We start from the raw sequence: 115,343 nt of genomic DNA, 5'->3' as shown, positions 1-115,343 counted from the left end.
CGCTGGTGGTTGGTGGTATAGGCGTGATGAACATCATGTTAGTTTCCGTTACTGAGAGGACCCGAGAAATTGGTATCCGTATGGCGGTTGGTGCGCGCACAAGTGATGTGATGCAGCAATTTTTGATTGAAGCGGTACTGGTCTGCTTGATTGGTGGGTTAATGGGGATTGGGCTTTCCTATGGCATTAGTGTCATGGCACAAATGGCGTTGCCCGGCTGGACTTTCGTTTTTCAACCTATGGCGCTGATCAGTGCATTTATCTGTTCGACAGCAATTGGTATCATTTTTGGATTCTTACCCGCGCGAAGTGCAGCAAGATTAAACCCTATTGATGCATTAGCAAGAGAGTAGTAAGAGATCTATCTGTATTTTTTCAAGTACCTCTGTAATGGTCAGAGGTACTTCAACATCCTTATTTTTATATCAATTTATCTCCCCAGCCTTTAGTTTTCCCGTTATAGTTATATCTACATACACAAAAAGCTATGTAAAAAGTTAAATTCTACTTGCGATTTGGTATCGAACATGGATATCATTTGTCTCGTAGAATAAATGAAACCTAGTTCCATAAAATGGAATAAATAAAATAAAGCCAATAAACTTAATAGCAAAGATCCACACAGCAGGAATACTAAATGGCGAATAAAACAGGTGAAGATTATTCTCTGGCTCGGGTGCCCTTCAGTGCTCGCAGGCCATTCTACGAAGTTCTTATAATCCGAATTGGCTCACTAGCCTGTGTATCTCAGGTGATGTTAGGTGCAGCACTGGGTTATGGACTGACGTTTTGGCAAGCGTTTTGGGCCACAATGTTAGGTTCAGTGATTTTACAAGTTGTTAGCTGGGCTTTAGGTGCAGCTGCGTGCCGTGAAGGAATGTCAATCAGTCTACTATCAAGGTGGTCTGGATTTGGTAAGTTAGGCTCTGCTTTAATCGGTGGCGCAATTGCGATTTCACTGATGGGCTGGTTTGGCGTACAAAATGGCTTCTTTGCGGATGGAATGTATAAAGCGACGAATGTGCTAACACCAGGGACTTGGTCGCTTATTACAGGTATCGCGGTGACGATTATTACGGTATATGGGTATCGCTTTTTATCTATTACCGCAAATATATCAACGCCGCTATTTTTACTCGCATTAGCTTGGGCAACCTATAGCTTGCTTTCTGGGCAAGATATCGGAGCGCTTATTAATCGCACTGAACCTGCGGGGGCTTTTATGACTCTACCAGCAGCCATTACGATGGTTGCTGGTGGGTTTATTATTTCAGCTATCACAACGCCCGATATTAGTCGTTTCATGAAAAGCCCGAAAGAGGTTTTTTGGATGACCCTTATCGGGACTTTTTTTGGTGAGCTGTTAGTCAATATGATTTCAGTGTTGATGGCACTTGCCCTGCGTACCAATGAAGTCTTTGACCTAATGTTGACGTTAACTGGGTTGGTTGGAGCATCGATCGTTATCTTCTCCACTATCAAAATGAATGATATTAACCTCTACTCTTCATCACTAGGTTTATCGACTTTATTGAATGCCATCTTCAAAAAACGGTTTGACCGTCGTTATCTAACGTGGGTTATCGGCATTTTGGGTACGATCGCCTCGATGCTCGGTATTTTAGATAATTTTGTGGGTTTTCTGATTTATTTAGGTATAGCAATCCCACCTGTGGCGGGGATCATGGTGGTTGATTATTATTTATTAAAGCGTGATCGGCGTGAGTTAGATACAACCAGAGCAGCGGGTGAACTTCCAACTCTGTGTGAAGCAGTTAATCCCATTACGTTGGTTGTTTGGGCTATTGCTGTTGTTGTCGGTTGGCTAAGCTCGGCATTAGGCCCTTGGGATACTGATTTTGGTGTGCCAGCGCTTAACTCTTTGCTAGTTAGCGGAGTCCTTTATTGGATGATGATGCTGCTGCAAGCTCGAATAAAAGGTGTCGATACGCTGCAATTTCGTAAAGTTAACCATTTAGATTAAGGATGAGAGCAATGGATCATAGCAGCGTTAAAGTTGCTCTTGCGCAATTTAACTCTTTACTTGGTCAAAAGCAGCATAATTTAGAGCGGATGGCCACATTCTGCCATCAAGCTGCGGAGCAAGGTGCCAAATTAATCTGTTTTCCTGAACTCGCTACAACAGGCTATCGAGGCGATTTGCTTGCGACCCAACTATGGGATCTCAGCGATGATGAAGGCAGCGAAACCTATCGCTTGTTTAGCGCACTAGCGACGCAATTGGATCTCACTATTGTTAGTGGCTTTGCTGAACGTGGAAGCTACTTAGGCGAGGTTTATAACGCTGTTGGGGTGTGGAATCCAGGTTGTGAAGATGTCAGCGGGGTCTACCGTAAGGTCCACGCATTTGGCATTGAAAAACAATGGTTTAGCAGTGGTAATAGCTATCCGGTATTTGATACTCCATTCGGTAAGATTGGTGTGATGATCTGTTACGACATGGGGTTTCCTGAGGTGGCTCGTATCTTAACCTTAAATGGCGCTGAATTGCTGCTCGTGCCTTCTGCATGGCGTATTCAAGATAAGGATATGTGGGATATCAATACCGCGTGCCGCGCTTTGGAGAATGGTAGCCACTTATTAGCAGTTAACCGTTGGGGGAATGAGGAAGATCTTCATTTATTTGGCGGTAGTAAGATTGTAGGGCCTCGTGGGCAAGTGTTAAGTGAAGCCAGTTGTGATGGTGAAACGTTGCTCATTGGTGAGGTTGATTTTCGTGTTCAGGCTCATACGCGTTTGAACATTCCTTATTTAAGAGATAGAAAACCACAAAGCTATGAGGCGTTGGTGCAGAATTCTCAGGTTACAGGTGAGTTATGAGTATTCTCTCAAGTGTTGTCGATGTATATCGGTTGTTTCTTCGCTCTGGCGATGAACTGACGGTGACAACGTTAGTGAATGAATTGGGAATGCCAAAAAGCTCAGCATCACGTTTATTAAAACAGATGGCAGAGCATGGTTTGCTCGAAAAGAAAAATGATGCGCCCATTTATCGTCCGGGGCTGATCATTATGGAGTTAGCGCATCGCGCTCGGGGTATGAACCCGTTGATTGATATGGCGCTTGAATCACTCGATGAACTGACCAAAGAAACGGGGTTCACCACTTATGTCTCTTTAAGAGACAAAGATAAGGTAAGAGTCGTGCATGCACGTATTGGTAATAGCATGCTTCAAGTGATCACTCAGCCGGGAACAAAATTGCCTATAGCGGGAACTTCTACAGGTAAAGCGTTATTAGCTCGTTACTCTTTGAGTGAACGTGAAGTGATCATTTGCCAAGAGCCGCAAGAAAAGCAAGACAAGCTACGCCAAGAGTTAAATCAAATTGAGGAACGAGGCTGGGCATTTTCAATTAATGAGTCCGTTCCGGGGGTCGCCTCTGTCTCAAGTACCGTGTATGACCCTGCGCAAGGTACACTCTATGCCTTATGTTTGAGTTTACCTGCATCGCAAATTACCTCTGAATTATTGGCGCAATTAGCGACAAAAATATGTCATAAGGCATCCTACCTTGGCAGTATGGTAGGTGACCCTTATTGGTTAAAACGTAGTAGTGAATCATAAAATAAAAATATTATATTTATTGTGCGTGTATGCGCCTTCACCAGGAAATAGGCTAATTTTTGACGGTTATACACCAACCATTAAAGGAGAGTGGTGAGATCGAGAGAAATAAGCTGAAAAGTAGTACATAACAAGGGAAATATATGAGTTTAAAGCAGACCCTGTGTGCTTACGAGTTAATCGATAGCGCCGTTGTTAATGGGGATGATATTGTCGCTTTGTTTAAAAAATTTACTACCATTGAAGCATCATCAAAAACAGTGCGAGATGGAAAAGGGCAAAGTGATTTTGTGCGTATCGTGATCCCAGGTACTCATGGTAAACGCCAAGGTAACCATGCCCCAACATTGGGGATTATTGGGCGTTTAGGGGGTATCGGAGCGCGCCCATCTCGTATTGGGCTGGTTTCTGATGCTGATGGCGCTATTGCTGCCATTGCGACGGCATTAAAACTTGCCGAGATGAGAGAAAAGGGTGATGTCCTCATGGGGGATGTGATCATTACGACGCATATTTGCCCAACAGCGCCAACACGTCCTCATAGCCCCGTTGATTTTATGGACTCACCACTCAACGATGAGACGATGAATGAAAATGAGGCCATCCCAGAAGCGGATGCTATTTTATCTGTGGACACGACAAAGGGAAATAGGCTGATCAACCATAAAGGTTATGCCTTGTCACCAACGGTAAAAGATGGCTATATCTTGCCTGTTTCTGAGGACTTACTTCATTTGATGGAGTGGAGCAGTGGGCAGAATGCGGTGACGTTCCCGCTCGCGGTACAAGATATCACGCCTTACGGCAACGGATTACATCACATCAATAGTATTATGCAGCCAGCAGTCTCAACAACAGCCCCTGTTGTTGGTGTGGCTATTTGTACGCAGACAATTGTGCCGGGTTGTTCAACAGGCGCTAGTCATGAAGTGGATATTGCCGCATCGGTGAAGTTTATGATTGAAGTTGCGAAGGCATTTGGTAGCGGTAATTGCCAATTCTATGATGAAGAGCAATTCGCACTGCTTAAATCACTTTATGGTGATGTCTCTTTTTTACAAACCCACGGCCGTCCTCATTGATATCAAAAGATTGATATTAAAAAATAGACACAGTTAACGACCAATCATGCAAACCAGTTATTGCTAAATGAAAAGTAATTAACTGTGCTCTATTACACGGGGGTTATTCTTGAGGCGTTGCCTCTGCACTTGTATGATTCAACGTACTGCTTTCAATCGGAATGATGAGGTTGGCATGGTTCCCTTTTGGGCCAGTATTAATACTAAAATTGACTTTCTGACCAGCTTTTAATGTCCTGTAACCTTCCATTTGTATACAAGAATAATGAGCGAAAATATCTTCGCCCCCATTTTCTGGGCAGATGAAACCAAAGCCTTTGGCGTTGTTGAACCATTTAACTGTACCTGTCTCCATACATCGTCCTTCGTATTTACAAGTTGTGTTTGACATAAATGCATAACCACTATGCATCGACTAAGTATAATTACACATATTGACTGTCTGCAAATCATACTGTAGTGAATTGCCTTCGGACGTCAAGCGATCAATTTGCTGATTTTTGGCGAAGTGATAAAAATTTGATATGGCTAACGCTCTCCAGTTTATTAATTTTGAAGCAGATCACAAAATTTAGGCCATATGAGTTGCGTTAGGTTGCGTGTTACACTGTTATTAAGCGGAAACAGCAATTGATAAAACAAATGATTTTATTTATGTTTTATTGTTATCTTGATTAATAGAAATCATTGATAATAAAGGCTATGCTTAATAAATCTTAACTCCGAGCACGACAAGTAATGAGCGATTTTCTTGGTACATTTAAAACAGATGTTGTTTTTAAAGATGAAGTGGAGCAAGTTTTACAGCCCCCTTCGATGTATAAGGTTATATTAAATAACGATGATTACACTCCAATGGATTTTGTTGTTGAAGTGTTGCAAAAATACTTTTCTTTTGATGAAGAACGCGCTACACAGATAATGTTAGATGTCCATTTTCAGGGGAAAGGGGTTTGCGGTATCTTTACGGCAGAGGTTGCGGAAACAAAAGCGGCACAAGTTAACAGCTATGCGCGCGAACATGAGTACCCTTTGTTGTGCACAATAGAAAAAGTGTGAACTCGCTAATATCAATTTTGGGAGGTGCTTATGCTCAATCAAGAACTGGAGCTGAGTCTAAACGTCGCATTTGCAAAAGCGAAAGATAATCGACATGAATTTATGACAGTGGAGCACCTGTTGCTGGCATTATTGAGTAATGCGTCAGCACGTGAAGCATTGGATGCCTGTAAAGTTGACCTTGTTGTTCTGCGACAAGAGCTTGAGCACTTTATTGCGCAAACGACGCCACTGTTGCCTGAAAATGATAATCGCGATACTCAGCCAACATTAAGTTTTCAACGCGTTCTGCAACGTGCGGTCTTCCATGTTCAATCATCGGGTCGTAATGAAGTAAGTGGCGCGAATGTACTGGTCGCAATATTCAGTGAGCAGGAGTCACAGGCAGCTTATTTATTGCGTAAACATGATGTAAGCCGTTTAGATGTTGTCAATTTTATCTCCCACGGCACGATTAAAGGGGAAGCTTCGGCATCATCCGAGCAAGATACGCCAAACAGCAACGTCAATCATGAAGAACAGCCTGTTTCTGATGATCATATGGATAATTTCACAACCAATCTGAATCAACTGGCTAAACAAGGCAAAATTGACCCGCTGGTAGGGAGTCAGGCAGAGCTAGAGAGAACGATCCAAGTTCTTTGCCGCCGTCGCAAAAACAACCCATTGCTGGTGGGAGAATCTGGCGTTGGTAAAACAGCGATAGCGGAAGGGCTAGCATGGCGCATTGAGCAAGGGGATGTCCCCGAGGTCATGAACGGCTGCACTATCTATTCATTAGATATTGGTTCTTTATTAGCAGGCACTAAATACCGAGGTGATTTCGAAAAACGGTTTAAATCACTGCTAAAAATGCTGGAAAAAGACAGTAAAAGCATTCTATTTATCGATGAAATTCACACGATTATTGGGGCTGGTGCAGCGTCTGGTGGTCAAGTTGATGCGGCAAATTTAATTAAGCCATTGTTATCAGGTGGCCGTATCCGTGTTATTGGTTCAACGACTTATCAAGAGTTTAGTAATATTTTCGAAAAAGATAGGGCGTTGGCACGCCGCTTCCAGAAAATTGATATTGTAGAGCCAACAACCGAAGAAACGGTACGTATCATTAATGGATTAAAACCGAAATACGAATCACACCATGATGTTCGTTATACGGCAAAAGCCATTCAAGCCGCGGTTGATTTGTCGGTTAAATACATCACGGATAGGCATCTGCCAGACAAAGCGATTGATGTTATCGATGAAGCAGGCGCTCGGACACGTTTGGTTGCACCTAGCAAACGTCGGAAAACCATTGGTGTGCCTGAGATTGAATCTGTGGTTGCGCGTATCGCACGTATCCCAGAAAAAACCGTCTCTTCGAGCGATAAAGAGCGCTTAAAAACGTTAGATTCACGCCTGAAAATGCTAGTGTTTGGGCAAGATGATGCGATCACCGCATTAACAGAAGCTATTAAAATGAGTCGAGCGGGGTTAGGCCAAGATCATAAACCGGTAGGCTCCTTCTTATTTGCAGGCCCTACTGGGGTAGGTAAAACGGAAGTCACAGTCCAACTCGCTAAGGCATTGGATATAAAATTATTGCGCTTTGATATGTCTGAATATATGGAACGGCATACCGTGAGCCGCTTAATTGGTGCACCTCCTGGGTATGTAGGGTTTGATCAAGGCGGGCTTTTGACGGATGCGGTGATTAAACATCCACATTCTGTTGTGCTGCTTGATGAAATTGAAAAGGCGCATCCCGATGTGTTTAATATCCTTCTACAAGTTATGGATCACGGCACACTGACAGACAATAATGGGCGCAAAGCCGATTTCCGTAATGTGATTGTTGTCATGACAACCAATGCAGGGGTTCAAGAAACACAGCGCCGCTCAATTGGCTTTGCAGAGCAAGACAACAGTACGGATGCGATGTCTGAAATTAAGAAAGTCTTCTCGCCTGAGTTCCGTAACCGTCTTGATGGCATTATTTGGTTTAATTCATTATCCATGGATATCATCATACAGGTGGTGGATAAATTCATTGTCGAGCTACAAGCACAACTTGATGAGAAAGGTGTTTCGATTGAAGTTAGCCAAGAGGCTCGCCGCTGGTTGTGTGAAAAAGGCTATGATAAGGCGATGGGAGCCCGACCTATGGCACGTGTGATCCAGGATAACCTGAAAAAACCATTAGCAAATGAGCTACTGTTTGGTTCGTTAACTAATGGCGGCTCAGTACGTATCGGGCTTGATAATAAAAGTAACACACTGACATATAGCTTCAGTAGCGTGCACAAGGCCTCTCCGGAGGATGCGGTATTCTGACAACAAATAGACCACAGGTGTCTTGTGCACCTGTGGCTGTATCAGGCCTTGCCTGAAGAGATAGAATCAGCGGCTACGGAAAATGATACGGCCTTTGCTCAGGTCGTACGGAGTTAACTCTACAGTTACCTTGTCGCCTGTCAGGATGCGGATATAGTTTTTACGCATTTTTCCAGAAATATGGGCAGTCACAACGTGACCATTTTCCAGTTCAACACGAAACATTGTGTTTGGCAGGGTATCCAGTACTGTGCCCTGCATTTCAATATTGTCTTCTTTGGCCATCTAATCCTCTAAGTCTAATAACCATGATTTTTAACGGGCAAGATAATGCCCAAAAACCCTCACTAAGTAAAGAAATGTTGCATTTTAAAGCGATTTTTCTTGAACAGTATGGGCATAAAATAACGTAAAGCCAAAATTCGCTATTCGAATAATGGCGGTATTTCAATCGATTGCGGTAACCAGCAGGCGGGATCAATCGCTTTGTTACGCCACCGATAAAGAATATGTAAAAAATCCCGACGGGATATTTCTTTTGCGCCTAATGAGGCGGTATGGTGGTTAAGTACCTGACAATCAAAAAGCTGCCCATTATAGCGCAAAAAATGAAAATAAAATGTAATAAAAGCAAATTTGGAGGCATCATTCATCCGACTGAACATAGATTCCCCACAAAATAGGTGCCCCATGTTCACGCCATACAGGCCGCCAACCAGTTCTTCACCATACCACGCCTCAATAGAATGAGCGATCCCCTGCTCATGAAGTGCCTGATACCCCTCACGCACCTCAGGTAAAATCCATGTTCCTTCGTCACGTATCGCACAAGCTGCGATGACATCTTTGAAGGCATGGTTGACAGTGACGCGATACTTTTGCTTTCTCAATAACTTTTTCATCGAACGGCTAATGTGCAATTCGCCAACCATTAAAACCGCTCTAGGATCGGGTGACCACCATAATGGCATTTCGCCCGGGTTAAACCAAGGGAAAATGCCATCATAGTAGGCAGCCTTCAGCCGATCTGGCGCTAAATCGCCACCAATAGCTAACAGGCCATTAGGTTCCCGCATTGCTTCATGGACGGGCGGGAACAGATAGGAGTCATCATCGAGCTGGTACATGATGTGCCTCACAGGGCCTGCTGTTGTAAATGGCGCTGGCGAAACTGAAAATAGCGGCCTTTTAAATCTAAAAGCGCCTGATGTGAGCCTTGCTCAACAATTTCACCGTTATCCATCACGCAAATAGTATCCATTTGCTCGATACCTTGCATGCGATGGGTGATCACAATTAGTGCCTTATCGGCACATTTCTCTTTTAACAGGGCAAGGATCTGCTGCTCTGTTTGTGCATCAAGCCCTTCGGTTGGCTCATCCATTAAAATTAATGGCGTATTATGTAATAGCGCTCGAGCGATCCCTAAGCGGCGCTGCTCTCCACCCGATAATTGTCGACCACCTTCACCCATCCAAGCGTTAAGTTTTTCCTCATTTTCCAGCAAATTACCAAGACCAACTTGGTCTAACACCTCAATGAGCTGTTTGTCGGTTGCCTTATCGTTAGCGAGCAGTAGGTTATTACGCAAGGTATCACTAAAAATGTGTACCCGTTGTGGAACGACTGACATGAGCGAACGCAGTGCTTGTTCACTATAGTCACTAATATTTTGACCATTAATTTTGATCATACCACTATCAACATCCCATGCTCGAGTGAGTAATTGCAAAAGTGTTGATTTCCCACAACCTGTTTTACCTAATAAGGCGATGTGTTGCCCCGGTAGCAGTGAAAGCGAAACCTGTTTTAAAACCGCGAAAGGTTGCTCGGGGTAAGTAAATGAAATATTGTCGACAACAAGGCTTTCCAATTGGGGAAGGGATAAACCGTTGTCAGGGAATGTTACCTCTGGTTTGGCATCAATTAGCTGAGAAACACGTTCAGCAGAAGCAATCACTTGCCCCATATGCTGAAAGGCAACGGCGACAGGGCCTAAGGCTTCAAAAGCGGCCAGTGCACAGAAGACAAATAAAGCAATGAGTGCTCCTGGGTTAGTATTCCCCCCCACATGATCTGCCGCCATCCACAACAACAAAGTAGCAGTAAAACCAGAGGCAAATAGAATAATGGCTTGAGATACCCCTGTTAGATTGGCTTGCTGTTGTTGGCGCACTTGCCATTGGCTTTCAATATTTGCCAATGTTTGGCGAAAACGGGGAAGCGCTCCAAACAAAGTCAGTTCCGCTTGCCCTTGTAAAGCGGATGTCAGGACAGTGCGGTAATGGGCACGTAAGTAAGTCAGCTCTTGTCCGATGGGCTTACCTGCACGATAAAAGACAAACGGTAAGGTAAATAATAAAAACAGCATAATACAACCGAGTGTCCACGCTAGGCGAGGGTCAAGGAAGCTCAACCCAAAAATCAGGACAAAGATCACGACAAAAGCAGCAAAAATCGGCGATAAAACACGTAAATATAGGTGATCGAGGGTTTCGACATCCGCCACAAGGCGGTTAAGAATTTCCCCTTGGCGGAAGCGGCTGATCCCCCCCGGTGAGAGCGGTAATATTTTACTAAAGGCGAACACACGTAAATGGGCCAAAACTCGGAATGTGGCATCATGGCTAACCAGTCGTTCGGCGTAGCGACCTGCGGTCCGGAAAATAGCGGCACCACGGACACCAGCAGCAGGCAGCATATAATTAAAATAATAAAGCCCCGGAAAACCTGCAATTGCCGCCCCAGCGAGGAACCACCCTGATAGAGTAAGTAGCCCAATACTGGCAAGTAAAGTCACGATGGCTAAGATCATGCCGAGCAGGATCAAAAACCAGTGTCGGCGATAGAGAGCCAAAAAAGGTAATAGAACTCGCATTATCAAAGCTCCTCACTACGGTGAGCCAACAAGCGGGCAAATGGCCCTTCCGATTGGCTCAATTGTGCATAATGACCACGCTGAATGATTTGACCATTTGCCATCACCCAAATTTGGTCGTAATTAACCGTTTCTTCGAGTAAGTGGGTGACCATAATTGTCGTTTGCTGTTGAGCTAGTTGATTAAGAGTATGCATGATCCGTTTTTCACTGTGCGCATCAAGGCTAGCAGCTGGTTCATCCAGTAATAAAATACGCGATGGCTTTAAGAGTGTACGCGCGACAGCAACACGTTGAGCTTGCCCAACGGATAGCCTAGCAGCATAGTCGCCAAGGCGTGTATTTAAGCCATCAGGTAGCATAGGGAGAAACTCGGAAACATAGGCATCATCAATGGCTTGTTGTATTTCAGCCTCTGAAGCAGTCGGTTTACCTAAGCAGATATTCTCGATAAGCGTTTGTTCTGGTAAATGAGGGTTTTGACCCACCCAGCCAATTAATGCACGCCATTTATCTGGGCAAAGCTCTTTTAGCTCATCCCCATTAATTTTAATCGAGCCTTTATAGGGAAGAAAACCTAACAAAAGATTGAGTAAAGAGCTTTTCCCGGCACCACTTTGCCCGACAACAGCGATACGCTGTTGTGGCTCGATAGTAAAATCGAGAGGACCGACAAGACGTTGACCGTCGTGGGAATAGATTTCTAACTTATTTGCTTCAATTTGAATGGGTTTATCTTGCGGTGTCTTATCCCCAGTTTCTGTTTTTTGTTCGCCATCGCTTTCTAATAATGTCACCAAACTTTCTGCTGCGCCTACCGCTTGAGCTTTGGCATGATAATAGGTGCCTAAATCACGTAGAGGTTGGAAAAACTCAGGCGATAAAATTAATGCCAGAAAACCGGCAAACATGGTGACTGGTAACCCATAGCTTCCAAAATTTAATTCGCCAAGATAGGAAAAACCGAAATAGACGGCTACGATAGCGATTGAAATTGAGGCGAAAAACTCAAGCACACCAGAGGAGAGGAAAGCCATTCTAAGGACTTCCATGGTTCTTGAGCGAAAGTCTTCGGTAGATTCACGAATTTGTTGCACTTCTGCTTTTTCACGGAAAAACAGTCGTAATGTATCTAAGCCGCGTAACCGGTCGAGAAAACTACCGCTGAGGCGACCTAAAGCAACAAAGTTACGTCGGTTAGCATCTGCGGCACCGAGTCCCACTAAGGCCATAAAAATGGGGATCAATGGGGCGGTTGCAAACAAGATTAAGGCGGCGGCCCAGTTAAATGGGAAGATGGCAATCAAGATCATAATAGGGATGATGCCAGCAAGATACATTTGTGGTAGATAGCGCGAATAGTACTCTTGCATATCTTCTATCTGCTCTAGAACGATAGTCGCCCAGCTACCGGCTGGTTTACCTTTTACCCATACAGGGCCTAGCGCTTGTAGCTTATTTAAGACCATGTTGCGTACTTCTTGGCGTACAACTTGACCACAACGAAAGCCCACTCGCTCTCTAATAACCGTTAGGAGTGCGCGTAGCACAAATACGGCAAGGAGTAGGATAAAAGGGGTCAGAAGTTGCTCTCGTGGAGTGTGTTCCATAATCAGAGCTTGCAATATTACCGCCAAGAACCACGCTTGTGCGATAATCAGCAGACCACTAACAACGCCTAATAGCATAGATATACGCAGCCAACGTTTTGCGGATGTACTATGCTGTTTCAACCAACGTACCAATTCAGTCTGTCTTGTTTTATCCATAATGATCAGTGTGCAGGTATAGTTTTATATTGAGAGTGTGCCGCTAGCTAAAATAAGCCAATGGATTAAAGCTTAACGGAGTTTTTACCTATCATAGCAGCTTATTCGCGATATGTTGCATAATAAAAGTGTGTTATTAAAATAGCACAGATGATTGTTATCAATATGTTTTATAAAGGTAAATGATAATTGTCATCCATGCAAAACTAAAATCAATAAGGTAGTTAAACCTGTTAGAGCGATGTCGGTGAGTTTACAAGATGTATGGCATTTAGCATACAAGGGATAAGCTGTAGGTTCATAACAACGAATGGCTTTACATAAATGAGTAAAGCCATTCATCACGCATAAATATTATTGCTCTGGTACCACTTGTAGCCATTCTTTAGGCACTAATTTAAATTGACCATTTAATAATTTATCCCATGCGTTATCTCGCTGTGCCACCGAATCATAATGACTGATTTGGTGATCAATCAATTTCCAATCAGTAATTTGATATTGCCAAATAGTACAGGCTAAAGAATCACTCTTAGGGGAAGCACGGCATATGATAACCTCATTTTGCCCATCTTGATTGATATCTGCCATAAAACCTAGGCAATGAGGTGGATGATAATTATTGATGCAGCTCGATTCGCGTGTTTGGGACCACCAACTTTCCGGCAATTCGGCACTATTTTTTGCGATAATTATGGCCTCTTTGGGGGATTTACTCATTTTTTCATTACCAATATCGATATCTGTATAGAGTAGAGCGGTGTAATTGGGATTTAATTTGAGCTTTTCGATAGCTTGTTGGCCTTTGGGCCCGAGTTCTTTTAAGGCAAAAGCGAGCCGAGGGTTAACGTCAATTTTACCATTTTCGATACTGGCTAATATGCTGTTTGCGGTAATACGGTTAAAATCAGCAATCGGACTATTAATCATAAGGATGGCAGCCATTAGCCCTACAATCCCTACTTTGTTTATGGTACCTAAAGATTTTGCCCAAAGCGTTCTTCGGCGAATAATAGCAAAGCTGTAGGCGAAAATAATGACGGTGAAAAAGAGTGCGATGCTAAAGGCATAGAGGCGAGAGACACTCCAACTGTATTGGTTGACACGCACTAAAATGCCGTAAAGTGAAAAAAGTGAGAAAAAATTCAATAAAATGATACTAGACAGCGTTAAGGTGTTTAGCCATGTAAAACGTTGGTATTGGTGGTGTCCATTCCCATAGGTCAAATTAATTAAAATGATATTTAAAGCCAAGAGCCACAGTATTGCGCTAGCCCCCACCTCTAATATCGATAGTTTCATCACAAATGAAAATAAAAAACCACCGACAAATATGGCAGCAATAAGATGGAGTATTATCAGGAAAAAGCGGGCGATATAATGGATAAATTGGCTAAAGCGAAACTCAAATATTGAGCGTAAAAAAATCAGCCCAATATTAAATCCTAAAGTGAAACCTGAATATAAAGTAAAATTGTTATCAATAAGCTGACTAAGAGTAGAGAGATTGACAATCGTAAATAAAAAACTGGCGAGATAAAGTAAAATAACCAGAAGCCCACCAATGACGGTGGCAATAATCATTAATAGCGTATTTTTAATATAAAAATCGAGTAAGTGGCTATAATCAATATGCCATCTACCCACTAACTGACGTGTCTGCAACCAAGGTAGCAAAAAGAAAAAAAGAACAATTAAGGTAGCAAAGGTAGTAAATTGAGGTTGACTGTAACTTAATTCTAAGTTCTTTGCATCCCATAGCGTGATCCAGACTGTTAATACAGCAATGATCAAGATATTAGTATAGAAAATAGCTGATTTGGCATTCGTAATTAAGTAACTGACAGCAGAAGGTACAAAAATTGCGACCATAAAAGGAAGATAGGTATATGGGGCGCTTAAATTATAGATGAACGAGAATGAAGAGTCCGTTGACAATACAATCAAGGTCGATTGGATAATAGCAAGTAGAGCGACAAAAAGGTAGGCATAGCGGCTGATAGCTTCTCGTTGTATTTGTTGACCCATAATATTTCCTAGCGCGAATTGTCAAAAATAATGTATCAATAATTTGATTATTGTAGATTGATGGAGGAAACTCCCCTATGAACTTACTCTGAAAAAAAAGGAACTTATCCTATAAAGAGGGGGCAAAAAAGGCACCTATTTGAGGTGCCTAAAATGATCAGGATGGATGTGGTTATACTATTTTTTATCCGCTAAACCATCTAAGTAGCGTTCTGCGTCTAGGGCAGCCATACAGCCTGTACCTGCTGATGTAATTGCTTGACGATAAATATGATCCATTACATCACCTGCGGCAAAGACTCCTGGGATAGAGGTTTGCGTTGCATTACCATGTGTACCGGATTGCACTTTGATATAGCCATTTTCTAAATCTAGCTGGCCATCAAAGATAGCGGTATTTGGGCTGTGACCAATCGCGATAAATGCCCCCATCACCTCTAATTCTTCAGTTTCATCGGTTTTGGTATTACGCAAACGGACGCCTGTCACGCCCATATCGTCACCGAGTACTTCATCAAGTGTACGGTCGGTATGCAGTGTAATATTGCCGTTCTTCACTTTATCCATTAGGCGATCAACTAGGATTTTTTCTGCGCGGAAGCTATCACGACGGTGAACCAAATGGACTTCTGAGGCAATGTTGGATAGATAAAGGGCTTCTTCAACCGCAGTATTACCTCCGCCGACAACAACCACTTTTTGATTACGATAGAAGAAGCCGTCACAAGTTGCACAAGCAGAAACGCCACGGCCTTTAAAGGCTTCTTCAGAAGGTAAGCCGATATAACGCGCCGATGCACCTGTCGCAATAATCAGGGCATCACAGGTATATTCGTTTTCATCGCCAAAAAGACGGAAAGGGCGCTGCTTAAGATCAACCTTATTAATATGATCTGAGATAATTTCTGTTTGGAATTTGGTCGCGTGTTCATACATGCGATCCATCAAACCTGGACCAGTCAAGCCTTCAGGGTCACCCGGCCAGTTCTCAACCTCAGTCGTAGTGGTTAACTGACCGCCTTTTTCCACGCCAGTAATCAGAGCTGGACTTAAGTTTGCGCGTGCAGCATAAACTGCCGCTGTGTATCCTGCTGGGCCAGAACCCAAAATGATTAGCTTGCGATGTATGGCTGTGCTCATGAATACCTCATTTTCAGTATAAAAATAGCGATAATGGGATTGTAGGAGAATTGGCAAGCTAAAAAAAGTGATTTAAATACTAAGTAAATTATAGCTGAGCTATTTTTGCGATAGATAATAGTGATTAAAGTGAAAATTTAGTATGGCAAGTATGCTTATGTCACGTGGTAGGATTTTTAGGAATATTCCTGAATCCGGACAGCGAAACGTTTAAATAGAAAAAAAATCGAAATCTTGTACTGATTTTTATTCATTTGCTTTGACAATCGGCTGTGCATTTGCGAAAACATCTATGTAAGAGTTAATTATCTAGTAGACCAATGCAAATGGTGTGTTTTTGTTCTTGCCGGAAAGTTAACTTTACAGCACTTATAACTTAACAAACAGGTGATCATTGTGAACAGGGGTTCTGTTCACGTCGATTTCAGCATTGCGCATAAAATTTGCTCCTGAACACGAATACCTAAATAAATAAAGTATGAGCGAGGATGGTGCTGTTTTATAGGTGTGGAAAATAACAATTAGAGAAAGAGAGATAAAGAGATGATTGATAATAAAAAGCGTCCAGGAAAAGACCTTGACCGTATTGATAGGAATATACTTAACGAACTACAGAAAGATGGGCGTATCTCAAACGTAGAACTGTCTAAGCGTGTTGGTTTGTCACCAACGCCATGTTTGGAGCGTGTGCGTCGTCTGGAAAGACAAGGGTTTATTTCTGGCTATACAGCACTTTTGAATCCTCACTACTTAGATGCTTCACTCTTGGTGTTCGTTGAAATTACACTAAACCGTGGCGCACCAGATGTGTTTGAGCAATTCAACACAGCGGTTCAAAAGCTTGAAGAGATCCAAGAATGTCACTTAGTTTCTGGTGATTTCGATTATCTGTTGAAAACGCGTGTGCCAGATATGTCCGCTTACCGTAAACTGCTTGGTGAGACTCTTCTACGTCTACCGGGTGTGAACGATACTCGTACGTACGTCGTTATGGAAGAAGTGAAGCAAAGTAACCGCTTGGTTATTAAAACACGCTAATAGGCTTGTATAGTCTCATTTCTGCACAACATCATTTATGGTTGTCGCACTGCAGTTTCAACGCTGAGTTTACTCAGCGTTGTTCCGTTTTAGAGGCCAATATTTTATCTCTCTTAGCGCTTTTTTGACTCTGTTTCCGATTAAAGGCACAGCGTCGATATGATTTTTTCTGAAAATAGGCTAAATAGCTGTAACTCTTCGTTTTAATCTATTGATATTAAAGCCATAAATAATTAAGATTTTTAACGTAAAATAGAAATTGAATCCTCAACTGTAAGATGAAATACTGCATCTTGCTGTGTCTACAGTCGTTTAGTTTGCCTGAGAGGCAACAAGTCACGCACAAGAAGGTGATTGGTGTTAGAATGGCTTTCAATATGTGCTTATCATCATTGCGAATTCAAGTGAGTTCGTTTCGGCATGGGTGACATCATCAGTCAGTAAAGAAACAGTAATGAGCCAAGAATATACAGAAGACAAACACGTTCGATTAAAAAAACTCAGTAGTGGAAGACGGCTACTCGAAGTCATTTTGCTTGCCATTTGTTTAAGTGCCATTTTCTTAATGGTGGCATTAATGAGTTTCAATCCTTCAGATCCAAGCTGGTCGCAAACCACATGGAATGCACCGGTTAAAAATTTGGGGGGAAGTGTTGGCTCTTGGAGTGCGGATATTCTCTTTTCGGCTTTTGGGATTTTAGCATTTGCAATTCCACCTCTACTGCTACTCGGTTGTTGGGCGATTTACCATTATGAAAGCCAACGTCGTTATATTGACTTCTTTTCGTTGTCATTGCGCTTAATTGGTGGGTTAGCGCTGATCCTCTCATCATGCGGTCTTGCTGCGCTTAACTTTGACGACTTACCGAATTTCGCGTCCGGTGGGGTGATTGGCAGTGTGTTTAGTAATGCGATCATGCCATGGTTTAATTCTTTAGGTGCAACACTGGCATTGCTCTTTTTATGGGCAATTAGCTTTACACTGTTTACGGGCTGGTCATGGTTGACGATTGCCGAAAAAATTGGTGCGGCGGTATTAATTCCTATCACATTAATGACTAATCGTGCGCGCGGCGATGATTATGATGCGTATGATGTTGAAGAAACAGAAGATGCGTTACAGCGGGCGCAGGAGGCAGAGCGCCAAGCGATTGATAATGTAGACAGTGACGATGTTTTGTTCTCCGCTCCCTCAATTAGTGAATTAGCCGCAGTAGAAACCGAAGAGGTTCAACCCACAGAAGAAGCGGCTCCTTTGGCTGCCAATCAACCTATTGATGAAGTTGAAGAACCCCTTGCGTTTTCAGCTTCTGAGCCGCAAGAAGCTTATCATTTTGAAGTGCCGGATGATTATCAACCTGTTGTATATGATAGGGATTTCCAATTCAAAACCAGTGAGCCTCAGGCACAAGTCGCGGAGCCAACAGGCTACCAACCTGAAAGCCATAATGTATCTCCAGAGAATGGTGTGGTTAACCAACCTGCCAATCATCATACACATGAGCGTTGGGGGGCAGAGGCACAACCTGCTGCAACGACACCGACAGAACATACTGATAATCCATCATTAGCAAACCTAACAGGGCAGCAAAATGTATCGATGCCAGCTTCTTCTATCAGTGAGGCGGTTTCACAGGCAAGTGGGCGATCAGTAACAGATAGGCTAGCCGATCCCGCTGCATTGGCAGCTGCTGGTATTTCCGTTGCGGCTCTTGAGCGCCACGCCCAGGTTAAACAAAATATGGAGCCTGAATTGCCTCGCCCAAATCCTGTTCGGTTACCAACCCGTCGGGAGCTATATGGCATTCGCATTCCTTCTCAACGTGATGCTGAACTTCAGCGCCGTAAAGAAGAAGCTTTGCAACGTGAGCAGATTTATCAACAATGGTCTGCTGCGTCAGAGAATGAACCACAACAAGATGAAGAACAAGAAAATAGGCTCCGTGAGCAATTTTTGCAGCAACAGCGCGAACGGTACGGCAGTGATATTGAGCATCATGATGAGACTGAGTCACCAATATCTCATCAGGCTGAAGTAACGCCAACGCCAGAAAAAGTGGTTCATTATACTCAACCTGAAATAGAGCATCGTTGGTCTTCTGCGCCCGCTTCTGTTGAACAAACTGAGCAAAATACTCATCACTTTAGCCAGTCTAAAAATACCTTCTCAGCGCAAGATGATGATGAGAATGCGGGTTATAAAGTTGAACCTAAATTCGATCTGAGTGAACATATTTCGGTATTAGATGAATTTTCGCCAGTTAATGATTTGGTTAATGAAGAGCCTGCAGATCCTTTATTTATGCCGTCATTTAGTGCAACGAGCGTGGAGAATACAAACAATACACCTCAAGTGAATGAGGTGACAAAACATGTCGCTCCAACACCGGATATCTCTGCTAATCAGTCGCACACTTTTGCTCCGCTGCAACAACCGCAACAGCAGCAGCAACAACCACAACAGCAGCAGCAACAACCACAACCACAACAACCGGAGCCGCAGCAAGACAGCCTGTTCCATCCGTTCTTGGTACGCAATGATCAACCATTGCCAAAACCAACGACGCCTATGCCTTCTTTGGATTTGTTAACTACGCCACCAACGCAAGAAGAGCCTGTTGACATGTTTAAATTAGAGCAGACAGCACGGTTGATTGAAGCTCGCTTAAATGACTATCGGGTGAAAGCGGAAGTGGTCGGCTTCTCTCCGGGGCCGGTGATCACTCGATTCGAGCTAGATTTGGCACCGGGGGTAAAAGCGGCGCGGATCTCCACTTTATCGAGAGACCTTGCCCGTTCACTTTCTACCACGGCGGTGAGGGTTGTTGAAGTGATCCCCGGCAAGCCATATGTGGGGCTTGAATTACCGAACGAAAAACGCCAAACAGTCTATTTAAGAGAAGTACTGGACTGTGACGAATTTAGGCATAGTGCATCACCGTTAACAATGGTGTTGGGTAAAGATATCGAAGGCGATCCGGTTATTGCGGATTTGGCGAAAATGCCACACTTACTCGTTGCGGGGACAACAGGCTCAGGTAAATCGGTAGGGGTCAACGCGATGATCCTCAGTATTTTGTATAAATCGAAACCTGAAGATGTCCGTTTTATCATGATCGACCCGAAAATGTTGGAACTGTCTATTTATGAAGGCATTCCACATTTGCTGACAGAAGTCGTGACTGACATGAAAGATGCTGCTAACGCATTGCGTTGGTGCGTCAATGAAATGGAACGTCGCTATCGCTTAATGTCGGCGCTTGGCGTACGTAATCTTGCTGGCTACAACGATAAAATTAAAGCTGCCGAAGAGATGGGGCGACCTATTCCTGACCCACACTGGAAACCGAGTGACAGCATGGAAACTGAGCATCCAATGCTGAAAAAAGAACCCTATATTGTCGTCATGGTTGATGAATTTGCTGACTTGATGATGACGGCAGGGAAAAAAGTTGAAGAGTTGATTGCTCGCCTAGCGCAAAAAGCACGTGCAGCAGGTATCCACCTAGTATTGGCAACTCAGCGCCCGTCAGTGGATATCATTACAGGTTTAATTAAAGCAAACATACCTACGCGTATTGCCTTTACAGTATCAAGTAAAATTGACTCTCGGACTATCCTCGATCAAGGTGGCGCAGAGTCATTATTGGGAATGGGGGATATGCTGTATTTACCACCTAACTCATCGATTCCTGTTCGTGTCCATGGGGCATTTGTCCGTGACCAAGAAGTGCACGCGGTGGTGAATGATTGGAAAGCCCGCGGTCGCCCAGAATATATTGATAGCATTACCAAATGCAGCGATGAAAATGAAGGGGGCGGTTATGATAGCGCAGAGGAAGAGTTGGATCCTCTGTTTGATCAAGCCGTCGAGTTTGTTGTAGAGAAACAACGCGTTTCTATTTCAGGTGTTCAACGTCAGTTCCGCATTGGTTATAACCGCGCTGCGCGAATTGTTGAGCAAATGGAAACGCAAGGGATTGTCAGTGAGCCGGGACATAATGGAAATCGCGAAGTGCTTTCCCCACGGCAAGCTGATTACTAACCTTGTTGTCGATGAGTTGCGAGAGCAATAATAAAGGCATAGCGCCTATTAAGGTATCAATAAAAGGTCTTTGTTCGATGAAAAAAATGATGTTATTGGGGGCGTTGGCTCTAAGTTTACATATCGGCTCAGTACTGGCAGATGCCAGCCAAGACCTTCAGGATCGCCTGAATAAGGTCAATAGCTTCCACGCTAGCTTCTCTCAAAAAGTCACCAGCCCAGAAGGTGACCTCGTACAAGAAGGTGTGGGGGAATTATGGCTTCAGCGCCCTAATTTATTCAATTGGAATATGACGTCACCTGATGAAAGTGTTTTAGTGTCTGATGGCAAAAATTTATGGTTTTATAACCCGTTTGTTGAGCAAGTCACTGTCACTAACTTAGCGGATGCGACTCAAGATACCCCATTTTTATTGATTACACGTAATAACCCAAGAGATTGGAAACAGTACTCTATTATTCAGCAAGGTAATACATTCGACTTAAAACCCAAGTTGAGTAATGGCACATTAAAACGTTTTTCAATTACGGTTTCTCCAGAAGGCACCATTGAGAAGTTTTCAGCCGTTGAGCAAGATGGGCAAACAAGTGCTTACCAATTGAAAGAACAAAAAAATGGTAATGTCGATAAGCGTAAGTTTACATTCACTGTGCCGGAAGGGGTCACATTGGATGACCAACGCTCAGGTGGTAAATAAGAGGAAATAGTGGGCAACCTATCACTCGATTTTTCACAAAATGAATTTCAACCTCTGGCAGCGCGTATGCGCCCAGAGGTTCTTGAACAGTATATAGGCCAAAAACATTTGCTTGCTGAAGGTAAACCATTACCCAGGGCAATAAAAGCAGGTCATTTACATTCAATGATTTTGTGGGGGCCACCAGGAACAGGCAAAACCACATTAGCCGAAATTATTGGTCACTATGCACAGGCAGATATTGAACGTATTTCTGCCGTTACGTCCGGTATTAAAGAGATCCGTGAAGCGATAGAGAAAGCTCGCCAAAATCGAGATGCGGGTCGTAGGACTATTTTATTTGTTGATGAAGTGCATCGTTTTAATAAAAGTCAGCAAGATGCGTTTTTACCACACATTGAAGATGGCACCATTACTTTTATCGGCGCAACCACAGAAAATCCTTCGTTTGAACTCAATTCCGCATTATTGTCGCGTGCACGGGTCTATCTACTGAAATCTTTAACGGTAAGCGATATTGAAGATGTGTTGCAGCAAGCCATGGAGGATCCCAAGCGAGGCTTAGGCGGGCAAAATGTGATTCTACCCGATACCACTCGTCAATTAATTGCCGAGTTGGTTAATGGTGATGCCCGTCGCTCCCTCAATCTTTTAGAGATGATGGCGGATATGGCGGAAACCGATAGCCATGGTCAGCGTATTTTAACGGCTGAATTACTAAAAGAAGTCAGCGGTGAACGTACAGCGCGCTTTGATAATAAAGGTGATCGTTATTACGATTTAATCTCTGCCTTGCATAAATCAGTACGAGGCTCGGCTCCCGATGCCGCTTTATATTGGTATGCGCGGATTATTACCGCAGGTGGTGATCCACTTTATGTGGCTCGGCGCTTGCTGGCTATCGCATCTGAAGATGTAGGGAATGCCGACCCGCGAGCGATGCAGGTCGCTATTTCCGCATGGGATTGCTTCACTCGGGTTGGTCCTGCGGAAGGTGAGCGTGCGATTGCTCAAGCTATTGTTTACTTGGCATGTGCACCAAAAAGTAATGCAGTTTACACGGCTTATAAAGCCGCGTTAGCGGATGCGCAAATGCAGCCTGATTATGATGTACCTGCCCATTTACGTAATGCACCGACAAAACTGTTGAAAGAATTAGGGGCGGGGAAAGAGTATCGCTATGCTCATGACGAAGAAAATGCTTATGCAGCCGGTGAGGTTTATTTCCCACCTGAAATGCAACATACCCAATATTACCACCCAACGAATCGTGGTTTAGAAGCGAAAATAGCAGAAAAATTAAACTGGTTAGCGCAACAGGATCAAAATAGCCCAACAAAACGCTATCGCTAATGTGGGCAATGCGGTAAGGTTATAAGAAATATTTTTTATAAAATTATTTAGGTCGCCTTCACAATAGGCGGCTTGATGGTGTAACGAGTATAATGCCGGAATGTGTTATACTCCCTTTCAATATTGACTAACAATAATCACAGGATAAGCATGCTCGATCCCAATTTACTGCGTACGGAGCTAGACGCGGTTGCTGAAAAACTGGCTCGCAGGGGTTTTACCCTTGATGTGGAAAAGCTGCGTGAATTAGAAGAACGCCGCAAAGTTTTGCAAGTTGAAACTGAATCCCTGCAGGCAGAGCGTAATTCGCGATCGAAATCCATTGGTGCAGCTAAGGCGCGTGGTGAAGATATCGAGCCTTTACGTCAGGAAGTGAACCAGTTAGGCGAAAAATTAGATGCTGCTAAGTTAGCATTAGATAAGCTGCAACAAGAGATCCGTGATATTGCATTAAGTATCCCGAATATGCCTGATGATGCTGTTCCTGATGGGAAAGATGATTCAGATAACGTTGAGGTTGCCCGTTGGGGTGAACCACGCCAATATGACTTTGAAGTTAAAGATCATGTTAGCCTTGGCGAACTCGCTGGTGGTCTAGATTTCCCCGCGGCCGTTAAACTGACAGGCGCGCGTTTTGTGGTGATGAAAGGGCAAATTGCTCGTCTACACCGTGCACTGGCTCAGTTTATGCTGGATTTGCATACTGAACAGCATGGCTATCAAGAGCTGTATGTACCGTATTTGGTTAACCATGATACGCTTTATGGCACTGGTCAATTACCTAAATTTGGTGAAGATCTGTTCCATACTAAGCCGCTTGAAGAAGAAGCGGAAAGTACTTATGCATTGATCCCAACAGCAGAAGTGCCGGTCACCAACTTAGTACGTGATGAAATCCTTGATGAAGATGCATTACCACTAAAAATGACTGCGCATACACCATGCTTCCGTTCAGAAGCGGGTTCTTATGGCCGTGACACGCGTGGGCTTATCCGTATGCACCAATTTGATAAAGTCGAATTGGTACAAATAGTGCATCCTGAGAAATCGATGGAAGCATTGGAAGAGCTAACCGGTCACGCGGAGAAAGTGCTGCAATTACTGAAATTACCCTATCGTAAAGTGATCCTTTGCACTGGTGATATTGGTTTTGGTTCACGTAAAACCTATGACTTGGAAGTTTGGTTACCAGCTCAGAATACCTACCGTGAGATTTCTTCGTGCTCAAATATGTGGGATTTCCAAGCTCGCCGTATGCAAGCACGTTTCCGCAGTAAAGGTGACAAGAAAACACAGTTGGTGCATACACTGAATGGTTCTGGTCTTGCTGTTGGTCGTACGTTGGTTGCTGTATTGGAGAATTACCAATTAGCAGATGGTCGTATTGAAGTACCAGAAGTATTGCGCCCATATATGAAAGGCCTAGAGTACATCGGTTAATCAAGTTAAATTAACTAAAACAGAAAACGCCACTTATTAGTGGCGTTTTTTTTTACAACCCACTGATACGTTGCTGGTTATTATGCTTCACTATTAACGGTTGTTACAGGATAAGAAACTAAGGGTTTGATCTCTTTAAGCACGAACATACTTTGCATTTCTTTAATACCAGGAAGCCGTCGGATCACAGACATCGCGAAATCGGCATAGGAATCTAAATCATGGGAAACCACTTGCAATAAAAAGTCGGCATCTCCCCCGATGCTGTAGCATGAAACAACATTTTCTAACTCACTGACTTCTTGTTCAAATTTCTTTGCTTCCGTTTCACTATGGCTGTCGATAGTGACACGCACAAAAACCATAACACCTAAACCAATTTTTTTGCGGTTAAGAATAGCTCGATAGCCTTGGATCACATCATCGTCTTCTAATTTACGGACGCGTCGCCAGCAAGGGGATGCTGACATACCGACTTTATCAGCGAGTACTTGATTTGTAATACGTGCATCGTCTTGAAGGAGTTTAAGAATCTTGATTTCTGTCTTATCTATTGCCATAGCGGGTATTTCCTTTCGGAATATATTTATACATAGGTAATTTTTTTCTTTTGGCTACTTTACTACAGATAAGATAGGCAGCAAATTTCTATTTATTGATGACATAATTGTTACAGTTCACGACCAGAAGAACCTTATGTTATCAAAAATTATGAAAAGGGGATTTTATGCAATTTGATGCATCTATTCATCGTTGTGCCATCATCGTCAATCAAGATCTAGCATTAGGGCTTGCTATGAATGCTGCAAGTATCATTGGTGTAGGGATAGGTAACAAAATTACCCAATTAATAGGGAATGATTTAATGAGTGCAGATAATATTTATTATCCTGGGGTCATCAGTGCATCATTACCTATATTAAAAAGCTCGCCTGAGCGAATAAAGCAAATTCAAAAAGAAATAGCAGAGCATGAAGATATTTATATATTACCTTTTAGTTTAATTGCTCAGTCTTGTAAAAGTTATGATGACTACACTCAAAAATTAACTAACACTCTAGATCAAGAAATTCAATTAGCAGCTATTGGTTTAGTAGGGAATAAAAATAGCATCAATAAATTAACCGGTAATTTATCATTATTTAAATAAGCGTTATATCTCGCCATTCTACTGTAGGTTAATCATATGATAAGCATAACACAATTGCTCTCTTATGCGAGTGCATTGGCGATTGCTGCCGTTATTCCAGGGCCCGGAATGACCGCAGTCGTCGCACGTACCTTGAAGGGTGGCGTAACAATGGGGTTTGCACTACTGAGTGGATTAATTTTAGGGGATATTATTTATCTCTCTTTTGCGATATTCGGCCTAGTATTCGTTGCTGACCACTTAGCCGCGATCTTTAATTTAATTTATTGGTTTGCTGCACTGTATTTATTTTGGTTAGCTTATGTCTTTTGGCGCCACGATGCCCAACCATTAAATACTGTAGGTGCTATATCAAAAAAGCAGTTAGCTATTGTGAGTGTTTCCGGTCTTGCCATTACATTAAGTAATCCAAAAACAATCGCTTTTTATATGGCAATATTACCGTTAGTCATTTCTTTAAATGAAATTACTATAACGATTTGGAGCACAGTATTAGTTCCAACTACGTTATTAATATTACTTTTAGTTGGCATGATATTTATCTTTGGTGCAAAGAAGGCAAGTAAATTTTTATCGAGTACGAAATCGCAGAGAGTGATCTTTCGAGGAACCGCTTTGATTATGTTTGCCGCAGCTATTGGTATGCTGTTTAAAACGCAATAAATGATAATGGCTCTACATGAGTGTAGAGCCATTAGGGTGTTTAATACATGACCTTGTGGCCGTAGCTTTCAAGGATGCTTTTGACACGTTCCATGATCTCTTTTGAAGGGGGCTTAACGCCATCGAGTTTATACTCCTCGCCCATGGTTTCCCATTTATGTTTGCCTAACTCATGGTAGGGGAGCAATTCGATTTTCTCGATGTTTTTCATATCCTTGGTAAATTCGCCGAGCAGATGAACAGAGTGGTCATCATCACTCCAGCCGGGAACAACGACATAACGCACCCAAGTTTTTTGGTTACGTTTGGCAAGATAACGAGCGAACTCGAGTGTCCGGTGATTAGAAACGCCGACCAATGTTTGGTGAATATCATCGTTGAGCTGTTTTAAATCGAGCATAACGAGATCGGTTACCTCCATTAGCTCATCAATCACGGGATCATAGCGACGTACAAAGCCGTTTGTATCAAGGCAAGTATGGATATTTTGCGCTTTACATGCACGGAACCAATCACGAACAAATTCAGCTTGTAAAATCGCTTCGCCGCCCGATGCCGTTACGCCACCACCTGTGGCATTCATAAAGTGGCGATAAGTAACAGCTTCTTTCATTAACTCTTCGACGGTAACCATCTTACCGGTATGGGTGTCCCAAGTATCACGGTTATGACAATATAAGCAGCGCATTAAGCAGCCTTGAAAAAAGACAATAAAGCGAATACCAGGGCCATCAACAGTACCACAAGATTCAAAGGAATGGATACGTCCCAGCGTCGCAGGAGGCGCAGTGGTGCTTAAATCAGCGGTTGGAATAATATTGGTTGTTGTCGACATAGCAGGAACTCCAAAAATACCTGTTATACTTAAATATATCGTTATTAGTGGGTAATTGACTTAAAGTATTCAGGTTTAGTTCTAAAAAAGCCCCATAAGGCTGGGGCTTTTTAGTTATTTTAATTGACTTATTAACCTAATTATTACATTGAACTTGTGAAAGTACGAGTAATAACGTCTTGCTGTTGTTCTTTAGTCAGTGAGTTAAAGCGCACTGCATAACCAGAAACACGGATAGTTAACTGAGGATACTTCTCTGGGTTTTCCATCGCATCCAACAGCATTTCACGGTTCATTACGTTGACGTTCAGGTGCTGACCGCCTTCGATAGAAGCTTCATGGTGGAAGTAACCATCCATTAGACCGGCTAAGTTCGCTTTACGAACCTCATCATCTTTACCTAATGCATTTGGTACGATAGAGAAGGTATAAGAGATACCATCTTTCGCGTAAGCAAATGGCAGTTTAGCGACAGAAGTCAGTGAAGCCACAGCACCTTTTTGGTCACGTCCGTGCATTGGGTTTGCACCTGGTCCGAATGGTGCGCCAGCACGACGACCATCTGGTGTGTTACCTGTTTTCTTACCATAAACCACGTTAGAAGTGATTGTCAGGATAGATTGAGTTGGTACTGCATTGCGGTAAGTCGGCAGTTTCTGAATTTTCTTCATGAAACGTTCAACTAAGTCACAAGCAATATCATCGACGCGAGGGTCGTTGTTACCAAATTGTGGGTATTCACCTTCGATTTCAAAGTCAATTGCAATGCCGTCTTCGTCACGAATTGGTTTTACTTTCGCATATTTAATTGCAGACAGTGAGTCAGCAGCGACAGATAGACCTGCGATACCACAAGCCATTGTGCGGTAAACGTCACGGTCATGCAGTGCCATCAGAGCCGCTTCATAGCTGTATTTGTCATGCATATAGTGAATGATATTCAATGCAGTGACATACTGAGTTGCTAACCAATCCATAAAGTGATCCATACGATCCATCACAGTATCGAAGTCAAGTACTTCGTCCATGATAGGAGCGTGTTTAGGACCTACTTGCATTTTCAGTTTTTCATCAATACCACCATTGATGGTATACAGCATGGTTTTCGCTAAGTTAGCGCGAGCACCAAAGAACTGCATTTGTTTACCAACTACCATTGGGCTGACGCAACATGCGATAGCATAGTCATCGTTGTTGAAATCTGGGCGCATTAAGTCATCGTTTTCATACTGAACTGATGAAGTATCGATAGAGACTTTTGCAGCGAATTTTTTGAAGCTAATTGGCAGTTTCTCTGACCACAGGATAGTCATGTTAGGCTCTGGAGAAGGGCCCATGGTATACAGTGTATTTAAGAAACGGAAGGTGTTTTTAGTCACTAGTGTACGGCCATCAAGACCCATACCTGCCAGAGATTCTGTTGCCCAAATTGGGTCACCAGAGAACAGCTCATCGTATTCAGGAGTACGTAGGAAACGAACCATACGTAGCTTCATGACTAAGTGGTCAATCAGCTCTTGTGCTTCTTGCTCTGTCAGTTTACCAGCTTCAAGGTCACGTTGGATATAAATGTCTAAGAAGGTTGAAACACGACCAAATGACATTGCTGCGCCGTTTTGTGATTTCACTGCCGCTAGGTAAGCGAAGTAAGTCCACTGAACCGCTTCTTTAGCGTTAGTCGCAGGACCTGAAATGTCATAACCATATTTTGCAGCCATTTCTTTGATTTGGCCTAATGCACGGTGCTGTTCAGCAATTTCTTCGCGCAATTGAATGGTCATTTGCAGGTCTTCACCGTTCTCTAATCTTTCTTGCAGTGAAGTGAACTGATTAAATTTGTCTTTCATCAGGAAATCAATACCGTACAGAGCAACACGACGGTAGTCACCGATGATACGACCACGACCATATGCGTCAGGCAGACCGGTTAAGATACCTGATTTACGGCATTTTAGAATGTCTGGAGTGTAAACATCGAAAACGCCTTGGTTATGGGTTTTGCGGTATTCAGTAAAGATTTTTTTCAGGCTAGGATCTAAAGTGCGATCATAGGCTTTACATGAATTTTCCACCATTTTGATCCCACCGAATGGGATAAGTCCACGTTTTAGAGGTGCATCAGTTTGCAGGCCAACGATTTGTTCTAAATCTTTGGCGATGTAACCCGCATCATGGGAAGTGATCGTTGATGCAACATCAGTGTCAAAATCAACGGGGGCATGAGTACGGTTTTCGATTTTGATTCCTTCCATGACTTTTTCCCACAGCGCATCTGTTGCTGGGGTAGAGCCTGCTAAGAAAGATTCATCACCTTCATATGGAGTGTAGTTTTTCTGGATGAAGTCACGCACATCGACGTTTTCTTTCCAGTTACCTTGGTTAAAACCTTGCCATGCTAAAGCGAATTTTTCATTTAATTCTGACATGATACTTTTACCTTTTAACAATGGATCTTTTAAGGATCTTAATAAATCTTTTCGTGAAAGTAGTGGCTATTAATGTTTTTGACCACCACGTAAATGCATGAACCAGTAAATTAGGCCGACTAAAAGTGCGCCGCCAATGATATTGCCGATAGTAACGGGTATTAGGTTGTCTGTAACAAAGTTGCTAACACTGAGTTGAGAAAAGTGTTCTGGTGAAACGCCAATTTGAGTCCAGAATTCAGCTGGAGCAAACTCTTTGATCATGATACCTAATGGGATCATAAACATGTTTGCAATGCTATGTTCAAAGCCACTCGCAACGAACATGGCGACAGGGAGCACAAGCACCAAAAGCTTATCGGCTAGGCTACGACCTGAATAGCTCATCCAAACAGCGAGACAAACCATTAAGTTAGCTAAAATACCTAAACAAACAGCCTCAATAAATGTATGGTGCAGTTTATGGTCTGCGGTTTGTAGGACATTAAGCCCCCATTGACCATTTGCCGCGGTATATTGACCAGCAAACCAAATCAAAGCAACAAAGAAGAGCGCGCCGATAAGGTTGCCAACATAGACGTTAAACCAATTTAGGAACATTTGCCCCCAAGTGATCCGCCCTGTAGCTTTTGACACAATGGTCAACACCGTGGATGTAAATAGATCTGCACCGCAAATAACCACGAGCATCAACCCAAGAGAGAAACAGACACCACCGATAAGTTTCGTAAAACCAAAAGGAGCGGCTTGCGCGCCAGTGGTCGCAGTAATATAAAAAACGAATGCGATTGAGATAAAGATACCGGCAGTGAATGCTGACAAGTATGTTATTGCAGGATGTTTATTGGCTTTGTAAACACCAGAGTCATCTGCAACTTGAGCCATTACAGCGGGAGGCAAAAGATTAAAAGGGTTGTCAGCTTTCATACTAACACTCTCTTACTAAGTTGATTAATTATAGCACGCAATCATAGTAACAAACGGCATAACTAAGAAATTTGATATGGATCATGAACCATCGTAAGAAATCGACGTAAATTGTTGAAAAATGGTTAAATTTCGATTTATCTAATTGATTTTTATAAATTAAATATTTTTTAAATTTTATTAAAAATTTTTATATTCTGACTTTGCTCAGGGAATATAGGTAAATAAAACCGGTGATTTGTTATTTAAATATTGCAAAATGAGCGGTGATTTTAATTAATTTAACTTATATAAAGATAATGGCCCGAAGGCCACTATCTAAAAATGATGATTTAGAAAACAATTAGGCATGTTCACGTTTTGCTTTTTGCAGTTTTTCATAGGCTGCAAGTAGCGCTTGGTGAGCTGGAAGCGCAGTTAATTCATCATCGATGGACCACAAACCATAGAAACAAGATTCGCCAGCAATAGCAGCGGATGCCGCATCGACGGTCTCTTGCCCATACATACGGACAAAAGCGCTATAATATTGTGACGCATCACGTTGTTCTTCTTGGCTCAGTAGTAGCAGGGTATGCAAACAACGATAATAGTTAGCTCGTTCAGCGGTAAAAACGGAGCTATTAAAGTCTTGTGTCCATTCTACCCAGGCTAATGCCTGATCTAGGTCACCACCTGCTAGCGCCAGCATGGATTTTAACTCACCAATACGCAAGTTACTCCAGCCATTATCTTTACCTACGGCAAGGCCAAGTAGCTCTCGTACACGCGTGAAATCATCGAGGCCTTCATCGTCCAATTGCGCTATTAATGCCAGATAATCTTGCTTTTCCCATTGGCTATCAGGCAGCGTGATAATGGTATGACGTAAATGTGCCCCCATCGCATTGTTGGCAATATGCAAGTCTTCGACAGGATAAATATCAGACATACCCGGCACTAAAATACGGCAGGCATAAACCCCTAAGTGGTGATAATCAGCAATATAAACCTCGGCGCCGAGCTGATTAAAAATGCCCATAAGTGTTGCAAATTCTTCTTGTGTTGTGCCTTTAAAATTCCAATCGACGAAAGGGTAATCGGCATCGTCTTTAAAGAGATCCCAGCTAATAAGACCACTAGAGTCGATAAAATGGGTCTCTAGGTTAGTCTGCTCAGCCACTTCTTCATCATCGAATGTCGGCGCATTAAACACATCAAGATCTTTAAGGCTACGGCCTTGCAAGAGTTCTGTTACGGTACGCTCTAAAGCAACACCAAAATCAGGGTGGGCACCAAAAGAGGCAAAACAGGTTCCATTTTGTGGGTTAAATAGCACCACGCAAATGACTGGGAATTGACCACCAAGAGAGGCGTCATAACAGAAAATAGGGAAGCCTTCTTTTTCAAGTGTGGCAACGGCTTCAACCACATTAGGATAGCGAGCCATGATCTCATTTGGGATGGTAGGCAAGCTGATTCGTTCAGCAATAATGCGGTTTTTCACAAAACGTTCAAAGACTTCAGATAAGCCTTGAACACGCGCTTCATTTGCCGTGTTGCCTGCCGACATACCATTAGAGACATATAAGTTGCCGACAATATTCATAGGAATATAAACCGTTTGGTTATCGGATTGGCGAGTAAAAGGCAGTGCACAGATACCACGCTCTTCATTACCCGATTGTAAATCGATCAACTGACTGCCTGCCAAAGCATTATCAGGATCGTAAAATTCACGTAAGCGAGTGTCTAAAATACCTTCCGGTAAGCTATCGTCTTCGGTAAGAGGAAACCATTTTTCATTGGGATAATGAACAAAATCACCTTCAGCGATCGATTTTCCTAAATAGAAATCGGCAAAGAAATAGTTAGTTGATAAACGCTCGAAATATTCACCGAGCGCAGAAGCTAAAGCGGCCTTTTTGCTCGCGCCTTTGCCGTTCGTAAAGCACAGAGGGCATGCTTTGTCTCGAATATGGACTGACCAAACATTAGGAACAGGATTCAGCCATGAGGCTTCTTCAATATCAAAACCGAGCTTTTTCAATTTTGTTTGAAATGCATCGATGGAAACTTCAAGGGCGGCATCTTTGCCAGGAATAAATGTTTGGCTCATGATTTTGTTACTTATCAATAGGGAGAATTATAGGGGGCTATGATACGGATTTTTGTTACACACCTCACGCAAAATTATCCTAATCCCCACTATTTTGCCTAAAATAATTATCGGTATCACGGAAATGCAGTTTCAAATCCACATAATAACGGTAGTTTATTTAAAGAGAGGTTATAGGATGAAACAGAGTCATAAAATATTACTGGCGACAGCGCTCTCATTGGCAAGTACATCCGTTTTTGCACTACCAAATATTACCGTATTAGCCACCGGAGGAACGATAGCAGGAGGTGGTGAATCAGCAACATCTTCAAGCTACCAAGCCGGAAAGGTCGGTATTGATGCACTCATCAATGCAGTGCCTGAAATCAAAAAAATAGCGAATCTTAATGGCGAGCAAGTCGTCAATATTGGCTCCCAAGATATGAATGACCAAGTCTGGTTAACGTTAGCGAAAAAAATCAACCAAGAGTGTGATAAAACAGATGGATTTGTGATCACTCATGGTACAGACACGTTAGAAGAAACTGCCTTTTTCCTCGATTTAACAACATCATGTCAAAAACCTATTGTATTGGTTGGCGCAATGAGACCATCGACTGCACTGGGGGCTGATGGCCCTCTCAACCTATATAATGCGGTGGTGGTAGCGACGGATAAATCAGCGGGGGATCGCGGTGTCTTAATGGCAATGAATGATAAAGTGATCCAAGGGCGTGATGTCGTTAAGATGAACACAACCGAAGTGCAAGCGTTTGAGGCAGTAAATGCAGGCCCACAAGGTTTTATCCATGATGGCAAAGTGACTTTTTATAAACCAGCAGAGCCTAGAGATAATAAAGCAGCCTTTGATGTCAGTAAATTAGACAAATTACCTCAAGTTGGCATTGTCTATAACTATGCTAATGCCTCTGCTGCCCCAGTGAAAGCGTTACGTGATGAGGGAGTTGAGGGAATAGTGAGTGCGGGGGTTGGGAATGGCAACATGTATAAAACGGTTTTTGATGCATTAGCCACTGCCGCTAAAGAGGATGTGGTTGTCGTTCGTGCCAGCCGTGTACCAACAGGCTACACGACTCGTAACGCTGAAGTGGATGATAACTTATATGGCTTTGTAGCTTCAGAGCGCTTAAATCCGCAAAAAGCACGTGTTTTACTTCAATTAGCCTTGACTGAAACCAAAGATCCTAAACGTATTCAGGCACTTTTTGAAAAATACTAACCCACACTAAAATTAGCGAATAGGGGGAATGACCCTCTATTCGCAGCTTTTCGCAGATAAATCCACCCTATTGGCGACAATATTAGCGGTAATTAGCGCAAAGCAAGGTACTAAGGAAAAGAGTATAAAGAGCCATATTGATGCCGATTGTGCACCTTCAATCCCTCCAGGTGAAGAAAGCCCTGCAAGGTTAGCGATCATACCTGCCAAAGAGGCACCAAAAGCAGTGGAAAATAGCTGTAAGGTCGTAATTGCCGACGACGCTTTTTGAGATTCACTTCCAGCCGAGACTTGCAATACTCGCGTGAGCAAATGTGGCCATGCTGCACCAATACTTGCGCCAGTGATAAATAGACCAATACAAATAATCCATACCTGAAATGCTTCAATAGCAATAATTTTTGTTATGAACAATGCAAGAGTGGTTAGGCCTACCAGTGTGAATAGTGGAGCGAAACGAATAATTCGCACGGCAACCGTCGGCTTTAGTGATGAGGAAGCAATGGCGGCACTTGACCAACCCGCACCGACTAGGGCCGCTAAATAGCCTGATAACAAGGGAGCCACACCATGCAATATCTGTAAAAAATAGGGAACAAAAACCTCTGTTTGTACACTTAGACCCAACAATGCCATCGTGAGGTAAATAGGCGCTAATTGTGCAGAAAAGCGAAATGTTCCCGAAGGAAAAAGCGTATTATGACCACGACGCTCAATAACCATTAATCGAGCACACAGTAAAACGGCAATAAACATCCCTCCAATAGGGATAAATTTGTCTTGACTCAAACTGCCTAGAGAGATGGCGAGCACGGCGCAAGAAAGCAGTAAAAGGGCCTGTAATGGAATCGGCTGTTGAGGGCAGTTTTCATGGGGATTTTTTGCCGGCAAAATCCGCCAAGTCAGCCATAAATAAGGGATACCGACTACGACCAGACACCAAAATGCTCCTCGCCATATATCGTACTCTGCAAATACGCCACCCAGTGCTGGCCCTAGTAATGTTGCCATTCCCCACATACTCGACATCATCGCTAACACTCTCGACCATAAATGTTGAGGAAATACAATGTGTACCATTGAGTAAGATAAGGTGAGTAAAATCCCGCCACCAGCCCCTTGGATCACTCTGCCAAGGAGCATCACTGGCATTGAGGGGGTGATAGCGCAGATAACGGATCCTACAAGAAAAATCAACGTCGCCAGCCCATAACTTTTTTTAGGGCCAAAATAATTGAGGATCCGTGAGGTAAGGGCGGACAAAATAATCGAAGACAGAATAAACAGTGTGGTATTCCAAGCATAGAAATTAATGCCGCCAATATCCCGTACAACGGAAGGTAATGTGGTAATGGTGATATAAACATTAATCGCATGGAGGCAAATCCCCCCCGATAAGGCAAGTGTTAAACAGAGATTCTTACCGGTGAGTAGTGTACGCCAACCTTCCTGCTGACTTTTCTCTATATTCACGTGTGACGGATCCCTCTTATTTCTCTTATTGAATCGCCTTATTTTCCCTCACTAAAATCATTCACTTGATCTGTTTATGAGTGAAAAACTATTCATCAACTAAAGCAGTTATGAATCAACTTAGCAAGTTTGAATGAAACGATTACATTCAAATGTAGTTATTTTTTATGTTGAAATAAGTCCAAAATGCCCATTCTGTCCATAGTGTTTTGCCTGCATTTTATCCTAAATTCAGGATATTAATTCGAGAAACACCATAAACTCGAATAATTAGTACTGTGAATGAATAGAAAAATTAATGTGTCTTGGCTCATATTTTAGGAATAAATATATTTTTAGCCTTGATAATTCGCGTTGCGAAAAATAGGCTAAGTAGGTACTCGTATTTTGTTTATCAAAACTAATCATTACTTAACGGGCGGCTACTGAAATTTATCACTGAAAAATAATATAAAAAACTGAGGAAACATCGAATGGTTAATAAAAATGTCAATCGTGGCAGGGGAATACTCGTGCTTAAAATAGGAATAGCACTCCTTCCTATTAGTTATCAACCAATAAGTTTTTCTGAGCAATTTTTAGATGATTCAACCCTTAAAGGCGGTTTGTATTATTGGCAACGTGACCGTTCGAGGAAAGAGTTAAATCCAGAAAGCGATAAATATAAGAAATATGTCAACAACCTTAAACATTCAACCGTGAATGCCAGCCTTGATTATTCTTCAGGTTATTTTCAGGATGTCATCGGTTTAGATTTAGCCGCATTTACAGCCATAGAATTATCCAATAGTGGCCCAGCGGCACCTAATGAAATTGGTTTTAGTGATGCAAAAACGCGTTGGGATGAAAAATGGACCGGTGATCGAAGTGGTGTCAGCGTTTATAAAGCAGCGGCTAAAATGCAATATGGTCCGTTTTGGGGCAGAGGCGGTTATATCCAACCAACAGGACAAACACTATTAGCTTCTCACTGGAGCTATATGCCCGGAACTTATCGGGGTTTCGAAATCGGTGGGGTATTTGATTTCGCACAACAAGGGGCCTTGAGCCTGTCATATATGTGGACAGACCGCTATAAAGCGCCTTGGTATCGCGATATGTATAACTTCCGTGAAGCGGATGGCCAAACAGAGATCAGTTATTTGCAATCCCTTGGTTTTAAATATGATTTTAAAAATAACCTTGTTTTAGAGGCGGCTTATGGGCAAGCAAAAGGCTATATGGACCAGTACTTTGCGAAGGCCTCTTATGCTGTTCCTGTGGCTACCCGTGACCTGCGGATGTCTTATCAATTTTATGGAGCAAAAGATAAGGTAACCAATGGTGGCATTAATGATGTTTACGATGGATTGGCGTTCTTGCAAGCCGTGACGTTTGGCTATACCTATGATCAGTTTGATTTTCGATTAGAAGGCACTTATGTGAAGGCAAAGGGGAATCAGGGCTATTTTTTACAGCGTATGACCCCGGGGTATGCGACATCAAATGGGCGATTAGATATTTGGTGGGATGGGCGCTCCGATTATAACGCGAATAATGAAAAAGCGCTCTTTGCGGGGGTGATGTACGATTTAGCTAAATGGGATCTTGCTGGTTGGAAAGTAGGAACATCATATATTTATGGATGGGATGCTAAACCCAGCACGAATACACAATATGCTCAAGATGTAAAATTAAAAGAAACGGCTTGGAACGTTGATATTTTATATACCGTTCAGACAGGTAAGGCGAAAGATACCTTATTTAAATTACATTTTACTAAATATGACAACCATACAGATATTCCAAGCTATGGTGGTGGGTTCGGCAATATATTTCAAGATGAAAAAGATATTAAGTTTATGGTCATGATGCCATTTACTATTTTTTAATAGCGCGGTCACTGCTATTAAAAAATAAAATAGCAGTGGTTGATTTTGAATTTAATATTGAGGTCACAATGAAAAAGAATTATTTAAGTCCTTTAGCATTATTCATATCAGCAACACTTTTTTCTACCGCAGTAAATGCTGAACAATCATCGGCTCAAGTCGTCGATGCATTAAGTGATATAGATGTGAAAATAAATGTGCTTGATAACCAAGCTGGTGAGCATGGTACTCACTGTGCTGCACTGGGTGCCGATTGGGCTGCATGTAACCGTGTCGATATTACCTTAACAAATGGCGATACTGCGATTGAATCCAACGATTGGGCGCTTTATTTTCATAGTATTAGACAGATTCTAAAACAAGATAACCCGCAATTTAAGATCACACATATTACAGGCGACCTTCATAAAATTACACCAACAGAGCAATTTAAAGGGATTAAAGCCCACGAAAAAGTGGTATTACCGCTAACGGGAGAATATTGGCAGGTTAGTTATTCAGACTTTATGCCTAGGTGGTACGCGACATCGGGAGATGCATCCCCACGCAACCTTAAGAGCACTGATACTCAAGATCCAACAACCTTTGTTACCCCCTTTGAACTGAAAAATTGGAAACGAACCGACGCCGATAACAATCTATTAATGACACCAGAAAACCGCTATCAAAAAAACTTAGCGATGAAACCGTTATCTGAGCAGCAATTGCGAGGGCAAATCTTACCTACGCCATTTGATATCAGTTTGCAGTCAGAGGATGTTGATCTGAGTAAAGGCGTTAAATTACAACTAAATGGGCTAACGAAAGGTGAGTTAGCTGTTATTGAACAACACTTACAACTGAGCAAGCTAAAACAAAATAGTCACGGGTTCCCCATTGAAGGGAAAATCGCACCTAAGCAATTTTCTACTGAAGATCAAGTGAGTGGTGCTTACAAATTAGTGATCACACCGCAACGAGCCGAAATTATTGGTTATGACCGTATAGGGTTATTTTATGGTGTAGGTTCATTATTGTCAGCGGTAACTGAAAGTGACACACCGAAAGTGGCAACAATGGTCGTGAATGATAAACCACGTATGGAATATCGTGGGGTCTTTTTAGACGTTGGACGAAATTTCCACAGTAAACAGGTGGTGATGCGATTAATTGACCAGATGTCACGCTATAAATTAAATAAATTCCATTTTCATTTAACCGACGATGAAGGCTGGCGGATAGAGATCCCCGGTTTACCTGAATTAACGGAAGTGGGAAGTCAGCGTTGCCATGATTTAACTGAGCAAAAATGTTTATTGCCGCAACTCGGGTCGGGGGCTGACAATAATAATATGGGGAGCGGCTATTTCACGCGTGATGACTATATTGAAATTTTACGTTATGCCAAAGATCGCAACATTGAGGTGATCCCTGAAATTGATATGCCAGCCCATGCACGTGCAGCCGTTGTTGCTATGGAGGCGCGTTATAATAAGTTAAGCGCGGCGGGCGATGAACAAGGGGCAAATGAGTACCGCTTAGTTGACCCATCAGATACTTCAATAACCACTTCGGTACAGTTTTATGATAAGCGTAGTTATTTAAACCCTTGCTTAGATTCATCACAGAACTTTGTCAATAAAGTCGTCAGTGAAGTGATGCAGATGCACGATGAAGCAGGTGTTCCACTGAAAACATGGCATTTTGGTGGTGATGAGGCGAAAAATATTCGCTTAGGTGCAGGCTTCCAAGATAAACGCGGCCCTATTGAGCCGGGCAAAGGTATTATTGATAAACAGCGCGAAGATAAGCCATGGGCAAAATCGAAAGCATGTCAGGCTTTAATTCAGCAAGGGGATGTCAGCGATTTTGACCATCTTTCCAGCCATTTTGCTAAACAGGTGAGTAAAAGTTTGCAACAAAAAGGCGTTACAACAATGCAAGCATGGCAGGATGGTTTAAAAGACGCTTCGAGTGCGAAAGATTTCGCCACTGACAATGTTCGCGTTAATTTCTGGGATACTCTCTATTGGGGAGGCTTTGACTCGGCAAATGATTGGGCAAACAAAGGCTACCAAGTGGTTATCTCCAACCCAGACTATGTCTATTTTGATATGCCTTATGAAGTTAACCCAAGTGAAAGTGGTTACTACTGGGCAACACGCGCGAGTGATGAACAAAAAGTCTTTGCTTTTGCCCCGAATAACCTCCCTCAAAATGCTGAAACCTCAGTGGATAGAGATGGGAATCCTTTCAGTGCGAAAAGCGACAAGCCTTGGCCGGGCGTATATGGTCTTTCAGGGCAATTGTGGAGTGAAGCCGTCAGAACGGATGATAAGGTCGAATACATGTTATTCCCTCGCATTTTGCCGCTGGCAGAAAGAGCGTGGCATAAGGCGCAATGGGAAAATGATTATCAATCAGGGCGTGAATATATTGGTGGTAAAACCCAATATGTTTCACAGCAAAAATTAGCAGATGATTGGAACCGTTTTGCGACTATCGTAGGGCAAAAAGAGCTTCGCCGCTTAGATAGAGCCGGAGTTGCCTACCGTATCCCTGTTCCTGGTGCAAAAATTGAAAACGGTGTGCTACTGGCGAATATCAGTTACCCTAGCTTAATTATCGAGTATGCATTGGCAGATAGCGATAACTGGCAGGTTTATTCGGCGGATAACCCACCCAAAGTCAATGGGAACGTCAAAATAAGAGCGAAAAGTCCAGACGGTGCGAGGGCGAGTCGTGTAGAAATCGTGACTCAAAAATAACGGGTATGTGGTGAGGGAGCGAATGAAGAGGCTCCCTCACGGTTTTATCGTCACCATACAATAATCACGTTCTATTACCCGCCGAGCTTGGGTATCAGAACCCTATCAACCATACGACTTAATCTTTACTCAGCTGACAAAGGATTGAAGGGGACTCGTTAGGTTCTTGAAAGATCTCAAAACAGGATAAGTAAGGCATTAATATGAAGTGGGGAAGGCTAGAGCCCAGTGAGTACTGGACTCAAATCCCACAGCCTTTTTAAAAACTATCTATAGTCAGTTAAAGGCAAAGATTTACGGTAATTACTCTTTTGGATCGTGTGCATCCGCATTTTCACGGCAATCGCCATCAGCACAGTGACCATAAAGATACAAACTGTGGTTAGATAGTTTAATACCGTGGCGTGCAGCGATATTGGTCTGGCGCTCTTCGATGGATTTGTCAGAGAACTCGATGACTTTTCCACAGTCTAGGCAGATTAAGTGGTCATGATGGTGCTGTTGAGTCAGCTCAAAAACGGATTTACCGCCTTCAAAGTTATGACGTGTCACGATACCTGCATCATCAAACTGGTTTAATACGCGGTAAACTGTAGCCAGACCGATCTCTTCGCCCATATCAATCAGCTTTTTGTAGAGATCTTCCGCACTGACGTGATGGCACTCAGGCTCCTGAAGTACTTCCAATATTTTTAATCTTGGAAGAGTGACTTTGAGTCCAGCATTCTTCAATGCTTTATTGTTGTCTGTCATGCGGGTTTGTCCTGTATCTTAAATCATAAATTTAACAATAATGAGACGTTTTTAACATAAATTCAGTTGTCTTCTAAACTGATTTACAATTATAGGCATGGAAATAAAAAATAGAAACCATGCTTTGTCGCATTATTATAATAGTATTAATAAGCCTATTTCTAATTAGTCGATTAGCCTAAAATTTCAGACAAAGACATCTCTTCTGAAATTTGCTGTACCCATGCATCAACACGTTCTTCGGTGAGTTCCGGCTGGCGGTCTTCATCAATAGCAAGGCCGATAAAGTGGTTATCATCCGCCATTCCTTTAGATGCTTCAAAATGGTAGCCATCAGTTGGCCAATGACCGACGATCACTGCACCGCGTGGCTCGATAATATCGCGAATGGTTCCCATCGCATCACAGAAGTACTCCGCATAGTCTTCTTGGTCGCCACAGCCGAATAAAGCAACAAGTTTACCTTCAAAGTCAATTTCTTCGAGTGTTGGGAAGAAGTCATCCCAATCACATTGGGCTTCACCATAGTACCAAGTTGGGATACCGAGAAGCAGAATATCGAATGCTTCAATATCTTCTTTACTGCACTTTGCAATATCATGAACTTCCGCGTTCTCGTTGCCTAATCTCTTTTGGATCATCTTGGCAATATTTTCTGTATTACCAGTGTCACTACCGAAGAAAATGCCTATGACTGCCATAAAGTGAATAACCTCTTGTTTTTCCAATCTGGTTTACTAAAGCCAGATAGGGCTAAATTTGAACTAAAGTACCTAGAATTTTGACCCTATTTTGGCGAAAAAGCGTGAATAAATCTGTCGAATTTGTGTGGTTTATGAAGACGAAACTATTGACCAGAAGGCTCATAGACTAGCGCTAGCTGTGACATTAACATCTCTTCTATCAACTCACTACGGCTCATGTTTTTTTCATTCGCCAATTGATTCAATATCGTGACAGCATCTTCATTAAGTTTTAATTCAACGCGGCGTAGTCCTTTGACCTTATCACGCTTAAGTTGATTACGTTTGTTGATTCTTAATTGTTCATCCCGCGACAGCGGACTTGTTTTAGGTCGCCCAGGCCTGCGTTCCTCAGCGAACAAATCAAGGGTGGTGCGATCAGTTTGTTCTTTTGCCATATATTTTTACTGCTAAAGGGCGTATACCAATAATCCAGCGCGCAATAATACCCTAGCTGACTCCCTTGTACCATAGCGCATGTCGAGCGAAAGTTATTGATAGTAAAAAAAAGAGCTGTTTGTTGGAAAAAGCACCAGCCGAGCGCATGCTGGTGCTTTGACGGTACTATTATTGAGTTTGCTGCCGCCATAAATGTGCATATAACCCATTTTGCTGAAGCAAATTTTGATGGTTATCCATTTCAGCCACCTTACCGTCGCAAATTACACAAATGCGATCCGCATGCATGATAGTATTCAAACGGTGCGCAATACTGATCACTGTCCGTCCTTGTGTGATTAAAGGCATATTCGCCATGATGGCGGCTTCGGATTCATAGTCTAATGCCGAGGTAGCTTCATCCAAAATCAAAATATCCGGTTTTGTCAGTAACGCTCTAGCGAGTGCGATGCGCTGGCGCTGCCCTCCCGAAAGATTCAGTCCACGCTCTGACAGAGGGGAGTTAAACTGCTCAGGAAGTGACATAATAAAGTCATAGGCGCCTGCAAGTTTAGCCGCTTCCACAACGTCATCATGATTGGCTTGTGGTTTACTCAAACGAATGTTTTCTTCAATAGTACCGACAAACAACATACTTTCTTGAAGTACGACACTCATGCGGCGACGCAGAGCAACCGTATCGCTAACCGCAAGATCCATCCCATCGACAATCACTTGACCATGTTGTGGAATATATAACCGTTGCAGTAGTTTCGTTAAGGTACTTTTTCCAGATCCTGAAGGCCCAGTAATACCGATAAACTCTCCCGCTTTAACGGATAATGAAAGATGGCTCAGCACTTCTGGGGCTTCGGGTTGATAACGAAAACGAATATTTTGGAACTCAATACGGCCTTGAATAGATGCCGAACTGACAATGCCTTTTCGTTCATTTTCAATAGGCTCATCCAAAATATCCCCCACACGGCGAAGAGAGATAATGGTATGCTGAAAATCTTGCCATATTTGCGCTAATCGAAGTACAGGTTGAGTGACATGAGCGCTTAACATATTGTAGGCAACCAATTCACCGGGGGTGATCCCCCCATTCATCACCTCTTTGACACCCACCCAAAGCAACAGCGCTGTGGTAATTTTACTGACGAGAGCCATTAGCTGTGAGGCGACCTCACTACGCAAGGTGACTTTAAAACCTTGAATAAGTTGTTTACTGAGTAACTTTTGCCAGCGACGATAAAAATAGGTTTCAGTTGCTGTCGTTTTAATCGTTTCAATCCCTGTGACAGCCTCTGTTAAGAAGGTTAGCCCATTTTCATCGGCTTGATAGGACTTCTCTGTTTGTTGCCGAATAATGGGGCCGAGTATCATCCATAAAATAAAAAAGATGACCAAAGAGCCAATGAGAAGCCATGACATAATGGCGCTATAGGTAAACAAAATGGCAATAAAAAGGCTAACAAAGAGTAAATCGATAAATAGCATCAAGGTAGAGCCAGTTAAAAACTGGCGGATATGGGCCATTTCACGAATTCGAGCGATAATTTTTCCTGTAGGGCGCCGCTTAAAATAGCCCAATGGTAGTGCCATTAGGTGCCGATAGAGTTTTCCTGATAATTCAGCGCCAATTTGTGTACTGGTATGGCTAAAAATTTTATTCCGAAGAAAACTATAAAGCGGCTCTGCAAAGGCAATACTAATAATGCCTATTGCCAAGACATGAAGGCTATTTAAACTACGTCCAACAAGTACCTTATCAATGACATTTTGAAATAATAATGGGCTAACTAAGGCAAAAAGTTGCACGACAGCTGCAAGGATAAAAACATTCTTTAATTGGGCGCGCTGACGTAATATTGAAGGGATAAACCAGCCAATACCAAACTTTCTTTTTTGCTCGGCTTCAAATTGTTCTTTGATTAATAACACGGCAAAGCGGCTATTTACCTCTGTATTATGTTCATGCCACAGACAAAGCTTACCTTGTGTGGGGTGAATTAACACTAACGCCCCCTCATGATTGTTTGCCAGCACCCACCAAACATCGTGAATACGAATTAGTGCAGGAAGGGGAAGGTTAGCGATTTGCCGTTTGTCTAAATCATCAAGCTCACTTTCATAGCCTATAATGTGGGCACATTCTCTAAGCTCCCAGTCGGTCGGTGAATCAGAGCTCATGCCAATAGCATGCATTAATTGATCTTTAGTGACATTTTTTTGATAATGGTTTGCCACCCACACTAAAGCCTCTAAACCATAATTTGTTTCAGTCGCAGTCATGGATTATTTTTCCCTCATGGCGGTGGTGGTATATTCTTGAATAGGGCTAAGTAAATAATCGATGACGCGACGTTTTTCGGTTTTAATTTCGGCAGTGACCGATAGACCGGGGGTTAATTCGATGTGATTGCCTTCAACCAATAGGCTCTTTTTCTTTAAACCTATTTGTCCTAAAAAAACCAAACCTAATTGCTCGTCTTGGGTGCTATCTCTAGAAATCGAAATGACTTCACCATCGATAGTGCCATAGCGTGTGTAGGGGAAAGCATCTATTTTGACCGTTGCTAATTGCCCTTCACGAATAAATCCAATGTCTTTATTGAGAATTTTGACTTCGGCTAATTGCACGTCATTATTGGGCACAACCACCATCAATTGTTGAGCTGGCTGTAATACGGCACCTAAAGTATAGGTCGCGAGTTGTTGTACTGTACCATCTACAGGGGAACGAATAATTTTTAACTGCTCTCTTTCTTGGTTTTTTAGTAATTCCTGCTCCGCTGAAACTAATTTAAATTCAGCTTGGCGATATTTTTCATACCACTCTTGGGTTTTCTGTGTCTGTAGTCGGTGACGTTTTTCATGTAGTGCGGAATGTTGACTATTGAGGATCGCTAGCTCGGATAATTTTGAGGTTTTCTCTTTTTTCGCCATTAACAGTTCACGCTCTTGCTCCAAAAACTCTTTTTGGCTAATCAGTTGCTGATTATTTAATACCCGATGGGCATCAAGGCGTTTTTGTATATTGATGATCAAAGTATTAACGTCTTTTAATTCACGCTCTCTTGCCGAATAATGAGTTCTATTCAATGTTATTTCATTATCAATCTCATTGAGTAACGCATCATATTCATTTTTTAAGCTTTGATAGCTTTCTAAAAGGCGTTGCTGCTCTGTAGGTAATAATTTAGCAAACTCCTGAGTGAGCTCAGGGGAAATTTGATTTAATAACGCATGATGTACCCATTTTTCAATTTGTTGAAAATGAATTTGATAATTAAGATTATGAATATCTTGATTGATCCCTAAGACATTAACACTTAATAATGGGTCGCCTTGTTTGACGTGTTGTCCATCAGCCACATAAATATGTTGTAAGCGGCTAAGCTCAAAGGCTTGAATAACTTGTGTTCGCCCGGAAACGACCAATCGGCCTTGTGTCGTCGCTTGAATATCTAATTTACCGATATATGACCAAATAATCGCAAATAAAATGCCAATACTGATAATGATGGCCGTTGTTAAGGCTAGGTAAGATGGCGGGCTTTTTAATAGTGCTAAATGTGACGGTAAAAAATGGTTATACCGTGTCGTTGCTGCTGTTTGTTTCATAACTAACATCCGTGTCATTATTTAAAAGATTGCTGTAACGCCCATAAATGTTGATAAAACTGGCCTTGCTCAAGTAATTGTTGATGGCTTCCTTGTTCAACAATTTTGCCTTGTTGCATCACGATAATACGTTGGTGATGACGAATAGTAGAAAGGCGATGAGCAATCGTAATTACCGTTCTGCCCTGAGCAATAAGCTGCATATTTTTTTGAATGATAGCTTGAGACTCATCATCTAATGCGCTGGTGGCTTCGTCAAAAATAATAATTTTAGGGTCGGCGAGCAGTGTACGTGCAATAGCAATTCTTTGGCGTTGTCCCCCAGACAGTGATGCGCCTCCTTCGGATAATATGGTGTCATAACCCATCGGTAATTTTAAGATAAAATCATGGGCCCCCGCCATTTTGGCGGCATGTATGACTTCATCCATTGACGCATTGGGATAAGTTTGCGCAATATTATCGAAAACGGTTTGGTTAAAAAGAAAGTTCTCTTGTAATACGATACCAATTTGCCTTCTGAGCGAATGAATATTCATCGATGAAAGAGGAGTGCCATCTAATAGGATCGTTCCTTTCTCAGGGGTATATAATCGGAGTAATAAACGTGCAAGAGTACTTTTCCCTGAGCCAGATGTACCAACAATGCCTAATGTTTCACCAGCCTGAATCGATAAATTAAAATTATCGAGAATATAAGGCATGTCAGGTTGATAGCGAAAAGAGATATTACGCAAATGGATATGGCCTTTTAAGGTATTATTATCCGCTTGTTTTGTTTGCTCTGTCGGCAAATTGATAATTTGCGCTAATTTTTCGATGGCAACTTTGGTTCTAATATAATCCCCCCAGAGCTTAACCAACTTAACAAGAGGCTGGCTTGCATGATTGACCATCATATGAAATGCAATAAATTGACCAATAGTAAGCTGTAAGGCTAAGACTTCAGAGGCACCAATCCACAAAATAACGGCGCTGGTTAATTTCTCAATCACCATCACAATATGTTCAGAGCGGGAGTTGATTTGGCCTGCCGCAAATGTCGTATGACTCATATCAGAAGTTTGCTGATCCCAGCGGCGAGTAAAATTGGGCTCTATTGAGAGGCTTTTGGCTGTTTCAATACCATTAATACTTTCGGTTAAAAATGAGGTGTTGATGGCAATATTTGCAAATTGCTTATGGGCCGCGGCCTCAATTTTAGGCGTCAGCCACCAAGCAACTAATAAATAGAAAGGAATTGAGCATAAAAAAAACAACATTAAGGTTGAGGATAATAGGCTCATGACATAAAGAAAAACAAATAAAAAGAGCACATCAACACAGAGTGTAAAAAAACTTCCTGTCAAAAATTCGCGAATAGTCTCTAGCTCTTTAACGCGTGTAACGATTGCACCAATTTGCCGAGTTTTAAAAAACGAAAGGGGCAGATGTAGTAAATGATTGACCAACTTTAACCCTAAAGTCATATCGATACGGTTAACGGTATGGTTATAAACATACTCACGCAGCCCTTTAAGCGTCACTTCAAGGATGGCGGCAATAATAAGACCAAAGATCAGCAGATCCAATGTCATCATACTATTATGCACTAACACTTTATCCATAATGACTTGGATAATAATTGGTGTCACTAATGCGAGTATTTGCAAAATAAATGAAAATAATAAAACGCTAGCGATAATATATTTATATTTCAAAAATTCTGTTTTAAACCAAGTAATATCAAATTGGCTTTGTTTGGTTTTAACCTGTAGCCATTTACCACTCCACATTTGGATAAACTTATCCATACTCCATAATTCTGGAGGATGGTTACCAAATCGCTGAATAAGAACTTGCTCATGATTAAAATTAGCTAATAGATAAGCTACGTTATCATTATCATAAATAATAGAAGGAGAATCTATCTTACTAATGTTTTTATTGGTTTGATTTTTATATTTACACTTTATATTAAGCTTGTTTTGAAGCGCTTTTAATGTATCACGGAAACTTTCTTTCTCTGCGGTGATGGTATTAAACTCGTCTTGACTAATATCACTTGTTAACTTAATGATGATGCCAATAAAGTAGAGTGTTGACTGAGTATTTTCACTTTCCATTTTTTCTGTGAATATTCCTTTGGGTTATTGCTTGTCATATAGGATGGTTGATATTTATTGCTGATAAAATAATGTTAGCAATAATAGATGAAATAGCATGGATAGTTTTCACAGAGATAATACAGAAATAATAGTTATCAGTGTATTGAAGTTTGTCTTATATATTATTGGTTCTTATTTGGTTTATAATGAAGGGTTATATATCCCCTTCATTATAAATAAAGCTTGAATTTATTGGTATTCGGGCAAATCTAAGAAACGGTGTATGGCTCTAAGTACATGATCTGGTTTCTCTGCATGAACCCAATGCCCTGCATCCGCGACGACCCATGCTTTCGCATTTGGGAACTGTGCGGCAATCTCTTCTCTATATTCGGCTTGCACATAAGGGGAGTTACCGCCGGGGATTAATAGAACAGGTTTATCCCAAGCCGGAACGGTTTCCCAGCCAATAATAAACTCATAGTTTTCTTTGATGGCAGGCAGGTTAAATTTCCACTCGCCTTGGCGGAATGATTTGAGTAAAAACTGAATGACACTCTCTTCATCAAGGTATTCGCGCATGACGACCGTCGCGTCTTGGCGGCTTTTGACGCCAGCGTGGGTCACCGCTTCGAGAGCCGCAATAATGGTATCGTGGCGGCGAACTTGATAAGCGACAGGCGCCATATCAATAGCCACAACTTTTTCTACGAAATGAGGGGCAATTTCGGTTGCTGCCATCGCAATTTTCCCGCCCATGGAGTGACCAATCAAAATGGCGTTTTCATATCCAAGGGATTGTAAGAGTGTCATGACATCTTGTGCCATTTGGCGATATTCCATTGTCGTGGCACGGAATGAGTCGCCATGGTTTCTGACATCAATTTGGATGGTGACAAAATATTTTTGTAAATCGCGGGCTAATACACCGAGATTATTGAGATCACCAAATAATCCGTGGATCAGCACGACAGGGGGAGACGATACCGGAGCTTCAGGTTTATGAATAGTATGGTTTAGCAGGTTTGTCATAGTTCATTTTCAGCTTATTTATCTTCTTTAACGATATGATGGCATGTACATTAGCAAAATCCAAACGGGTCGATTAATTATTCAATGCTATCAATAAAAGAATAAATGGAATATTAAGGTCTCATTCTTCTCATTATTGTATTTTTTTCTGATTAAACATAAAACCACCAATCAGATGATAACTTACTGAAATATCGTTGAACTTAGTGTGCTGTTTACTTTAAGTTATTGAAATTTTAATTGTTTTGTTTTCTTGAAATCTATCTTATAATCCCAACGCAAATTTTAGTTAAAAAAGTACTGGGAAAAAATGAAAACGATAGAAGTTGATGAAGAGCTTTACCGCTATATTGCCAGCCACACACTGCATATCGGTGAAAGTGCATCGGATATTTTGCGCCGTATGTTAAATTTAAAGTCCGGTCAGCCAGTACAAGTCGTTAAAGAACTCGGCAACGAACAGCCGCCGCAGCAGGCGGTCGAGACAAAAAAAACAGCCATTACGCCGCAAAATCCAGTTAGGGTGATGAGGGAGCTTTTACTCTCTGATGCTTATGCAGAAAAAAGCAAAGCCATCGACCGCTTTATGCTAATTTTATCGACACTCTATAGCTTAGACGCCACTGTTTTTGCTAATGCGACAGAGTCAATGCATGGTCGTACGCGTGTCTATTTTGCTGGCGATGAGCAAACACTGTTAGCCGCAGGTAAGCAGTCAAAACCTCGGCATATTCCGGGAACGCCATTTTGGGTGATCACCAACACAAATACCAATCGCAAACGCAGCATGGTTGAAGCAATCATGCAGGAAATGCAGTTCCCTGCCAATGTGATTGAGAAAGTTTGTAATACTATCTAATCGAAAAATTGAGGCATCGCTGGTGTCACAAATAAGGCACCAGTGCATTGGGAGATAACAAGTGACAATACATGAACGCGCAGGGCAGCTTCCGTTTCAGAAAGATTTGATTAATGTTGCACAACTAACCGCTCAATATTATCAACTAAAACCACAAGTCGGTAACCCTGAACATGCAGTGAAGTTTGGAACATCGGGGCATCGAGGCAGTGCAAGTAGGAAAAATTTCAACGAAAATCATATTCTTGCTATTGCTCAAGCGGTTGCTGATTTACGTAAAAAGCAAGGGCTAACAGGGCCATGCTTTGTCGGCAAAGACACCCACGCGTTGTCTGAAGCGGCATTTATTACGGTTATTGAGGTGTTAGCTGCAAACCAAGTCAATGTGGTTATCCAAGCCGATAACGGGTTTACTCCGACGCCTGCCATATCCCATGCGATTATCAGTTATAATCAATCCCATCAAGATGTTGCGGATGGAATTGTCATTACACCTTCTCATAACCCACCGGAAGATGGCGGTATAAAATATAATCCCTCAAATGGTGGTCCTGCTGATACCGATTTAACATCGGTTATCGAAAAGCAAGCAAATCAATTACTTGCAAACGGCCTTACGGGTGTTAGGCGTATTTCTTTTGAAGATGCGCTGGTCAGTGGTTATGTCACCGAACAAGATTTAGTCATGCCTTATGTCGCCGCACTGGGTGAAGTGGTGGATATGAAGGCGATTCAAAAAGCAGGTTTAAAATTAGGTGTCGACCCACTCGGTGGTTCTGGCATCGAATATTGGCGCAAGATTGCTGAATATTATCAATTAGATCTTGAACTGGTGAATGATCAATTAGATCAAACATTCCGTTTTATGCCGCTTGATCATGATGGCGTGATCCGCATGGATTGCTCATCGCGTTGGGCGATGGCTGGCCTATTAGGGATGAAAGAAAAGTTTGACTTAGCATTCGCCAACGACCCTGATTATGACCGTCATGGTATTGTCACCCCAGCAGGGTTAATGAATCCAAACCACTACCTTGCGGTTGCGATCGATTACCTATTCCAGCATCGCCCACAATGGGGGAAAGAGGTCGCTGTCGGGAAAACACTCGTTTCAAGTGCCATGATTGACCGTGTTGTTGCCGATATTGGACGTGAACTTGTCGAAGTACCCGTTGGTTTTAAATGGTTCGTCGATGGCTTGTTTAACGGAAAATTGGGTTTCGGCGGCGAAGAGAGTGCCGGAGCGTCTTTCCTTAAATTTGATGGCACACCTTGGTCGACAGATAAAGACGGTATCATTTTATGTTTGCTAGCGGCAGAAATTACTGCGGTGACAGGGGAAAACCCTCAGCAACGTTATAACAAACTCGCCGAAAAATTTGGTGCGCCTATTTATAGTCGTATTCAAGCCAAAGCCACCCATGAGCAAAAAGCGAAACTCAGTAAGTTGTCGCCAGAGATGGTCACTGCGGACTCTTTAGCGGGCGATAAGATCACTCAACGTTTAACGACGGCACCGGGTAATGGCGCTTCTATTGGTGGGCTAAAAATCATGACCGATTATGGTTGGTTTGCCGCTCGTCCATCCGGCACGGAAGAAGCGTACAAAATCTATTGTGAAAGTTTCCGTGGCGAAGAGCATTTACGCCAAATTGAACAAGAAGCAATAGAGATTGTGAATAAGGTTATTGCTTAATCAGCCGTATCATTATTGCCTAACTGGCTAGAGCAAAATATTTTCAAATCCCGATTATGCAAAACAGGCCATAATCGGGATTATATTTTTTATTCGTCCACTATCGCTTCATAATATTGTGGTGGTATTTGTTGTGACGGGATTAACAAAATTCCTCTCTTTTTTTATCAATAAATTCAACTTATCGTATTTCCCATCAACTCGACAATAACCGTTGCAGCAAGTGACAGGTGATGATACAACCATAGTTACTGAGTTAATTTAACAAACATTGTTGAAATTGAAGATAGGGTGAAATCAATGAGTCAGGTTTATAATTTCAGTGCGGGTCCTGCCATGCTACCTGTTGAAGTCATGCGTCGTGCTGAACAGGAATTTTGTAACTGGAAAGGCTTAGGCGTTTCTGTTATGGAAGTTAGCCATCGCGGCAAGGATTTTATTGCGATAGCGGAGGAAGCAGAGCAAAATTTACGTGATTTATTAAATATTCCGCAAAATTATAAAGTACTATTTTGCCATGGTGGTGCTCGCGGTCATTTCGCTGCATTACCGCTGAATCTGTTGGGCGATAAAACCACGGCAGACTATATTGTTGGTGGCTATTGGGCGGAATCTGCGGCAGAAGAAGCACAAAAATATTGCACTCCTAACATTATCCAAGTCAAACAAGAAAAAGACGGTGTTGTGGGTGTGAAACCGATGAGCGAATGGCAATTAAGCTCAGATGCGGCTTATGTTCACTATTGCCCTAATGAAACTATTGATGGCCTAGCTATCCATGAAGAACCTGATTTCCCGAAAGACAAAGTGATCATTGCGGACTATTCATCTTCGATTCTGTCTAAACCTATTGATATTAGCCGTTATGGCGTGATTTATGCAGGAGCACAAAAGAATATTGGTCCAGCGGGTCTTACCATTGTTATTATCCGTGAAGATCTCTTGGGCAAAGCTTCAAAGCAGACACCCTCAATATTTGATTATACAACCCTAGCAAAATATGACTCGATGTTTAATACACCGCCGACTTTTGCTTGGTATTTGTCAGGTATGGTATTTAAGTGGTTGAAAGAGCAGGGCGGCTTGCAGGAAATGGCAAAACGCAACTATGAAAAATCACAATTGTTGTATAACGCAATCGATGATAGTGAATTTTATATTAACCGCGTTGCGGTCGAAAACCGTTCTTGGATGAACGTACCTTTCCAAATGCAAAATCCTGCGTTGGATGACAAATTCCTTGAAGAAGCGAAAGCACAAGGGCTATTGTCACTAAAAGGTCACCGCGTTTCAGGTGGGATGCGTGCATCAATATACAATGCGATGCCATTAGCCGGTGTCCAAGCACTTGTTGATTTCATGGCAGACTTTGAACGTCGCCACGCATAATCATCTTCCCGACCTAATCCGCGCATTGGGTCGGGTTTAACTATCTTCATTTTTGAAAACGATAATAAATAATTAGGCAAACAGTACTGGAGAACCTGCGCTTTATGCAATCCCTGACATTACAACCTATCTCTTCAATTAACGGAACGATCAACCTGCCAGGGTCTAAAAGTGTATCGAACCGAGCGCTGTTATTAGCGGCTATGGCTAATGGCACAACGTTACTGACAAACTTACTGGATAGTGATGATATTCGCCATATGCTGAATGCATTAAGCCAGCTTGGTGTTAATTACCAATTGTCTGAAGATAAAACACGTTGTCGTGTTCAAGGAGTCGGTGGGCGGTTATGCCATACTGACGAACTGGAAATTTTTCTGGGTAATGCGGGTACGGCAATGCGCCCATTGACCGCAGCATTGTCGTTAGCGAATAACAATATTGTGTTAACAGGCGAGCCTCGCATGAAAGAGCGCCCAATAGGGCATTTAGTTGATGCTTTACGTGAAGGTGGCGCTACGATTGATTACCTAGAACAAGAAAATTATCCGCCCCTTCGCTTACGTGGTGGTTTTTCTGGTGGTGAAATATCGGTTGATGGCTCTGTCTCTAGCCAATTTTTGACCGCACTTTTGATGGCCGCGCCGTTGGCTGAGAAAGAGACAATCATTACTATCTCAGGTGAATTGGTTTCAAAACCTTATATCGATATCACCTTAGCCTTGATGGCCACGTTTGGCGTTGAAGTGGATAATCACCAATATCAACGCTTTGTTATTAAAGGGCAACAGCAGTATCAATCACCCGGTGAATACTTAGTCGAAGGTGATGCGTCATCAGCATCCTATTTTCTTGCCGCGGCAGCTATTAAAGGTGGTACTGTCAGAGTGACAGGTATTGGTCGTAATAGTCTCCAAGGCGATACCAAGTTTGCCAATGTACTGGAGAAAATGGGGGCAACAATTCGTTGGGGGGATGACTTTATTGAATGCCAACGAGGTACGTTAAACGGAATCGATATGGACATGAACGCTATCCCAGATGCGGCGATGACCATTGGTACTGTGGCACTGTTTGCGCAAGGGGAAACGGTGATCCGTAATATCTATAATTGGCGCGTGAAAGAGACGGATAGACTGTATGCTATGGCGACTGAACTGCGTAAGGTCGGTGCTGAAGTCGAAGAGGGGCACGATTTCATCCGTATTGTTCCGCCAGCGCAATTACAGCATGCTGAAATTGAAACCTATAACGATCACCGAATTGCTATGTGTTTTTCGCTCGTTGCCTTGTCTGATACCCCTGTTACGATTTTAGATCCAGGGTGCACGGCAAAAACATTCCCAGATTACTTCCAACAATTAGCCCGTCTGAGCTAAATTTTAATCATTCGACTGACTGACTTTGCATTGAGGCAATGTCAGTCAGTATCTATAATTAGCCGCCATTTATATATCTGCATAACCATTTTTCTGCGACTCATCAGAACCTGCTTATTTCACAAAATCGTCGAGTAGGTATAATACCACTACAGATTTTAATTGCAGGTGGTGAAACCACGTGCAGAGAAGGAGACCTTTTATGGTGGCAATTGCCCCTGTAATAACCGTTGATGGACCAAGTGGTGCTGGTAAAGGTACATTATGCCAAGCGCTGGCAAACCAGTTTGGATGGCAACTCTTAGATTCTGGTGCGATTTATCGTGTTCTCGCATTAGCGGCTTTACATCATCATGTAGACATTCAGTCTGAAGATGCGTTAGTACCTTTAGCGGCAAACCTAGATGTACGCTTTGTGCCAGAAGAAAACCAGTTAAAAGTGATTTTAGAAGGCGAAGATGTTTCAAATCAAATTCGCACGGAAGATGTGGGTAAAACCGCCTCGCAAATAGCGGCTTTTCCGCGTGTAAGGGAAGCGCTATTACGCCGGCAACGCGCATTTAGAGCGATGCCTGGTTTGATTGCAGATGGTCGTGATATGGGAACCGTTGTTTTTCCTGACGCTCCCGTCAAAATTTTTCTTGACGCTTCCGCAGAAGAGCGCGCTCATCGGCGCATGAAGCAGTTGCAGGAAAAAGGGTTTGATGTTAACTTTGAACGACTTTTAACCGAAATACAAGAACGCGACTATCGTGATCGTAACCGTTCGGTTGCACCTTTAGTTGCCGCGAAGGATGCTTTGATTTTGGACTCCACAAGTATGTCAATTGAGGAAGTCATTGAAAAAGCACAAGCCTACGCGAAAAAAATTCTGCAATTATCTTAATAATTGGCTGTATTTTAGCTTATAATGTAGATAGTATACGCATCTAATACTATGTTGATTTTTTCGCTTAACATGGTAATCACCTTATGACAAGGAAAGTTGTGGGGTATGTAAAACAACCCCATTTGGCCGGAAGCTGAATGGACGTTAATTTAAAACTCTTGAAGATCATTAATATGACAGAATCTTTTGCTCAACTCTTTGAAGAATCCCTGCAGAATATTGAAACCCGTCCTGGTTCTATCGTCCGTGGTACTGTTGTTGCCATCGATAAAGACGTTGTTCTGGTTGACGCAGGTCTGAAATCTGAATCTGCTATCCCAGTAGAACAATTCAAAAATGCTCAGGGTGAGCTAGAAATCCAAGTTGGCGACGAAATCGACGTAGCTCTGGATGCAGTTGAAGATGGTTTCGGTGAAACTATCCTTTCTCGTGAGAAAGCGAAACGCCACGAAGCATGGCTGATGCTGGAAAAAGCTTACGAAGAAGCTGAGACTGTAACCGGTGTTATCAACGGTAAAGTAAAAGGTGGTTTCACTGTAGAACTGAACGGTATCCGTGCGTTCTTACCAGGTTCACTGGTTGACGTTCGTCCAGTTCGTGACACAACCCACTTGGAAGGCAAAGAGCTAGAGTTCAAAGTTATTAAGCTGGATCAGAAACGCAACAACGTTGTTGTTTCTCGCCGTGCTGTAATTGAATCTGAAAGCAGCGCAGAACGCGATCAACTGCTCGAAAATCTGCAAGAAGGCATGGAAGTTAAAGGTATCGTTAAGAACCTTACTGACTACGGTGCATTCGTTGATCTGGGCGGTGTTGATGGCCTGCTGCACATCACTGATATGGCTTGGAAACGTGTTAAACACCCAAGCGAAATCGTCAATGTTGGTGATGAAATCACAGTTAAAGTTCTGAAATTCGACCGTGAGCGTACCCGTGTTTCTCTGGGTCTGAAACAACTGGGCGAAGATCCTTGGGTTGCAATCGCTAAACGTTATCCAGAAGGTACTAAACTGACTGGTCGCGTAACTAACCTGACTGACTATGGTTGCTTCGTCGAAATCGAAGAAGGCGTTGAAGGTCTGGTTCACGTTTCAGAAATGGATTGGACTAACAAAAACATCCACCCATCTAAAGTTGTTAACGTTGGTGACGTTGTTGAAGTTATGGTTCTGGATATCGATGAAGAACGTCGTCGTATCTCTCTAGGCCTGAAACAATGCAAAGCGAACCCATGGCAGCAATTTGCAGAAACTCACAACAAAGGTGACCGTGTTGAAGGTAAAATCAAGTCAATCACTGACTTCGGTATCTTCATCGGTCTGGAAGGCGGCATCGATGGCCTGGTTCACCTGTCTGACATCTCCTGGAACGTTGCAGGCGAAGAAGCAGTTCGTGAATACAAAAAAGGTGACGAAATCGCAGCCGTTGTTCTGCAAGTCGACGCAGAACGTGAGCGTATCTCTCTGGGCGTTAAGCAGTTAGCTGAAGATCCATTCAATAACTACTTAGCAGCAACCAAGAAAGGCGCAATCGTAACTGGTAAAGTTATCGCAGTTGATGCTAAAGGTGCAACTGTTGAGCTGACTCTGGGCGTTGAAGGTTACCTACGTGCATCAGAAGCTTCTCGTGACCGTGTTGAAGATGCAACACAGGTTCTGAAAGTTGGTGATGATGTTGAAGCTAAATACACTGGTGTTGACCGTAAAAACCGTGTAATCAACCTGTCTGTTCGTGCAAAAGACGAAGCTGATGAAAAAGACGCTATCGCTACTGTGAACAAGCAAGAAGATACTAGCTTCGGTAACAACGCAATGGCTGAAGCTTTCAAAGCAGCTAAAGGCGAATAATTAAGGTAGGGGTAACAGGCGTTACCCCTTCGTAACGGTAGTTTAGGGAGGTACTATGACCAAGTCTGAGTTAATCGAAAGACTGGCTAGCCAGCAATCTCATCTGTCAGCAAAAACGGTCGAGGATGCTGTTAAAGAAATTCTCGAACATATGGCAGATACTCTGGCTGGTGGTGAACGTATAGAAGTCCGCGGATTCGGCAGTTTTTCTCTTCACTACCGTGCTCCGCGTGTTGGGCGTAACCCAAAAACTGGAGACAAAGTGGAGTTGGAAGGTAAATACGTTCCTCACTTTAAACCAGGTAAGGAATTACGTGACCGTGTAAATATTTATGGTCAATAATTGATTGTAAATCTTAATTATTAGTTCAAAACGGTGCTTGTGTTTCACAGCACCGTTTTTTTATTGGGGGTCTTTAACGTATTGATAGCGTTTCTGGCTAAAACGACACGCTCAGTAAAGGGGGCCGTGAGCTGCTTAATTGCTTATCTGACTCGCAGGAAAACGTTTTAAGTGTTGTCGTAGGGCTGGAGCAATCTGCTAATGGCTAAAAAATAGAGCACCATAGGTTAGGAGCGTAATAAAACTGGTTATGGTATAGCAATGGCTTGGAATGCAGACACAAGTTACCTGAACATGAGTGACTCACTTAGGTAGTTAGATTATATAGGCTGTTGATATTTAGCTTAGCTAAAATCGAGATAGACGAAGCTATATAGACAACGATATCACTCACTTTTAATTTAATCCAAGCGGCGATACTCTCTCTCAATAATTATTTAAATTAACAATAAAAACAAAATAGTTTTGCGAAGCCCCTCCTAAATAAAAAAATATGATTGAGTGATATCATCAAGTATTAGGAAGCAGCTCGTATCGCTGATATTCATGTTTTCCAGAAAAGGGTAAGCCTCGTTATGGTGCTCATTCATGTGGCGCACTAAGAGGTGAGGAAATGTATGGCAGTATACTGACACTATTTCGGGGAGGATCACTTTCCTATACTTTAGCGGCGATCGCGATATTTATTGGCACATTACCGATTTTATTTATTCATCATATCCCCACAATAAATAATTCATTCATTATTTCAGGTATCTTGTTTCTATTTTTGTTATTTATAAAAGCACATCGTTATCTGAAGTTTTTTCTATTAATAGCTATCGCATTTTTGTGGGCATGTTGGCACGCTAATGATGTTATTGAGAAAATAAACCTACTGTCAAAAAAGTACCAATTATTAGACGTTACTATTATCAGCGTACCACTATTTAATAAAGAAAAAGAAAACATTAAAGTCAGAATTAATAAAGTTGCTGGAGTCACCGTGTTTCCGCCATTATATGCGGTATGGCAAGTGAAACATCGGTCAGGTGTTACTATTTGTGCGGGGCAAACTTGGCAACTTAATAGCCTATTAAAACCGTTACATGCATCCTTAAATGAAGGGGGCTTTGACCAACAACGTTATAGCCTATCACAACGTATTATTGGTAAATTAAAAAACACCCAAACAACAATGATCGACTCTCGCTGCTCTGTGCGGCAGAGGGTAATAGATTTTTATAAGGAAGAAATTCTTTCATTAAAAAATGCTGCGATTACTTATGCTTTAATGTTTGGTGAGCGCACATTATTAACGCCTGAGTTATCCACACTATTACAAAGTACAGGTGTGAGCCACCTTATCGCCATATCCGGTTTGCACATCGGGCTATCTTATTTACTAGGCTATTGGCTTGCTCGGTGCTTACTGTATTTGCTTCCCAGCTACGTTATTAGCCCCAAAATACCTATTATATTTGGAGGCATTTTTGCTTTTCTGTATGGATGGGTCTCCGGTTTCGCTATTCCAGCGACACGTGCTTTAATTGCATTGGGGTTGTGGATCTATATCAAACAGCAAAAGAGCCTCTATTTTTCATGGCAATGGGCGGTATGGAGCATTGGTTTGATTGTGCTTGCAGACCCTTTAGCTATGCTATCTGACAGCTTTTGGTTATCCAGTTTTGCGGTATTGGCGATACTGTATTGGTTCAAGTTATTTTCTGTATCATCTTCTACACAGCATACAAAAGTCCTTGGTTGGTTAATTCCTTTCGTGCATTTACAAACGGGTTTATTGATCTTATTAGCACCAATACAAATGGGATTATTTCAAGGGATCAATTTTATGAGCTTTTGGGCAAACCTCTGGTTGGTTCCTATTGTTTCTTGGTTGGTTGTACCGCTTATCTTACTCTCATTTCTGCTATATCTGTTTCCAAGTGCTGCAATCCATCATTTTATTTTGCAGTTAATTGATAGCATTATTTCAATAGGAATAAATCCATTAGCGTATCTCAGTGATTTTTGGATGGAGCTACAGTCCGTTTCATTGTGGGTTTCTATATTCTGCTGGTTGATTGGTGTATTTATTTCATTTGGCTGGCATCGAACCTATATTGGGTTATTAGGCTGTTTTAGTGCATTGTGCATCGGCACTGAAAGTGCGGTTGATAAATCAGTAGAGCAAGGATGGAGCTTAACCACTCTGGATGTTGGTCATGGTTTAGCCGTTGTAATACAGCAAAAAGGCGTCTCCTATTTATATGATACAGGTAATCGTTGGCAAGGAGGAAGTAACGCCCAAAAACAGATCATTCCATACTTAAAACGAAAAGGGATTATCCCGATAGGCCTTATTCTAAGCCATAAGCACCTTGACCATATAGGCGGAGTGCCATTTCTAAAAAAACAATACCCTTGGTTAAATGTGCGAAGCAGTTTTGGAGGGGGGCAACATCTTCCTTGCTCTAAAGGTCAACGTTGGCAATGGGGAGAGCTGCACTTTGAAGTGCTTTGGCCTGAAAAGCTTGCTGAAAAGTCTCATAATGATGATTCTTGTGTGATCATGTTAACCGATGGCTACCATAAAATCTTACTAACAGGTGATATCGAAAAGCAGGGTGAGCAAGCAATTACCGCACTATATAAACATCGATTAAATGCGGACATTGTTTTTGCGCCACATCATGGCAGCAATACGTCATCAACGTCACTATTCATTAGAACAATTTCACCAACAACGGTATTAGTCTCTTCAGCAAGATACAGTCCTTGGAAAATACCGTCAGATAAAGTGTACTTACGGTACAAAAATAATAATATTAAATGGATTAATACAGCGGAGTCAGGTCAGGTAACCATCTGGTTTAAAAGAGAAAAGTTAAACATTTTGCGCTATCGAATCGAAATGTACCCTAGATGGTATCATCTCTGGTTTGGTGATCCGCCATTTCCCGAGTAGAATAGTGCGCTTACATTAAGTTTGGTAATAAAAACATGATTGATAAAGACCTTTCGACACGACAAACGTTTCGCCGGTTATGGCCTACTATTTCGCCGTTTAAAGCAGGCTTATTTGTTGCAGCTATCGCTCTAGTCATCAACGCAGCAGGGGATGCGTTTATGATTTCTTTATTAAAGCCTTTACTCGATGAAGGGTTTGAGAAAGCGGATAATGACGTTTTAAAATGGCTTCCTCTCGCTATGTTAGGTCTAATTATTGTTCGTGGTGCATCTAGCTTTGTTTCAACCTACTGTGTTTCGTGGGTTTCTGGGCAAGTTGTAATGAGTATGCGCCGTAAGCTATTTGGCCATATGATGGGAATGCCTGTCAGCTTTTTTGATCAGCAATCTACAGGGACCCTCTTATCACGTATCACTTATGACTCAGAGCAAGTGGCGGCATCATCGTCAGGTGCATTAATTACCATTATTCGTGAAGGTGCCTATATCATCGGTTTGTTTGCGATGATGTTCTACTATAGCTGGCAACTCTCCCTCATTTTGATTGTTATCGCGCCAATCGTCTCTATTACAATCCGCATCGTCTCTAAGCGTTTTCGTAAGATCAGTAAAAATATGCAAACGGGGATGGGGCATGTTACGGCTAGTGCTGAACAAATGTTAAAAGGGCACAAAGAAGTTTTAATTTTTGGCGGACAAAAAGTTGAAACTGAGCGCTTTAATAAAGTCAGCAATAATATGCGTAGCCAATCAATGAAAATGGTCACTGCTTCGGCAATTTCAGACCCGATTATTCAATTGATTGCTTCTTTTGCATTAGCGTTCGTTCTGTATGCGGCAAGTTTCCCTGAAATTCGTGAACAGTTATCACCGGGGACAATCGCCGTTGTTTTCTCTTCTATGTTTGCTTTAATGCGCCCATTGAAATCGCTCACTAACGTTAACTCTCAGTTCCAACGTGGGATGGCAGCATGCCAAACACTATTCTCTATTCTCGATACTGAACAAGAAAAAGACGAGGGAACCAAAGTATTATCTAATGTGAAAGGTGATATTGAATTTGAAAATGTCACGTTTACTTATGCAACTAAAGAACATCCTGCATTAGATGATATTTCATTTACTTTACCAGCAGGTAAATCGGTGGCCTTGGTTGGGCGTTCAGGCTCAGGGAAATCAACCATTGCCAATTTGATTACGCGTTTCTATGACATCGATAAAGGCTCTATCCGTATTGATGGGCATGATATTAGGGAATATACCCTTGAGTCATTGCGTAACCAAGTGGCTCTGGTTTCACAGCATGTGTATTTGTTTAATGATACCATTGCAAACAATATTGCTTATGCAACGGATGGGCGTTTTAGCCGCGAGCAAATTGAGAAAGCCGCAGAAATGGCTTATGCGATGGACTTTATCGCGAAACTGGATAAAGGTTTAGATACGGTGATTGGGGAAAATGGTGTGATGCTCTCGGGGGGGCAACGCCAACGTATTGCCATTGCTCGCGCACTGTTGCGTGACGCCCCTATCTTGATCCTAGATGAAGCAACGTCTGCATTGGATACTGAATCAGAAAGAGCTATTCAAGCAGCACTGGACGAACTGCAAAAAAATAGAACGTCTCTTGTGATTGCTCACCGTTTATCAACCATTGAAAATGCGGATGAAATTTTAGTTGTTCAAGATGGTCGCATTATCGAACGTGGCAACCATAAAGCGTTATTAGCGCTAGAGGGGGCCTATGCTCAACTACATAAAATACAGTTTAGCCAATGATAGAAAAAATCTGGGCTGGTCAGTCATGGCTTTATATCTTACTACTGCCGTTCTCGCTGCTGTATGGGGCGATCGCGTTAGTTAGGCGTATAAGTTATCAAGCTGGGTTATTCCGTTCTTGGAAGGCACCAGTTCCAGTAATCGTTGTTGGCAATTTAACGGCAGGGGGGAATGGTAAAACGCCTGTCGTTATTTGGCTAGTAGAAGCATTAACTCGGGAAGGTTACCGCGTTGGTGTGGTTTCTCGGGGATATGGTGGAAAAGCAGATCACTATCCACTAGTGATTTCATCAACGACGACAACGGCTGAAGCCGGTGATGAACCTATTTTAATTCACTACCGAACCAAAGCGCCTGTCGCGGTGGCCCCCAAACGCAGTGAGGCGGTGAAAGCATTACTGGAAAACCATGAGTTGGACGTGATCATCACCGATGATGGTTTGCAACATTATGCGTTAGCGAGAGACTACGAAATCGTTGTGATTGATGGTCAACGCCGTTTTGGCAATGGCTGGTGGTTACCCGCTGGGCCAATGCGTGAAAGAGCGGGGCGTTTAACGAGTGTGAATGCCGTCATCGTTAATGGTGGGCAAGCAAACGCTAATGAAGTCGCTATGGCATTAGAAGGGGATATTGCCGTTAATTTACTCAGTGGTGAAAAGTGTGCAGTGAGTGAACTTAAAACGGTGGTTGCTATGGCTGGCATAGGTCATCCTCCTCGCTTTTTCGCCTCCTTAGAAAAAAAAGGGTTAGAATTGGTGCAAACGCATGCTTTTGCAGATCATCAGCCGTATCAACAACACTCTCTGTTAGCATTAACACCTAATAATGAACCCCTGCTAATGACCGAAAAAGACGCAGTAAAATGCCAATCCTTCGCCCAAGCCAATTGGTGGTATCTGCCTGTGGACGCTTCTTTCGATGCGTCAGGGGAAGCAAAGATCCTCAGTGAGATCAAAAACACGGTAGAGCGCTATAAAAAAACTTGTCTTTAAACATTTACTGTGATAATAATATCTCCAACGTGATGTAGATCTCTTTATTATGTATATAAATGTAATTCATTAATAATGAGTATCTATATTTGATTTATTCACGGTCAACTGAGTTCGTCTCTATTTCCTCGCAGTTTCCACGTTTATTCATCAGTTTTGTCATCTCAATGTCAAAATAGGCTGTTAAGTTACAGTGGATGATTGGTATGCGAAAGACCGTTAATTTAATAGTGTGTACAGATTAATAACAACAGTACATCCGGTAGTAATCGTTTACTTGCTCTTAAAGCGTTTTAATAAATCGGCAATTTATCATGGGGTATAACGTGTAAAGAGTAATAGTACAACAATAAATAGAATTATTGTTCTCAGAACAAAAGGAGTTTTAATATGAATTTTCAATTACATATGGGTCGAGTTAAATGGTTTGATGCAAATAAGGGTTATGGATTCATTTCACCAATAAATGGCGGTGATGATATCTTTGTTACACGTAAATCAATTGCAAATAAAAAAATCAAATCATTATTTGAAGGTCAAAATGTCGAGTTTTCTGTTACTCGCAATTCAGATGGCATAACGGCTGCTGACGTTATTGCTTATTAATTAAATCATTAACAGTACCGTTTCTCCTGCACCTCTATCCTCTCAATTTCTCGCAGGAGAGCGTATTCAAAAAGATTAAAGTTAACGGTGATATCGGCTTGTGTTATCCTGACCCGAAGTGAGTTAAATCCATTTGGGAGAAAACATGGATCACCGTTTACTTGAAATCATTGCATGCCCTATCTGTCATGGCAAATTAAGTTACAACAAAGAAAACCTTGAACTGATTTGCAAATTCGATCACCTTGCCTATCCTATCCGTGATGGCATTCCTGTTTTGTTGGAAAGTGAAGCTCGCAAAGTTGCATTAGACGAAGGGCAGTAATCATTATGTTTACTGTTATTATTCCTGCTCGTTATGCTTCTACTCGACTGCCGGGGAAACCCCTTGCTGATATCCATGGCAAACCGATGGTTGTCAGAGTCATGGAGCAAGCCATTAAGTCAGGGGCGTCACGTGTCGTTGTGGCGACCGATCACCCTGACGTTGCGAATGCAGTTATCCAAGCAGGCGGTGAAGCTTGTATGACTGATCCTAACCACCAATCAGGAACAGAGCGTTTAGCAGAGGTCATTGACACCTATGGCTTTGCGGACGACGAAATCATTGTGAATGTACAAGGTGATGAGCCTTTGATCCCACCTGAAATCATTAGCCAAGTTGCAAGGAACCTTCAAGGTAGCCAAGCGCAGATGGGAACATTGGCAGTGCCTATTCATGATGCTCAAGAAGCCTTTAATCCAAATGCGGTAAAAGTAGTGACAGATCATGAAGGTTATGCGCTCTACTTTTCTCGAGCGACCATTCCATGGGATAGAGATAAATTCGCCGTTAGCCAAAATGCTATCGGTGATCATTTCTTACGTCATATTGGGATCTACGCTTATCGCGCAGGGTTTATTCGTCGTTATATTAAATGGGAAGCCAGCCCATTAGAGAAAATCGAAATGCTAGAGCAGTTAAGAGTGCTTTGGTATGGCGAAAAAATACATGTGGCAGTGGCTGAAAAAGCACCGGGTGCTGGTGTAGATACTCCAGAAGATCTCGAGCTAGTAAGAAAGCAATTTAAATAAGCACCGATAAATATCGGTAGCCATATAAGGTGTGTACTCATTTCTGAGCCACACCTTTTTTATTGTTCTATTTATTCTGCTTCTATGGCCTCAGGCGTTAAAATGGGGGTTTCTAGTGCTTCGGTGTTATCTGGCTTTAAATAAAACCAAATAGAGCCGATTAATTCATACCAAGCCCGTTCGCTATGGCTAAAATAGAATGCGGAAGGGAAATATTTTTCCCACGGATTGAGTGCACTTTTGATGGCCAATTGGTTTGCAGGGGCAGGAATAGGCTGCATGCCGCGTGCTGTAAACATGGAAATGGCTCTTGGTAAGTGGTTCGCCGAGGTCACCAGCAAAAACGGCTCTTTCCCAATTATTTTTTCCACTTCAAATGCTTCTTCTTGCGTATCCTTTGGCTCTGTTAATGCAATCGTATCGCTAGCAGGTACACCAAGTGACTGAGCAACCATGGCCGCAACTTCTGCACTACTGATAGTGCTATTCGCTTTGCTTCCTGTAAAAATAAGCTTACTTCCTGGGTATTTTAGGTATAAACGGACACCTTCAGTGACGCGAGGCAGGCTATTGTTGAGCAAGTTAGAACTCGGGCTCCAATCTGGATTATAGGTAAACCCACCACCGAGCACGACAATATAGTGAACATCCTCGGGGGGATTTTCTGTGATCAGTTCATAGCGTTTATCGAAATTCCCTTCAACAGGGGCAAGTAGACTGTCGGAAATAGGCTGCAATCCTAAAAGGGCAATAACAATAAGGCTCATGGATACACAGGCCTTGCCACTCTTTTGCCAGCGTGTAAACCACAGCAATATAAGGCCGATAAACCCGATCAGCAGCAGTAGAGGGAGCGGCATAAGTAAGGCGCCCAAGTATTTTTTTAAAAGAAATAGCATAAGTGAACCTATTTTTTGGAGTTTATCGTCAATTAATTGTTCTGATTGCTGAATTCAGGACCGCACTATGCCAAAATAAGGCCGTTATCTGTTATAATCGTCATACTTCAAGTTGCTGTATTTTTGACTACACTCATTCGCACGAGTCACAGAGCTATCGATGCTCCTAGCGGTTCAAACCCTGCACATCGAGTTATTGAGCGTATATCATTTAGGTTTCAGCAGCCTTAAACATCAAGCAGATGTACAGCGTTATTTTAGCCGAATTAATATTGAATCATATTCTGGATTTGATCTTATTTCATTAACGGCGAAATAAGAACTGGCTGATTTTAACATTTGCTGGGAAGGTGGCGTTGTGTTAACAGGCATGAATGGCTAATTTAAAGAGTACCGGATAATACATGGTAGACCGCAACTTTGATGATATTGCTGATAAATTTGCAAAAAATATCTATGGCACGACAAAAGGTAAAATACGCGAAGCGGTTGTTTGGCAAGATCTAACCCAATTGATTTTATCTCAGTTTAATGGGCAAACATTGCGTATCTTAGATGCAGGCGGTGGTGAAGGTCACTTTTCGCGCAAACTGGCGGCAATGGGACATCAGGTCATACTTTGCGATTTATCCGAAGAAATGCTTGAACGCGCTAATGAACTTGCCGAAGAACAAGGGATTAGCGAAAATATGCGTTTTATTCATTGTGCCGTTCAAGATATTCGCCAACATATTGAAGGTACGGTTGATTTAGTGCTATTTCATGCGGTACTTGAATGGATTAGTGAACAGAAATATGCAATTGAACAGTTGGTAGATATAATTAGGCCAGAAGGCGTATTTTCTGTCATGTTCTATAATGCAAATGGTTTAGTAATGCGAAACGCGATTTTAGGTAATTTTCATCTTGCTACACCGCATATCCAACGTCGACGTAAACGTTCATTATCGCCACAAAATCCATTACTACCACAACAAGTCGATGAATGGTTGTCTGATTGCAAAATGGAGATTATTGGCAAAAGTGGCGTCAGAGTCTTTCATGACTACCTGCAAAGTCGGCAGTTACAGCAAAAAGATTTTCCGGCGCTTTTGGCTTTAGAACAACAATATTGTCGTCAGGAACCCTACATCAGCATGGGACGTTATATTCATGTCATGGCACGAAAACCAATAATAAAGGACGATTTATGAGTGATTTTTCCCAGACCGTCCCTGAACTCGTGTCCTGGGCACGAAAAAATGATTTTTCGATTTCACTGCCTCCAGAGCGCTTAGCTTTCTTGCTGGCGGTTGCGGTATTAAACAGCGAACGCGTTAACGGTGAAATGAATGAAGGGGAGTTGATTGATGCATTCCGTGAAGTGTGTAAAGGTTTTGAACAGACCACGGAATCATTATCTGTCAGGGCGAACAACGCCATCAATGATATGGTTCGCCAGAAAATATTTAACCGTTTTACCAGTGATATTACAGAAGGTAACGCCATTTACCGTTTGACATCACTTGGTATTGGAATAAGCGACTACTACATTCGTCAGCGTGAGTTTTCTACATTAAGGTTGTCTATGCAGCTATCCATTGTGGCAGGTGAGCTACAAAGGGCAGCAGAGGCAGCCGAAGAAGGCGGCGATGAATTTTATTGGCACCGTTTTGTATTCGCCCCCCTGAAATATTCAGTGGCTGAAATATTCGACAGCATTGATTTATCTCAGCGCGTGATGGATGAGCAGCAAAATAGTATCAAAGAAGATATTGCGGCATTACTCAACCAAGATTGGCAGGCCGCTATCGCAAACTGTGAACAGCTGTTATCAGAGACATCCGGTACATTGCGAGAGCTTCAGGATACGTTAGAAGCCGCCGGAGATAAATTACAGGCGAATTTATTACGTATTCAAGAAGCGAATATGAATGCGCCAGTCTTTTCCGATATGGTGGATAGGCTAGTTTACGATTTGCAAAACAAATTAGACCGCATTGTTAGTTGGGGTCAACAATCTATCGATCTCTGGATTGGTTACGACCGCCATGTCCATAAATTTATCCGTACTGCAATTGATATGGATAAAAACCGTATTTTCTCGCAGCGTTTACGCCAATCCGTTCAACAATATCTCGATAGCCCATGGGCGCTGACTTACGCGAATGCGGACCGTCTATTTGATATGCGTGACGAAGAGTTAGCCTTGAACGATGAAGAGGTGATGGGGGAATTGCCTCCAGACCTTGAATTTGAAGAGTTTAGCGAGGTGAACGATCGGTTAGCCGAGCTTATGGAAGCGGAACTGGCATTCTATAAACGCGAAAAACAGCCACTGGATGTTGCCCGAGTCGTACAAGAGTACTTAAAGCAGTATCCACAGAAACGTCACTTTGATGTGACACGCATTATTATTGATCAGGCTGTTAAATTAGGTATCGCAGAGGCTGATTTGGCGGGATTGCCGTCAGAGTGGCTAGCAATTAATGATTACGGAGCCAAGGTGCAGGCACATGTCATCGACAAATATTGAACAATTTATGCCAGTTAAACTGGCTCAGGCATTGGCCAACCCCATTTTCCCAGAGCTAGATAGTCAATTGCGTTCAGGGCGTCATATTAGTATTGATGACCTTGATAACCATGCCTTCTTGATGGACTTTCAAGAGGTGTTAGAGCAATTTTATGCACGCTACAATGTGGAACTGATTCGGGCACCGGAAGGCTTTTTCTATTTACGTCCCCGTTCAACAACTTTGATCCCACGCTCGGTATTATCTGAGCTGGATATGATGGTAGGGAAAATTCTTTGCTATCTCTACTTAAGTCCTGAACGATTGACTAACCAAGGCATTTTTACCGCCCAAGAGCTATTTGAAGAGCTACTATCGTTGGCGGATGAAAGCAAATTATTGAAATTTGTTAATCAACGCTCAACCGGTTCTGATTTGGATAAACAAAAGCTACAAGAAAAGCTGAGAACCTCCCTGAACCGCTTACGTCGTTTAGGCATGGTACATTTTATTCAAAACGACTCGAACAGATTTATTATTTCTGAATCAGTATTCCGTTTCGGTGCTGACGTTCGTAGTGGTGATAACGTTCAAGAAGCCCAATTACGTATGATCCGTGACGGTGAGGCCATCTCCCTCGAAGAAGGGTTATCCTTACAGGATAGTGAAGATGAAGAGACAGACGAAGACCAAGATGCGGCTGAGAGTGATGAGGATGAACAAGTATGATTGAACGCGGGAAGTTTCGCTCACTGACGCTGATTAACTGGAACGGTTTTTTTGCGCGTACTTTTGACCTTGATGAGCTGGTGACCACGCTGTCAGGGGGAAATGGTGCAGGTAAATCAACAACGATGGCGGCATTTATTACCGCAATGATCCCCGATCTCACCTTGCTGCACTTCCGTAATACCACCGAAGCAGGGGCAACAACAGGTTCACGCGACAAAGGCTTACACGGTAAGCTACGCCCGGGGGTCTGTTATGCTGTTTTGGATGTTTTGAACTCTAAACATCAGCGCGTCATTGTTGGGGTGAGGCTGCAACAGGTTGCGGGTCGTGATAAGAAAGTCGATATTAAACCTTTCATGATCCAAGGTGTGCCAATCGCGACAGTACCGACCGAAGTTTTGACCGAAATAGTGGATGGGCGCCAAGCAAAAGTTATCGCTCTCAACGAATTAAAAGAGCGTTTAGAACAGCAAGAAGGCCTCCACTTTAAGCAATTCAACTCAATCACGGATTACCATTCAGTCCTGTTTGAACTCGGTGTTTTACCGAAGCGTTTACGTTCAGCCAGTGACCGTAGCAAATATTATCGTCTGATTGAAGCGTCATTGTATGGCGGGATCTCTAGTGCCATCACTCGCTCGCTACGTGATTATTTATTGCCAGAAAACAGTGGAGTACGTAAGGCTTTCCAAGACATGGAAGCTGCGCTACGTGAAAACCGCCTGACACTAGAAGCCATCCGCGTAACCCAATCGGATCGTGATTTATTCAAACATCTGATCAGCCAAGCTACAGATTATGTGTCAGCCGATTATATGCGTCACTCCAATGAACGACGTATTCACCTTGATTCAGCAATGGCAGCGCGTAGTGAACTATTGGCGAGCCGTAAGCAGTTGAGGCAAGAGCAAGTTCGTAGCGTTGAAATTGCCCGCGAATTGAACGAACAAAATAATGCATCGTCTGATTTAGAGGCTGATTATCAGGCTGCAAATGACCATTTAAACCTTGTTCAGACGGCATTGCGTCAGCAAGAGAAAATCGATCGCTACCAAGCCGATATTGAAGAGCTGACTTTCCGTCTTGAAGAGCAGTCGGAAGTGGTTGCTGAGGCGACAGAGCGCCAAGAAGAGTTTGAAGCACGTGCTGAAGCGGCTGAAATTGAAGTTGATGAATTAAAAAGCCAGTTGGCTGATTATCAGCAGGCGCTTGATGTCCAGCAAACCCGAGCTATTCAATATCAGCAAGCATTGCAGGCACTGACTCGGGCGCGTGAATTGTGCCAATTACCTGACTTATCAATAGAAAATGCAGACGAGTGGTTAGAAACCTTTGAAGCTCGCGAGCAGCAGGCCACAGAAGCGTTACTGACATTAGAGCAAAAAATCAGTGTTGCGGATGCGGCACACAGTCAGTTTGAGCAAGCGTACCAACTTGTTAAAAGTATGGTAGGTGAAGTCAGTCGTAGCGAGGCTTACCAGCAAGCAAGGGCGCTATTACGCGATTGGTCTTCACAGCAACATTTGGCAGAGCGAGTGCAACCATTACGCATGCAACTCGCTGAATTACAACAACGCTTAGACAGTCAGCAAAATGCAGAGCGCTTATTAAACGAATTTTGTAAGCGACATAACAAAAGCTATGAGCCAGATGAATTAGATGGCCTAATGGCCGAGTTGGAAGCGCAGCAAGAAGAATTAAGTGTTGGTGTCAACGAAAGCGGCGAACGTCGTATGCAGATGCGCCAAGAGCTTGAGCAAATTCGTCAACGCATTCAAGTATTAACGGCTAAAGCGCCTGCATGGTTAATGGCACAAGAAGCGTTGACTCAGCTTAACGAACAAGCCAAACAATCATTTGAATCAAGTGGTGCTGTTACAGAGTACATGCAGCAACTGCTTGAACAGGAAAGGGAAATCACCGTTGAGCGTGACGAGGTGGCGAGCCAACGTCGCGAATTAGAGAAACAAATTGAGCGCCTCAGTCAACCTAGTGGTGCGGAAGATAGCCGTTTACTTGCCCTTGCAGAACGTTTTGGTGGGGTGTTGTTATCGGAAATCTACGACGATATCACCATTGAAGATGCCCCTTATTTCTCGGCGCTGTATGGTCCTGCTCGAAATGGGATTGTTGTTCAAGACCTTTCGGTGGTGCGCAGCCAATTAGAAACGTTGCAAGATTGCCCAGAAGATGTTTACTTTATTGAAGGGGATCCCCAATCCTTCGATGACAGTGTTTTCGATGCAGAAGAGTTTGAAAATGCGGTATTAGTACGCTCGTCAGATAGGCAATGGCGTTTTTCTCGTTATCCGGAAGTGCCCTTATTTGGCCGAGCAGCCCGTGAAACACGCTTAGAAGCATTGACACTAGAGCGTGATAACTTAGCTGAACGCTACGCAACGCTCTCGTTTGACGTACAAAAAATTCAACGTGCACATCAAGCTTTTAGTCGTTTTATTGGTCAACATATTTCGGTAGCTTTTGAAGCCGACCCTGAAGCCGAAATCCGCACCTTAAACCAAAAACGTACTGAGATAGAGCGTAATTTGGCTCAGTTTGAAGAGCAAACTCAGCAACAGCGCCAACAGTTTGCAATGGGTAAAGAGTCTCTATCTGCATTAAACCGACTATTACCTTTAGTTGGGTTATTGATGGATGAAACGCTAGCGGATCGCGCTGACGAAATTCGAGATGAGCTTTCAGAAGCAGAAGAAGCTGCCCATTTCTTAAATAAACATGGTCAGGCGTTAGCAAAACTAGAGCCTATCGTTACCGCGTTATTGAGCGACCCTGAGCAACATGATCAGCTACGTCAAGACTATGAGAACGCGAAACATAGTCAGCAAATCGCGAAACAACAGGCCTTTGCCTTGGTGGAAGTGGTGCAGCGTCGCGCCCATTTTAGCTACAGTGATTCGACGGGGATGGTGAATGAGAATGCCGACCTTAACGAAAAACTCCGCCAACGCTTAGAGCAAGCTGAAAATGAAAGAAGCCGCGCTCGTGAGCAGTTACGTCAGCAGCAATCACAATCAGCACAATTCAATCAAGTTTTAGCGTCGCTTCGCAGCTCGTTTGATACCAAACAAGAGATGTTAAAAGAGCTAGAAGCAGAAATGCAGGATATTGGTGTTAAAGCGGATCCTGATGCGCAAGAGCGTGCACGTATTCGTCGTGATGAGCTACATCAATCTGTCATGGCGAATCGTAGCCGAATTAACCAGCTAGAAAAACAGCAGACCTTATGTGAAGCGGAAATGGAAAACTTGCAAAAACGTATTCGCAAGTTAGAGAAAGATTATTATCTATTGCGCGAACAAGTGGTATCGGCTAAGGCTGGCTGGTGTGCTGTCATGCGCTTGGTGAAAGACAATGGTGTTGAGCGGCGTTTACACCGTCGAGAATTGGCTTATACCGACGGTGATAGTTTACGCTCAATGTCGGATAAGGCTTTGGGTGCGTTACGTTTAGCGGTAGCAGATAATGAACATTTACGTGATGTACTGCGTTTATCTGAAGATCCGAAACGCCCAGAGCGTAAGATCCAATTCTTTATTGCTGTTTATCAGCATCTTCGCGAGCGTATTCGTCAAGATATCATTCGTACTGATGACCCAATCGATGCGATTGAGCAAATGGAAATTGAGTTGGCTCGATTAACAGAAGAGCTAACGGCTCGTGAGCAAAAACTGGCGATCAGTTCGAAGAGTGTGGCTAACATTATTCGTAAGACCATTCAGCGTGAACAGAACCGTATTCGCATGTTGAACCAAGGCTTGCAGGCCGTTGCGTTTGGTCAGGTGAAAGGGGTACGCTTGAATGTCAATATTCGAGAAAGCCATTCTCTGTTATTGACGGTGCTCTCAGAAGAGAGCGAATTGCATCAAGATCTGTTCACCAGCCAGCGTTTAACCTTCTCTGAGGCGATGGCTAAGCTCTATCAACGCTTGAACCCACAAATCGATATGGGGCAACGCTTACCGCAAACTATCGGTGAGGAGTTACTTGATTATCGTAATTACCTTGAACTTGAAGTTGAAGTTAACCGCGGATCCGATGGGTGGTTGAAGGCGGAAAGTGGTGCATTATCGACAGGTGAAGCGATTGGTACAGGGATGTCGATATTGGTTATGGTGGTGCAAAGCTGGGAAGAGGAGTCACGTCGCTTACGTGCAAAAGATATCATTCCTTGCCGCTTGCTGTTCCTTGATGAGGCCGCTCGACTGGATGCAAAATCTATCGCTACCTTGTTTGAGCTGTGTGAGCGGTTAGAAATGCAGCTGATTATTGCAGCACCTGAGAATATCAGTCCTGAAAAAGGAACGACCTATAAATTGGTTCGTAAAGTGTTTGATAATCGAGAGCACGTACACGTTGTTGGATTAAAAGGGTTTGGTCAAGATAACCCAAGTTCACAAGCACAATTGCCTCAAGGGTAATTAACCTATTTAAGTCACTAAAAACGGCGTTAGAAATAATGCCGTTTTTTTTAATAAAAATCCGCATAAGTTAAATTTACTGAATAGTGGTTAATTGGATCGGAATAAGAAAGTCACTATGAGACATTAATCTCATTTTTATGAGAGAAAAGACATTATTATCTGAATTCTTGTGATGCATTCCAAATAAATTATATTTCGTATAATTATGGCTTGCTTTCATGATGCCTGCATCGTCAATAAATCAGTAAGGATCCAACATGAAAAAAACGACATTGACCCTAAGTGCCATCGCGTTAGTATTCAGCTTTACGGCAACGTCACAGGCAAAAGTATTAATGCCAGACGTTGTTAGCCCAGGGGTAACTGTGGCAGAGTTAGCTGAACAGAAACCAATTCATTGGGTTTCTGTTGAGCAAATTAAAAATAGCCTTGAAGGCCAAGCTCCTATGGCTGTTGGTTTTGATATTGATGATACCGTACTTTTTTCCAGTCCTGGTTTTTATCGCGGTAAACTAGAATATTCTCCAAATGATTTTAGTTATCTCAAAAATAGGGAATTTTGGGAAAAGATGAATAATGAATGGGATAAATTCAGCATGCCTAAAAAAGTCGGCATCGAGTTAGTCCAAATGCATCTAAAACGTGGTGATACTGTTTACTTTATTACTGGCCGCACGAAGACAAAAACAGAAACTGTTAGCCAATATGTACAAGAAGGGCTTGGTATCCCGGCAGATAAAATGAACCCAGTCATTTTTGCGGGGGATGAACCGGGACAAAATAATAAAGTCAGTTGGATGCGTGACCATAAATTAAAAATTTATTATGGTGATGCTGATGCCGATATTGCCGCAGCTCGTGAATTAAATATCCGTGGTATTCGTATTTTACGTGCCGCAAACTCCTCCTACCAACCATTACCTAAAGCAGGGCAATTTGGTGAAGAGGTTGTGATTAACTCTGAATATTAATTAGGTTAATCGACATAACATGAATAATATAAAGGCGCCTGGCGCCTTTTTTAGTATCTCACAAAGATTAACTCATAAGAGGTAAATGTATCATTCGCCATGAAATAGTCAAAAGAGGTGTAAAGAGGAAACTATCACACTTAAGTCATATTTAATTTAACAATCTAGTTATTATTTCATTTTTATGATTTGTTTTTAGGTATTTTAGCAGTAAATACGTCTATTTTTCATTGGTTGTATTTATTCTGTTTTAATGGCTAAGCGTAAAATCGTTTCGCGTTATTTAAAGACAAAATTAGCCAATTCCTATAACATTCTTTTCGAAATTAAATACAATTAATATTCAATATAATAAAAAATGATTGTTATCCATGTGGTTACTTAAGGTGGATTTATGGCAAAGAAAAGAGTGAAAGCTCTGCAACTTTCGGTAATTTGTGGGCTGTTGTCGATACAACTTCCTGTATTTTCAGCGCAAGACAATGGGCTAATTTTGACAGAAGAAGCGCCATTGCAGCAAGAGGTGGTGGCAGCCCCTGTGGCGACTATCACACCAACTGAAAGTTTAGCGCAAATTACGGGAGCATTACCTGCCGATATAAAACCTGTTTTTTCTTCACAACTCGCGAAGATTTATGCAGATCGGCAGATGAAACTGTTATGGCAAGATGAAACGGCTATCGAACAGTTTCAGCAACAACTGGCGGAGCTGGCACTTTCAGGGGTACAACCTCAATTTAATGAGTGGTTAGCCGCCCTTGAACATGTTCAGTTGAGCGAATTAGGCCGTGATGTGATTTTGTCTGATGCCATGTTGGGTTATCTACAATATCTTTCTGGTGTTTCAGCTAATGGGCAATTTTGGCTATACCGGAAACAGCCTTACAAAATAGCGGCACCTACGGCAGAGCAAATGAAGCCATGGTTGGATGCCGCCGCCGAAAACCGCCTTAATGAATGGGTCAAATTACAATCGCCTCAACATTCCCTGTACCAGCCTATGCGCGAAGAAATGTTGAAGCAACTAAAAATGGATGACGATGGGTTGGCTTTAGTGGATACCAAAACCCTAAAACCGGGTCAATCGAGTGATGATGTTATCGCTTTACGTGAGATCTTGTATCGCCAAGGGCTACTTGATGAAACGGCGATTAATACAGAGTTAGATGCCGCAGCGCCAGATGCAGAAATCGCCAAAGCGACCGCACAAGCGCGTTTGTACAGTGATGAGCTAGTTGAAGCTGTCAAAAAATTTCAACAGCGCTACGGCTTGGAAGCTGACGGTATGGTGGGGAAAGGCACCAAAGTTTGGCTGAATATGAAACCTCAGCAAAAAGCAGGGCTAATGGCGTTGAATATTCAACGCTTACGTATTATTCCTGAAAATAATGGTACTGGGATCTTGGTGAATATCCCTGCATTTTCATTAAATTTCTTCCTAAATGATGAAGTGATTTTAGATTCGAAAGTGATTGTTGGCCGGCCTGATCGTAAAACGCCAATAATGAGCAGTGCATTAAATAATGTGGTGATCAATCCACCTTGGAGCGTGCCTACCAGCATGGCTCGTAAAGACATTGCACCAAGAGGGAAGCAGGATCCTAGCTATTTTAGCCGCAAAGGTTACACGGTCTATTCCGGATGGGGGGAAGACTCCTTTGAGATTGATCCCTACTCCATCAATTGGGATGTGATCACTCCAGCGAATTTCCCTTATCGGATCCGTCAAGCACCGGGGCCAACCAACTCATTAGGCCGCTATAAATTTAATATGCCAAGTTCGGATGCAATCTACCTGCATGATACACCGAACCACAGCTTATTTAATCGGAGTGCACGTGCTATCAGTTCAGGGTGCGTACGGGTAAATAAAGCTAGCGAATTAGCCAGTATCTTGTTAGGTGATGCAGGGTGGGAGCAAAAGCGTATTGATGGTGCAGTAAAAGCAGGAAGTACGCGTTATGTGAATATTCCGGATAGGATCCCCGTTTATCTTTATTATCAAACGGCGTGGGTAGACAAAGAGCAACAGCCTCAGTACCGCGCTGATATTTACCAATATGATAATAGTATCAATAATGCTGAAAAATATTTACCCGCAATAAAAAACATCTTACATTAAATGTGATATCAGGGAGGTTTCCTCCCTGATATTTCTATTATCACTAATAATTAGTTGATAGTGGGTTACACTTAAGTATCAAAACCTATATTTTCAATGATTACTCAATAACAAGAAGATATTCTATTTATTATGAGTGACCAAGTTCACTCTTTTGGCGTAAATATGCCAAATTTGCGCTTATTTACTTATTTCTTTACATTTTTATACATTAAAGTTAAATATCATTTGTTAGACTGAACAATAGTATAAATTTTGTTCCTATACTCTCTCATTCGAGATGCAGCTAGGCGCGCAATGAAGTGATTCGAAAGAAGTTAGCCGCTAAGTTGTAGCTCGAACGGCTGGGTATGTTTAACCCATTGAAATTTGAGTTACCATCTATGGATATTATCGACCAAAATCGCCGCAAGTGGTTAGGTGCTGGTGCAGCTGCTTTTGGGCTGAGTTTATTGCCTAGCCATGTTTTTGCTGCTATGACGACGCCTAAACCAAAAATTTTGCGTTTTCAAAACCTCAATACTGGGGAATTTTTAAAAACAGAGTTTTTTGATGGACGCCATTATAACAAATCTGAGTTAGCTCGATTAAATCACTTATTCCGTGATTACCGTTGCGATAAAGTCAAAACCATTGATCCTAAGTTATTCGACCAAATTTATATGTTACAGGTTATGTTAGGGTCGAATAAGCCTATTCAATTGATTTCAGGTTACCGTTCACTTGAAACAAATAATGCCTTGCGCCGTAGCAGCTCGGGGGTGGCGAAAAAGAGTTACCATACTCGTGGACAAGCAATGGACTTCCATATCGAAGGGATACAATTGAGCCATATCCGTAAAGCGGCACTGAAAATGAGAGCTGGCGGCGTTGGTTATTATCCAAAAAGTAATTTCATCCATATTGATACAGGTCCGGCAAGAACATGGTAATCTGTACTATGCTCAGCGTACTTCAAGTCACCGCACTCGCAGGGATTACTTTGCCTTGCGCTGTTTCTTGAAGTATTTAGGGTATAAATAAAACAGATTACGGAGCGATTGCTTAATGAACTATATGATTATCCCAGTCACCCCTTTTCAGCAAAATTGTCAGGTGATTTGGGATGAAAATACGATGGAAGCAGTGATAGTCGATCCCGGTGGTGAAGCTGAAAAACTCATTGCCGCTATCGAAGAGCGTGGTTTAAAACTCACTAAAATTCTGCTCACACATGGGCATGCTGATCATATCGGTGCAACGGCTATCATTTCTAAGCACTTTTCAGCCCCTATTTATGGCCCACAAAAAGAAGATGCTTTTTGGATTGAAGCGCTAGCAGAGCAACATGCGATGTTTAATATTGAAGGTGGTCCTAGCTTCACCCCTGACTATTGGTTAGAAGAGGGGCAGACTGTTCATTGTGGATCGATGGCCTTTGATGTATTGCATTGCCCCGGTCATACCCCTGGCCACATTATTTTTGTTAACCATGCAGATAAACTTATCTCAATGGGGGATGTGCTATTTAAAGGGGGGGTAGGGCGCAGTGATTTCCCTCGTGGAGACCATCAGGCGTTGATTGCTTCAATCAAAAACAAGGTTCTGCCTTTAGGGGATGACTATCAGTTTATCCCAGGCCACGGGCCAATGTCAGATCTTGGTCATGAGCGCAAAACCAATCCATTTTTGCAGGATGATCTTCCTGTTTGGTGATGACGACTTAATCACCATCTAAGCTTGCTTTCACCCTATGAAGCCATGCCCCAACCTGTTGGGACATGGCTATTTCTGTGATTTTATCGAGCTAGTTTTCTGTTATTTAAAAAGAAAAAACGCCTCTCATAATTTATTGAGAGGCGTTCTATTATTGTAAAAACTTTATCGTGTTAAGCCATTACAGCACTTTTACGATGGCTTCACACAGTGGCACCATGTTTTCCAGCGTTAAACCTGCGACGTTGATACGCCCAGAGCTAACTGCATAGATACCAAATTCGCTACGTAAGCGCTCTACCTGCTCTTTATTGAGGCCACTGAAGGAGAACATACCATTTTGGTTGATAATGAAGCTGAAGTCCTGTTTAGCGCCTTTTTCTTCCAGTGTATTCACCAGCAACTGACGCATACGTTTAATACGCTCACGCATTGAGGTCAGCTCTTGGATCCACTCTGCTTTTAATGCGTCATCAGAAAGAATGGTCGTAACCACGGCTGCACCGTGTGCTGGTGGGTTTGAGTAGTTAGCACGGATAACCGCTTTTGCTTGGCTAAACGCACGCTCTGCATTATCGCTATCTTTCGCAATAATGGTGCAGGCACCGACACGCTCATTATATAAGCCGAAGTTCTTAGAGTAAGAGCTGGCGACGATCATTTCTGGGTTTTGTTGGGTAAAGATACGCAGCCCTTCAGCATCTTCATCTAACCCTTTAGCAAAGCCTTGATAAGCGAAGTCAAATACTGGCAGTAAACCTTTCTCCGCGCATAGGGCAGAGAGTTTAGCCCATTGCTCAGCTGTTGGGTCGATACCTGTTGGGTTATGGCAGCAGCCATGCAGAACGATAACATCACCGGCTACCGCAGAAGATAAGCTGTTGAGCATACCATCAAAGTCCATACCATGACTTGCGGCATCATAGTAGTTGTAAGTCAACACTTCTAAGCCAGCGGCTTCAAAAATATTTTTGTGGTTTGGCCATGTTGGATTGCTTATCCAAACACGTTTAGCATTGGTTTGACTAGCGATAAAGTCAGCGGCAATACGTAGGGCACCCGTACCTCCAGGCGCTTGTGCAGTACGAGCGCGTTTAGAGGTGACAATTTCATGCTCTTTACCAAATAACAGCTCTTGGGTGACACGACCAAATTCTGGCATCCCACTGATGGCAAGATAGTTTTTGGTATTTTCGTTTTCAAGCAGGAATTTCTCTGCTTTTTTTACAGTGTCTAAAACAGGGGTTTTACCAGACTCGTCTTTGTAGACGCCGATACCGAGGTTAATTTTGTTTTCACGAGGATCAGCACGGAAACTATCAGCAAGGCCTAAAATAGGGTCAGCAGGGGCAGCAGTAATTTTTTCAAACATGTTGTCGATTCCAAAGCTCAGTTGTTAAGCCGAAAATGTTGAGTGCTCAGGTTAACGCGCAGAAAACAATTTGCCAACCGTTTTACTAAAAATTGGCAAGATCTTGTGATGCAGGTATAAATTGCATGGGATATGACCATTAATCGCACAAAATACAGCGGTTTTCACTTACTTCCCCACAGATTAACTTAAGAATTGATTTTTATGCGAGATTTAATGGCTTAGCGGTAACTAAAAGGTGGAAAGACAATAGGTTGTGCAAGCTCGCTATACAGACGAAAAAAGCAACGCCGAAGCGTTGCTTTTCAAAACAGATTTCACTGTTGTCTGAATTATTGTTTAAACAATAATTAGAACTGGTAAACCAGACCCAGACCCAGAACGTTATCAGTGTTGATACCGTTGTCACGAGTGAACTCGTTGTCTTTCAGCAGGTTGATTTTGTAATCAACAACTGCAGACATGTTTTTGTTGAAGTAGTAGTAAGAACCTACAGAAACATATTTAACGAGGTCTTTGTTACCCCAAGCACCTAGGTCTTTACCTTTAGATTGGTTATAACCAATAGATGGTTTCAGACCGAAGTCGAACAGGTATTGAGCAACTAATTCAACGTTTTCAGTTTTGTTAGCGATATTGTCGTCTGAACCATAACGAGTAGTGTTCAGTGTTTGACCGTACATAGCGGCTAAGTAAACGTTGTTAGCGTCGAATTTACCACCAACGTTCCATGCTTGTGCTTTTTGACCACCAGCAGTTGTGTTATGTTGCTGATTAGGAGTACGAGAAGAGTTAGAGTAACCACCACCCAGTGATACGCCCCAACCTAAATCATACGCTGCTGAGAAACCGTAGCCGTCACCGTTGTCTTTAGCAGCGTCACCTGCTGATGACTTGTTGTTGTCACCGTTTTTACCTTGGTATTGCAGAGCGAAGCTCAGGCCATCAACATAACCGAACGCGTTGTTGTTACGGTAAGTTAACAGGTTACGGTTACGGCTAGTCATGAAGTTGTCAGACTGAGCCATAGTGTCCGCGCCCCACAGTGGGAACACGTCGGTCCATGCGTTCGTGTCGTATACTACACCGTAGTTACGGCCGTAGTCGATTGAACCGAAGTCAGCAAATTTCAGACCCGCGTAAGCTAGACGGTTTTTGTTTTCGCCTTCATTTTCAGCTTTGTTAGTCTTAGTTTCCCACTCAAAACGACCAAAACCAGTCAGTTGGTCAGTGATTTGAGTATCACCTTTAACACCTAAACGAACGCGTGAGTCGTCGCCATCTTCACTTTTCTTACCTTTATCAGCGTCAGCAAAATAGTGACGAACGTCAACTTTACCGTAAACGTCTAGTTTGTTGCCGTCTTTGTTGTATACTTCAGCTGCGTTTGCTGCGCCTGCAGCCAACAGAGCTGGGATAACCATTGCAAGAATATTGCGTTTCATCATTATTATTACCCTCATTGGTGTTATTCGGACACCTGCCACTGCCAAAAATAATTCTCAAAAAAATTTGGAACTATTTATGAGAGATTAGTGTCGTCTATGTCGGCGTCCAGTGTTCCATTGGTAAATAAATTTATCTACCCTCAAAGTGCTACAAAAATAAAGATTCTGAAACAAATGGTAACAAGGTGTTTCAAAATGTAAAAAATAGAGTGAAAAATAACCACAGGTATGACCAGTTTAAAAATAATTACAAAATTTAGGGAACTTTTTTAAAGGTCAAATTGAACTTTTTTTGAACAGCTTAGATAAATATAAGTGATAGATTTGCTTATAGAGAAAACAAAAAACGATGAAAAAAGCGGAATTTTCCGATCTAAGCTAAATCAATTTAAAAAGGGTGCAGAAATTGTGCTCAGTTGGTAACGCTGTGATGTATTTCGCAAATCGACTAAAAAGAATGACGGTGATAAAAAATATCGAGCCATGATAGGCTCGATATTGGAAGCTTATTTGGAAAAGCTGTAGTGATTAGAATGCCGCATTGCGTGGTGTACGTGGGAATGGGATCACTTCACGGACGTTACCGACACCTGTTACATAAGCCACTAAGCGCTCGAACCCGAGGCCAAAGCCTGAGTGAGGCACGGTGCCGTAACGACGTAGGTCACGATACCACCAGTAATCTTCTTTGTTCATTCCAAGCTCTTCAAGACGCGCGTCTAACATATCAAGGCGCTCTTCACGTTGTGAACCACCGATGATTTCACCAATACCGGGGGCGAGTACATCCATTGCTGCCACTGTCTTGCCATCTTCGTTAAGGCGCATATAGAAAGCTTTAATGTCCTTAGGATAGTTTTTAACAACCACAGGTGCTTTGAAATGTTGCTCAGCCAAATAGCGCTCATGCTCAGAAGACATATCAACCCCCCAGTAAACGGGGTTTTCAAATTTCTTACCGCAGGTTTCAAGGATCTTGATTGCGTCAGTGTAATCAACTTGAGCGAAATCTGAATTAACGAAGCTTTCAAGGCGGTTGATAACCTCTTTGTCGACACGTTGAGCGAAGAACTCAAGGTCATCGCGGCGCTCATCCAGCGCAGCTTTAAAGACAAACTTCAACATTTGCTCAGCAAGACCCGCAACATCGTCTAGGCTAGCAAAGGCCACTTCTGGCTCTACCATCCAGAACTCCGCTAAGTGGCGGCTGGTGTTTGAGTTCTCTGCACGGAATGTTGGGCCAAAGGTATAGACTTTGCTTAATGCGGTGGCATAAGCTTCGCCGTTTAATTGACCGGATACGGTTAAGAAGGATTCACGACCAAAGAAGTCTTCACTGAAATCCACTTCGCCTTTGTCGTTACGTGGCAGGTTGTTGTAATCCAGTGTAGAAACACGGAACATTTCACCTGCACCCTCGGTATCTGAAGCTGTAATAATTGGGGTAGAAACCCAAAAATAGCCTTGCTCATCAAAGAAACGATGCAGCGCTTGGGCGAGGGTATGGCGAACACGAGCTACCGCACCAATTAAGTTGGTACGAGGACGCAAGTGTGCGACTTCACGTAAGTACTCAACGCTATGACGTTTTGCAGCCATAGGGTAAGTATCCGGATCTTCAACCCAACCAACAACGTTAACGGCTGTTGCTTCTAATTCGAAAGATTGGCCTTGACCCGGTGACTCTTTCACGATCCCCGTGACTTCAACAGAACAGCCTGTCGTCAAATGCAGGACTTCGTCGTTATAATTAGGTAAATTATTATTGATGACAGCCTGTAATGGGTTAAAGCAGGAACCGTCATAAACGGCGAGGAAAGAAAAACCAGCATTTGAATCTCTCCTTGTACGTACCCAGCCTTGAACGGTGACTTCAGAGCCAACCGCCACACGGCCTTGCAGTACATCGACTACAGGCGCTACGATCATAAAAATTACTCTCTTTTATATAAACGAAATTAACGATGACATTTTCACTGGGCTAAATAAGCCATTTTTCATCTTATAGACCAGTGAAAGTATTTGTTTTCCCGAAATTCTCTATTTCAAGGTTAAAGTTCTATGTTACTTGCCGTGAGGCAGGAAACAAGTAAAAAATCGATACTTTTGTACCAAAAAGTGCAATAGCCTCTAGCTATAACCTAGTTGGGGTTAGAATAGCAAGCAAATATATTATTAAGCGACAAGTTATCGTGTTATTGCGTACGCTGAAAGGGGAATTGGTGTGATACCTATTCCCATTAAGGTATCACACAGTGCATCGCCAAATTAGCAAGCCTTTTCCATTTTAGGAAGATCGAACGCTTTGCGAAGCTGATTAACGAACTCATCGTCTTCACAAATGGTTTTACCCGGACTATCGGATAATTTCGCGACGGGTTTGCCGTTGCATTCAACCAATTTGATCACAATATTCAGAGGTACGACACCGGGAATATTGCAAGTGAGCCTTGTGCCAATCCCAAACACAAGGTTAATGCGTTTATGGAAATAGCGATACAGCTCTAATGATTTTTGTAAGTCGAGACTATCTGAGAACACGAGCGTCTTAGTCATTGGGTCAATGCCTAATTTCTCATAGTGCGCAATGGCCTTCTCTCCCCATTCAATAGGATCCCCTGAATCGTGGCGTAATCCTTGGTAGCGCTTCGCAAAGTTATCATCGAAATCACGCAAAAATGCATCCATCGTGATACAGTCCGTTAATGCAATGCCAAGTTGGTCGGGGTATTCGTCAAGCCAACTTTGGAGTGCAGCACGTTGGCTATTGGCTAACTCAGGGCTAATTTGTTGGTGCGCTTGGAACCATTCATGGGCTTGGGTGCCGACGGGGGCTAGCCCTAATTTATGTGCCAGTTTGTAATTACTTGTGCCCACAAGGTAAGGGAACTCCTCTTTAAGCAAGGAGACGATAGCAGATTGGACATCATAGGAAAAACGGCGGCGCGTGCCGAAATCCATGAGTTTAAAGCGGCTAAGGTCGATATGGTTTTCGGCCGCTTGATCATAAAATACCGTCAGTAATTTTTTCAACTGAGTAACGGCATCTTCTTGGGTCACCTGTGGATGCCTATCGCGTTGAACTATTTCACTGATCAAGGCGAGGAGGGGAACTTCCCACATAATCACTTCGCACCATGGGCCACTAATACGAATTGCGAGCTGCCCATCATCCGCAGTGGTGATATTGACCTGTTCAGGTTTAAAGCGAAACGTTTTTAGCCATGCAAGATAATCGTCTTTGAAAAAAGGAAGCTCTTTTAAATAGTTGGCCTCATCATCGGTGAGTGAAAGGTGAGCCATCAATTGGACTTGCTGGCGGATTTCATCGGCATAGGCACCTAGAATTTCACGACTACGACAGCGGAACTCGGCGACAACCGGTACTTGGCTGTAATGGTGAAATACGGCCTGCTGCATATGAAGCTTATAAGCATCAGTGTCAAGCAGTGATGTAATAATAGGGGTAGCGTCTAAATTCATGGCGCGCAGGCGTCCTCGCGGAGCTATCTACTTATTAGCTAAATCGTTAAAGTTGGAAAAGTATACTCACTTTGACAGAAGATAGAAGCCTTATTGCATCACTCTTGTGTCTGTGAGCATTTCCAATATTTATTTATACTCATCACATTTCGAGTTGTCGCCTTATCGGTGACGGTTATGGCCTATTTGCCATGGCTCTCGAATGATTTAGAGTATACGTCATTGACCAGAATGGCACATTAGCGATTAGAGTTGATTAACAAGCGTTAATATACTCATTGCCAGTCATTGAGCATGAAACGATACTAACACGTAATTTTCTATTTAACAGCGTTATAGCATCAACGAACAAACCAATTGTTAACATTTATCGATACTGATAGTCATAAATCGTTAACATAGTATGATGAGAGTGTTTCTCATATAGCATTTATGTTGCAGCAGCGTATAGTAATATAAAGAAGAATTGGTAAACGACTATATCGAATTAACGAATAAAAAAGGTTTCATATGACCCAATTGCGACAAGCGAAATATCGTCAGGACTACCAAGCACCTGATTATACTATCTCTGAAATTGATCTTGATTTTATCCTCGATCCCGCAAAAACCGTCGTGACGGCAATTAGCCAAGTCAAACGCCTTAACCCAGCCTCATCTACACTGGAACTGCATGGTGAAGACCTTAAATTGGTCTCTATTGAAGTGGATGGTCAGCCTTGGACTGATTATAAAGAGCAAGATGGTAAGCTGATATTGGCATCATTGCCTGAGGCTTTCACGTTACGCATAGTGAATGAAATCAGCCCTGAAAAAAACACAGCATTAGAAGGCCTATATGTTTCAGGGGATGCATTATGCACTCAATGTGAAGCAGAAGGTTTCCGCCATATTACTTATTATCAGGATAGGCCGGATGTGTTAGCGCGTTATACGACGACAATTACCGCCGATAAACAGCGCTATCCTTACTTGCTATCGAATGGTAACCGTATTGCCGAAGGGACACTTGATGATGGGCGCCATTGGGTGAAATGGCAAGATCCGTTCCCTAAACCAAGTTACCTATTTGCGTTAGTTGCGGGGGATTTTGATGTTCTTCGCGACACTTTCGTGACGCGCACAGGCCGCGAGGTCGCATTAGAGTTGTTTGTTGATAAAGGCAACCTTGATCGTGCACCATGGGCAATGCAATCCCTAAAAAATGCCATGAAATGGGATGAAGATCGCTTTGGTCTTGAATATGACCTTGATATCTACATGATAGTGGCGGTTGATTTCTTTAATATGGGCGCGATGGAGAATAAAGGGCTGAATGTCTTTAACTCAAAATATGTGCTCGCTAAAAATGAAACCGCAACCGATAAAGACTACTTAAATATAGAATCTGTTATCGGTCATGAATATTTCCATAACTGGACAGGTAACCGTATCACTTGCCGCGATTGGTTCCAACTAAGCCTAAAAGAAGGTTTGACCGTTTTCCGTGATCAGGAGTTCAGTTCAGATCTTGGCTCTCGCTCTGTCAATCGCATTAATAATGTCAAAGTGATGCGTGCGGCTCAGTTTGCTGAAGATGCAAGCCCAATGGCTCATCCAATTCGCCCTGAAAAAGTGATCGAGATGAATAACTTCTATACGCTAACGGTCTATGAAAAAGGGGCTGAAGTTATTCGTATGATCCATACTCTGCTAGGGGAAGAAATGTTCCAAGCGGGTATGCAACTGTATATTCATCGTCATGATGGCAGCGCCGCAACCTGTGATGACTTTGTGCAAGCGATGGAAGATGCTTCGAATGTGGATCTTTCGTTATTCCGTCGTTGGTACAGTCAATCAGGGACACCTGTATTAACGGTTCGTGATGAGTACTTCCCTGAAAAGCAACAGTATGTGCTGCATGTGAGCCAAATGACACCTCCGACCGCGGATCAGTCAGAAAAGCAGCCGTTACACATTCCACTCGATATTGAGTTGTATGGTGAAGATGGGGCCGTTATTCCTCTGCAATATCTTGGCAGTAGCGTAAACTCTGTATTGAATGTTACGCAAGCATCACAAACATTCACTTTTGATAATGTGCCAAGCCGCCCTGTGCCATCATTACTACGTGAATTTTCTGCGCCAGTTAAATTGGACTATCCATACAGTGATGAGCAACTCGCTTTTCTGATGCAGTATGCAAGTAATGAGTTCTCACGTTGGGATGCGGCTCAGCAACTGATCGGTAACTATGTGAAGATCAACGTTGCGAACTATCAGGCGGGCAACGCGCTCGTTCTCCCTGAGCATGTGATTGATGCATTCCGAGCAGTGTTACTTAATGACACCATCGATCCAGCACTCGCGGCACTGATTTTGACTCTGCCTTCTGAAAATGAGATGGCAGAATTTTTCCAAACTATCGACCCTGATGCCATCCATCATGTTGCTAACTTTATCGCTCATCAACTGGCGACAGCAATGGCTGATGAATTCCTCGCGGTTTATCAATCGATTAAAATTGATGGCTACCGTGTTGACCACAGCGATATTGCGAAACGTTCATTACGTAACGTGTGTTTACAGTATATTGCAGCAGGCGATGATCAAGCACTCGCAGACAAATTAGTGTCAGAACAATTCAAATCGGCCGATAATATGACCGACTCTTTAGCCGCATTAACGGCGGCGAGTGAGTCTCAGTTACCGTGCCTAGAGTCATTAATGACGGCCTTTGATGAGCGTTGGCACCACGATGGCCTAGTGATGGATAAATGGTTTACATTGCAAGGTACTAGCCCTGCACCGGATGTCTTGCAGAAAGTACGTAGCTTGCTGAATCACCGTTCATTTAGTATGAGCAACCCAAATCGTGTGCGTTCTTTGGTTGGGGCGTTTACCTCCGGTAACCCGTCAGCTTTCCATGCGAAAGATGGTAGCGGCTATCAATTCCTGTATGAGATCCTCGTGGATTTAAATACACGTAACCCACAGGTCGCATCGCGATTGATTGAACCGTTGATCCGTTTGAAACGTTTTGACGATAAACGCCAAGGCCTGATGCGCAATACGTTAGAGCAACTCAAAGCGTTGGATAACCTTTCAGGTGATCTGTTCGAAAAAGTGACGAAAGCGCTCGAAAGCTAAGTTCTTTACTGATATTAGCTGTGTTGTTAGCCCTTGAACGTCGTTTCAAGGGCTTTTTCTTTTAAATCAGGCAATCATATTAGGTTGTATGCGGTGCTATTCCATTGACAGCAACGGTTCAATTGCCGATTAAGGCAACTTTGGTTTGCAAGTAGCGAATAAATGAATTTTTTATAGAAAAAAAGGCGTAAAATAGGGTAATCTATGTCGCGTTTTATCGGATGAAAATGTATCCCTGTTAAAAATGGCCTCAGCAAATTTCATTTGTTGAGTGTTTTGACGCGCGGAACATTGTGTCTTTTAATCGCTTTATACACAAAATAGTTTGAGGTGTCGGCAGCAAGTGTTATCGCTGTGCTTACAACTTAAAATATGGTGGGTATAGACAGAAATAGGTTATTGGATATGTTATATCACCTTGCCCGCAAGGCTCTATTCCAGTTCGACCCAGAAAAAGCCCATGAACTGACGTTTCGGCAGCTTCAATGTTTAAATAATTCCCCGCTTAAATTCCTTCTCCGCCAATCTGTTGCTACTAAACCTGTTCAATGTATGGGACTGTCTTTTAAAAATCCACTTGGCCTAGCTGCGGGTTTAGATAAAGACGGTGAATGTATTGATGCTTTTGGAGCAATGGGCTTTGGTTTTGTTGAGATTGGAACGGTGACGCCACGGCCGCAATCAGGTAATGATAAGCCTAGATTGTTTAGATTAGTGGAAGCGGAAGCACTGATTAATCGTATGGGGTTCAACAATAAAGGCGTTGATAACCTTGTTGAAAATGTCAAAAAATCAACTTACGGTGGGGTTATTGGCATTAATATCGGTAAAAATAAAGACACCCCAGTGGAACAAGGCAAGGATGACTATTTAATTTGCATGGATAAAGTTTATGCACATGCCGGTTATATTGCTATTAATATTTCATCACCAAATACGCCAGGTTTACGCACTTTGCAATATGGCGAAGCGTTGGATGATTTATTAAGTGGAATAAAAGCCAAGCAACTGGAGTTACAATCGAAATATCAAAAATATGTTCCTGTTGCGGTTAAAGTTGCACCGGATCTGACCGAAGCAGAAATAATCCAAGTTACCGATAGCTTAGTTCGACATAATATTGATGGTGTGATTGCAACCAATACCACGTTAGATCGTTCTTTAGTTCAAGGTTTAAATCATTGTAATGAAGCTGGCGGTTTAAGTGGACGCCCAGTGCAACTAAAAAGCACAGAGGTTATTCGGATCATTTCTCGTGAATTAAAAGGGCAGTTACCTATTATTGGAGTGGGTGGTATAGACTCATTAACTGCTGCGAGAGAAAAAATGGACGCGGGGGCATCATTAATCCAAATTTATTCTGGTTTTATATATAATGGGCCAAAATTAATAAAAGATATTGTGAACCATATATAGTTAACTGTAAATTTACCTAAAGGGGGCTTTATTTATGCTCCCTTTTAATCTATATTGAGTTGGCTGTCTATTTTTAAATCATTTTGTTTTGCATTTTTAAGATCGAATTATTTTGAGCTAGTATCTTAAAAATATATTTATACTCTAACTCATTTGAGTTGCTTTTAGGCAGTAAGCGAATTATTCGTTTAAAAAATCCTTAGAGCAAAATAATGCAACAGCTAGGGTAATTGAGCACGACTCAATTGGCAACTTAAAGTATGGTGAGTATACCGGTAAATCGCTAAGGGATCGTTTATGATAATAAAACCCGATGATCATTGGCGTTGGTATTTTGATCATGACCATGATAGGGTGATGCTAGATCTCGCCAACGGCATGATATTTCGCTCATGTTTTCCCGCAAAAATGCTGACAGCATTCGCACGTGATGAAATGCCTTTTAGCATTGAAGATGCTGCGGAGTTTTATATATTTGATGAGCAGGCTAAAAAATTAAATCTATCTCATGAAGAACGGGCTGAATTAGTACTGAACAGTTTAGTGGCATTTCGCTTTTTAAAACCGCAAATGCCGAAAAGTTGGTATTTTTCTCCTTTTCACGATATTCAAGTACCTGCGCAAGGTCAGCTTATTCAAGTGTGTTTAGAAAATAGCCATCATATAGCGACATTTATTATTGCTGAGGCTGGTACGTCGGCAAGTTTGTGTTTATTAGCGGAGGCACAATTAGAATTGCCTGATCGTAAATTACGCTTTTGTGATCCAATTAAGATCATGAATGATCGTATGAGGCAATATAAACGCAAGTCTAATCGCTTACTGTATGAGAATGTCATTTAATTGATCGTCCATGATCTATTAATATGGATATTCTTTAATATTCGCCAATAACACCATCAATAAAATAATCGTTATTATTGAGATGATGGTGTTAGAAAATTAGCTTAAAGCTAATTTAATCGCACTTTTGGGAATGCAACTACAGGCTAAGATATAACCATCCGCTTTAATTGCACTTTGTTTTAATGGCGTGACTTCCCCTTCAATCAACTTTATTTTGCATTGACCACAAATACCAGCACGGCAGGAATAAGGTAAAGTGATCCCTTTTGATTCCAATTGTTCAAGGATCACTTCTTGGTTATTTCCTTCATAATCATGATTTTCAAAAGTGACTGTGACCGTACTTAATGGCGTAGAAGGAGTTTTCGCTTTATTATCCGTTTCTCGCTCTTTTGGGATATACTGATTAGGTTGTTTCTTTTCAAGAACCGTCACGGTATCACCCACTCGTATAATTCCAGTATTATGGATAACGACATTTTGCCCGAAATCCACATCACCACTTTCCGTGGTACGGAAGGTTTGTAGTGTTGCTAATGGTTCTCTGTGTGGATGTTTAATGCCTTTTTCAGGGCTAACAGTCGTTAGAATACAGCGGCTACATGGTCTGTCTAAGCTAAAAACGACATCGCCAATCTGAATCGTTTTCCATGTATCTTCTTCGAAAGGTTGGGCACCGGTGATAATCAAATTACCGCGAAATTGCTCAAGCTTAATGCTGGCGGGGCAACGCCTTTGTAGCTCTTGTACCGAAGCTTCATTAATTAATAAGAAGGGGTAGCCATCGGCAAACGACATAGGCACATCGGGCATGGTTTTGACGCGACGTGACAAGTGAGGACTTAACCAGCGTAGTTGAACAGGCTCATCAAAATAACGACTTAGCCAAGTATTGACTGATTCAGGCGCAATAAGTGCATGAAAATGATTGCCCCAGACTTCAGTTGGGCTCTGATTCTCATCAAAGTCCTGATACAATACCGTCACACTTTCACCATCGGGTGCTTTGAGATAAAGCCCATTATTTAACATTGCTGGTGTAAATAGTAACATCTGAGGGTATTTTCTTGCCGTGATAAATTTACCTTCCAGCGTTGTTACCATAAAATTGCGATCAAATATTAGCCCACTGGTATCGGCGTATGCATGAGACAGGCGTATCCCTCTCATTGATTTGACTGGGTGCGTATAAAGGCGTGAAAGCGTAATCATTATTTAATCCTTATAATTGTTGCTGAGCAACTTTATGACAAGTCCATAAGATTAGCTATAATGCGCAACAATTTTTCATCCAAATTGGTAAAAAATACTATGAATTCTCTGTTTGCCAGCACAGCTCGTGGCCTAGAAGAACTATTGAAATCGGAATTGGAAGCTCTGGGCGCTAGTCAGTGCCGAGTTGCACAAGGGGGCGTCTATTTTCAGGCTGATGAACGGGTGATGTATCAGAGTCTACTCTGGAGTAGGCTGGCATCCCGTATCTTATTACCATTGAATGAATTTGATGTTTATAGCGACTTAGATTTATACCTTGGTGTACAAGCTATCGATTGGACTGAGGTATTCTCAGTTGAGGACACATTTTCAGTTCACTTTAGTGGTACAAACGAAGAGATCCGCAATAGCCAATATGGTGCTTTAAAAGTTAAAGATGCCATTGTCGATTGCTTCGTACGTAAATTAGATCAGCGGCCTGATGTTGCACGCCAGCAGCCTGATATTCGTATCAATGTTTACTTGAATAAAGAGAAAGCTAGCGTAGCGCTTGATTTAAGTGGTGATGCACTTCATATCCGTGGTTATCGTGATTTGGCAGGGCAAGCGCCATTAAAAGAGACGTTAGCCGCTGCGATTATCAATCGCTCAGGCTGGCAGCAGGGCACCCCCCTTGTCGATCCTATGTGTGGCTCCGGCACACTATTGATTGAAGCGGCTATGATTGCAGCAGACAGAGCGCCTGGCTTGTATCGTGAACACTGGGGGTTCTATGCTTGGTCAAAATATAACCCTGCATTATGGCGAGAGCTGATCACGGAAGCGCAAGTGCGTTTTCGTCAAGGCCTAAAAGAGACAACATCGCGTTTTTATGGTTTTGATATCGATAAACGAGTGCTTGATATGGCGCGCTCTAATGCACGTAGGGCGGGCGTTCAAACATTAGTGAGTTTCAATCATGGCGATGCTGCTATGCTTGAAAACCCTGTTGAAACAGGCATTAAGGGAACCATTTTAAGTAACCCGCCTTATGGCGAACGTCTTGAAAGTGAGCCTGCATTGATTGCTTTACATAGCCAATTAGGCCGTATTGTGAAGGCGCGTTTCCCTGGTTGGCGTTTATCTATTTTTAGTGCCTCTCCTGAACTGTTAAGTTGCTTACAACTACGCTCTGAACGTGAATTTAAGGCCAAAAATGGCCCATTGGATTGCGTACAGAAAAATTATTTATTGGCAGAAACACCGTCGGAAACGGTCGGTGAAATCTCTCCTGATTTTGCTAATCGCTTACGTAAGAACCATAAAAAACTCAGCAAGTGGGCTAAACAGCAAGGGATTGATTGCTACCGCATCTATGATGCAGATTTGCCAGAATATAATGTGGCTATCGATGTTTATCGTGACAAAGTGGTCGTACAGGAGTATGCACCACCGAAAACGGTGGATGAACGCAAAGCGCGCCAACGTTTATTTGATGTGATCACGGCGACGATGAATGTATTGCAGCTGTCATCTAACCAGTTGGTATTAAAAACACGCCAACGTCAGAAAGGTAAACAGCAATATGAAAAGCTAGCACAAAAAGAGGATTTCTTTTTAGTGCAAGAATACAACGCTAAGATGCTGGTGAACTTAACCGACTATCTTGATACAGGGCTGTTTTTAGACCACCGCATTGCTCGGCGCATGTTAGGACAAATGAGTCGTGGTGCAGATTTTCTTAATCTCTTCTGCTACACCGGTTCCGCAACAGTTCATGCAGGGCTTGGAGGCGCGAAAAGCACCACGTCAGTTGATATGTCGCGTACCTATCTTGAGTGGGCAGAGAAAAACTTACAGGCTAACGGCTTAACGGGTCGCCAACATCGCTTGATCCAAGCTGACTGCTTAAACTGGTTGGCGAATAGCCCAGAACAATTTGATTTGATCTTTATTGATCCGCCAACATTTTCAAACTCAAAACGAATGGATGGTACTTTTGATGTACAGCGCGACCATGTTCAGTTGATCACTCACCTAAAACGCATGTTACGTCGTGGTGGTACCATCATGTTCTCTAACAATAAGCGTGGCTTTAAAATGGATATCGAAGCTCTGAATGCGTTAGGACTACAAGCAGAAGAAATTACCGCCAAAACGCGTTCAGAAGATTTTGCTCGTAATCGTCAGATTCATAACTGCTGGCTGATCCGCCATGCAGCATAAAGGATAACATCAATGGCTTTAATTAATTTATCGGGTGCATACCTTTCGTTTAGTGATGCCCCTTTATTGGATAACACGGAACTTCATATCGAAGAAAATGAGCGTGTCTGTTTAGTTGGACGCAACGGTGCGGGTAAATCGACACTCATGCGCGTCCTAACTAAAGAGCAGCCTCTTGATGATGGGCAACTGCTTTACCAACAAGATCTCGTGGTTGCTCGTTTACAGCAAGACCCACCCCGTAATATTGAAGGGACGATTTTTGACTTTGTTGCCGAAGGCGTAGCAGAGCAGGCGGAATACCTCAAAGAGTATCACCATGTTTCTAAATTGGTGGAAACCGATCCGAGTGAAAAGAATTTAAATAAATTAGCTGAATTACAAGAAGTACTAGATAGCCGTAACTTATGGCTATTGGATGCCCGTATCAGTGATGTCTTGAAAAAATTGGATTTGCCAGCGGATACTCAACTGTCATCACTGTCTGGGGGCTGGCTACGTAAAGCGGCTCTTGGTCGTGCATTAGTGAGTAATCCACAAGTCCTCTTTCTTGATGAGCCGACTAACCACTTGGATATCGAAACCATTTTATGGTTAGAAAACTTTTTGAAAGATTTCCAAGGTAGTATCGTATTTATTTCCCATGACCGCTCATTTATTCGCAATATGGCAACACGTATTGTTGATCTGGATAGAGGCAAGTTGTCGTCATGGCCGGGCAATTATGATGATTACTTGGTGGCAAAAGAAGAAGCGTTGCGTGTGGAAGAGATGCAAAATGCAGAATTTGACCGCAAGTTGGCTCAAGAAGAAGCGTGGATCAGACAAGGTATTAAAGCGAGGCGTACCCGTAATGAAGGGCGTGTTCGTGCACTCAAGGCCTTGCGCGTAGAACGCTCTCAGCGCCGTGAAGTGCTGGGAAGTGCGAAAATGCAGGTTGAGGAAGCGTCTCGCTCAGGGAAAATTGTCTTTGAACTGGAAAATGTGAATTACCAAATCAATGATAAAGTACTGGTTAAAGACTTTAGTGCACAAGTGTTACGTGGAGACAAAATCGCTTTAGTTGGGCCAAACGGCTGCGGTAAAACAACCCTGCTCAAATTGATGTTGGGTGATCTCAAAGCAGATAGTGGCAGAGTGCACTGTGGAACTAAATTAGAAGTCGCTTATTTTGATCAGCACCGCGCCGCACTCGATCCTGATAAGACGGTCATGGATAACCTTGCAGAAGGGAAGCAAGAGGTGATGGTCAATGGTAAACCACGCCACGTACTCGGTTATCTACAAGACTTTATGTTCCCGCCCAAACGCGCCATGACACCGGTACGAGCATTATCTGGTGGTGAGCGTAATCGTTTGTTACTTGCACGCTTATTTTTAAAGCCAAGCAACTTATTGATCCTCGATGAACCGACCAATGACCTTGATGTCGAAACACTAGAACTGCTTGAAGAGTTGGTCGATAGCTATCAAGGCACTGTTTTATTGGTTAGTCATGATCGTGAATTTGTTGATAATAGCGTAACAGAGTGTTGGATTTTTGAAGGTAACGGGGTGATTAACCGTTACGCTGGCGGCTATTTTGATGCTCAACAGCAAAAAGCACAAACCGTGAGCTTGAAAAATTCACAACAAAGTAAAATAGCGGAGCAAGATAAATCGCCTAAGGTAAAAGAACCTACAAAGCGAAATAATAAGATAAGCTACCATTTACTACGTGAATTAGAACAATTACCATCGAAGCTCGAACAGCTAGAAGGTGAAATTGAAGCACTTCAAGCGGCGATTGGTGATGCTGATTTCTTTAACCAGCCTCACGATATAACCGAAAAAACATTAAATACATTAGCTGAAAAGGAACAAGCGCTAGAGCAAGCGTTCGACCGCTGGCAAGAGCTTGAGCTACTGAAAAATGGCTAGTTTATCGTTCAGGAAATAAGAAGGGGCGAATCACCTTGTGCTCTCATGAGTCTCATGAACATGTGCTGTGCACACAATGCGACATGCTGGTTGCGGTACCTGAATTAGAACAGGGAACTAAAGCAACCTGCCCACGCTGTCATACAGTGTTGGTGTCAAAGTGGCGCTATCCATACAAGCAGCCGGCAGCGTATGCGTTTAGCGCATTAATTATGCTGCTCGTCGCTTGTATGTTTCCATTTGTCAAAATGAGTGCGGCTGGGATTGAAAATGAAATTTCTATATTTCAAATTATCGAGATTATTTCGACAACGCGTTACAGCAGCTTAGCCCTCTTTTTTCTGTTATTTTCATTAGTCATCCCTGCCTTTTGTATGGTGACAATCATACTATTGGGATTACAAGTGTATGTTCCAAAAAGAATCAAAGTGTGGATCAGCCGTATCCTATTTCAAATGAAATCTTGGTGTATGGCGGAAATTTTCCTCGCAGGGGTTCTGGTTAGCTTTGTAAAACTGATTGCTTATGGTGACATTGGTGTTGGGTTAAGCTTTTTGCCGTATTGTCTATTTTGCCTCTTGCAAGTTAGGGCATTTCAATGCCTTGACCGGCATTGGATGTGGAACAAAATTGAAGCAGCCCCTAAGTTAGCCCATAAATTAGAAGTAGGGCGAACTGGGATCAGCCAAAACGTAAGGCTGTGCCTAGTGTGCACGGCTATCTTACCGGCGGAACAATCCCAATGTCCGCGCTGTTACGCTCGTGGTAGCGTACGTAAGCATCAAAGTATACAGTGGACAGTTGCGCTGCTATTGACCTCGTTTTTCCTATATATTCCAGCGAATGTCTTACCGGTGATGACGACCAATATGTTGGGTAGCGATATGGACTCAACGATTATGGACGGCGTGATATTATTGTGGGGGGATGGCTCTTATCCTGTCGCATTAATTATTTTTATCGCCAGTATTATGGTGCCCTCGTTAAAAATGATAGGTATCGCGTGGTTATGTCTTGACTCTCAAGGTTATGGCAACCGAGACCCACATCGAATGCACTTTATTTATGAATTGGTGGAGTATGTGGGGCGTTGGTCAATGATCGATGTGTTTGTCATTACTATTTTGGCCGCATTGGTACAAATGGGGCAATTAATGAGTATCGTCCCTGCACAGGGCGTTATTTTCTTTGGTGTCGTTGTGATTTTAACGATGTTTGCTGCGATGACTTTCGACCCTCGATTAACATGGGATCGTTGTGAAAAGAAAAGTGCGGTAAAAGTTGTTGAACAAGAAGGAGCCATCGGGTGAGTGAACAAGAAACACCACAGGCCAATGCCAAAATCAGTAAATTGAAAAGTTGGTCACCTGTTTGGGTGATCCCTATCGTTACTGTTCTCATTGGTGCTTGGATACTATTTTATCACTTCAGCCATCAAGGCCCTGAAGTGACATTAATTACTTACAATGCAGAAGGCATTGAAGCGGGTAAAACCAAAATCAAGAGCCGTAGTGTGGATATTGGTATTGTTGAAAGCGTGACGCTGGATGACAACTTCAGTCGAGTTGTTATCAAAGCACGCTTAAATAGCGATATGAAAGATCTCCTACGTGCGGATTCTGCATTTTGGATCGTAAAGCCGACAATTGGCCGTGAAGGTGTGACAGGATTAGGCACATTGCTTTCGGGAGTTTTCATCGAATTACAACCGGGTAACTCTAAAAAGGAGCATAACGAGTTTACACTGCTTGATTCGCCGCCTTTAGCCTCACCGGATGCGAAAGGGATCCGCGTTATCTTGGTGAGTGACCGCGCTGGGCAACTCAATCCAGGCGACCCTGTACTGTTTAGAGGTTACCGTGTTGGCTCAGTTGAAACCAGTAATTTCGACATGAGTAAGCGTGATATGCGCTATCAACTGTTCATCAACGCACCTTATGATAAGTTAATTAGTACGAATGTGCGCTTTTGGAAGGACAGTGGTATTGCATTTGATATGTCATCGCAAGGGATCCATGTTGAGCTTGGCTCTATTGCCACCTTGCTGACAGGAGGCGTAAGCTTTGATGTACCTGCTGGCTGGGCGCCGGGGGAAGGTGTAAAAGAAAATACAGAATTTAAACTCTTTGATAACCAAAGTAGTATTCAAAACTCTCTGTATACTGAATACCAAGATTTCGTTCTGTTCTTCTCTGACTCAGTACGTGGACTACAGCCTGGTGCACCGGTGGAGTTCCGTGGTATTCGCCTAGGAACGGTCGCTCAAGTGCCATTCTATACTAAAGGCCTCGACCAAAAACTGGATAACGATTTCCGTATTCCTGTATTAATTCATATTGAGCCTGAGCGTTTTGCAAAAGATGTTGGTGCTGATTTTAACTTGAAAAATGAGTTGAAATTAGCGATGAAGGATGGGCTTCGTGCATCGTTAAAATCTGGGAACTTGCTAACAGGGGCACTGTTTGTTGATCTCGACTTTGTGCCTAATGTGCCTGAATATAAAGGGCCAACTGTGGTGGCTGGTTATAAAGTCATCCCAACGACGAGCGGTGGCTTAGCGCAAATTCAGCAAAAAGTGATTTCTGTGCTGGATAAAATCAATGCGATGCCGATTGAGCCTATGCTGAATCAAACGACTCAAACGTTGGCTGAAGGGCAAAAAACGATCAAAGAAGCGCAAGTTATGCTCGCTGAGCTAAATAAAGTGATGGGAAGTAAAGAGTTCCAGAAACTCCCTCAAGACTTGCAAAAAACGTTGAATGAAATGAACCGTGCGATGCAAGGCTTCCAGCCGGGGTCACCTGCATATAATAAGATGGTCGATAATATGCAACGTTTAGATCAGGTGCTTAGGGAAGTCCAGCCACTGTTACGTACTTTGAATAATAAGAGTAATGCCTTGGTATTCGAAGCTGAGCCGTCTAAGGATCCTGTACCGAAAGGAGTGAAAAAATAATGAGATATCTGATATCGATATTTGTTTTAATGCTGGCGGCTTGTAGCAGCACCCCTGAAAAAGTGTATTACCAATTGCCGGTGAAATCGCCGGCAACACAAAGTGCGGTTGTGATGGGGCAACAAAATCAAATTTGGTTACAGCGCATCATGCTGGCGGATGTTCTGACATCAAATGGTATTACTTACCAAACGTCAGATGTCAGTTACAATAATGCTAGCTCCCATTTATGGGCTAGCCCATTAGAACAACAGTTAGGACAATCCATGGTGAGTGAATTGTCTTCTGCGTTGCCGGGGCGTTTAGTCTCATTACAACCTTTGCAGAATTCGCCGGACACATTGGATATTACGCTAACAAGTTTTAATGGCCGCTACGATGGCAAGGTATTAGTTCAAGGGTTCTGGACTTTGTCGCGTGGCAAAGAGATCATCCGTCGTAACTTCGATATACAGCTTGAACAAAAAGAAGATGGCTATCCAGAATTAGTCCGTACGCTGGCTGATGGATGGCAGCAAGTTGCGAGTGAGATTGCTAAAGAGGCCAATAAATCTTAAGTAATATTCACTATTTTCATCAATAAAGTGCATCTTACGCCGTCATTGGCTAAGGTGCATTTTTTTATAAAATTGGTTGCATATCATTTAATTATAAAATATTTCAATATAAATACATATAATAAAATTGATATTAATTTATTTAAAATCAACGAGTTGTCATAATTTGAAAATATAAATCACATTTATAGCATTTATGACATTTATATGAAATTCTTTACTTGATTTTCTAATCTGTCGGCTGTATTTCTATAGTGTACCTAAATGAGATGATCCCCTACATAGTTTGAATTGTCTGTGAGTGGCAAGGCAAGCTATCCCTAAGTATCAAGAAAGGGTCGGTGAGCGGAATCCCACTAGTGACTTAACTTAACGCTATGAAGGGCTTAGGTGCTGTTTTCTTTTCCATTTTAGACAATGAGGGAAGTAAGGCATGAAAAGACAGAAGCGAGACCGTTTAGAAAGAGCTTTATCAAGAGGTTATCAAGCAGGTATAGCAGGTCGTTCCAAAGAATTGTGCCCCTATCAATCTGTAGATGCACGATCGCACTGGTTAGGAGGCTGGCGTAAAGCCATGGAGGACAGGGCGATTCTCTCTGCATAATCAGGCAGAACAAAGCCTAACTTATTCGTTAGAGAACCTAAATAAACGGTTTTTTAATTCACTTCAAACAAATTTTAAACCTCCGCCATTGCGGAGGTTTTAGTTTTTAGCGCTTAGGTGCGGGATCAGAAAGCACTAGTGTCTTTAAATAGACCCACTTTTAGGTCATTAGCCACGTAAATGACTTTACCATCAACCAGTACTTCACCATCGGCAAGACCCATAATCAATTTACGGTTAATAACACGTTTAAAATTGATACGGTAAGTCACTTTTTTAGCCGTTGGAAGTACTTGGCCCGTGAATTTTACTTCACCAACACCAAGAGCACGACCTTTGCCTTCCCCGCCGAGCCACCCGAGGTAGAAACCAACGAGTTGCCACATGGCATCTAGGCCTAAACAGCCAGGCATAACAGGGTCATTAACAAAATGGCAGCCGAAGAACCATAAGTCTGGATTGATATCCAATTCAGCTTCGACATAGCCTTTATTGAAGGTACCACCATCTTCAGTCATGGTGATGATACGATCCATCATCAACATATTACCTGAAGGTAATGGAGGCCCATTTTCGCCAAATAATTCGCCTCTTCCAGAAGCTTCTAAATCACTTTTTGTATAGGAACTGCGTTTATCAACCATGTTCTTCTGATAGCCTTAATTAAGTTTAAGAATACAGGATAGCTTACACTTGTACGCTGAACAACTCCGATCTGATATTTTTTTATTCAACCAAGCCATTTTAGGAACCATGGAAGTTTTGGTTTTTCGGGTGAATTTGCTTGATTGATGCGTTCTTGAATTAAAGCTAACAGGTGTACGTTATCACCTTCCGCTTGCTGCTCAAAATAGGGCTGCTTAGTGAGTAATGTGATCGCTTGAGCAACATGCTCCACAGGCCAAATATGGAATTGCCCCTCTTGTACGGCATTGACAACAGCCTCTTTGACACAGAGATGGCGCACATTAGCCATTGGGATAATTACCCCTTGTTGCCCTGTTAAACCACGCTGAGCACAAATATCATAGAAGCCTTCGATTTTTTCGTTTACACCACCTATAGGCTGCACATAACCAAACTGGTCGACAGCACCGGTGACGGCGATTTGCTGATCGATAGGCTGGAGCGCTAATGCACTAATTAACGCACAAAGTTCGGCAAGAGAGGCGCTATCGCCATCAACTTCACCATAGGATTGCTCAAAAACAATCGAGGCTGAGAATGGCTGAGGCTGCTCCAATTTTAGCTCATAATTTAAATAAGCTTGCATGATCATCATGCCTTTAGCATGAATGTTGCCGCCAAGCTCGGCTTTCCGTTCAACATCGACAAATTCCCCATCACCTAAATGGGCGACACAGGTAATGCGCGAAGGCTCTCCCAGCGCTTCTGGGTGCCCAGGATAGTGCAAGACGGACAATCCATTAATTTGTCCTATCACTTCGCCTTCGGTTTTGATAAAAACCTGTTCTTGCAGAATATCGTCTTGTGAACGTTCTGTCAGGAAACTATGGCGCCATAGGCGGTTTTCCACAGCCTGATTAAAGGCATTGGCGTCCATTAAGTTGCCTGACTGATAGTGAGAGGCATCCGTCAATCGGCGGGCTAGCCACTGTGTATCAAGAGGCAGATTAAATTTATCTTCACAAAACCGTGTTGCCTGAGTGATAAACGTAGGCCAACCATCAGGTGCGATTTCGGGGAGATGGTTAGCATTAATAATTGATTTTATATAGCGCATCCACAAGGCGAGTTGTTCTTCATTATCAAAGAACATTATGGGTTCATATTCCCCATAAATAGCATGTTCAAAGAGATCTGCGTGAGTGTACTCAAACTCTTCAAGCTCAAGCCGGTCACCAACAATGATTAACTTGATATCGAGTGGCTGAGGTTCAATTTCAATCGGTAATGGTTGATTATCGGAGAAAGGCAACCATTCGAATTGGCGGCGAGCTATCATATTTTGTAGCCGCTGCCACATCAAGGGTTGAGAGACCAATGATGATGCCGATAATATCAATACTCCACCATTAACGTGATGCAATAAACCCGGCACTGGATGTAATGATGGTGTGATATACCCAAACAGTTGTTCCGGCTCAATCCAATAGCGACAGGCAATATTTGCTCGGCTTGAGAAGCGACCCTCAATTTCAGGACACCATTTGAAAGCAAGTTTATTTTCAGTGAGTTGATAATCACCATTAATGGGCGAAAATGGGGTCAGTAAAGGGCGGATCGCCTCAGCAAATGTTGCTAGATAATGCTCACTGTCGTCGGACTTGATAAACATAAATCGAGTCCGTGAATTCTCTTTGATAAAGCGCTCAATGCTATCAAATAGCCTTGGCTGGATTTCTGACAAAGAAGCAGGAGTCAGGGTATCTGAAGAAACAAAGTTTGCCTGGTAAGGCGTTAGGTCAGGTATTAGGCCTTGCCATGTTAGTTCTTGACTGATCACTATAATTTTTCTGCTATTAATATGATTATAAGTAAAATGCCTGTCGGTGAGCAGGGCGCGTATGCCTGAATTTGGTTTGGATATTTTATACTCTTTTTATTGTAGGCTGCCCCGTTATTGACGACATACATATGTACGACTCACAGACTTTAGTACATTAGCGGCGGCTCATTTTTTGAGCAATTCGCTGTACTGCAAACTATTTAGAGTATATGTTGTTTTCAGGCCAATTTATTACCCATAGGGCAAGGTTGCTATATTAGCGTTTGAGCGCCAATCTTGCAGCAATAATTGTCGTATAATCAGTTAGAATAAAGAAAATAATAGCACAACAGGCAAAGACATTGGCCATGTTAAGCCAATTAAGAGCGCACTGAGCAATCTCATAAAGATATTAGGGTCTTTAGTCAGGAGTAGTGTTATAAGCGCTGAGCACACCCCGCCTATCCCATATACGAGAAGTATGCATTCAAATGTGGACATGCTTGTTCATTAAATTGTTAATAGGTGAGCGTTGATTGTACACTATTTTGTGCCTAGTTGTTATCTTCTTTGTCAATAATAGGTCGACGGTGGTGCTTAAATTGCGTATCTTCATCTAAAATTGCTAATATAGGTCAGGTATAGGTCAGGTTCGATCTTCGTCAGGAAAAAATATGAAATATCAGCAGCTTGAAAATTTAGAATGTGGCTGGAAATGGGAATATCTGGTGAAGAAGTCCCGAAGTGGTGAGCCAATTACTCGGTATATCGAAAGAAGTGCCGAAAGTGAGGCTATCGCGCTATTGCTCAAAATGGAAAACCAGCCCACAGAGGTTTTAAAATGGATCGCTTTGCATATGAATCCACAATTGGATAACCGTATGAAGCAAAGCATTCGAGCAAGACGTAAACGTCATTTCAATGCTGAGCATCCCCATACCAGAAAAAAATCTATCGACCTTAACTTTTCTGTTTGGCAGCGTTTATCTAACCTTGCAGTGAAACGCAATAAAACATTATCAGAGACGATCATTCAGTTGATCGAAGATGCTGAGCATAAAGATAAGTATGAGAGCCAAATGAGTTCGTTAAAGCAAGACCTACAGGCGATTCTAGGGAATTCAAGTACCAAGAAATAGGGGAGACGATTATCTCAAGTTGCCCGTTGATCAACCACGATCGTTTTATTCCCAACGAAATGCTTTGTAACCCGCCATTATTTTTCGACCACGATTGATTTAATCGTAACAATGACAGATTGTGTTTAGTGACCTGATGATTTTTAGCATAAAAAAAACCCCATCGAAATGGGGTTTTTTGTATTCAGTTCGAAATTCGAACGAGGGGCTAAGAATTAAGCACCTGGTTGAGTGACAACTTCAGTTGTACCTTGAATTTCGATTTCAACGCGACGGTCTGGAGCCAGACACTCGATCAGAGCTGCACGGCCTTTAACGTTGTCACATTTGTTACCAGTTACTGGATCTTCTTTACCACGACCTTCAGCAGCGATTGCGCTTGCTGGAACGCCTTTAGCAACTAAGTAATCAACAACTGACTGAGCACGTTTTTGTGACAGTGGCAGGTTGTAGTTTTGTGAACCGATACGGTCTGTGAAACCAACTACCAGTACGCGACCTTGAGTTGGGTCGATGCTGCTCAGTTCGTTATACAGTTCGTTCAGTGCTTGCTGACCTTCTGGTTTCAGAGTTGCTTTGTTGAAGTTGAACAGAACGTCTGAACGCAGAGTGAAACGCTTGTTCTCAACAACTGGCGCTGGCTCAACAACTGGAGCTGGCTCAACAACTGGTGCTGCTTCTTGGTTGAAGCGGTATGCCAGACCAACGCTCAGCATGCCGTTGTCAGGACGTACGCCCAGGTTGTCGTTATCACCGATGTTGCTAACCCATTGGTAATCTAAACGAGTTGCCCAGTTTGGAGTGATTGCATATTCAACACCCAGTGCGTATACAGGAGAAACACCAGTATCGTTTTCTTTGTAACGCTCTTCACCTGCTTGGTGTGCTTTAACATCAGTACGCCATACCATACCACCTAAACGAGTGTAAACGTCTAAGTCGTCCATTACTGGATAGCTCAGTTTGGTAGTCAGAGAAACACCCATTGATTTCAGGTCGCCGTTGTTACCAGCACCTTTGTATTTCATTTTACCAAACCAGTCATAACCAAGCTCGAAGCCCATGTACTGGTTGTATTGGTAACCTGCGTATGCACCAGCACCGAAAGTATCACGGTCAGTACTTTTACCTACAGTGTTTTCACGATCAACTGGAGTGAAGCTGGTATCTTCATAGTGAGACCAACCCAGTTTAGCACCGGTATACCAAGTGTTGTCTTTTGGAGCTGCCTGCGCAACAGTTGCGAAAGCTGCTACTGCCACTGCTACTGCGATAGCTGTCTTTTTCATTTTTTACGCCTCGTTATCATCCAATATAGGCATGGCTTCAAAGAGCCTTATTATTCGCCATTGGTTTAAAATACTTGCTAGGTTTCGCTGACATTATCTACAAAAATTTATAAAAAGTAAAAAATAATGCCATAACCTTAACAAGCTAAAGTCTACAACGAACTAAAAAAGATACAAGTAGAGCAAGCAAAAATCATGGTAAAAAAACATTTTTTAGCGGATAAATCAGAGAGATAAACGTAATCCTATTTTGAGTTGATTATTATCTATCACATTGATCTCAATTATTTTTTCGGTATTTTCTGAGTCTGAGATATCCGAATGTCAAATTTACTAAGAATATTCTTAATCTTGGCTAGTGATAATAGTTAGAGTGAATTTTTAGGTTATTTTGCTGTCCAGAATGGATACTTGCGATATTATGTGTTTTTTGAGGGCGCATAATAAAGCCGATAGAATGTCCTTCTTGTGCTGCCGTTTGTAAGCGAGCAAAGTCCTGTTTATTTAATTCCGGTAGCCAACCTAAAACAACACTATAATTACCACTTCTTAATGCCTTTTCCATCGCATCTATCGTCGTTATCGACGCCATATTGCTGAGTTGCATAATTTTGTTAATAGGCAAGCCTGATTGCATTAACCAGTGACGACTTAACTTTTTATTGGGGCTTAGCCAAAGCAGCCAACGAGATTGCGCCCCGAACTGACGCAACATCGGCAGTAGAATGTAATCCATAATAGGATGTTTTTCATCGTAAACCAGCTCACTCACCATGCCTTGTTGCATCGAGCCATCAATAGGCGGTGTTGAAGGCATTGCTTGTGTGCTGTGGTTAACAGAATGTTCAGTTGCCTTGTTCCAAGAATAAATAGCCATAGTTCACCTCACAATCAAACTGTATGCATATACAGTAACTGTATATTTATCCAATATCAAGACTATTTTTTCAAAGCGCTTCGCAACTTTGTTGTTTTTATCTGCAATATTCTTGGAGTTTTTAGCGGATCCTCTCAGAATGTAGTTCTGCTAATTGTTTGTAAAATTAAGGTATTTATAGTTTCACACACAAGGATGGAAGTAGATGAATGCTCATAAGGAGTTTGGGTGTATGTCTTTAACGGAAAAAAATGATTCTCGATTAGATCAGCTGTTAAAAGGTTTTGGTGAATTTAAAAAGAAAAACTATTTTGGCGGCTATTGTTTGATTGTTGATAACGTTATTGTTGGCTTAGCGCTTGATGGGCTCTTATATTTACGTGGCTGCCTTTTTGCAAGGAGCTACTTTGAATCAATTGAACTTGAACGGTTAGTTTTCAGTAAAAAAGGGATCCCACTAGAGCTGCGCTATTATCAGTTACCTCAGCAGATTTGGGAGAATGAAGCGCTTTTATTGCACTGCATTGATTTAGCCTATCGCTCAGCTATTGAAGAGCGGCAGCAAAAGCAGTCTGCCGTCACTCGGATAAAAGATTTACCTAATATGAATATGTCGGTTGAAAGGGCATTAGGGAAAATAGGTATTCATAAAGCCGACGATTTACGTGAAATAGGCGCGAAAGCGTGTTTTTTGAAGTTAAAACAGCTTGGTCGTTTTTCCCCTAGTATCAAATTATTAATTGGGTTGGCTGGTGCAATCGAAGGTTATCACAGTGCTGTGCTGCCGACACAAATTAAACAAGAGTTGATTAATTGGTACAACAGCGTTGGTTGAACCGTATTAGGCTAAAGGTCGCACAAGCGGGTGTAACAATTAATGCTGTATTTTGACACCCGCTCATCAGTTTGATTTATCCGCTATATGGCTGAATGATGGCCATTTGCAAGAGGCGAAGTAACGGGAATATTAATTTGCTTGATCATGGATTTTATTTCAGGGATCAGTTCAAGCAGCAGCCTTGTTTGTTCCATAATAAGGACCGTCTTTTCATCATCGCTGGTCGATATGCTATCTATGCGATGAGTGATGCTCTCTCGTAGACGTTCTGATTTCTCATCCATTAAGGTATCTAGGCTCATGACTTGTAATGATGTTTCTACATAACAGATAGCATCACTCAAAATAATCAGGTTTTCCTCATTTTGCATTTGCTCTCGGTGCGCACCCAATGCTGAAATATAACTCAGTAAGGTGTGGTTGAGGCAGAGGAGCCTAAAGGCTTGCTCTTGAGTGACTTTATACGATTTAGGATCGGATGCCATATTGGAAACGATAGAAGCAAACTCAGCATCATTATTGTGGGCATCGCGGCGTGCAACACGGTATTCCAGACTGTTATCTTTACCTTGGTAATATTGCTGTAAAATCGCATCTAAATAGCGGCAGTTACTGTTCATGGTTTTTTGCACAACCTGCGGTAATTGGCGGAATTTCCAATCAGGCCATATAAAGCTAACAGCAAGGAAGGCTATAAAACAACCAACTAGCGTATCAATGACCCGAGGGAGAGCAACTTCAAATCCTTCCCCTAGCAGGTTGAAACAAAATAGAACGAGCAGAGTAATAAATAGTGTCGCTTGCGCATATTGGCTACTGCGGAAAACAAAAAACAGTAACCCAGAGATAACAATTAAGGTGAGCTGCCCTTCCATAGAAGGAACAAATTTTAATAGCGGCAAGCCAACGAGGATCCCAATCAGTGTGCCAATAATACGGAGTGCGAGCCGCCGTTTTGTTGCGCTATAGTTAGGCTGACAAACGAACAAGCTAGTCAATAAAATCCAATATCCTCTTTCTAAATCAAATAATTGGATGATGAGATAGCCTGTACATAATAAGAGAGACATCCTAACTGCATGGCGGAACAGGGCGGATTGCGGCGTTAAATGGTGCTTGAAGCGTGCGATGATATCACTGATGCCTGAAGGTGACTCATCTGAGAGTTGTTCAAATTGTTTATTATTCTGTTGGCGTGAACCTTGTTCGAGGCCAAGCCCTCTCAGTTGGACATCAATCCCTTTTAGATTTTTGAGTAGATTATACAGCGCCTTAATTTCATGAATTGCAGGTGACTGTTGTTTTAGCAGTTGCAGTGAGTTTTCAAGGTAAGCAAAAGTACCTTCAAAGCGCGGGTTATGTTGGTACTGCTTACGCCACAAAACAGATTGTGCTACCTGTTGGCAAGCCCGCGCTTGCATGCTAAGTAGTCGTTGGAAACGAAAGAGAATATCGCTATGGCGTAGCGTACGACTCAGTTGCTGATATTGTATGTGTGATGAGCTCGCCCGTTCATGGATATCTTGCGCAACGAAATAATATTGTAGGGTATTACGTGTTCCTTTCTGGCCTCTATCGCCTTTGAGCCGACTGAGCAGCGCAATTTTAGCCTGATTCATCGTACTGACTAATGTGCTATTGACTAAGGCTAAATCATAGACTGACTGTTGGTAGTCATCTTCAAGATCAGGGTCGAATAAGTTGGCCTTTGCATCGAGGTAGGCGGCTAGCTGTTGATAACATTGAGTGATCGCATCTTGTAAAGGCCGAACAGGGAAAAGAATGTGGCCGATCAACGTAAGAAGGTTATACCAAATAGCCCCAATAAGTAATAGGGCGGGTTGTTGGTACCAAGTATCAAATATTGGCACCCCAAGCATGGTATAGATGGCTATCAATAACGCACCAAATGCAATAGTGGCGTAGCGTTGACCTAGCGCCCCTAAGAGAATAAACCCACAGGTCGAGAGTGCCAACCCAAAAAAGAACAGAACGGGATGCGGGAACAGTAACTCAATCGAAACTGAGGCAATAAAAAAACAAAGTAGGGTGATAGCTAGGTTTTTTAATCGGCCAGTCAACCTATCATCTAGGTCGGTCAAGGCGGCCGCTACCATACCTAATGTCAGAGGGATTGTGACTTTAGGCTCTTGCCCCAATAACCAAGGGATCAGTGTCGTCCCTGTCAGGGCGATTAAGATTCGGATATAATATAGAGCATGACTGTTATATAAAACACGACGATAACTGGTAAGCAGCGTTAACACAAAGTACCTCAGAGGCGAACATTTCGTAGTCTATACTCGTTATATTTTAAGTTGCCTAGCTGTTACGTGTTGAAGTGCTCAAGGTTTATAGGCTCCTTGGGCGTCTTTTCGACGAATAAACAAGCAGTTTAACCTGCCGCCTAGATACAACTCGAATATTTAGAGTCTATATAGGATAGCGTGTTTGTAAGTAATAAAAAACTGTCTGGAATCAAGCAGCCGTTATTTTCATGATTGAACTACTCAGGTGCAGGATGTATGGAACTGAAATCAACACAGATTGGGCAGCGCCTGGCTCAGCATCCCTATAATCGGGTTCGCTTATTAAATGCTGGCATTGAGGTGAGTGGTGAAAAACATCAATATCTTATCCCTTTTAACCAATTAATTGATATTCATTGCAAAAGGGGAATTGTTTGGGGGGAGTTAGAGTTTGAACTAGCTGATGAGCAAGTTGTTCGTTTGCATGGAACCGAATGGAAGCAAACGCAACGCTTTTATCACTATTTAAATGATAAATGGCAACAATGGAGCATTGAAATGAGTGAGGTCAGTGCTCAAGTGCTTGTCGCCCTCGCAAAAGGAATACAGCAGCAAACTCAGCAGGATAATTGGTTTAGCTTGCGTGAATTAAACACCTTTCGTAAAAAGATCAGCGAGCAATTTTCTTCCCTTCCTCTGCCGTTAGCGCGAGTCAGTCAATTTGAAAACTGTGCTGCCCCTTATCACTACTGTTTGCAATGGCTCAATGATGGAGAACGTTGTCGGCAACAGGTTAACCAACAATGGAGTGAATCAATTCTGTCACGCTATAGTGATTTTTTCCAACATGTTGAAACCTCCCCGTTAAACTCAAGCCAAGCACTCTCCGTCATTAATGGAGAAGATAACGTTTTAGTACTTGCTGGGGCGGGGAGTGGGAAAACGTCAGTATTAGTCGCGAGAGCCGGCTGGCTTCTTTTAAGAAAGCTCGCTAAGGCTGAGCAAATCTTATTATTAGCGTTTGGTCGTAAAGCGGCGCAAGAAATGAATGAACGTATCCAAGAGCGTTTGCAGCAGGAGGATATTGAAGCCAAAACATTTCATGCGCTAGCGCTCTATATCATTCGTGAAGGAAGCAATAAATCACCTGCTATCAGTGAATTCGAAACTGACTCTCAAAAACGCGGTGAATTGTTATTGAATGAATGGCGTACACAGTGCAGTACGAAAAAAGCGCAAGCGAAAGGCTGGCGGGAGTGGCTAACTGAGGAGCTACAGTGGGATGTGCCGGAAGGTGAATTCTGGAAAGATGAAAAAATCAGTAAAAAGATAGTAAGTCGCTTAGAGCGCTGGTTAAGTTTAATGCGTATGCATGGCGGTAGCCAGAAAGAGATGATCGAATCTGCCGACGAACAGTTTAGAGATCTGTTTCAAAAACGCCTTCGTCTCATGTCACCTTTATTAAAGGCTTGGAAAAGTGCTCTAAAAGATGAAGGGGCTATCGATTTCTCTGGGTTGATCCATCAAGCTGTTAATTTATTAGAGAAAGGGCGTTTTATTAGCCCTTGGAAACACATATTGGTCGATGAATTTCAAGATATTTCGCCGTTAAGAGCAAAACTGCTACAGGCATTGCGTCAACAGAATAAACAAACGTCACTTTTTGCTGTTGGTGATGATTGGCAGGCTATATATCGTTTTAGCGGGGCAGAGCTTGATCTGACAACCTCTTTTGAACACAATTTTGGCGAAGGAGCGCTGTGCGCATTAGACACCACTTATCGGTTTAATCAGCGCATTGGTGAAATTGCGAATCGCTTTATATTGCAAAATCCGACGCAGCTCGATAAACCACTTAATAGCCTCGTTAAAGGCAATAAAAAGTCAGTCGTTTTGCTTTATGAAAATGCACTGGAGCGTTTATTCGATAAGATGAGTGGTTATGTCACGGAAAATGAAACTATTTTATGTTTAGCACGTTATCACTATCTGCGACCAGAAATCTTAAGTAAAGCGCAAACACGCTGGCCAAAGCTTAAGATTGAGTTTATGACCATTCATGCCTCTAAAGGGAAGCAAGCCGATCATGTCATTATTTGTGGGCTGAACAGTGGGAAGGATGGATTCCCAGCGGCGGCACGCGAATCTATTATGGAACAAGTGTTACTCCCTAAACATGAGGAGTTTGAGCACGCAGAAGAGAGGCGGCTGTTATATGTGGCAATGACGCGTGCAAAACAGCAAGTATGGCTACTGTATAACCCCGATGAACCATCAGAGTTCGTTAGTGAATTAAAACAGTTAGGTGTGCCTAGACAGAAAAAACCTTAAATAGCAAAGAGCCGGATAAACTATCCGGCTCTTTAAGGCTTATTTTGTGCGTTCTTGTAAGTACTGCTGGTAATCAGGGATCACTATATCAATTGCACCATTAAAATAGGGTGACGTAATAATAAAGTCTGCTGTTGCTGGATTAGTGGCTACAGGGATATTCCAAACAGCCGCTAAACGTAATAAGGCTTTCACGTCTGGATCATGAGGAACGGCATTCAGAGGGTCCCAGAAAAAGATCAAAACATCGATTTTTTGTTCGGAGATCATCGCTCCTATTTGTTGGTCACCGCCCATAGGGCCGCTAAGCATACCAGTAACATGAAGCCCTGTATGGTGACTAATCAGTTTCGCTGTGGTACCCGTTCCAAACAGTTGGTGGGATTTAAGTTGTTCGCTATTCTTTGTTGCCCAAGCTAATAATGAAGATTTACAGTGGTCATGGGCAACGAGTGCTATATTTTTAGTGTTTTTTATTGTACGAGTAGTTGATTCCATGATGTTCCCTTAAAGGTGGCGTGGTATCACGCTAAGCATATTAATAATGACGTGTTTGTCGCGATCTGCTGGTTTTTATCGCAATAATGAGAGAAAGACTATCTCATAACTTTCTGGGGTAATTGAAAACATAATCCATGTTTTCTCTCATCTTGCCAGCAACATCAACGTGGTACTCATAGTAGAAAAATTGAGTTAGCACACACTACAACATATATCATATTGTAGATTAATAGTTTACTGATTTAGGGAGTTATTTTGATGACTAACCAAGAAATTGCTGAAATATTACGTAGTGTCAATACGATCGCCTTAGTTGGCGCAAGTGATAAAAAAGATCGTCCAAGTTATGAAGTGATGGAGTACTTATTAGAGCAAGGATATACCATAATCCCTGTCAGCCCTAAATTAGCAGGGCAAATGCTATTAGGGCAAAAAGTCTACGCAAAATTAGCGGATATTCCTCAACCAATAGATATGGTGGATGTATTTCGTAATGCTGAAGCCGCGGTGGGGATCGCACAGGAAGCCGTTGCGATTAAAGCCAAAGTACTGTGGCTACAAAAGGGGGTTATTAGTGAAGATGCGAAAAACATCGCACTTGCTGCGGGCATGAAATTTGTTATGGATAGATGCCCAAAACAAGAAATCCCTTTATTAGGTTTAGAAAAGTAAGCATGACAATACAGTAAAGCAGCGTTGGGCTGCTTTACTGTTGGATACAAGTTAATAATTTTATAAACAACTAGTTACGTAGGCGCGGTGCCTGTAATTGTGAGCGAATAGACTCTGCCAATTCGTCCATGGAAGGTTGCTCTGGATGGTCATCAGCGGTTTCATAAGTAATTTGCGCTTCAGCCAAATAAGTATGAATAGCTTCGCCGTTGTCATCTTCCATAACAACATGGTACCAAGGCAGATCACGTAATGTGCTGTTTGAAGCAATATCATCATCGTGTGGTTGTTCGAGCGAATATTCGGCATCGACGTCGACCACAACGCCTAGGTAGCCGAGTAGTTTATGTCTAACTTGTTGCCCGATCCCATATTTACTGGTGATCATCATAGCCACCTCCTAAAAGCCTTGCTTATGCTATAACTTTATATTGGGGCAGTGTTCCGCGTTTTCAAGCCAATGTATGGACAATTACTCATAACGCAATACACTGTCTTATATGCAACATTGAAAAGCAGTGCCTCAATTCCAGATTATATGTTCGATGAATAAAAGACAACTGTAATAAATCGTATTTTAGTAAATAATGCACTGATAATGGGGGCCAAAATGACAACATCAACCGGACGTTTGTTTTATATCTATGGTCGCGTACAAGGAGTTGGTTTTCGTTACCAAACGTATCATTGGGCGAATCAAAATGGCATAAAAGGGTATGTCTATAATCGCGAAGATGGCAGTGTCGCACTGGGTATCTATGGTTCAGACCAAGATATCCGTTTTGTCGAAGAATGGCTCAATGCAGGTGGCCCTCCAGGAGCAAAGATTGATCACTATTTTAGTGAAAATTGGCACACTGAAAAAATAGCGGATTTTTCGGTCCGCTATTAATTGGCTAGCCATTTAAATACATTTCACGGGCTTTGGCAGGCCGGCAAGTTTTGTTGCTTGCTTTGCTGGGCCTTTAGGGAATAGTCGATATAAGTAGCGGCTATTTCCTTTATCTTCCCCAAATTGCTGTGAAACGGCTTTCACGAGCATACGGATGGCAGGAGATGTATTAAATTCCAAGTAGAATGCGCGAACAAAGCGAATGATTTCAAGGTGCTCTTCTGTCAAAGTGATATTTTCTTGCTCTGCGAGAAGAGGAATAAGATCTTCGCTCCATTGTTGGCTATCGATAAGGTAGCCCTGAGGGTCAGTCTCAATTTCTTGGCCGTTAAAAAGCAACATACAGATTTCAACCTAAACAAAAATAGAGTGCAAATTTAGCAAAAAATAGGCGATAACCCAAGCGACCTGTTGGAAATGTTGATAATTTAGCCCATTAACACATTAAGTGCCTATTTTTATAGCAATTGATAAAATAGGGGGTTTACATCGAAAGCGCAGATGTTTATAGTGCACGTCATTGCGGAGGGGTGGCCGAGCGGCTGAAGGCAGCGGTCTTGAAAACCGCCGATGGGAAACCATCCGAGAGTTCGAATCTCTCCTCCGCCATCTTGACTTCCAATCAGGTCTATTAAAGTCTCCTAACCTCAGTTAAATCAAGCGTTCCAGCGAAATCTCACTCTACCGAAGTCTACTAACGTCTTTCTAAATCTCTACAATAATTTGTTGCATAGTTTTTTATATAGAATTCCCTCTACAATATTAGTGATTTATGAAGCTAACAGATATGCTAATCAAGTGTGCTTACACGCCGACCTCATATTGTGCCGCTATCAGAGCAGGTGATTGATTTGCTGAAACAGACACATCCCATCAGTGGCAGTTATCAATATATATTCCCTAGTCGCACTGATTATAGAAAGCACATACCAGATATGGCACTGAATACGATGATTAGGCGCATGGGCTATAGTGGGCGAGCCACAGGCCACGGCTTCAGGCACACAATGAGCACCATCCTACATGAACAAGGTTATAACACTGCATGGATTGAGACACAGCTAGCACACGTTAATAAACTCTATTCGTGGAACGTATAATCATGCTCAATACATTGATGGGCGCAGAGTGCTAGGGCTACTTTGCCAACATCGCCTTCATCCAAGAGTCAATCTGAGATGGCGGTATATGAATACCTGCTTGGGGATCTGACAGGACTCCATCAGTTAGCTTTACAAGGCAGTATGCGGATATTACAGCTGCTATCAATTCAAGCGGTCGGCTACCAACTGAGAATAAAATACAGAAATCAGCTGTAGGTATATTAATTTCTTTTTTATGATCATCATCCATAAACCATGAGCCGTATTCAAAGCCGGTAATCTCGTTATCTAATTGATAAGGAAGAAAACCAGAAAAGGTGAGTAAGTCAAAATCAGTATCCATAATCAGTGATTTATTAACCTTGGCTATTTCCGCCTGCCACTCGAAAGGTGATGGGAGTGATTTAGAAGAGAGGTAAACGTTAAAATCTTGAGACATAGATATTACCCTAGCTAGCATGTTTTTCATTTTAGCCTACTAAATACTATTAATTGAGAAAAGGCTTTTAATAGGAAAATAATTTCTAATAACCATAAGCAAACACGGTGTGGTTATTTTGATATCAAAAAGACTCATAGTAATAACGTACCAAAATGGTACTGTGATAAACCACGGTAGTACTATTGATTGGGCTATATAAAACCTAATGCTTGCCATTGACCAAAATTAGATTGGATTGATTAATATCTTTGTTATCACTAGTGTTTTATGAGTATGCAGTAGGTACATCTTCGGTTTCAAATTAAAGCAAGTTATACAGCATTTACTATGATGGTATGAAGGTGAGTAAATCAAAAATGAGAAAAGCGAAATCAACCAGAATCACCACATCAGGAACGGTAATAAAATCCCCTGAGAGAGTTAAAACAGCTACAGGTAAAGTTATGGCCACAATGACTATTCAGGCTGAGAGTGACAAGCGTAGTCCGTACTTTCATAACCATGTTGGTTGGCTTTAATAAAGGCATATTTAAGTCGGATTGACTTGCAAAGTACAACGCGGCTTTTTTAATGTATCCTGCTTTTTAGTGACTCTTTGTAACTCTTTTTTAAGTCGCAGAATGTCATCACTTTCAATAGATATAATTTGATATTGCGAAGAGTCTGGCTATATTTTTTAATCCATGCGTAAAGACTATGCGTTGTTGTGCTCAGTCGGTTAGCCGCGCGGGCTACACTATGTCCTTTTTTCGTGATTTGCTTCAATTTTCAATTTTCAATTTTTCTGGATATTGTTTGCTGCTCATAAACACCTCTCTTTTCGCTATTTTGTCTAACTAAAAGGTGTCTATCAAGTCGGTGGCTATTCAAACAGAATGCGGTAAATAAGGTAGTTATATAGGCACTGTTGCAAAGTTTTACTGAGATTAATTTCTCTACTATAGATTGTCATTCAGATGATCAAAAATCCAATATATTGTGGCTATAACGATTCATTTTTTATAAAAATCAAACTTTGCAATAGTGCCAAAATAATTAACTAAATATAAAATTTAGTTAATCTCTCCTTTATTACCCTAATATATGGGTTTTAAGTTGTTTTTTATTTTTGTATATGGGCTGAAAAAAATTATATTTATCTAAAAAAATTAATATGTCAGGTCGATTGATTTAGATATAATTGCCCATTTTTTGACTAAATGGGGAAACGTTCATGTCCACTCGTAAGTATTTAACCCAACAGGAAATATCTCGACTTTTAGCTGCTTGTCATTTGTCGCGACATCCCGAACGTAATTCTTGCTTAATTTATATGTGCTTTATACATGGTCTAAGGGCAAGCGAAGCCCTATCGCTAAAATTATCTGATCTTAACTTAGAAAGTAATGAGCTTTATGTACATCGTTTAAAGAATGGTTTTTCAGTTAATCACCCACTGATTGATGAAGAGATCCCTCTCATTAAAGCTTGGCTAAAAATTAGAAATACATGGAAAGGGAAAGAAAGTCAGTGGTTATTTTTATCTGAAAGAGGGACTGCCATGACTCGTCAGCGCTTTTATCAACTTTTTTCACGACTTGGTGAGCTAGCTGAACTAACTCTAGGTATTCATCCCCACATGTTACGACATGCATGTGGTTATGCATTAGCGGATAGAGGCGCCGATACGCGTTTAATTCAGGATTATTTGGGGCACACGAATATACAACATACCGTAAGATACACAGCAAGTAACCCAGCAAGATTTCGGGGAGTATGGTGAGATAAAGGCGTTAAAAGGG

The 115,343-nt window shown here is 42.3% G+C and carries 88 protein-coding genes, 1 tRNA gene and 4 pseudogenes (1 of these 93 running past the window's edge); 56 read left to right on the top strand and 37 right to left on the bottom strand.

What is annotated here, in order from left to right; genetic code table 11:
* The 5 genes from macB to PR833_RS02825 form a co-directional block, all read left to right on the top strand.
* Window positions 1-353: the 3' end of a macrolide ABC transporter ATP-binding protein/permease MacB gene (gene macB / locus PR833_RS02845; RefSeq protein WP_272525866.1), read on the top strand. The gene continues 1,591 nt to the left of window position 1, outside the view; the window shows 353 of its 1,944 coding nt (coding positions 1,592-1,944); its start codon lies beyond the left edge, outside the window; the stop codon is at window positions 351-353.
* Between the two features lie 284 nt (window positions 354-637).
* Complete coding sequence (locus PR833_RS02840) at window positions 638-1,984, top strand: purine-cytosine permease family protein (RefSeq protein WP_014657827.1); 1,347 nt, start codon at window positions 638-640, stop codon at window positions 1,982-1,984.
* Window positions 1,985-1,995: 11 nt separating this feature from the next.
* A complete protein-coding gene (locus PR833_RS02835; RefSeq protein ID WP_272525865.1) occupies window positions 1,996-2,841 on the top strand; it encodes a nitrilase-related carbon-nitrogen hydrolase in 846 nt (281 codons plus the stop codon).
* Window positions 2,838-3,587 carry an IclR family transcriptional regulator gene (locus tag PR833_RS02830; RefSeq protein WP_004918066.1) on the top strand — a complete coding sequence of 250 codons (750 nt, stop codon included), beginning with the start codon at window positions 2,838-2,840 and terminating at the stop codon, window positions 3,585-3,587. Before PR833_RS02835 ends, PR833_RS02830 begins: the two co-directional genes overlap by 4 nt.
* Window positions 3,588-3,730: 143 nt before the next feature.
* Complete coding sequence (locus PR833_RS02825) at window positions 3,731-4,669, top strand: DUF1177 domain-containing protein (protein ID WP_272525864.1); 939 nt, start codon at window positions 3,731-3,733, stop codon at window positions 4,667-4,669.
* Window positions 4,670-4,772: 103 nt separating this feature from the next.
* Here PR833_RS02825 and cspD read toward each other — a convergent pair whose 3' ends face one another.
* Complete coding sequence (cspD, locus tag PR833_RS02820; protein ID WP_004918068.1) at window positions 4,773-5,024, bottom strand: cold shock domain-containing protein CspD; 252 nt, start codon at window positions 5,022-5,024, stop codon at window positions 4,773-4,775.
* Window positions 5,025-5,407: 383 nt separating this feature from the next.
* On the opposite strand from cspD, the gene clpS reads away from it, so the two are divergent.
* Both clpS and clpA read left to right on the top strand, forming a co-directional pair.
* The gene (gene clpS / locus PR833_RS02815) at window positions 5,408-5,728 is read left to right on the top strand and encodes an ATP-dependent Clp protease adapter ClpS (RefSeq protein WP_004918070.1); all 321 of its coding nucleotides are present in this window, start codon (window positions 5,408-5,410) and stop codon (window positions 5,726-5,728) included.
* Window positions 5,729-5,758: 30 nt separating this feature from the next.
* Window positions 5,759-8,044 carry an ATP-dependent Clp protease ATP-binding subunit ClpA gene (gene clpA / locus PR833_RS02810; RefSeq protein WP_272525863.1) on the top strand — a complete coding sequence of 762 codons (2,286 nt, stop codon included), beginning with the start codon at window positions 5,759-5,761 and terminating at the stop codon, window positions 8,042-8,044.
* A gap of 66 nt (window positions 8,045-8,110) precedes the next feature.
* On the opposite strand, the gene infA is transcribed toward clpA, so the two are convergent.
* From infA to trxB, 6 genes are all read right to left on the bottom strand, one after another.
* Window positions 8,111-8,329 (bottom strand): translation initiation factor IF-1, encoded by a 219-nt coding sequence (gene infA / locus PR833_RS02805; RefSeq protein ID WP_004244560.1) that lies wholly within the window; start codon window positions 8,327-8,329, stop codon window positions 8,111-8,113.
* A 140-nt stretch (window positions 8,330-8,469) separates the two neighbouring features.
* The gene (gene aat, locus PR833_RS02800) at window positions 8,470-9,171 is read right to left on the bottom strand and encodes a leucyl/phenylalanyl-tRNA--protein transferase (protein WP_004918075.1); all 702 of its coding nucleotides are present in this window, start codon (window positions 9,169-9,171) and stop codon (window positions 8,470-8,472) included.
* 8 nt (window positions 9,172-9,179) lie between these two features.
* Window positions 9,180-10,922, bottom strand: a complete 1,743-nt coding sequence (gene cydC / locus PR833_RS02795) for a heme ABC transporter ATP-binding protein/permease CydC (protein WP_040132954.1) — start codon at window positions 10,920-10,922, stop codon at window positions 9,180-9,182.
* Window positions 10,923-10,924: 2 nt separating this feature from the next.
* Window positions 10,925-12,691, bottom strand: a complete 1,767-nt coding sequence (gene cydD, locus PR833_RS02790; protein ID WP_272525862.1) for a heme ABC transporter permease/ATP-binding protein CydD — start codon at window positions 12,689-12,691, stop codon at window positions 10,925-10,927.
* Between the two features lie 354 nt (window positions 12,692-13,045).
* A complete protein-coding gene (locus PR833_RS02785) occupies window positions 13,046-14,719 on the bottom strand; it encodes a DUF7057 domain-containing protein (protein WP_272525861.1) in 1,674 nt (557 codons plus the stop codon).
* Between the two features lie 177 nt (window positions 14,720-14,896).
* Entirely contained in the window at window positions 14,897-15,859 is a 963-nt protein-coding gene (trxB, locus tag PR833_RS02780) for a thioredoxin-disulfide reductase (protein ID WP_004918087.1), read from the bottom strand.
* A 543-nt stretch (window positions 15,860-16,402) separates the two neighbouring features.
* On the opposite strand from trxB, the gene lrp reads away from it, so the two are divergent.
* The 6 genes and pseudogenes from lrp (at window position 16,403) to serS (ending at window position 24,433) form a co-directional block, all read left to right on the top strand.
* Window positions 16,403-16,897: a leucine-responsive transcriptional regulator Lrp gene (lrp, locus tag PR833_RS02775; protein ID WP_004918089.1), complete on the top strand. Its 495-nt coding sequence runs from the start codon at window positions 16,403-16,405 to the stop codon at window positions 16,895-16,897.
* A gap of 454 nt (window positions 16,898-17,351) precedes the next feature.
* Window positions 17,352-17,864: pseudogene (locus PR833_RS20380) on the top strand (DNA translocase FtsK 4TM domain-containing protein); the annotation flags it as partial.
* A gap of 342 nt (window positions 17,865-18,206) precedes the next feature.
* Window positions 18,207-20,942, top strand: a pseudogene (locus tag PR833_RS02770) (DNA translocase FtsK); the annotation flags it as partial.
* Between the two features lie 77 nt (window positions 20,943-21,019).
* Window positions 21,020-21,640 (top strand): outer membrane lipoprotein chaperone LolA, encoded by a 621-nt coding sequence (gene lolA, locus PR833_RS02765; protein ID WP_014657836.1) that lies wholly within the window; start codon window positions 21,020-21,022, stop codon window positions 21,638-21,640.
* A gap of 9 nt (window positions 21,641-21,649) precedes the next feature.
* A complete protein-coding gene (locus tag PR833_RS02760; RefSeq protein ID WP_004918094.1) occupies window positions 21,650-22,993 on the top strand; it encodes a replication-associated recombination protein A in 1,344 nt (447 codons plus the stop codon).
* Between the two features lie 150 nt (window positions 22,994-23,143).
* Window positions 23,144-24,433 carry a serine--tRNA ligase gene (gene serS, locus PR833_RS02755; RefSeq protein ID WP_040132956.1) on the top strand — a complete coding sequence of 430 codons (1,290 nt, stop codon included), beginning with the start codon at window positions 23,144-23,146 and terminating at the stop codon, window positions 24,431-24,433.
* Between the two features lie 80 nt (window positions 24,434-24,513).
* Here the strand turns inward: serS and PR833_RS02750 are convergent, their stop codons facing one another.
* Window positions 24,514-24,993, bottom strand: a complete 480-nt coding sequence (locus PR833_RS02750; protein ID WP_004918098.1) for an Lrp/AsnC family transcriptional regulator — start codon at window positions 24,991-24,993, stop codon at window positions 24,514-24,516.
* Between the two features lie 167 nt (window positions 24,994-25,160).
* Between PR833_RS02750 and PR833_RS02745 the strand changes: the two genes are divergently transcribed.
* Both PR833_RS02745 and PR833_RS02740 read left to right on the top strand, forming a co-directional pair.
* On the top strand, window positions 25,161-25,583 hold the full coding sequence (locus tag PR833_RS02745) for a DUF2000 domain-containing protein (RefSeq protein ID WP_004918101.1): 423 nt from the start codon (window positions 25,161-25,163) through the stop codon (window positions 25,581-25,583).
* A gap of 36 nt (window positions 25,584-25,619) precedes the next feature.
* Window positions 25,620-26,246 carry a LysE family translocator gene (locus PR833_RS02740; RefSeq protein WP_036943599.1) on the top strand — a complete coding sequence of 209 codons (627 nt, stop codon included), beginning with the start codon at window positions 25,620-25,622 and terminating at the stop codon, window positions 26,244-26,246.
* Window positions 26,247-26,286: 40 nt separating this feature from the next.
* On the opposite strand, the gene pflA is transcribed toward PR833_RS02740, so the two are convergent.
* The 4 genes from pflA to ycaO all read right to left on the bottom strand — a co-directional run bounded on the left by pflA (window position 26,287) and on the right by ycaO (window position 32,532).
* Window positions 26,287-27,081 (bottom strand): pyruvate formate lyase 1-activating protein, encoded by a 795-nt coding sequence (pflA, locus tag PR833_RS02735; RefSeq protein ID WP_014657838.1) that lies wholly within the window; start codon window positions 27,079-27,081, stop codon window positions 26,287-26,289.
* A 143-nt stretch (window positions 27,082-27,224) separates the two neighbouring features.
* Complete coding sequence (gene pflB / locus PR833_RS02730; RefSeq protein WP_004918106.1) at window positions 27,225-29,507, bottom strand: formate C-acetyltransferase; 2,283 nt, start codon at window positions 29,505-29,507, stop codon at window positions 27,225-27,227.
* A gap of 69 nt (window positions 29,508-29,576) precedes the next feature.
* Window positions 29,577-30,434 carry a formate transporter FocA gene (gene focA / locus PR833_RS02725; protein ID WP_004918108.1) on the bottom strand — a complete coding sequence of 286 codons (858 nt, stop codon included), beginning with the start codon at window positions 30,432-30,434 and terminating at the stop codon, window positions 29,577-29,579.
* Between the two features lie 343 nt (window positions 30,435-30,777).
* Window positions 30,778-32,532 carry a 30S ribosomal protein S12 methylthiotransferase accessory factor YcaO gene (ycaO, locus tag PR833_RS02720; protein ID WP_004918110.1) on the bottom strand — a complete coding sequence of 585 codons (1,755 nt, stop codon included), beginning with the start codon at window positions 32,530-32,532 and terminating at the stop codon, window positions 30,778-30,780.
* 178 nt (window positions 32,533-32,710) lie between these two features.
* On the opposite strand from ycaO, the gene ansB reads away from it, so the two are divergent.
* A complete protein-coding gene (gene ansB / locus PR833_RS02715; protein WP_014657840.1) occupies window positions 32,711-33,754 on the top strand; it encodes an L-asparaginase 2 in 1,044 nt (347 codons plus the stop codon).
* A 36-nt stretch (window positions 33,755-33,790) separates the two neighbouring features.
* Here the strand turns inward: ansB and PR833_RS02710 are convergent, their stop codons facing one another.
* Window positions 33,791-35,227: an MFS transporter gene (locus PR833_RS02710; protein ID WP_004918113.1), complete on the bottom strand. Its 1,437-nt coding sequence runs from the start codon at window positions 35,225-35,227 to the stop codon at window positions 33,791-33,793.
* A gap of 473 nt (window positions 35,228-35,700) precedes the next feature.
* On the opposite strand from PR833_RS02710, the gene chiP reads away from it, so the two are divergent.
* Entirely contained in the window at window positions 35,701-37,098 is a 1,398-nt protein-coding gene (chiP, locus tag PR833_RS02705; RefSeq protein WP_272525860.1) for a chitoporin ChiP, read from the top strand.
* Window positions 37,099-37,166: 68 nt separating this feature from the next.
* Window positions 37,167-39,845 carry a beta-N-acetylhexosaminidase gene (locus PR833_RS02700; protein WP_040132958.1) on the top strand — a complete coding sequence of 893 codons (2,679 nt, stop codon included), beginning with the start codon at window positions 37,167-37,169 and terminating at the stop codon, window positions 39,843-39,845.
* Window positions 39,846-40,148: 303 nt separating this feature from the next.
* Here the strand turns inward: PR833_RS02700 and fur are convergent, their stop codons facing one another.
* The 7 genes from fur to ybfF form a co-directional block, all read right to left on the bottom strand.
* Window positions 40,149-40,598: a ferric iron uptake transcriptional regulator gene (fur, locus tag PR833_RS02695; protein WP_004918120.1), complete on the bottom strand. Its 450-nt coding sequence runs from the start codon at window positions 40,596-40,598 to the stop codon at window positions 40,149-40,151.
* Window positions 40,599-40,771: 173 nt separating this feature from the next.
* Complete coding sequence (fldA, locus tag PR833_RS02690) at window positions 40,772-41,299, bottom strand: flavodoxin FldA (RefSeq protein WP_014657842.1); 528 nt, start codon at window positions 41,297-41,299, stop codon at window positions 40,772-40,774.
* 146 nt (window positions 41,300-41,445) lie between these two features.
* A complete protein-coding gene (ybfE, locus tag PR833_RS02685) occupies window positions 41,446-41,739 on the bottom strand; it encodes a LexA regulated protein (RefSeq protein ID WP_004918124.1) in 294 nt (97 codons plus the stop codon).
* 169 nt (window positions 41,740-41,908) lie between these two features.
* On the bottom strand, window positions 41,909-44,017 hold the full coding sequence (locus PR833_RS02680; RefSeq protein ID WP_272525859.1) for a type I secretion system permease/ATPase: 2,109 nt from the start codon (window positions 44,015-44,017) through the stop codon (window positions 41,909-41,911).
* A gap of 3 nt (window positions 44,018-44,020) precedes the next feature.
* Window positions 44,021-45,349: an HlyD family type I secretion periplasmic adaptor subunit gene (locus tag PR833_RS02675; protein ID WP_080997994.1), complete on the bottom strand. Its 1,329-nt coding sequence runs from the start codon at window positions 45,347-45,349 to the stop codon at window positions 44,021-44,023.
* A 17-nt stretch (window positions 45,350-45,366) separates the two neighbouring features.
* Window positions 45,367-47,454, bottom strand: a complete 2,088-nt coding sequence (locus PR833_RS02670; RefSeq protein WP_272525858.1) for a peptidase domain-containing ABC transporter — start codon at window positions 47,452-47,454, stop codon at window positions 45,367-45,369.
* 231 nt (window positions 47,455-47,685) lie between these two features.
* On the bottom strand, window positions 47,686-48,468 hold the full coding sequence (gene ybfF, locus PR833_RS02665; RefSeq protein WP_272525857.1) for an esterase: 783 nt from the start codon (window positions 48,466-48,468) through the stop codon (window positions 47,686-47,688).
* A 310-nt stretch (window positions 48,469-48,778) separates the two neighbouring features.
* Here ybfF and seqA point away from each other — a divergent pair, with 310 nt between their 5' ends.
* The 13 genes from seqA to kdsB all read left to right on the top strand — a co-directional run bounded on the left by seqA (window position 48,779) and on the right by kdsB (window position 64,273).
* A complete protein-coding gene (gene seqA / locus PR833_RS02660) occupies window positions 48,779-49,327 on the top strand; it encodes a replication initiation negative regulator SeqA (protein WP_004918133.1) in 549 nt (182 codons plus the stop codon).
* Between the two features lie 61 nt (window positions 49,328-49,388).
* Window positions 49,389-51,023, top strand: a complete 1,635-nt coding sequence (gene pgm / locus PR833_RS02655; RefSeq protein ID WP_272525856.1) for a phosphoglucomutase (alpha-D-glucose-1,6-bisphosphate-dependent) — start codon at window positions 49,389-49,391, stop codon at window positions 51,021-51,023.
* 300 nt (window positions 51,024-51,323) lie between these two features.
* Window positions 51,324-52,412, top strand: a complete 1,089-nt coding sequence (serC, locus tag PR833_RS02650) for a 3-phosphoserine/phosphohydroxythreonine transaminase (RefSeq protein ID WP_004918137.1) — start codon at window positions 51,324-51,326, stop codon at window positions 52,410-52,412.
* Between the two features lie 104 nt (window positions 52,413-52,516).
* Window positions 52,517-53,791: a 3-phosphoshikimate 1-carboxyvinyltransferase gene (gene aroA / locus PR833_RS02645; RefSeq protein WP_004918138.1), complete on the top strand. Its 1,275-nt coding sequence runs from the start codon at window positions 52,517-52,519 to the stop codon at window positions 53,789-53,791.
* A gap of 202 nt (window positions 53,792-53,993) precedes the next feature.
* The gene (gene cmk, locus PR833_RS02640; RefSeq protein WP_004918139.1) at window positions 53,994-54,677 is read left to right on the top strand and encodes a (d)CMP kinase; all 684 of its coding nucleotides are present in this window, start codon (window positions 53,994-53,996) and stop codon (window positions 54,675-54,677) included.
* A 176-nt stretch (window positions 54,678-54,853) separates the two neighbouring features.
* On the top strand, window positions 54,854-56,527 hold the full coding sequence (rpsA, locus tag PR833_RS02635; protein ID WP_014657928.1) for a 30S ribosomal protein S1: 1,674 nt from the start codon (window positions 54,854-54,856) through the stop codon (window positions 56,525-56,527).
* Window positions 56,528-56,582: 55 nt separating this feature from the next.
* Window positions 56,583-56,870 (top strand): integration host factor subunit beta, encoded by a 288-nt coding sequence (ihfB, locus tag PR833_RS02630; RefSeq protein ID WP_004918141.1) that lies wholly within the window; start codon window positions 56,583-56,585, stop codon window positions 56,868-56,870.
* Between the two features lie 613 nt (window positions 56,871-57,483).
* Window positions 57,484-59,817 carry a DNA internalization-related competence protein ComEC/Rec2 gene (locus tag PR833_RS02625; protein ID WP_249890436.1) on the top strand — a complete coding sequence of 778 codons (2,334 nt, stop codon included), beginning with the start codon at window positions 57,484-57,486 and terminating at the stop codon, window positions 59,815-59,817.
* 35 nt (window positions 59,818-59,852) lie between these two features.
* On the top strand, window positions 59,853-61,598 hold the full coding sequence (msbA, locus tag PR833_RS02620; protein ID WP_004918144.1) for a lipid A ABC transporter ATP-binding protein/permease MsbA: 1,746 nt from the start codon (window positions 59,853-59,855) through the stop codon (window positions 61,596-61,598).
* A complete protein-coding gene (gene lpxK, locus PR833_RS02615; protein WP_014657930.1) occupies window positions 61,595-62,593 on the top strand; it encodes a tetraacyldisaccharide 4'-kinase in 999 nt (332 codons plus the stop codon). Before msbA ends, lpxK begins: the two co-directional genes overlap by 4 nt.
* Before the next feature lie 390 nt (window positions 62,594-62,983).
* Complete coding sequence (locus tag PR833_RS02610) at window positions 62,984-63,199, top strand: cold-shock protein (RefSeq protein ID WP_004918147.1); 216 nt, start codon at window positions 62,984-62,986, stop codon at window positions 63,197-63,199.
* Window positions 63,200-63,344: 145 nt separating this feature from the next.
* Complete coding sequence (locus PR833_RS02605) at window positions 63,345-63,524, top strand: Trm112 family protein (RefSeq protein ID WP_004918148.1); 180 nt, start codon at window positions 63,345-63,347, stop codon at window positions 63,522-63,524.
* Between the two features lie 5 nt (window positions 63,525-63,529).
* Window positions 63,530-64,273 carry a 3-deoxy-manno-octulosonate cytidylyltransferase gene (gene kdsB, locus PR833_RS02600; protein ID WP_014657931.1) on the top strand — a complete coding sequence of 248 codons (744 nt, stop codon included), beginning with the start codon at window positions 63,530-63,532 and terminating at the stop codon, window positions 64,271-64,273.
* A gap of 71 nt (window positions 64,274-64,344) precedes the next feature.
* Here kdsB and elyC read toward each other — a convergent pair whose 3' ends face one another.
* On the bottom strand, window positions 64,345-65,172 hold the full coding sequence (elyC, locus tag PR833_RS02595; RefSeq protein WP_004918150.1) for an envelope biogenesis factor ElyC: 828 nt from the start codon (window positions 65,170-65,172) through the stop codon (window positions 64,345-64,347).
* Between the two features lie 404 nt (window positions 65,173-65,576).
* Here elyC and cmoM point away from each other — a divergent pair, with 404 nt between their 5' ends.
* The 8 genes from cmoM to PR833_RS02555 all read left to right on the top strand — a co-directional run bounded on the left by cmoM (window position 65,577) and on the right by PR833_RS02555 (window position 77,629).
* A complete protein-coding gene (gene cmoM / locus PR833_RS02590) occupies window positions 65,577-66,365 on the top strand; it encodes a tRNA uridine 5-oxyacetic acid(34) methyltransferase CmoM (RefSeq protein WP_004918152.1) in 789 nt (262 codons plus the stop codon).
* Window positions 66,362-67,687 carry a chromosome partition protein MukF gene (gene mukF / locus PR833_RS02585; protein WP_004918153.1) on the top strand — a complete coding sequence of 442 codons (1,326 nt, stop codon included), beginning with the start codon at window positions 66,362-66,364 and terminating at the stop codon, window positions 67,685-67,687. Before cmoM ends, mukF begins: the two co-directional genes overlap by 4 nt.
* Window positions 67,668-68,396 carry a chromosome partition protein MukE gene (gene mukE, locus PR833_RS02580; RefSeq protein ID WP_004918154.1) on the top strand — a complete coding sequence of 243 codons (729 nt, stop codon included), beginning with the start codon at window positions 67,668-67,670 and terminating at the stop codon, window positions 68,394-68,396. Before mukF ends, mukE begins: the two co-directional genes overlap by 20 nt.
* Window positions 68,393-72,838 carry a chromosome partition protein MukB gene (gene mukB, locus PR833_RS02575; RefSeq protein WP_004918156.1) on the top strand — a complete coding sequence of 1,482 codons (4,446 nt, stop codon included), beginning with the start codon at window positions 68,393-68,395 and terminating at the stop codon, window positions 72,836-72,838. Before mukE ends, mukB begins: the two co-directional genes overlap by 4 nt.
* A 260-nt stretch (window positions 72,839-73,098) precedes the next feature.
* Window positions 73,099-73,812, top strand: a complete 714-nt coding sequence (aphA, locus tag PR833_RS02570; RefSeq protein WP_004918158.1) for an acid phosphatase AphA — start codon at window positions 73,099-73,101, stop codon at window positions 73,810-73,812.
* Window positions 73,813-74,206: 394 nt separating this feature from the next.
* Window positions 74,207-75,934, top strand: coding sequence for a L,D-transpeptidase (gene ldtD / locus PR833_RS02565; RefSeq protein WP_004918160.1), 1,728 nt, complete (start codon window positions 74,207-74,209; stop codon window positions 75,932-75,934).
* A 383-nt stretch (window positions 75,935-76,317) separates the two neighbouring features.
* Entirely contained in the window at window positions 76,318-76,866 is a 549-nt protein-coding gene (locus tag PR833_RS02560; protein ID WP_014657936.1) for a YcbK family protein, read from the top strand.
* A gap of 115 nt (window positions 76,867-76,981) precedes the next feature.
* Window positions 76,982-77,629 carry an MBL fold metallo-hydrolase gene (locus PR833_RS02555; protein ID WP_036943623.1) on the top strand — a complete coding sequence of 216 codons (648 nt, stop codon included), beginning with the start codon at window positions 76,982-76,984 and terminating at the stop codon, window positions 77,627-77,629.
* A gap of 181 nt (window positions 77,630-77,810) precedes the next feature.
* On the opposite strand, the gene PR833_RS02550 is transcribed toward PR833_RS02555, so the two are convergent.
* From PR833_RS02550 to pncB, 4 genes are all read right to left on the bottom strand, one after another.
* Window positions 77,811-79,001 (bottom strand): amino acid aminotransferase, encoded by a 1,191-nt coding sequence (locus PR833_RS02550; protein ID WP_004918170.1) that lies wholly within the window; start codon window positions 78,999-79,001, stop codon window positions 77,811-77,813.
* Window positions 79,002-79,351: 350 nt separating this feature from the next.
* On the bottom strand, window positions 79,352-80,446 hold the full coding sequence (locus PR833_RS02545) for a porin (protein WP_272525898.1): 1,095 nt from the start codon (window positions 80,444-80,446) through the stop codon (window positions 79,352-79,354).
* A 531-nt stretch (window positions 80,447-80,977) separates the two neighbouring features.
* Entirely contained in the window at window positions 80,978-82,378 is a 1,401-nt protein-coding gene (asnS, locus tag PR833_RS02540) for an asparagine--tRNA ligase (protein ID WP_004918174.1), read from the bottom strand.
* Between the two features lie 339 nt (window positions 82,379-82,717).
* Entirely contained in the window at window positions 82,718-83,932 is a 1,215-nt protein-coding gene (gene pncB, locus PR833_RS02535; protein ID WP_004918176.1) for a nicotinate phosphoribosyltransferase, read from the bottom strand.
* 510 nt (window positions 83,933-84,442) lie between these two features.
* Between pncB and pepN the strand changes: the two genes are divergently transcribed.
* The 3 genes from pepN to PR833_RS02520 all read left to right on the top strand — a co-directional run bounded on the left by pepN (window position 84,443) and on the right by PR833_RS02520 (window position 89,320).
* A complete protein-coding gene (pepN, locus tag PR833_RS02530; RefSeq protein ID WP_163767454.1) occupies window positions 84,443-87,061 on the top strand; it encodes an aminopeptidase N in 2,619 nt (872 codons plus the stop codon).
* Window positions 87,062-87,466: 405 nt separating this feature from the next.
* On the top strand, window positions 87,467-88,477 hold the full coding sequence (pyrD, locus tag PR833_RS02525; protein WP_014657940.1) for a quinone-dependent dihydroorotate dehydrogenase: 1,011 nt from the start codon (window positions 87,467-87,469) through the stop codon (window positions 88,475-88,477).
* Between the two features lie 297 nt (window positions 88,478-88,774).
* On the top strand, window positions 88,775-89,320 hold the full coding sequence (locus tag PR833_RS02520) for a cell division protein ZapC (RefSeq protein ID WP_004918182.1): 546 nt from the start codon (window positions 88,775-88,777) through the stop codon (window positions 89,318-89,320).
* Between the two features lie 99 nt (window positions 89,321-89,419).
* Here the strand turns inward: PR833_RS02520 and PR833_RS02515 are convergent, their stop codons facing one another.
* Entirely contained in the window at window positions 89,420-90,535 is a 1,116-nt protein-coding gene (locus PR833_RS02515) for a YcbX family protein (protein WP_272525855.1), read from the bottom strand.
* A 99-nt stretch (window positions 90,536-90,634) separates the two neighbouring features.
* Here PR833_RS02515 and rlmKL point away from each other — a divergent pair, with 99 nt between their 5' ends.
* The 6 genes from rlmKL (at window position 90,635) to rmf (ending at window position 98,780) form a co-directional block, all read left to right on the top strand.
* On the top strand, window positions 90,635-92,743 hold the full coding sequence (gene rlmKL, locus PR833_RS02510) for a bifunctional 23S rRNA (guanine(2069)-N(7))-methyltransferase RlmK/23S rRNA (guanine(2445)-N(2))-methyltransferase RlmL (protein WP_004918187.1): 2,109 nt from the start codon (window positions 90,635-90,637) through the stop codon (window positions 92,741-92,743).
* 12 nt (window positions 92,744-92,755) lie between these two features.
* On the top strand, window positions 92,756-94,663 hold the full coding sequence (locus PR833_RS02505) for an ABC transporter ATP-binding protein (protein ID WP_004918188.1): 1,908 nt from the start codon (window positions 92,756-92,758) through the stop codon (window positions 94,661-94,663).
* A gap of 35 nt (window positions 94,664-94,698) precedes the next feature.
* Entirely contained in the window at window positions 94,699-95,973 is a 1,275-nt protein-coding gene (pqiA, locus tag PR833_RS02500) for a membrane integrity-associated transporter subunit PqiA (RefSeq protein WP_071599643.1), read from the top strand.
* Window positions 95,970-97,619 carry an intermembrane transport protein PqiB gene (pqiB, locus tag PR833_RS02495; RefSeq protein WP_004918196.1) on the top strand — a complete coding sequence of 550 codons (1,650 nt, stop codon included), beginning with the start codon at window positions 95,970-95,972 and terminating at the stop codon, window positions 97,617-97,619. Before pqiA ends, pqiB begins: the two co-directional genes overlap by 4 nt.
* Complete coding sequence (gene pqiC / locus PR833_RS02490; RefSeq protein WP_004918199.1) at window positions 97,619-98,176, top strand: membrane integrity-associated transporter subunit PqiC; 558 nt, start codon at window positions 97,619-97,621, stop codon at window positions 98,174-98,176. Before pqiB ends, pqiC begins: the two co-directional genes overlap by 1 nt.
* A 433-nt stretch (window positions 98,177-98,609) precedes the next feature.
* On the top strand, window positions 98,610-98,780 hold the full coding sequence (rmf, locus tag PR833_RS02485; protein WP_014657943.1) for a ribosome modulation factor: 171 nt from the start codon (window positions 98,610-98,612) through the stop codon (window positions 98,778-98,780).
* A gap of 125 nt (window positions 98,781-98,905) precedes the next feature.
* Here rmf and fabA read toward each other — a convergent pair whose 3' ends face one another.
* The 3 genes from fabA to PR833_RS02470 all read right to left on the bottom strand — a co-directional run bounded on the left by fabA (window position 98,906) and on the right by PR833_RS02470 (window position 101,730).
* The gene (fabA, locus tag PR833_RS02480) at window positions 98,906-99,424 is read right to left on the bottom strand and encodes a bifunctional 3-hydroxydecanoyl-ACP dehydratase/trans-2-decenoyl-ACP isomerase (protein ID WP_004918201.1); all 519 of its coding nucleotides are present in this window, start codon (window positions 99,422-99,424) and stop codon (window positions 98,906-98,908) included.
* 86 nt (window positions 99,425-99,510) lie between these two features.
* Window positions 99,511-101,247: an AAA family ATPase gene (locus PR833_RS02475; RefSeq protein ID WP_171830783.1), complete on the bottom strand. Its 1,737-nt coding sequence runs from the start codon at window positions 101,245-101,247 to the stop codon at window positions 99,511-99,513.
* 306 nt (window positions 101,248-101,553) lie between these two features.
* Window positions 101,554-101,730 carry a GhoT/OrtT family toxin gene (locus PR833_RS02470; RefSeq protein ID WP_014657945.1) on the bottom strand — a complete coding sequence of 59 codons (177 nt, stop codon included), beginning with the start codon at window positions 101,728-101,730 and terminating at the stop codon, window positions 101,554-101,556.
* Window positions 101,731-101,903: 173 nt separating this feature from the next.
* Between PR833_RS02470 and matP the strand changes: the two genes are divergently transcribed.
* On the top strand, window positions 101,904-102,368 hold the full coding sequence (gene matP / locus PR833_RS02465) for a macrodomain Ter protein MatP (protein ID WP_004918208.1): 465 nt from the start codon (window positions 101,904-101,906) through the stop codon (window positions 102,366-102,368).
* 215 nt (window positions 102,369-102,583) lie between these two features.
* On the opposite strand, the gene ompA is transcribed toward matP, so the two are convergent.
* Entirely contained in the window at window positions 102,584-103,657 is a 1,074-nt protein-coding gene (gene ompA / locus PR833_RS02460; protein ID WP_121874529.1) for a porin OmpA, read from the bottom strand.
* Between the two features lie 355 nt (window positions 103,658-104,012).
* Entirely contained in the window at window positions 104,013-104,534 is a 522-nt protein-coding gene (sulA, locus tag PR833_RS02455) for an SOS-induced cell division inhibitor SulA (protein WP_014657947.1), read from the bottom strand.
* Between the two features lie 232 nt (window positions 104,535-104,766).
* On the opposite strand from sulA, the gene PR833_RS02450 reads away from it, so the two are divergent.
* Window positions 104,767-105,369 carry a TfoX/Sxy family DNA transformation protein gene (locus tag PR833_RS02450; RefSeq protein WP_225829639.1) on the top strand — a complete coding sequence of 201 codons (603 nt, stop codon included), beginning with the start codon at window positions 104,767-104,769 and terminating at the stop codon, window positions 105,367-105,369.
* Window positions 105,370-105,452: 83 nt separating this feature from the next.
* Here the strand turns inward: PR833_RS02450 and yccS are convergent, their stop codons facing one another.
* Complete coding sequence (yccS, locus tag PR833_RS02445; protein WP_014657948.1) at window positions 105,453-107,639, bottom strand: YccS family putative transporter; 2,187 nt, start codon at window positions 107,637-107,639, stop codon at window positions 105,453-105,455.
* Between the two features lie 258 nt (window positions 107,640-107,897).
* On the opposite strand from yccS, the gene helD reads away from it, so the two are divergent.
* Window positions 107,898-109,952, top strand: coding sequence for a DNA helicase IV (helD, locus tag PR833_RS02440; protein ID WP_104873368.1), 2,055 nt, complete (start codon window positions 107,898-107,900; stop codon window positions 109,950-109,952).
* Between the two features lie 39 nt (window positions 109,953-109,991).
* On the opposite strand, the gene PR833_RS02435 is transcribed toward helD, so the two are convergent.
* Complete coding sequence (locus PR833_RS02435; protein WP_014657950.1) at window positions 109,992-110,450, bottom strand: methylglyoxal synthase; 459 nt, start codon at window positions 110,448-110,450, stop codon at window positions 109,992-109,994.
* A gap of 261 nt (window positions 110,451-110,711) precedes the next feature.
* On the opposite strand from PR833_RS02435, the gene PR833_RS02430 reads away from it, so the two are divergent.
* A complete protein-coding gene (locus PR833_RS02430) occupies window positions 110,712-111,125 on the top strand; it encodes a CoA-binding protein (RefSeq protein ID WP_036943643.1) in 414 nt (137 codons plus the stop codon).
* A gap of 70 nt (window positions 111,126-111,195) precedes the next feature.
* Here PR833_RS02430 and hspQ read toward each other — a convergent pair whose 3' ends face one another.
* Window positions 111,196-111,516, bottom strand: a complete 321-nt coding sequence (gene hspQ, locus PR833_RS02425) for a heat shock protein HspQ (protein ID WP_004918224.1) — start codon at window positions 111,514-111,516, stop codon at window positions 111,196-111,198.
* A 219-nt stretch (window positions 111,517-111,735) separates the two neighbouring features.
* Between hspQ and PR833_RS02420 the strand changes: the two genes are divergently transcribed.
* Window positions 111,736-112,017, top strand: a complete 282-nt coding sequence (locus PR833_RS02420) for an acylphosphatase (RefSeq protein ID WP_223854711.1) — start codon at window positions 111,736-111,738, stop codon at window positions 112,015-112,017.
* A gap of 12 nt (window positions 112,018-112,029) precedes the next feature.
* Here the strand turns inward: PR833_RS02420 and PR833_RS02415 are convergent, their stop codons facing one another.
* Window positions 112,030-112,359, bottom strand: a complete 330-nt coding sequence (locus PR833_RS02415) for a TusE/DsrC/DsvC family sulfur relay protein (protein ID WP_004918228.1) — start codon at window positions 112,357-112,359, stop codon at window positions 112,030-112,032.
* Window positions 112,360-112,541: 182 nt separating this feature from the next.
* Here PR833_RS02415 and PR833_RS02410 point away from each other — a divergent pair.
* Together PR833_RS02410 and PR833_RS02405 are read left to right on the top strand one after the other, a co-directional pair.
* Window positions 112,542-112,626, top strand: a tRNA-Ser gene (locus PR833_RS02410).
* A 200-nt stretch (window positions 112,627-112,826) separates the two neighbouring features.
* Window positions 112,827-113,229: pseudogene (locus tag PR833_RS02405) on the top strand (tyrosine-type recombinase/integrase); the annotation flags it as partial.
* Here PR833_RS02405 and PR833_RS02400 read toward each other — a convergent pair.
* Both PR833_RS02400 and PR833_RS20375 read right to left on the bottom strand, forming a co-directional pair.
* Window positions 113,155-113,559 (bottom strand): hypothetical protein, encoded by a 405-nt coding sequence (locus PR833_RS02400; RefSeq protein ID WP_232074396.1) that lies wholly within the window; start codon window positions 113,557-113,559, stop codon window positions 113,155-113,157. The pseudogene PR833_RS02405 and the gene PR833_RS02400 sit on opposite strands and share 75 nt — an antisense overlap.
* 504 nt (window positions 113,560-114,063) lie before the next feature.
* Window positions 114,064-114,368: pseudogene (locus PR833_RS20375) on the bottom strand (transposase); the annotation flags it as partial.
* Between the two features lie 407 nt (window positions 114,369-114,775).
* Between PR833_RS20375 and PR833_RS02395 the strand changes: the two are divergent.
* Entirely contained in the window at window positions 114,776-115,324 is a 549-nt protein-coding gene (locus tag PR833_RS02395) for a tyrosine-type DNA invertase (protein WP_014657972.1), read from the top strand.
* The last annotated feature ends 19 nt before the right edge of the window (window positions 115,325-115,343 follow it).

It is taken from the genome of Providencia sp. PROV189, from assembly GCF_028480065.1.
Classification (GTDB): domain Bacteria; phylum Pseudomonadota; class Gammaproteobacteria; order Enterobacterales; family Enterobacteriaceae; genus Providencia; species Providencia stuartii.
The sequence above is the reverse complement of the archived record's forward strand: the minus strand, read 5'-3'. Positions and strand labels throughout refer to the sequence as shown.

Excerpts from the sequence above, each read along its gene's own strand:
- PR833_RS02840 (WP_014657827.1), top strand. The coding sequence starts at position 638 with ATGGCGAATAAAACAGGTGAAGATTATTCTCTGGCTCGGGTGCCCTTC.
- PR833_RS02835 (WP_272525865.1), top strand. The coding sequence starts at position 1,996 with ATGGATCATAGCAGCGTTAAAGTTGCTCTTGCGCAATTTAACTCTTTA.
- PR833_RS02830 (WP_004918066.1), top strand. The coding sequence starts at position 2,838 with ATGAGTATTCTCTCAAGTGTTGTCGATGTATATCGGTTGTTTCTTCGC.
- PR833_RS02825 (WP_272525864.1), top strand. The coding sequence starts at position 3,731 with ATGAGTTTAAAGCAGACCCTGTGTGCTTACGAGTTAATCGATAGCGCC.
- cspD (WP_004918068.1), bottom strand. The coding sequence starts at position 5,024 with ATGGAGACAGGTACAGTTAAATGGTTCAACAACGCCAAAGGCTTTGGT.
- clpS (WP_004918070.1), top strand. The coding sequence starts at position 5,408 with ATGAGCGATTTTCTTGGTACATTTAAAACAGATGTTGTTTTTAAAGAT.
- clpA (WP_272525863.1), top strand. The coding sequence starts at position 5,759 with ATGCTCAATCAAGAACTGGAGCTGAGTCTAAACGTCGCATTTGCAAAA.
- infA (WP_004244560.1), bottom strand. The coding sequence starts at position 8,329 with ATGGCCAAAGAAGACAATATTGAAATGCAGGGCACAGTACTGGATACC.
- aat (WP_004918075.1), bottom strand. The coding sequence starts at position 9,171 with ATGTACCAGCTCGATGATGACTCCTATCTGTTCCCGCCCGTCCATGAA.
- cydC (WP_040132954.1), bottom strand. The coding sequence starts at position 10,922 with ATGCGAGTTCTATTACCTTTTTTGGCTCTCTATCGCCGACACTGGTTT.
- cydD (WP_272525862.1), bottom strand. The coding sequence starts at position 12,691 with ATGGATAAAACAAGACAGACTGAATTGGTACGTTGGTTGAAACAGCAT.
- PR833_RS02785 (WP_272525861.1), bottom strand. The coding sequence starts at position 14,719 with ATGGGTCAACAAATACAACGAGAAGCTATCAGCCGCTATGCCTACCTT.
- trxB (WP_004918087.1), bottom strand. The coding sequence starts at position 15,859 with ATGAGCACAGCCATACATCGCAAGCTAATCATTTTGGGTTCTGGCCCA.
- lrp (WP_004918089.1), top strand. The coding sequence starts at position 16,403 with ATGATTGATAATAAAAAGCGTCCAGGAAAAGACCTTGACCGTATTGAT.
- lolA (WP_014657836.1), top strand. The coding sequence starts at position 21,020 with ATGAAAAAAATGATGTTATTGGGGGCGTTGGCTCTAAGTTTACATATC.
- serS (WP_040132956.1), top strand. The coding sequence starts at position 23,144 with ATGCTCGATCCCAATTTACTGCGTACGGAGCTAGACGCGGTTGCTGAA.
- PR833_RS02750 (WP_004918098.1), bottom strand. The coding sequence starts at position 24,993 with ATGGCAATAGATAAGACAGAAATCAAGATTCTTAAACTCCTTCAAGAC.
- PR833_RS02745 (WP_004918101.1), top strand. The coding sequence starts at position 25,161 with ATGCAATTTGATGCATCTATTCATCGTTGTGCCATCATCGTCAATCAA.
- PR833_RS02740 (WP_036943599.1), top strand. The coding sequence starts at position 25,620 with ATGATAAGCATAACACAATTGCTCTCTTATGCGAGTGCATTGGCGATT.
- pflA (WP_014657838.1), bottom strand. The coding sequence starts at position 27,081 with ATGTCGACAACAACCAATATTATTCCAACCGCTGATTTAAGCACCACT.
- pflB (WP_004918106.1), bottom strand. The coding sequence starts at position 29,507 with ATGTCAGAATTAAATGAAAAATTCGCTTTAGCATGGCAAGGTTTTAAC.
- focA (WP_004918108.1), bottom strand. The coding sequence starts at position 30,434 with ATGAAAGCTGACAACCCTTTTAATCTTTTGCCTCCCGCTGTAATGGCT.
- ycaO (WP_004918110.1), bottom strand. The coding sequence starts at position 32,532 with ATGAGCCAAACATTTATTCCTGGCAAAGATGCCGCCCTTGAAGTTTCC.
- ansB (WP_014657840.1), top strand. The coding sequence starts at position 32,711 with ATGAAACAGAGTCATAAAATATTACTGGCGACAGCGCTCTCATTGGCA.
- chiP (WP_272525860.1), top strand. The coding sequence starts at position 35,701 with ATGGTTAATAAAAATGTCAATCGTGGCAGGGGAATACTCGTGCTTAAA.
- PR833_RS02700 (WP_040132958.1), top strand. The coding sequence starts at position 37,167 with ATGAAAAAGAATTATTTAAGTCCTTTAGCATTATTCATATCAGCAACA.
- fur (WP_004918120.1), bottom strand. The coding sequence starts at position 40,598 with ATGACAGACAACAATAAAGCATTGAAGAATGCTGGACTCAAAGTCACT.
- fldA (WP_014657842.1), bottom strand. The coding sequence starts at position 41,299 with ATGGCAGTCATAGGCATTTTCTTCGGTAGTGACACTGGTAATACAGAA.
- ybfE (WP_004918124.1), bottom strand. The coding sequence starts at position 41,739 with ATGGCAAAAGAACAAACTGATCGCACCACCCTTGATTTGTTCGCTGAG.
- PR833_RS02680 (WP_272525859.1), bottom strand. The coding sequence starts at position 44,017 with ATGACTGCGACTGAAACAAATTATGGTTTAGAGGCTTTAGTGTGGGTG.
- PR833_RS02675 (WP_080997994.1), bottom strand. The coding sequence starts at position 45,349 with ATGAAACAAACAGCAGCAACGACACGGTATAACCATTTTTTACCGTCA.
- PR833_RS02670 (WP_272525858.1), bottom strand. The coding sequence starts at position 47,454 with ATGGAAAGTGAAAATACTCAGTCAACACTCTACTTTATTGGCATCATC.
- ybfF (WP_272525857.1), bottom strand. The coding sequence starts at position 48,468 with ATGACAAACCTGCTAAACCATACTATTCATAAACCTGAAGCTCCGGTA.
- seqA (WP_004918133.1), top strand. The coding sequence starts at position 48,779 with ATGAAAACGATAGAAGTTGATGAAGAGCTTTACCGCTATATTGCCAGC.
- serC (WP_004918137.1), top strand. The coding sequence starts at position 51,324 with ATGAGTCAGGTTTATAATTTCAGTGCGGGTCCTGCCATGCTACCTGTT.
- aroA (WP_004918138.1), top strand. The coding sequence starts at position 52,517 with ATGCAATCCCTGACATTACAACCTATCTCTTCAATTAACGGAACGATC.
- cmk (WP_004918139.1), top strand. The coding sequence starts at position 53,994 with ATGGTGGCAATTGCCCCTGTAATAACCGTTGATGGACCAAGTGGTGCT.
- rpsA (WP_014657928.1), top strand. The coding sequence starts at position 54,854 with ATGACAGAATCTTTTGCTCAACTCTTTGAAGAATCCCTGCAGAATATT.
- ihfB (WP_004918141.1), top strand. The coding sequence starts at position 56,583 with ATGACCAAGTCTGAGTTAATCGAAAGACTGGCTAGCCAGCAATCTCAT.
- PR833_RS02625 (WP_249890436.1), top strand. The coding sequence starts at position 57,484 with ATGTATGGCAGTATACTGACACTATTTCGGGGAGGATCACTTTCCTAT.
- msbA (WP_004918144.1), top strand. The coding sequence starts at position 59,853 with ATGATTGATAAAGACCTTTCGACACGACAAACGTTTCGCCGGTTATGG.
- lpxK (WP_014657930.1), top strand. The coding sequence starts at position 61,595 with ATGATAGAAAAAATCTGGGCTGGTCAGTCATGGCTTTATATCTTACTA.
- PR833_RS02610 (WP_004918147.1), top strand. The coding sequence starts at position 62,984 with ATGAATTTTCAATTACATATGGGTCGAGTTAAATGGTTTGATGCAAAT.
- PR833_RS02605 (WP_004918148.1), top strand. The coding sequence starts at position 63,345 with ATGGATCACCGTTTACTTGAAATCATTGCATGCCCTATCTGTCATGGC.
- kdsB (WP_014657931.1), top strand. The coding sequence starts at position 63,530 with ATGTTTACTGTTATTATTCCTGCTCGTTATGCTTCTACTCGACTGCCG.
- elyC (WP_004918150.1), bottom strand. The coding sequence starts at position 65,172 with ATGCTATTTCTTTTAAAAAAATACTTGGGCGCCTTACTTATGCCGCTC.
- cmoM (WP_004918152.1), top strand. The coding sequence starts at position 65,577 with ATGGTAGACCGCAACTTTGATGATATTGCTGATAAATTTGCAAAAAAT.
- mukF (WP_004918153.1), top strand. The coding sequence starts at position 66,362 with ATGAGTGATTTTTCCCAGACCGTCCCTGAACTCGTGTCCTGGGCACGA.
- mukE (WP_004918154.1), top strand. The coding sequence starts at position 67,668 with ATGTCATCGACAAATATTGAACAATTTATGCCAGTTAAACTGGCTCAG.
- mukB (WP_004918156.1), top strand. The coding sequence starts at position 68,393 with ATGATTGAACGCGGGAAGTTTCGCTCACTGACGCTGATTAACTGGAAC.
- aphA (WP_004918158.1), top strand. The coding sequence starts at position 73,099 with ATGAAAAAAACGACATTGACCCTAAGTGCCATCGCGTTAGTATTCAGC.
- ldtD (WP_004918160.1), top strand. The coding sequence starts at position 74,207 with ATGGCAAAGAAAAGAGTGAAAGCTCTGCAACTTTCGGTAATTTGTGGG.
- PR833_RS02560 (WP_014657936.1), top strand. The coding sequence starts at position 76,318 with ATGGATATTATCGACCAAAATCGCCGCAAGTGGTTAGGTGCTGGTGCA.
- PR833_RS02555 (WP_036943623.1), top strand. The coding sequence starts at position 76,982 with ATGAACTATATGATTATCCCAGTCACCCCTTTTCAGCAAAATTGTCAG.
- PR833_RS02550 (WP_004918170.1), bottom strand. The coding sequence starts at position 79,001 with ATGTTTGAAAAAATTACTGCTGCCCCTGCTGACCCTATTTTAGGCCTT.
- PR833_RS02545 (WP_272525898.1), bottom strand. The coding sequence starts at position 80,446 with ATGAAACGCAATATTCTTGCAATGGTTATCCCAGCTCTGTTGGCTGCA.
- asnS (WP_004918174.1), bottom strand. The coding sequence starts at position 82,378 with ATGATCGTAGCGCCTGTAGTCGATGTACTGCAAGGCCGTGTGGCGGTT.
- pncB (WP_004918176.1), bottom strand. The coding sequence starts at position 83,932 with ATGAATTTAGACGCTACCCCTATTATTACATCACTGCTTGACACTGAT.
- pepN (WP_163767454.1), top strand. The coding sequence starts at position 84,443 with ATGACCCAATTGCGACAAGCGAAATATCGTCAGGACTACCAAGCACCT.
- pyrD (WP_014657940.1), top strand. The coding sequence starts at position 87,467 with ATGTTATATCACCTTGCCCGCAAGGCTCTATTCCAGTTCGACCCAGAA.
- PR833_RS02520 (WP_004918182.1), top strand. The coding sequence starts at position 88,775 with ATGATAATAAAACCCGATGATCATTGGCGTTGGTATTTTGATCATGAC.
- PR833_RS02515 (WP_272525855.1), bottom strand. The coding sequence starts at position 90,535 with ATGATTACGCTTTCACGCCTTTATACGCACCCAGTCAAATCAATGAGA.
- rlmKL (WP_004918187.1), top strand. The coding sequence starts at position 90,635 with ATGAATTCTCTGTTTGCCAGCACAGCTCGTGGCCTAGAAGAACTATTG.
- PR833_RS02505 (WP_004918188.1), top strand. The coding sequence starts at position 92,756 with ATGGCTTTAATTAATTTATCGGGTGCATACCTTTCGTTTAGTGATGCC.
- pqiC (WP_004918199.1), top strand. The coding sequence starts at position 97,619 with ATGAGATATCTGATATCGATATTTGTTTTAATGCTGGCGGCTTGTAGC.
- rmf (WP_014657943.1), top strand. The coding sequence starts at position 98,610 with ATGAAAAGACAGAAGCGAGACCGTTTAGAAAGAGCTTTATCAAGAGGT.
- fabA (WP_004918201.1), bottom strand. The coding sequence starts at position 99,424 with ATGGTTGATAAACGCAGTTCCTATACAAAAAGTGATTTAGAAGCTTCT.
- PR833_RS02470 (WP_014657945.1), bottom strand. The coding sequence starts at position 101,730 with ATGTCCACATTTGAATGCATACTTCTCGTATATGGGATAGGCGGGGTG.
- matP (WP_004918208.1), top strand. The coding sequence starts at position 101,904 with ATGAAATATCAGCAGCTTGAAAATTTAGAATGTGGCTGGAAATGGGAA.
- ompA (WP_121874529.1), bottom strand. The coding sequence starts at position 103,657 with ATGAAAAAGACAGCTATCGCAGTAGCAGTGGCAGTAGCAGCTTTCGCA.
- sulA (WP_014657947.1), bottom strand. The coding sequence starts at position 104,534 with ATGGCTATTTATTCTTGGAACAAGGCAACTGAACATTCTGTTAACCAC.
- PR833_RS02450 (WP_225829639.1), top strand. The coding sequence starts at position 104,767 with ATGTCTTTAACGGAAAAAAATGATTCTCGATTAGATCAGCTGTTAAAA.
- helD (WP_104873368.1), top strand. The coding sequence starts at position 107,898 with ATGGAACTGAAATCAACACAGATTGGGCAGCGCCTGGCTCAGCATCCC.
- PR833_RS02435 (WP_014657950.1), bottom strand. The coding sequence starts at position 110,450 with ATGGAATCAACTACTCGTACAATAAAAAACACTAAAAATATAGCACTC.
- PR833_RS02430 (WP_036943643.1), top strand. The coding sequence starts at position 110,712 with ATGACTAACCAAGAAATTGCTGAAATATTACGTAGTGTCAATACGATC.
- hspQ (WP_004918224.1), bottom strand. The coding sequence starts at position 111,516 with ATGATGATCACCAGTAAATATGGGATCGGGCAACAAGTTAGACATAAA.
- PR833_RS02420 (WP_223854711.1), top strand. The coding sequence starts at position 111,736 with ATGACAACATCAACCGGACGTTTGTTTTATATCTATGGTCGCGTACAA.
- PR833_RS02415 (WP_004918228.1), bottom strand. The coding sequence starts at position 112,359 with ATGTTGCTTTTTAACGGCCAAGAAATTGAGACTGACCCTCAGGGCTAC.
- PR833_RS02400 (WP_232074396.1), bottom strand. The coding sequence starts at position 113,559 with ATGTCTCAAGATTTTAACGTTTACCTCTCTTCTAAATCACTCCCATCA.
- PR833_RS02395 (WP_014657972.1), top strand. The coding sequence starts at position 114,776 with ATGTCCACTCGTAAGTATTTAACCCAACAGGAAATATCTCGACTTTTA.